At 39.8% G+C, this 109,041-nt stretch carries 101 protein-coding genes and 1 pseudogene; 95 read left to right on the top strand and 7 right to left on the bottom strand.

Features of this window, described 5'->3' with window-relative positions; genetic code table 11:
* The 20 genes and pseudogenes from BMZ41_RS12110 to BMZ41_RS12000 form a co-directional block, all read left to right on the top strand.
* Nucleotides 1-273 (top strand): annotated as a pseudogene (locus tag BMZ41_RS12110) (transposase); the annotation flags it as partial.
* Between the two features lie 278 nt (nucleotides 274-551).
* Nucleotides 552-2,774, top strand: coding sequence for a SpaA isopeptide-forming pilin-related protein (locus tag BMZ41_RS12100; protein WP_090529982.1), 2,223 nt, complete (start codon nucleotides 552-554; stop codon nucleotides 2,772-2,774).
* A 156-nt stretch (nucleotides 2,775-2,930) separates the two neighbouring features.
* Nucleotides 2,931-3,641: a hypothetical protein gene (locus BMZ41_RS15700; RefSeq protein WP_177184222.1), complete on the top strand. Its 711-nt coding sequence runs from the start codon at nucleotides 2,931-2,933 to the stop codon at nucleotides 3,639-3,641.
* A gap of 10 nt (nucleotides 3,642-3,651) precedes the next feature.
* Nucleotides 3,652-4,986 carry a sensor histidine kinase gene (locus BMZ41_RS12090; protein WP_090529979.1) on the top strand — a complete coding sequence of 445 codons (1,335 nt, stop codon included), beginning with the start codon at nucleotides 3,652-3,654 and terminating at the stop codon, nucleotides 4,984-4,986.
* On the top strand, nucleotides 4,967-5,788 hold the full coding sequence (locus tag BMZ41_RS12085) for a LytR/AlgR family response regulator transcription factor (RefSeq protein ID WP_177184221.1): 822 nt from the start codon (nucleotides 4,967-4,969) through the stop codon (nucleotides 5,786-5,788). The genes BMZ41_RS12090 and BMZ41_RS12085 overlap by 20 nt, the downstream gene beginning before the upstream one ends.
* 69 nt (nucleotides 5,789-5,857) lie before the next feature.
* Nucleotides 5,858-7,999, top strand: a complete 2,142-nt coding sequence (locus BMZ41_RS15695) for a hypothetical protein (RefSeq protein WP_177184220.1) — start codon at nucleotides 5,858-5,860, stop codon at nucleotides 7,997-7,999.
* Between the two features lie 12 nt (nucleotides 8,000-8,011).
* A complete protein-coding gene (locus BMZ41_RS12075; RefSeq protein ID WP_090529973.1) occupies nucleotides 8,012-9,997 on the top strand; it encodes a hypothetical protein in 1,986 nt (661 codons plus the stop codon).
* A 111-nt stretch (nucleotides 9,998-10,108) separates the two neighbouring features.
* Complete coding sequence (locus tag BMZ41_RS12070; protein WP_177184219.1) at nucleotides 10,109-15,241, top strand: LPXTG cell wall anchor domain-containing protein; 5,133 nt, start codon at nucleotides 10,109-10,111, stop codon at nucleotides 15,239-15,241.
* A 98-nt stretch (nucleotides 15,242-15,339) separates the two neighbouring features.
* A complete protein-coding gene (locus BMZ41_RS12065) occupies nucleotides 15,340-16,635 on the top strand; it encodes a class C sortase (protein ID WP_176754419.1) in 1,296 nt (431 codons plus the stop codon).
* 2 nt (nucleotides 16,636-16,637) lie between these two features.
* A complete protein-coding gene (locus BMZ41_RS12050; protein WP_143071348.1) occupies nucleotides 16,638-19,742 on the top strand; it encodes a sortase in 3,105 nt (1,034 codons plus the stop codon).
* Nucleotides 19,743-19,746: 4 nt separating this feature from the next.
* The gene (locus tag BMZ41_RS12045; RefSeq protein ID WP_090529964.1) at nucleotides 19,747-21,033 is read left to right on the top strand and encodes a sensor histidine kinase; all 1,287 of its coding nucleotides are present in this window, start codon (nucleotides 19,747-19,749) and stop codon (nucleotides 21,031-21,033) included.
* Nucleotides 21,014-21,763 (top strand): hypothetical protein, encoded by a 750-nt coding sequence (locus BMZ41_RS15690; RefSeq protein ID WP_177184218.1) that lies wholly within the window; start codon nucleotides 21,014-21,016, stop codon nucleotides 21,761-21,763. The genes BMZ41_RS12045 and BMZ41_RS15690 overlap by 20 nt, the downstream gene beginning before the upstream one ends.
* 8 nt (nucleotides 21,764-21,771) lie before the next feature.
* Nucleotides 21,772-23,349, top strand: a complete 1,578-nt coding sequence (locus BMZ41_RS12030) for a GH25 family lysozyme (protein WP_090529954.1) — start codon at nucleotides 21,772-21,774, stop codon at nucleotides 23,347-23,349.
* A 279-nt stretch (nucleotides 23,350-23,628) separates the two neighbouring features.
* The gene (locus BMZ41_RS12025; RefSeq protein ID WP_090529951.1) at nucleotides 23,629-28,350 is read left to right on the top strand and encodes a choice-of-anchor L domain-containing protein; all 4,722 of its coding nucleotides are present in this window, start codon (nucleotides 23,629-23,631) and stop codon (nucleotides 28,348-28,350) included.
* A 391-nt stretch (nucleotides 28,351-28,741) separates the two neighbouring features.
* On the top strand, nucleotides 28,742-28,864 hold the full coding sequence (locus BMZ41_RS15955; RefSeq protein ID WP_255405339.1) for a hypothetical protein: 123 nt from the start codon (nucleotides 28,742-28,744) through the stop codon (nucleotides 28,862-28,864).
* Nucleotides 28,865-28,973: 109 nt separating this feature from the next.
* The gene (locus BMZ41_RS12020) at nucleotides 28,974-29,444 is read left to right on the top strand and encodes a helix-turn-helix domain-containing protein (protein ID WP_090529948.1); all 471 of its coding nucleotides are present in this window, start codon (nucleotides 28,974-28,976) and stop codon (nucleotides 29,442-29,444) included.
* On the top strand, nucleotides 29,444-29,752 hold the full coding sequence (locus BMZ41_RS12015) for a hypothetical protein (protein ID WP_090529946.1): 309 nt from the start codon (nucleotides 29,444-29,446) through the stop codon (nucleotides 29,750-29,752). The genes BMZ41_RS12020 and BMZ41_RS12015 overlap by 1 nt, the downstream gene beginning before the upstream one ends.
* A gap of 114 nt (nucleotides 29,753-29,866) precedes the next feature.
* Nucleotides 29,867-30,115 carry a DUF6171 family protein gene (locus BMZ41_RS12010; protein ID WP_090165596.1) on the top strand — a complete coding sequence of 83 codons (249 nt, stop codon included), beginning with the start codon at nucleotides 29,867-29,869 and terminating at the stop codon, nucleotides 30,113-30,115.
* A 166-nt stretch (nucleotides 30,116-30,281) separates the two neighbouring features.
* On the top strand, nucleotides 30,282-31,820 hold the full coding sequence (locus BMZ41_RS12005) for a glycoside hydrolase family 43 protein (RefSeq protein WP_090529943.1): 1,539 nt from the start codon (nucleotides 30,282-30,284) through the stop codon (nucleotides 31,818-31,820).
* Between the two features lie 21 nt (nucleotides 31,821-31,841).
* Nucleotides 31,842-32,786 carry a glycoside hydrolase family 43 protein gene (locus BMZ41_RS12000; RefSeq protein ID WP_090529940.1) on the top strand — a complete coding sequence of 315 codons (945 nt, stop codon included), beginning with the start codon at nucleotides 31,842-31,844 and terminating at the stop codon, nucleotides 32,784-32,786.
* A gap of 113 nt (nucleotides 32,787-32,899) precedes the next feature.
* Here the strand turns inward: BMZ41_RS12000 and BMZ41_RS11995 are convergent, their stop codons facing one another.
* Complete coding sequence (locus BMZ41_RS11995) at nucleotides 32,900-33,820, bottom strand: ArsR/SmtB family transcription factor (protein ID WP_028246550.1); 921 nt, start codon at nucleotides 33,818-33,820, stop codon at nucleotides 32,900-32,902.
* Between the two features lie 397 nt (nucleotides 33,821-34,217).
* Between BMZ41_RS11995 and BMZ41_RS11990 the strand changes: the two genes are divergently transcribed.
* From BMZ41_RS11990 to BMZ41_RS11965, 6 genes are all read left to right on the top strand, one after another.
* The gene (locus BMZ41_RS11990) at nucleotides 34,218-35,648 is read left to right on the top strand and encodes an ABC transporter substrate-binding protein (RefSeq protein WP_090165602.1); all 1,431 of its coding nucleotides are present in this window, start codon (nucleotides 34,218-34,220) and stop codon (nucleotides 35,646-35,648) included.
* Between the two features lie 96 nt (nucleotides 35,649-35,744).
* Nucleotides 35,745-36,641, top strand: coding sequence for a carbohydrate ABC transporter permease (locus BMZ41_RS11985; protein ID WP_090166718.1), 897 nt, complete (start codon nucleotides 35,745-35,747; stop codon nucleotides 36,639-36,641).
* Between the two features lies 1 nt (nucleotide 36,642).
* Nucleotides 36,643-37,512 carry a carbohydrate ABC transporter permease gene (locus tag BMZ41_RS11980; protein WP_242870595.1) on the top strand — a complete coding sequence of 290 codons (870 nt, stop codon included), beginning with the start codon at nucleotides 36,643-36,645 and terminating at the stop codon, nucleotides 37,510-37,512.
* Between the two features lie 49 nt (nucleotides 37,513-37,561).
* On the top strand, nucleotides 37,562-39,082 hold the full coding sequence (locus BMZ41_RS11975; protein ID WP_090529937.1) for an alpha-N-arabinofuranosidase: 1,521 nt from the start codon (nucleotides 37,562-37,564) through the stop codon (nucleotides 39,080-39,082).
* A gap of 179 nt (nucleotides 39,083-39,261) precedes the next feature.
* A complete protein-coding gene (locus BMZ41_RS11970) occupies nucleotides 39,262-39,651 on the top strand; it encodes a flavodoxin domain-containing protein (RefSeq protein WP_090165607.1) in 390 nt (129 codons plus the stop codon).
* 2 nt (nucleotides 39,652-39,653) lie between these two features.
* The gene (locus tag BMZ41_RS11965; RefSeq protein ID WP_090529934.1) at nucleotides 39,654-40,472 is read left to right on the top strand and encodes a nitroreductase family protein; all 819 of its coding nucleotides are present in this window, start codon (nucleotides 39,654-39,656) and stop codon (nucleotides 40,470-40,472) included.
* Nucleotides 40,473-40,511: 39 nt separating this feature from the next.
* On the opposite strand, the gene BMZ41_RS11960 is transcribed toward BMZ41_RS11965, so the two are convergent.
* The gene (locus tag BMZ41_RS11960) at nucleotides 40,512-42,299 is read right to left on the bottom strand and encodes a hypothetical protein (RefSeq protein WP_090529931.1); all 1,788 of its coding nucleotides are present in this window, start codon (nucleotides 42,297-42,299) and stop codon (nucleotides 40,512-40,514) included.
* Nucleotides 42,300-42,525: 226 nt separating this feature from the next.
* Here BMZ41_RS11960 and BMZ41_RS11955 point away from each other — a divergent pair, with 226 nt between their 5' ends.
* The 44 genes from BMZ41_RS11955 to BMZ41_RS11740 all read left to right on the top strand — a co-directional run bounded on the left by BMZ41_RS11955 (nucleotide 42,526) and on the right by BMZ41_RS11740 (nucleotide 84,065).
* Entirely contained in the window at nucleotides 42,526-43,677 is a 1,152-nt protein-coding gene (locus BMZ41_RS11955; protein WP_090529929.1) for a hypothetical protein, read from the top strand.
* Nucleotides 43,678-43,736: 59 nt separating this feature from the next.
* Nucleotides 43,737-44,780, top strand: coding sequence for an FMN-binding protein (locus BMZ41_RS11950; protein WP_176754421.1), 1,044 nt, complete (start codon nucleotides 43,737-43,739; stop codon nucleotides 44,778-44,780).
* Between the two features lie 11 nt (nucleotides 44,781-44,791).
* Entirely contained in the window at nucleotides 44,792-45,862 is a 1,071-nt protein-coding gene (locus tag BMZ41_RS11945) for an FAD:protein FMN transferase (RefSeq protein ID WP_242942060.1), read from the top strand.
* Between the two features lie 4 nt (nucleotides 45,863-45,866).
* Nucleotides 45,867-46,244 carry a NusG domain II-containing protein gene (locus tag BMZ41_RS11940; protein WP_090165619.1) on the top strand — a complete coding sequence of 126 codons (378 nt, stop codon included), beginning with the start codon at nucleotides 45,867-45,869 and terminating at the stop codon, nucleotides 46,242-46,244.
* A gap of 10 nt (nucleotides 46,245-46,254) precedes the next feature.
* Entirely contained in the window at nucleotides 46,255-46,755 is a 501-nt protein-coding gene (locus BMZ41_RS11935) for a Gx transporter family protein (protein WP_330388883.1), read from the top strand.
* Nucleotides 46,756-46,812: 57 nt separating this feature from the next.
* Nucleotides 46,813-47,700 (top strand): DegV family protein, encoded by an 888-nt coding sequence (locus BMZ41_RS11930; RefSeq protein WP_090529926.1) that lies wholly within the window; start codon nucleotides 46,813-46,815, stop codon nucleotides 47,698-47,700.
* 66 nt (nucleotides 47,701-47,766) lie between these two features.
* Nucleotides 47,767-48,333 (top strand): HdeD family acid-resistance protein, encoded by a 567-nt coding sequence (locus BMZ41_RS11925; protein ID WP_090165623.1) that lies wholly within the window; start codon nucleotides 47,767-47,769, stop codon nucleotides 48,331-48,333.
* A 2-nt stretch (nucleotides 48,334-48,335) separates the two neighbouring features.
* Nucleotides 48,336-48,569, top strand: coding sequence for a hypothetical protein (locus BMZ41_RS11920; RefSeq protein ID WP_090165625.1), 234 nt, complete (start codon nucleotides 48,336-48,338; stop codon nucleotides 48,567-48,569).
* Between the two features lie 10 nt (nucleotides 48,570-48,579).
* A complete protein-coding gene (locus BMZ41_RS11915) occupies nucleotides 48,580-49,152 on the top strand; it encodes a TetR/AcrR family transcriptional regulator C-terminal domain-containing protein (RefSeq protein ID WP_090165627.1) in 573 nt (190 codons plus the stop codon).
* 147 nt (nucleotides 49,153-49,299) lie between these two features.
* Nucleotides 49,300-49,884, top strand: coding sequence for a manganese efflux pump (locus BMZ41_RS11910; RefSeq protein WP_090529923.1), 585 nt, complete (start codon nucleotides 49,300-49,302; stop codon nucleotides 49,882-49,884).
* Between the two features lie 24 nt (nucleotides 49,885-49,908).
* On the top strand, nucleotides 49,909-51,114 hold the full coding sequence (locus BMZ41_RS11905; protein WP_090165631.1) for a hypothetical protein: 1,206 nt from the start codon (nucleotides 49,909-49,911) through the stop codon (nucleotides 51,112-51,114).
* 11 nt (nucleotides 51,115-51,125) lie between these two features.
* Nucleotides 51,126-52,751: an accessory Sec system protein Asp1 gene (asp1, locus tag BMZ41_RS11900; RefSeq protein ID WP_090529920.1), complete on the top strand. Its 1,626-nt coding sequence runs from the start codon at nucleotides 51,126-51,128 to the stop codon at nucleotides 52,749-52,751.
* Nucleotides 52,752-52,754: 3 nt separating this feature from the next.
* Nucleotides 52,755-53,198 (top strand): accessory Sec system protein Asp3, encoded by a 444-nt coding sequence (asp3, locus tag BMZ41_RS11895; protein ID WP_090165635.1) that lies wholly within the window; start codon nucleotides 52,755-52,757, stop codon nucleotides 53,196-53,198.
* Nucleotides 53,198-55,546 (top strand): accessory Sec system translocase SecA2, encoded by a 2,349-nt coding sequence (gene secA2, locus BMZ41_RS11890; protein ID WP_090165637.1) that lies wholly within the window; start codon nucleotides 53,198-53,200, stop codon nucleotides 55,544-55,546. The genes asp3 and secA2 overlap by 1 nt, the downstream gene beginning before the upstream one ends.
* Complete coding sequence (gtfA, locus tag BMZ41_RS11885; RefSeq protein WP_090529917.1) at nucleotides 55,543-57,039, top strand: accessory Sec system glycosyltransferase GtfA; 1,497 nt, start codon at nucleotides 55,543-55,545, stop codon at nucleotides 57,037-57,039. The genes secA2 and gtfA overlap by 4 nt, the downstream gene beginning before the upstream one ends.
* On the top strand, nucleotides 57,012-58,373 hold the full coding sequence (gtfB, locus tag BMZ41_RS11880; protein ID WP_090165642.1) for an accessory Sec system glycosylation chaperone GtfB: 1,362 nt from the start codon (nucleotides 57,012-57,014) through the stop codon (nucleotides 58,371-58,373). The genes gtfA and gtfB overlap by 28 nt, the downstream gene beginning before the upstream one ends.
* A 181-nt stretch (nucleotides 58,374-58,554) precedes the next feature.
* Nucleotides 58,555-61,194, top strand: a complete 2,640-nt coding sequence (ppdK, locus tag BMZ41_RS11875) for a pyruvate, phosphate dikinase (protein WP_090529914.1) — start codon at nucleotides 58,555-58,557, stop codon at nucleotides 61,192-61,194.
* A 325-nt stretch (nucleotides 61,195-61,519) separates the two neighbouring features.
* Nucleotides 61,520-61,855, top strand: coding sequence for a helix-turn-helix domain-containing protein (locus BMZ41_RS11870; protein ID WP_090529911.1), 336 nt, complete (start codon nucleotides 61,520-61,522; stop codon nucleotides 61,853-61,855).
* 106 nt (nucleotides 61,856-61,961) lie between these two features.
* Nucleotides 61,962-62,453, top strand: a complete 492-nt coding sequence (locus BMZ41_RS11865; RefSeq protein WP_090529908.1) for a hypothetical protein — start codon at nucleotides 61,962-61,964, stop codon at nucleotides 62,451-62,453.
* Nucleotides 62,454-62,572: 119 nt separating this feature from the next.
* Complete coding sequence (locus BMZ41_RS11860) at nucleotides 62,573-63,616, top strand: DUF5688 family protein (protein WP_177184217.1); 1,044 nt, start codon at nucleotides 62,573-62,575, stop codon at nucleotides 63,614-63,616.
* Nucleotides 63,617-63,743: 127 nt separating this feature from the next.
* A complete protein-coding gene (locus tag BMZ41_RS11855) occupies nucleotides 63,744-64,673 on the top strand; it encodes a DUF6017 domain-containing protein (RefSeq protein ID WP_090529905.1) in 930 nt (309 codons plus the stop codon).
* Nucleotides 64,674-64,682: 9 nt separating this feature from the next.
* Entirely contained in the window at nucleotides 64,683-65,507 is an 825-nt protein-coding gene (locus tag BMZ41_RS11850; RefSeq protein ID WP_090529902.1) for a ParA family protein, read from the top strand.
* Complete coding sequence (locus BMZ41_RS11845; protein WP_090529899.1) at nucleotides 65,464-66,399, top strand: ParB/RepB/Spo0J family partition protein; 936 nt, start codon at nucleotides 65,464-65,466, stop codon at nucleotides 66,397-66,399. Before BMZ41_RS11850 ends, BMZ41_RS11845 begins: the two co-directional genes overlap by 44 nt.
* Nucleotides 66,400-66,410: 11 nt before the next feature.
* Nucleotides 66,411-66,890, top strand: a complete 480-nt coding sequence (locus BMZ41_RS11840; RefSeq protein ID WP_090529896.1) for a PcfB family protein — start codon at nucleotides 66,411-66,413, stop codon at nucleotides 66,888-66,890.
* Complete coding sequence (locus BMZ41_RS11835) at nucleotides 66,887-68,632, top strand: VirD4-like conjugal transfer protein, CD1115 family (protein ID WP_090529893.1); 1,746 nt, start codon at nucleotides 66,887-66,889, stop codon at nucleotides 68,630-68,632. The genes BMZ41_RS11840 and BMZ41_RS11835 overlap by 4 nt, the downstream gene beginning before the upstream one ends.
* A 129-nt stretch (nucleotides 68,633-68,761) precedes the next feature.
* Entirely contained in the window at nucleotides 68,762-69,289 is a 528-nt protein-coding gene (locus BMZ41_RS11830; RefSeq protein WP_090529890.1) for a DUF1697 domain-containing protein, read from the top strand.
* 291 nt (nucleotides 69,290-69,580) lie between these two features.
* Nucleotides 69,581-69,721: a Maff2 family mobile element protein gene (locus BMZ41_RS16050; protein ID WP_090529987.1), complete on the top strand. Its 141-nt coding sequence runs from the start codon at nucleotides 69,581-69,583 to the stop codon at nucleotides 69,719-69,721.
* A 640-nt stretch (nucleotides 69,722-70,361) separates the two neighbouring features.
* Entirely contained in the window at nucleotides 70,362-72,281 is a 1,920-nt protein-coding gene (gene tet(W) / locus BMZ41_RS11815) for a tetracycline resistance ribosomal protection protein Tet(W) (RefSeq protein ID WP_090529887.1), read from the top strand.
* 50 nt (nucleotides 72,282-72,331) lie between these two features.
* Nucleotides 72,332-73,099 (top strand): class I SAM-dependent methyltransferase, encoded by a 768-nt coding sequence (locus tag BMZ41_RS11810; RefSeq protein WP_002586626.1) that lies wholly within the window; start codon nucleotides 72,332-72,334, stop codon nucleotides 73,097-73,099.
* A gap of 304 nt (nucleotides 73,100-73,403) precedes the next feature.
* On the top strand, nucleotides 73,404-73,616 hold the full coding sequence (locus BMZ41_RS11805) for a Maff2 family mobile element protein (protein WP_031558130.1): 213 nt from the start codon (nucleotides 73,404-73,406) through the stop codon (nucleotides 73,614-73,616).
* Nucleotides 73,617-73,709: 93 nt separating this feature from the next.
* Nucleotides 73,710-74,576, top strand: coding sequence for a VirB6/TrbL-like conjugal transfer protein, CD1112 family (locus tag BMZ41_RS11800; RefSeq protein WP_090529884.1), 867 nt, complete (start codon nucleotides 73,710-73,712; stop codon nucleotides 74,574-74,576).
* A 12-nt stretch (nucleotides 74,577-74,588) separates the two neighbouring features.
* Entirely contained in the window at nucleotides 74,589-77,102 is a 2,514-nt protein-coding gene (locus BMZ41_RS11795) for a VirB4-like conjugal transfer ATPase, CD1110 family (RefSeq protein ID WP_090529882.1), read from the top strand.
* Nucleotides 77,103-78,416 carry a C40 family peptidase gene (locus BMZ41_RS11790; protein WP_090529879.1) on the top strand — a complete coding sequence of 438 codons (1,314 nt, stop codon included), beginning with the start codon at nucleotides 77,103-77,105 and terminating at the stop codon, nucleotides 78,414-78,416.
* Nucleotides 78,417-78,425: 9 nt separating this feature from the next.
* Complete coding sequence (locus BMZ41_RS11785; RefSeq protein ID WP_090529877.1) at nucleotides 78,426-78,686, top strand: DUF4315 family protein; 261 nt, start codon at nucleotides 78,426-78,428, stop codon at nucleotides 78,684-78,686.
* On the top strand, nucleotides 78,676-79,326 hold the full coding sequence (locus BMZ41_RS11780; RefSeq protein ID WP_090529874.1) for a DUF4366 domain-containing protein: 651 nt from the start codon (nucleotides 78,676-78,678) through the stop codon (nucleotides 79,324-79,326). Before BMZ41_RS11785 ends, BMZ41_RS11780 begins: the two co-directional genes overlap by 11 nt.
* 2 nt (nucleotides 79,327-79,328) lie before the next feature.
* Nucleotides 79,329-79,469: a hypothetical protein gene (locus BMZ41_RS15680; RefSeq protein ID WP_155895651.1), complete on the top strand. Its 141-nt coding sequence runs from the start codon at nucleotides 79,329-79,331 to the stop codon at nucleotides 79,467-79,469.
* An 11-nt stretch (nucleotides 79,470-79,480) separates the two neighbouring features.
* Nucleotides 79,481-79,783: a DUF4316 domain-containing protein gene (locus tag BMZ41_RS11775; protein ID WP_031558144.1), complete on the top strand. Its 303-nt coding sequence runs from the start codon at nucleotides 79,481-79,483 to the stop codon at nucleotides 79,781-79,783.
* A 13-nt stretch (nucleotides 79,784-79,796) separates the two neighbouring features.
* A complete protein-coding gene (locus tag BMZ41_RS11770) occupies nucleotides 79,797-80,072 on the top strand; it encodes a plasmid mobilization protein (RefSeq protein WP_177184216.1) in 276 nt (91 codons plus the stop codon).
* 94 nt (nucleotides 80,073-80,166) lie between these two features.
* Nucleotides 80,167-80,451 (top strand): hypothetical protein, encoded by a 285-nt coding sequence (locus tag BMZ41_RS11765; RefSeq protein WP_031558149.1) that lies wholly within the window; start codon nucleotides 80,167-80,169, stop codon nucleotides 80,449-80,451.
* A gap of 82 nt (nucleotides 80,452-80,533) precedes the next feature.
* Complete coding sequence (locus BMZ41_RS11760; RefSeq protein WP_090529869.1) at nucleotides 80,534-81,706, top strand: relaxase/mobilization nuclease domain-containing protein; 1,173 nt, start codon at nucleotides 80,534-80,536, stop codon at nucleotides 81,704-81,706.
* Nucleotides 81,707-81,806: 100 nt separating this feature from the next.
* Nucleotides 81,807-82,103: a SpoVG family protein gene (locus tag BMZ41_RS11755; RefSeq protein ID WP_090529866.1), complete on the top strand. Its 297-nt coding sequence runs from the start codon at nucleotides 81,807-81,809 to the stop codon at nucleotides 82,101-82,103.
* A 32-nt stretch (nucleotides 82,104-82,135) separates the two neighbouring features.
* Entirely contained in the window at nucleotides 82,136-83,398 is a 1,263-nt protein-coding gene (locus tag BMZ41_RS11750; protein WP_090529863.1) for an LPD16 domain-containing protein, read from the top strand.
* An 11-nt stretch (nucleotides 83,399-83,409) separates the two neighbouring features.
* Nucleotides 83,410-83,874, top strand: coding sequence for a hypothetical protein (locus BMZ41_RS11745; protein ID WP_090529861.1), 465 nt, complete (start codon nucleotides 83,410-83,412; stop codon nucleotides 83,872-83,874).
* Between the two features lie 8 nt (nucleotides 83,875-83,882).
* The gene (locus BMZ41_RS11740) at nucleotides 83,883-84,065 is read left to right on the top strand and encodes a hypothetical protein (protein WP_090529858.1); all 183 of its coding nucleotides are present in this window, start codon (nucleotides 83,883-83,885) and stop codon (nucleotides 84,063-84,065) included.
* A gap of 50 nt (nucleotides 84,066-84,115) precedes the next feature.
* Here BMZ41_RS11740 and BMZ41_RS11735 read toward each other — a convergent pair whose 3' ends face one another.
* The gene (locus BMZ41_RS11735) at nucleotides 84,116-84,655 is read right to left on the bottom strand and encodes a hypothetical protein (RefSeq protein ID WP_090529855.1); all 540 of its coding nucleotides are present in this window, start codon (nucleotides 84,653-84,655) and stop codon (nucleotides 84,116-84,118) included.
* A gap of 29 nt (nucleotides 84,656-84,684) precedes the next feature.
* A complete protein-coding gene (locus BMZ41_RS11730; RefSeq protein ID WP_090529852.1) occupies nucleotides 84,685-85,353 on the bottom strand; it encodes a MutH/Sau3AI family endonuclease in 669 nt (222 codons plus the stop codon).
* Nucleotides 85,354-85,549: 196 nt separating this feature from the next.
* Between BMZ41_RS11730 and BMZ41_RS11725 the strand changes: the two genes are divergently transcribed.
* Together BMZ41_RS11725 and BMZ41_RS11720 are read left to right on the top strand one after the other, a co-directional pair.
* Nucleotides 85,550-85,921 carry a helix-turn-helix domain-containing protein gene (locus tag BMZ41_RS11725; RefSeq protein WP_090529849.1) on the top strand — a complete coding sequence of 124 codons (372 nt, stop codon included), beginning with the start codon at nucleotides 85,550-85,552 and terminating at the stop codon, nucleotides 85,919-85,921.
* Between the two features lie 63 nt (nucleotides 85,922-85,984).
* Complete coding sequence (locus BMZ41_RS11720; RefSeq protein WP_090529846.1) at nucleotides 85,985-86,737, top strand: TRM11 family SAM-dependent methyltransferase; 753 nt, start codon at nucleotides 85,985-85,987, stop codon at nucleotides 86,735-86,737.
* A gap of 22 nt (nucleotides 86,738-86,759) precedes the next feature.
* Here the strand turns inward: BMZ41_RS11720 and BMZ41_RS11715 are convergent, their stop codons facing one another.
* Both BMZ41_RS11715 and BMZ41_RS11710 read right to left on the bottom strand, forming a co-directional pair.
* Nucleotides 86,760-87,284 (bottom strand): hypothetical protein, encoded by a 525-nt coding sequence (locus BMZ41_RS11715; RefSeq protein ID WP_090529843.1) that lies wholly within the window; start codon nucleotides 87,282-87,284, stop codon nucleotides 86,760-86,762.
* Nucleotides 87,285-87,352: 68 nt separating this feature from the next.
* Nucleotides 87,353-87,574 carry a helix-turn-helix domain-containing protein gene (locus BMZ41_RS11710; RefSeq protein WP_090529840.1) on the bottom strand — a complete coding sequence of 74 codons (222 nt, stop codon included), beginning with the start codon at nucleotides 87,572-87,574 and terminating at the stop codon, nucleotides 87,353-87,355.
* A gap of 208 nt (nucleotides 87,575-87,782) precedes the next feature.
* On the opposite strand from BMZ41_RS11710, the gene BMZ41_RS11705 reads away from it, so the two are divergent.
* The 19 genes from BMZ41_RS11705 to BMZ41_RS11615 all read left to right on the top strand — a co-directional run bounded on the left by BMZ41_RS11705 (nucleotide 87,783) and on the right by BMZ41_RS11615 (nucleotide 103,968).
* Complete coding sequence (locus tag BMZ41_RS11705; RefSeq protein WP_090529837.1) at nucleotides 87,783-87,986, top strand: helix-turn-helix domain-containing protein; 204 nt, start codon at nucleotides 87,783-87,785, stop codon at nucleotides 87,984-87,986.
* A gap of 86 nt (nucleotides 87,987-88,072) precedes the next feature.
* A complete protein-coding gene (locus BMZ41_RS11700) occupies nucleotides 88,073-88,897 on the top strand; it encodes a DNA adenine methylase (protein ID WP_090529835.1) in 825 nt (274 codons plus the stop codon).
* Entirely contained in the window at nucleotides 88,887-89,669 is a 783-nt protein-coding gene (locus BMZ41_RS11695; protein ID WP_090529833.1) for a DNA-methyltransferase, read from the top strand. The genes BMZ41_RS11700 and BMZ41_RS11695 overlap by 11 nt, the downstream gene beginning before the upstream one ends.
* Nucleotides 89,656-90,534 carry a type II restriction endonuclease gene (locus BMZ41_RS11690; protein ID WP_090529830.1) on the top strand — a complete coding sequence of 293 codons (879 nt, stop codon included), beginning with the start codon at nucleotides 89,656-89,658 and terminating at the stop codon, nucleotides 90,532-90,534. Before BMZ41_RS11695 ends, BMZ41_RS11690 begins: the two co-directional genes overlap by 14 nt.
* Nucleotides 90,535-90,560: 26 nt before the next feature.
* Nucleotides 90,561-93,038 (top strand): SIR2 family protein, encoded by a 2,478-nt coding sequence (locus BMZ41_RS11685; protein ID WP_090529826.1) that lies wholly within the window; start codon nucleotides 90,561-90,563, stop codon nucleotides 93,036-93,038.
* A gap of 243 nt (nucleotides 93,039-93,281) precedes the next feature.
* Nucleotides 93,282-94,544 (top strand): hypothetical protein, encoded by a 1,263-nt coding sequence (locus BMZ41_RS11680; RefSeq protein WP_090529824.1) that lies wholly within the window; start codon nucleotides 93,282-93,284, stop codon nucleotides 94,542-94,544.
* 17 nt (nucleotides 94,545-94,561) lie between these two features.
* Nucleotides 94,562-94,759, top strand: a complete 198-nt coding sequence (locus BMZ41_RS11675; RefSeq protein ID WP_090529822.1) for a hypothetical protein — start codon at nucleotides 94,562-94,564, stop codon at nucleotides 94,757-94,759.
* A 109-nt stretch (nucleotides 94,760-94,868) separates the two neighbouring features.
* On the top strand, nucleotides 94,869-95,210 hold the full coding sequence (locus tag BMZ41_RS11670; protein ID WP_090529819.1) for a helix-turn-helix domain-containing protein: 342 nt from the start codon (nucleotides 94,869-94,871) through the stop codon (nucleotides 95,208-95,210).
* Between the two features lie 124 nt (nucleotides 95,211-95,334).
* Nucleotides 95,335-95,871, top strand: coding sequence for a hypothetical protein (locus tag BMZ41_RS11665; protein WP_090529817.1), 537 nt, complete (start codon nucleotides 95,335-95,337; stop codon nucleotides 95,869-95,871).
* Between the two features lie 165 nt (nucleotides 95,872-96,036).
* A complete protein-coding gene (locus tag BMZ41_RS11660) occupies nucleotides 96,037-96,255 on the top strand; it encodes a hypothetical protein (RefSeq protein ID WP_090529814.1) in 219 nt (72 codons plus the stop codon).
* Between the two features lie 300 nt (nucleotides 96,256-96,555).
* Complete coding sequence (locus BMZ41_RS11655) at nucleotides 96,556-97,101, top strand: sigma factor-like helix-turn-helix DNA-binding protein (RefSeq protein WP_090529812.1); 546 nt, start codon at nucleotides 96,556-96,558, stop codon at nucleotides 97,099-97,101.
* A 466-nt stretch (nucleotides 97,102-97,567) separates the two neighbouring features.
* Nucleotides 97,568-97,984 (top strand): type II toxin-antitoxin system PemK/MazF family toxin, encoded by a 417-nt coding sequence (locus BMZ41_RS11650; RefSeq protein WP_242942058.1) that lies wholly within the window; start codon nucleotides 97,568-97,570, stop codon nucleotides 97,982-97,984.
* The gene (locus tag BMZ41_RS15675) at nucleotides 97,929-98,102 is read left to right on the top strand and encodes a hypothetical protein (RefSeq protein WP_177184215.1); all 174 of its coding nucleotides are present in this window, start codon (nucleotides 97,929-97,931) and stop codon (nucleotides 98,100-98,102) included. The genes BMZ41_RS11650 and BMZ41_RS15675 overlap by 56 nt, the downstream gene beginning before the upstream one ends.
* 52 nt (nucleotides 98,103-98,154) lie before the next feature.
* A complete protein-coding gene (locus BMZ41_RS11645; protein WP_090529806.1) occupies nucleotides 98,155-99,873 on the top strand; it encodes a recombinase family protein in 1,719 nt (572 codons plus the stop codon).
* A 286-nt stretch (nucleotides 99,874-100,159) separates the two neighbouring features.
* Nucleotides 100,160-100,495, top strand: coding sequence for a helix-turn-helix transcriptional regulator (locus BMZ41_RS11640; RefSeq protein ID WP_090529804.1), 336 nt, complete (start codon nucleotides 100,160-100,162; stop codon nucleotides 100,493-100,495).
* A gap of 127 nt (nucleotides 100,496-100,622) precedes the next feature.
* Entirely contained in the window at nucleotides 100,623-101,045 is a 423-nt protein-coding gene (locus BMZ41_RS11635; RefSeq protein WP_090529801.1) for a hypothetical protein, read from the top strand.
* A gap of 388 nt (nucleotides 101,046-101,433) precedes the next feature.
* Nucleotides 101,434-101,886, top strand: coding sequence for a GNAT family N-acetyltransferase (locus BMZ41_RS11630; protein WP_029233031.1), 453 nt, complete (start codon nucleotides 101,434-101,436; stop codon nucleotides 101,884-101,886).
* Between the two features lie 59 nt (nucleotides 101,887-101,945).
* Nucleotides 101,946-102,473: a DUF1697 domain-containing protein gene (locus tag BMZ41_RS11625; RefSeq protein ID WP_027209112.1), complete on the top strand. Its 528-nt coding sequence runs from the start codon at nucleotides 101,946-101,948 to the stop codon at nucleotides 102,471-102,473.
* 502 nt (nucleotides 102,474-102,975) lie between these two features.
* Nucleotides 102,976-103,968, top strand: a complete 993-nt coding sequence (locus BMZ41_RS11615; RefSeq protein WP_090165686.1) for a serine hydrolase domain-containing protein — start codon at nucleotides 102,976-102,978, stop codon at nucleotides 103,966-103,968.
* On the opposite strand, the gene BMZ41_RS11610 is transcribed toward BMZ41_RS11615, so the two are convergent.
* Complete coding sequence (locus BMZ41_RS11610) at nucleotides 103,963-104,475, bottom strand: SprT-like domain-containing protein (RefSeq protein WP_090529798.1); 513 nt, start codon at nucleotides 104,473-104,475, stop codon at nucleotides 103,963-103,965. The two genes, BMZ41_RS11615 and BMZ41_RS11610, sit on opposite strands and share 6 nt — an antisense overlap.
* A 277-nt stretch (nucleotides 104,476-104,752) precedes the next feature.
* Between BMZ41_RS11610 and BMZ41_RS11605 the strand changes: the two genes are divergently transcribed.
* From BMZ41_RS11605 to BMZ41_RS11590, 4 genes are all read left to right on the top strand, one after another.
* Nucleotides 104,753-104,953 carry a hypothetical protein gene (locus BMZ41_RS11605; protein WP_090529795.1) on the top strand — a complete coding sequence of 67 codons (201 nt, stop codon included), beginning with the start codon at nucleotides 104,753-104,755 and terminating at the stop codon, nucleotides 104,951-104,953.
* 158 nt (nucleotides 104,954-105,111) lie between these two features.
* Nucleotides 105,112-105,903: a hypothetical protein gene (locus tag BMZ41_RS11600; RefSeq protein WP_143071345.1), complete on the top strand. Its 792-nt coding sequence runs from the start codon at nucleotides 105,112-105,114 to the stop codon at nucleotides 105,901-105,903.
* A 40-nt stretch (nucleotides 105,904-105,943) separates the two neighbouring features.
* Nucleotides 105,944-106,792: an FKBP-type peptidyl-prolyl cis-trans isomerase gene (locus BMZ41_RS11595; RefSeq protein WP_090529787.1), complete on the top strand. Its 849-nt coding sequence runs from the start codon at nucleotides 105,944-105,946 to the stop codon at nucleotides 106,790-106,792.
* A 198-nt stretch (nucleotides 106,793-106,990) separates the two neighbouring features.
* Nucleotides 106,991-108,790, top strand: coding sequence for a methyl-accepting chemotaxis protein (locus BMZ41_RS11590; RefSeq protein WP_090529784.1), 1,800 nt, complete (start codon nucleotides 106,991-106,993; stop codon nucleotides 108,788-108,790).
* The last annotated feature ends 251 nt before the right edge of the window (nucleotides 108,791-109,041 follow it).

Here is a 109,041-nt window from a genome sequence, read left to right as displayed (position 1 = left end):
CAGTGCACAGCAAGTAAAACTCATGTAAAAGTTGTAACACGACATGTCTGGGAAGAATACATGGAAGCATGTGAAGATATAAGACATACCTTAGGAATGAAAGATTTATACTCTCACAGAAAAGAAACCATTGAAAGAATCTTTGGAACAGCTAAAGAGAATCATGGTTTTAGATATACACAGATGTATGGTAAGGCGCGCATGACAATGAAAGTCGCGCTTACCTTTGCGTGTATGAATTTAAAGAAACTGGCAAAAATACAGCAAGAATGGGATTTGAAAATGGCCTAAAGGAAGGCCTTTTTACACAAAAATCAAAATATAATCTTAGAAAAAAGGAAAGTATGCTGCAAAACGAAGTTTTGCAGCATACTCTTTGTCTACAGTCTGAATACCCAGAGGATTTAAATATCCTCTGGGTATTTTTTGATTACAGTAAATTACAAAGAAAAATACTTATAAAATGTAACGGCTTTGTAACAGCCCCTAGTATAAAATGATGTCATCATAAAGATAGTAGCCTTACTTGCAGGTGATAGGAAGGTGGAAATATGAAGGGAACAAGCGCAAAAACAAACAAAAACAGACTATTCAGTCTCATAATTGTAATGGTGTTTGTAATATCATGTTTTCCTATGTTTGCTATTCAGACACTGGCAGCAGATTTTCAGGTGGATTCTCTGAATAACAGAGCAAACACTTCTGGCACTGGAGCAGCTACTACTATTAAGGTGGACAGTGAGAGTGCTACTACAAATCTTGTTGTAAAGCTCACAGCCACAGGGGAGACAGTTACAATTTACAAGGTTGCAGCAGTAAGCTACGACACAGTTACAAAGAAATATTCAGATCCTTACTGGGTACCAGAGGTTTCAAACTGGCTCAGCACATATGATACATATTCTACAAATGGAACAATAAAGACTGCCTATGCAAATCCAAAGAATCTTTCTTCAGCAAGCCAGTCTACATGGACAGAGTTTTACAAATATCTTCTTTATAACAGAGATAGCAGGGAGCCATTAAATGTAATTGAGTATGGTTCTTCATCTGAAGAGATTGATGGAAATACAGTATATACTGGAAAGCTGGATCCATATAGAGACAGTGTCACACTTGCAGATGATGCAGAAACACTTGAGGTTTCATTTAATAATCTTGAGCTCGGTATTTATGCAGTTATGGTTAAGGCTGATGCAAAGAGATTTACTCCTGTAGTAAAGGACCTCACTCCAAGAGTAAACGGCCCTGAGGGAAATTACTACGTGGATTCAGTATACTTTGCAGAGCTTAAGGCTGCTGATGCTACAATCGACAAGAAGATTAATGGCAAGCAGGCTGATGCAGTAAGAATAGGTGAGATTGTTGATTTTGATATCGATATCACACTTCCTACTTTATATAGCGACAGAGTTACATACACCAGAGCAATGGATCAGGTGTATTCAATGTATATTGAGGATTACATGAGCCCATCATTTACTATTTACGATGCAAATAATGATGGTGAGGCTGATGAGAGAGATATTAGCTTTACTACAACAGGTTCTATGGCTGGTTCAGTGGCAGAGCCATTCCCTACAACTAATTTTGATTATTATGAAATAGCAGATTCTACATATGACCGCAGTGGTTTAACTGCAGATGTGGACTACTTCGTTCTTACAGATGAAAATATAGCAGACTACACATCAGGCTGTGAGCATCTGGCTGATTTGGATGGATATGAAAATGGTCAGACATATTATGCTATAAAAATATCTGCACCAGTTTATACACTGGATCCAGTTAGAACAAAAACTAATTCTGACAACAAAGATTGTGCATACATGAAATTAAACATCAATGTTGGTGTTTTAAAGCAGATGATTAAGGATGATCCTGACGGAAGAAGCTATGATTCTGCAATAGTAACAATGTCCTATAAGGCAATTGTTACAGATGCTGTGGAGGTTAATTCAGAGAACAACTACAACACAGCTACAATAGTTTATGAGGGTACTTCTGGAATAAGTGATACTGTAAGAGGCTACAGCTATGGACTTCAGGTTATCAAGGTCGACGGTGATACTGATGACCCAATCGCAGGTGCACAGTTTAATCTTTACAAGGAAGTAAATACATACAAGAAGATAGATGATGAATTCGTATGGCAGGCAGATATGAGTGGAAGTGAAACCGATAAGCTTGAGTTTACATACGAGGAAATCAAAGAGGACATAGAAGAGAACAGGGACGAGACTATTTATTACACATATGAGGAGACAAAGACAGAGGCAGGAACAACAGAGACAGGAGTAGAATATCAGGAAGGAGATGTTCTTGCATTCGTATTTACAAAATATACTTCAGGCCACATCAATACAGGCACACCATTTGATGGCTCAATTACATCAGTGGCAAGTGAAGCAGGTGTTACCATAACTGGTCTTGATGAAGGAAACTATATCCTGATGGAGACAAAGGCTCCTAGCGGATATAACGCTTTAGCAGAGGATATCCTCTTTACAATTAATCGCATTGACGATGAGACAGCACAGCTTGAATTTAACGGAAGCTTATGTGGCTTCTATGATGGCTACGACGATAACAAGCAGCTTATTGAAAATGGTATAACATCACTTAGAGTATTGAATTACAAGGGTCTGACACTTCCAAGTACAGGTGGTATTGGTATTCTTCTTTTCACGGTAATAGGTATTTCTATTATGTCATCAGCCCTGGTGCTTATGATTATCAGACAGAGAAGAATGGATTCAAGCTCATATATGTAAGACTTTTCAAAAGCCAGTTCAGATGGCAGCATCTGAGCTGGCTTTAATTTTTTTTCACAGTTCAGAAACAGAATGAACTTTTTTTGATGCTACAATTTTATCAGCATAATTTAGATTATTGTGTCTTTAAATATATGATTCAGGGGGGTAAAAGACATGCCAAATAATAGTTATGACAGGGACCGTGATTACGACAGAGATAGAGATTATGACCGAGACAGGGATAGAGACTACGACAGGGATAGAGACTACGACAGGGATAGAGGACGTGACCGAGACAGAGATTATGACAGGGACCGTGACTACGACCGAGACAGAAATAATGACAGAGGCCGCGACAGAGACTACATGGACGAGAGACAGATTAGAGAGGAAATCGATCGTCTTCGCAAGGAAGTTTATAATCTGAAGGATGCCCTTGAAAATAGACGTGCAGAAAATGCGGACCTTAAGATGGCTATTAAGCAGGCAGAGAAGAACAATGTAGAGCTTTTGACAGCAATCACAGCCACCTTGAATGATATGTCTGCAAGAATGGAAAATTTAAATGGTCTTGATAAGCTTAAATCTTCACTTAGGGATGAGCTTGAAGAGGTAAATATGCCTGTGGAGGCAAAGTGTCAGGCCATTGAAGAGAGATTAAAAACTTTGCAGGACAATCTGGATTATTCAGAGCCTATGAAGGAGCAGGTAGGCTTGGCAGCAGAGAGTATGAAGGAAACTCTGGCAGAAAAATTTGGCACAAAGACTATTGGCGATGTGTTACAGAAGCTTGCTTCTGTAAGCACCTTCCTTATTGCAGATTCAATAGGAATAGTTGTTCTTCTTGCTTTGATGTGCTTCTTTATTATTTCACTTATAAAGTAGAAAGGTCAGTATGCTACCAGGAAGTGTCGGAATCGGTGCATTGGAGCTGTGGGGCTCGCTATTTTGCCTTATAGCGGCTTTTTCCATTGACCGTGGCAAGACAGTTGAAAAAAGAGAAAATATCCAGCTGGGATACCTTTTGCTTATGAATACCATTATTTTGGTATTTGATATGTTTGCTGTTACTTATAATGGAGAACCAGGAAATGTTAGCAGAGTGATTCTCAGAGTAGCTAACTTTGGCCTTTTTTTAACACTTTATCTTTTAGAAATATACTTTTTGGCGTACCTTAAAGCGGTGATTGTAAATAATGGTGGAAAGTTTTCTGTGTCATTTAAGTATTTAGGAATACTTCTGATGGTTATTTCCATCGTAATCCTTGTTTTTGATCAGTATACACACAGGATATATTATTTTGATAAGGATAATATTTATCACCGTGGAGAGAGCTATGTGCTTGCATTAATCCCAGTATTTGCCTGCTTTGCCCTCATTTTGTTTATAGTTTTTTATTATCGCAAATACATAAGCAGGCTACAGTTTTTTGCGCTATTGGTGTATCTGTCTTTTCCTGTTTGTAGTGCTGTAGTTATGGTTGTGACAGGGGAGGTTTCATCTATCATAAATATTTCCATCACCATCTCTTTGATGCTGATGTATCTGTTTTATGAGATTGAAAAAAATCAGCGAATGCTGAAGCAGGCTGAAGATTTGGTAGAGTATGAGCGCGTCAACAATCAGTTTAAAAACTATATGCTTTGGACTCAGATTCAGCCTCACTTTATTTACAATAATTTGAATGTTATTCAGTTTTTGTGCAGGAAGGACCCAGAGCTGGCATCAGAAGCTGTAGTTCATCTTTCCACATTCCTGCGCTCATATATAGATGCCTATGATATGGACGTATGTATCCCTATCACAGAGGAGATGGAGATTATAAACCATTATCTGTATATGCAAAAGCTTCGTTATGGTGACCGTTTGGAGGTAGAGATAGCCGTTTCTTGTGAGAACTTTAGCGTGCCTCCTCTTTCAATAGAAACCCTTGTAGAAAATGCAGTGCGTCATGGTGTGGCAAAGAAATCAGAGGGAGGCAGGGTTTCAATTCGTGTATACGAAAATGAAGATGAATATCTCACAAAGGTTGAAGACAATGGAGTAGGCTTTGATTCTAGAGAGCTTGAAAAAGATGATGGCAGAAATCATGTAGGATTAAAAAATACAAATAGCAGACTTAAATTTATGATTAATGGATACTTAGAGGTTGAGTCTCAGGTGGGAATGGGCTGTAGAGCTATAGTTCATGTGCCTAAGGGTAAGAAGAATGAAGTATCTGATAGTTGATGATGAAAAAATTATAGTAGAGGGAATGGAGGACACCCTTAGGGAAATCGTGGGTGACAGTGCGGCTATTTATACCGCTTCAGATCCATTTGAAGCCATTGAGCAGATGAAGCTGCACCATGTCGATATGGTTTTTTCAGATGTGGATATGCCGGGAATGAATGGTCTGAAGCTGGCACAGTCACTTTCTGAGATTAATCCAGATGTGGATATAGTCTTTTGTACGGGCTATGCCCATTATAGCTTGGATGCTTGGAAGACTACGGCAAAGGCATTCATACTAAAGCCTGTGTCAAAGGATGACATGAAGGCTGCAATCGACAGGCTTACAGCCAATCGAAACAAGGTCTCAGCAGCAGAGCCGTCGGATAAATCAGGAGGAAAAGAGCTGGAGGTTATTTGTTTTGGAAACTTCGAGATTTTCCACAAGGGTAATCCAGTTCATTTCGCCAGAAAGAAATCCAAAGAAATGGTGGCTTACCTTATAGATCGAAAAGGAGCGATGGTCTCCACAGGAGAGCTTAGAAGTGCTCTCTGGGAGGAGGACGAGGACAACGAAGAGAAGAAGGGCTATATAAGGGTGCTTGCCAACGATATTAGAAAGAGCATGGAGGATATTGGTATTTCAAATTTTCTCCGTAACGATATGGATTGCTACAGCGTGGACATAAAGTCCATGTCCTGTGATTACCTGAAATTCCTTGAGGGAGATGAGAAGGCAAAGAAATCTTTTTCAGAGGAATATATGATGCAATATCCGTGGGCAGAGACAACATTGGGAACCTTGCTTGATATGCTGTGATGTAACGAGTTTGTAACACCCTATAGACTACAATTCATGTAACATGGAATTAGTCTATGGGGATTTTTTATGGCAAAAAACAAAATGGTTCGAAGGGGCGGTATGATTTCCTTCGAAAAAGATGAAAAAAAGTCCATAATTATAGCCCTCGTGGTAAGTGCAGTTGTAGTTTTGGCTGTAGTTTTAGCGATTATTGCCATCAGACACAAAGGCCTGGGTATCCCTGTGGGGGTTACTGAGGAAGTGGTTGACACATATACTGTTACAGATAGTTACACTGATGACGGCAGTATTATTGTAACCAATCAGCAGGAGCTTGATGAGAAGCTTACTGCGTCTTCTGATGATGCATCAATTGGCTCTATTACAATTCAGTCTGAAGAGGAGCAGTCTATAGAGATTCCTGCTGGTGATTACAGTCAGGTGGCTTTGAATGTTGACGCTCCATACACTGAAGTGTCTAACTATGCCAATTTCAATATCATAAATATATCTCAGATTTCAGCTAATACATGGGTGGAGCATGCCAATGGTAATAACATTATCCTTCAAGCAGCTGCCAGCCATGTTATTGTGGAGTCTGACGGAGTAGTTGAAAGTATATCTAATATTTCATATGGCTCAACACTTGCAGTAGAAATATACGGAACTGTAAAGGAGTTATCTCTTGAGGCAGATGAGTCTATTGCATCGGTAAGTGTTAACGGTCATCTGGAAAATCTGGATGTATTCAGTAAGACAAATCTGGCCCTGTCAGGAGCAGGAACAGAGCTTATCCCAGTGAGAGTACAAAGTGGAGCAGACGGCTCCGTTGTAAAGACATCGGTGCCACTTGATATGAGCTCCAGTAGCACAGTGGATGTTTACATGCAGGAGGGTGCTGAGGATACCAAGATACTTCTTACAAGCAACAACGTATTAACAAACCTTTATAACAATACAAATGCTGATATTAACATCGTGGATCCAGATAGCAATACTGTAAGCATTCCAGCCGGTAATAGTCAGGAATTCGGTGAGATTAAGGAGCCAGAGCCTGTAACAAGTTCTGAGGATTCATCAAGCAGCTCAACAGTTAGCTCAGGTTCATCAGGTTCATCCGGGGGTTCAAGATCCAGCAGTTCATCCTCTGGTTCAACAGGTCAGACTGTCAGTGAGCAGCAGGCGACACCAACGCCAACTGCAACACCTACACCAACACCAACTGCAACACCTACACCAACACCAACTCCAAAGACAACCCCAAAGGTGACACCGACGCCAACACCAACGCCAACACCAACACCAACGCCAACGCCGACACCAACGTCTACACCGACACCTACACCAACACCAACGCCGACACCAACACCAACTCCAACTCCGGAGCCAACGCCAGCGACAGTGTTTGAAGATATTTCAAATAAAATAAATGAAATTACAGAGTCTCTTAAGGGGTTAACCCAAAAGACTGATGAATATGTAAATCAAAATGAAGATACTTCCCAGCAGAGCTCACAACAGATGACTCCTCAGGAAGAAGAGATATTGGAGAAGATTAAAGAAGCAGCAATGAGTGCAATACTTTCATTGCCTCTTCCTAATGAACAATACAAGACAAATGCGACTGACTACGGAAATGTAGAATACAGAATAATGAACCAGGATATTATTTATTCCCGTTATGATTCTTTGAATCAGATTAATGATGAGTACATCCTGATTCATAATGCAGCTGGAAGTGAAAAATCTTATCTTGTTCAGCTGTACTATTACTATTTCGTCTATGTGGATGACGGTGAAGGAAGCAGTCTGATATGGAATGAAATGGGGACTTCCAAATCAGCTGTTTTAAATCCTGGGGAAAGCTGGATATTCACAAGAGAAAAGCCTGTAAATCCAGATATTGCCAAATTTACTATAGAAATAGTAGCAACAGATTGTGGTGATGCCGAAGCTTTGGAGGAGGATCCGGTAGCAGATATACCACAGCCTCTGGATTGGGAAGCAGAATATTCTTCACAGGATAACGCTATACAGGCAGTATTCTTTGAAGGAAATAAAGTATTGGGAACAACAATCTATTATTTAAACAACAGTGATGTCTATACAGACATGATTGTGGATAATGAACGTTTAGTAAAAGCAAACAATATTGAAGAGGATAAATTTATTCAATTCCGTTTGCCATCAGGATATGGAAACGTTAAATGGTTATTCTTTGCTCAGTGAGGTAGCTAAAGGATGAAAAAAAGGACGAAGGCATTGTTGGTGGTTTTTACATTAATACTTTCGATGCTAAGGGGGACAACTTCATATGCTGCAGCTTCATCCAGCATAATCTTTCAGGGACTGGAGGTTGGAGATGTGGTGGAGATTTATCGTATCTGTAATTACGATGAATCCTCAGCCAGCTACTCATGGGCCTTTGCCGTAACCTCCTGGATGTCTGAAAAGAGAACAGGACAATTCTACGCGGATTTAAGCCCTACAGGTCTATCTAAAATGAAGTCCGGGGCAGCGAAGGAGTTCTGTGAATTGCTTTTGGATGGTCTTAGAAATACCTCCACAGGTGTGGCCAATTTGCAGGGACAGTCCTTTACCTATGCAGTTGGCAGTGGAAATACTGTTGAGACAGATGCAGGCTATTACATCGTCCTGCCTAAGGGAAATAGCAGAGTATACGATTTGGAATGGTTCGTATTGGAGCCTGGCACAGAAAAAACAATTACCTACACAGAGGATAATTACAGTGTTCCTTCAATGACCACAGCAATCGAAAATGATACAAGTGACAGGGGTATGGTAAATGAGACAGTTCCTATGACAGAGCTGGACGATCAGGTTTCTGTAACATCAGACATTACCATGCCATCGTACAACAGCATGTATTCAGACGGTAAAAGGGTACTTACCGTTTCCTTTGTTATCCCATATGGAATGGAGTATGTTGCTGACAGCTTAGAGCTTACAGCCTCAGGAGAAGAGGGGGAGGAGAAGCTTCCTGACTCAGCCTATACTGTGATGAGCTATAGCAATGTTCAGTTCTACAGGGATTACAGTGATAAATTTGTTTTCTTTGGTTCTCAGGATTATTTCTATGAGATAGACGGAAATCATCTTGCAGGACCTGATGGCACACCAGAGCTTGCTCTGGAGGCGTTTAATGAAGCCTATGGAACGCAGTACAGTATTGAGGAAAAGAACCTTAAGACTGTAGGTGAGGGAGGAAATACCTCCACACAGGAGATTAGGGAGGCTCAGGCTGCAGAGACAGGAGAGCCAGTTGAACCAATAGAAGATGAAGAAGTTGAAGAGACAGAGGACGTTACAGAAGCAGAGGGCACTGAGGAGGTCCAGACAGACCCAGAGGGCGTAACAGTGGAAACTGAGGCTATCGGAGACACTTCTGTGGATACCTCCAATCTTATTTTCAAGACAGGTGGATTATCTGTTGTGATTGTATCCCTTGATACATCGGTAGAGCTGGATACTCTTAAGGCTAAAATCAGCGCCAAGAAGAATCAGTACAGTACACCTGACGGATGGTATGACATCTATACTTGTCTTAGCTATTCAGTCAGTCCGCTGGATAAGAATCTCAGAGCGGTTATTAAAGAATCTGCAAGGGCTGCAGCCTATGGAATCAGACTAACTGCCTGTATGGGATATGCAGATTCCTATCTGAAGAGTGGCGATGAGATTTTGGCGACAGCGCCTAGAATGCTTGACGACAAATTTACCTTATATAAAAAGACTAACACCTATTCAGGTGATATTAACGAAGCTGTTACACAGGTTGCAGTAGAGAATAAAGATAAGGTTCAGCTTATCTATGATTCTGATTTGAATGTAACTAATGAATATACAGAATATGCACTGTTGGATCTGAACGATGAGGCCCAGATAGCCATAGGTGGAATTATAGCCGGCGAATATCTGATAGTGCAGACAGACCACGTTCCGGGCTTTGCCCTTTCAGAGTTATCCTACATCATTGAGTCAGATGACTGGCAGGATGAGGAATATATGGAAGGAAATTGCGTATTTGATTTGGTCTGGTTAGATTACAAGACGGTTTATCTTCCTGCCACTGGTGACAGTGGGCAAGAAACAGGACGTACAGCAGGAATTCTGATTATGCTGTTTGCAGCAGCAGCCATTGCTCAGGCAGCCAGAAAACGGGAAAATCTCAAGCTGTTACACCAAAACAGGGTGTTACAAAAATAAATATAAAAAAGATTTTCTTTGTAACTAGTTTGTAACTAGTAACGGTTTATTATATGGCATATAGAAGAGAATTCTATGCGATATACTACGTCAGATAAGGAGGAAAAAATCATGAAAGGAAAAGGAAAGCGATTAGCCGCATTACTAACACTTATAGTTCTTACTTTCAGTTCAGTATTGGTTGTTAACGCTGATAGCAACACAAAACTGATTCAGAGAAGTACTAGTGTAAGCAATCAGGAAGAGAACTTCGATCATACTGAGGTTTCTGTTGCTGCAAACACACCAGACAGAACTGGCTTTGTTCTCAACGTAAAGAGAGCAGATGACAGCTTTACTCTGTACAATTTGGTAAACATCGTAGCTACTGATAATGAGGCAAACGGAATCACATCCATTGATGTTCAGTGGATTACTCCTGTTGCAAACTTTATTCAGTCACATGAGCAGTTTGCCAACGATCCAGACTACGCTTCTCCTACAGCTCTGGGTGCGTATACAGTAGACCAGACCCTTTCAGGTGAGGCTAAGGAAAATGCAGAGAAGGCAGCTAAGGCTGCAAAGGAAAAGAAGCTCATCACTCTTATCAATGCTATGAAATCAGATTATGACATCGTAGTTGATAAGAATGCTACAGCTCTTGGACAGATGACAGCTGTTGCACATCTTGATGGTTCAACAGTTGAATCTAAGATTGCAAGTGACCCAGAAGCTAACCTTAATGATATTTCAGGCTCAGAGGTTAAAATTGGTCTTTCTGGTAACGCTTATGAAATCAGCAAGCTGCAGTTTGGTTTGTATTTTGTACACGCTACAAATCCAGCCAGAGCTTCAGGCGGTGGTTATCAGCCTGTAGTAGTAGAGCTTATTCCAGAACAGACAGGTCCTTCAGGTCATTGGTATATCGATAATAATAAAACAGCTACACTTAAGAACGAATCAATCAGCATCGGAAAGAAAATCAACGAATCTGATAGCGATATTATCAGAGAAGGTGAGATTGTTTCATTTAGAGTAGATATTGACATTCCTCTTTATAACAAGACTGGTAATACATTTGATTATACAAAGTTCAATGCTATTGATGATATGACACAGGGCTTTACCCTTATTGCCACATCAGCAACACTTACATATTTTGACTCACAGGGAAGAGAGTATCATCCTATGGCAGCGCTTGTAGGTGAGCAGTATGGTAATAGAACAGCCCGTGATGCAAATGGTACTTATGAAGCAACTCTTATTGGTTATAGTTATCCTGTTTATTACAGTGGTGAAGAAAATCAGAAGGCTTACTTCTACATTACAGAAGATTCCAGCTCACAGATTACTGTTTGGGTAAATAATGGAGGAAAGCTCAATAAGGTTCCACTTCAGAAGACTAAGACTAATGGCACATATACATTTAATACTAATGACTTAATAGCTATTAACAACCAGCTTGGTTCAGACAATCAGATTCCAAGCTCATACATTACTTCTTCAAATGCACCAAAGTTTGTTCTTTCAGATACAACTAAGTCTCTTATTTCAGTAGAGTTCTATTATGAGACTCTTATGAATGAAGCTACTTATGCTCAGAAGATTACTGGAAATGCTAACTATGTTCAGGATGAAAACTTTACATTACCTAGCAAGGTTCAGGTAAAATATGATGCTTTAGTAAATGATTCAGCATACCTTGGAAATAACGACAATACAAATACAGTAACAGCATATTATGTTGAAGATACATCAGGAACAATCGGTACTGTTGAGGATGAAGTAGTTGCATGGACATACGGTGCAAACATCGTCAAGGTAGACGGCGAAGCTTATTCTGACTTTGAGAAGCTTCAGCCAGAGCAGCAGGCAGCACAGCTTGAATCCGGAAAGACACCTTATCTGGAGGGCGCTGTATTCGACATCTATCGTTTAGATACAACATACTGTGGTGGTTCTGCAAATACAGATCAGAACTCTTCACCAGCAGAGAGAGCATATAATACATTCTCATTCTACGACGATGCCACTTATCCAGTTACATCAGTAGACAGTTCTGATATTTCAAAGAGATATGGAGAGTCATACAGACAGTATGCAGAAGTACTTCAGAGAGCAATGAAGTATGAGATGACTCAGAAGATGGCTCTTACAGATGCAACAGTTATCGGTGGTGCTATCCAGTCTGCATTTGGACAGCTTGGTTCATACACTACAGCTGCTACATTTACAAATAAGTATAATTTCGCAGATTTATATACTAACGTAGAAACACTTAATTCATTACATAGCGGATACGGTGGAAATATTCTTCTTGATTACATCGTTCCAAAGGCTAAGACAATTGCTAATGGAAAGTCATGGGATCAGGCAGAAGACTTTGAAAGTGATTTCGTAGTATTTGTACCTAGATGGGTAGAAGCTAATGAATGTGCAGTTCATACAGGAGCACACTGGCACTTGGATGCATACTCATTATTCTGGGCAGATACAACATCAGTTGCTGATGGCGATGGTGTTTTACTTACAGGATTTGATCCAAATAAGTATCTCATGATTGAGAAAACTGCACCAGCAGGTGGATATAACAAGTTAAGTACAGCAATTTACTTTGAGGTAAATCAGATTTCCGACGAGCTCTATACAGAAAGAGGTAATTCTTATGCAAGCTTCTTGTCAGATGTATATGAGAACGCACTTGGAGAAACAACACAGGATGATAACCAGGATGGTATTTACCACTTCATTATCAAGAACTACAGTGGTTTAACACTTCCAAGTACTGGTGGAATTGGTACATTATTATTCACATTAATAGGTTTGATTATTATGGGTGGAGCAATTGTATTTGTAATTGCAAGAAGAAAGAAGCTGGCTAAGAACGCAGCATCATTCATGGCTATAGCTTTGATGATATTGTCACTTCTTGTACCTTCAATGAATGCAAATGCAGCTACAACAATCAGCCTTGGAAACAGTGATGGAGTTAGTACTGGTGTCCAGAAGGCAACACCAAATGGCACAGCAGAGTTCATTATTCATCTTAGAGACTCAGCAGATGTTCTTTCAGTATATAGAATTGCATCTGTAAGTTACGATGATACAACAATGACCTGGAGTGATTTGGAATGGGTTCCAAACCTTTACAGCTACTTAGGAAACTATTCACTTGATACAGGTAATGATAACATTCCTACAACTCCACAGCAGTTTACAGAGTTAAATGCAAAGGAGCAGGCAGATTTCCTTACATGGGCTTATAACACAAGAGATAAGTCTGGAATAGGAACAACATACAAGGTTAACGATCAGTACATTAGTAAGTTTCAAAATCAGACAACTAATGAGAACTACGCAAAGATTACAAACGTTGCTTATGGTATGTACTTAATCAAGGGTGAAAACCCTACAATAGGTAGATCATACTCAGTACTTACACTTTCAGCAGTTCCAGAGATTCAGGGACCTATGGGTGTTTACTATCTTACAGGTGACCTTGAAGCTACACTTAAGTACGCTGATGTGACAGTAGATAAGCGCATCAACGAGATGGACTATGATGTAGTAAGAACTGGTGAGACAGTTACATTCGAAATCGCTGGTGAGATTCCTAGCTACTATCCAATCAACGGCGGTGTTGTATACACCAAGGAAGATGGAGATTTATACACTGGATACGACTGGAATGCAAATTACAAGTTTAATATTACTGATGATATGTCATCTGCATTCACACTTGATCCAAGTACTATAGAGATCTACTTGGGTGATTCTCTTACAGAAGCTGGCGAGTGGGTTGCACCTCCAGCAAACTCATACATAAGCCTTATTGCATCTCCATATTCATCAGAAGCTGGTGAAGGTGTTGTATGGTTCAAGGATAGTACAGATAAGAACGGATATTACATTATCAAGCATATTGTAAAGAACGGTAATGTATACAATCTTACATGGTACGTTTACAACGAAAAGGAAGGAAGCATTGAATTATTAACAACTGGTACAGCAAGTACAGAGGCAAATGCTACAGGACTTCCAGACGCATCTATAACAAGTGCTTATAAGACTGCAACAGGAATCCAGACTATAGGAACATTTGCAAGAGCTACCAGCAAGAACATTTTTGCAATCTCATTTGATTACTCAAAGCTTGTAGAAATCAATGAGGAAGGTAAGTGGGAACAGATTTATAAGTACATCGGTCTTACTTACAAAGCTACAGTTACAGATGATTGCCAGCCAGGCTCACAGAACAATACAAATACTGTGCACCTCTGGTATAGAAGTGATATTGCAGGACATTACAGCTCAGTAGACGATACAGTAAGAGCCTACACATATGGAATGAGAATTGTAAAGACTGATGGAGAATCAAATCCAACCAAGTACCTTATCGGTGCACAGTTCAATCTTTACAAGGAAGCATATGTATATGTTCCTGATATGACAAAGGAAGGCGCTACAACAGCTACATTTACAGCAGAGCCTTCACCTTCTAACTGGGAATTCTATAAGTTTGGTGGTTATGCAGCTAACGGTGAGTACTCATCAAAGACAGAAGAAATTCCTACAGACGACAGTGAAACACCTGTAACACTTGATACACTAGATAAGCTTGAAGCATCAGGCACAACCTTTGAGGGTGGACTTAATACTTACTTTAGATATGTTCAGGTTCCAGCAGGAACAGATGATATCGACGAGAAACACTACAATGTAATCGTTTACAAGCAGATGGCACTTGCAGATCAGGTTGGAACAAATGCAGCAGGTGAAGAGTCTCAGACAGTACTTGATAATACAATCTATTCAATTGATACAGAAGAAGGTGTTTTAATCGATGGATTAGAGGATGCTTCATATGTATTAATCGAGACAGTATCTCCACAGGGTTACAACGCTCTTACAGAGGCAATGAGATTTGAAATTAACAAGCTGTCAGTAGAGCAGCATGAGATGGCAGAAAATGCAGCTTATGACACAGACGTTATTTTCTACTCAGCTAACGAGGTTGACCCAACAGAGGAAGGTATTGTAGATGCAGTAGCAGTAAAGACTACAGAAAATGAACAGGAAGTAATTAAGTACTATCAGGGATATTCAGATGGTATTTATGGAATTAATGTAAAGAACTATCAGGGGCTTACACTTCCAAGTACTGGTGGTATTGGTACATTGTTATTCACAATTATCGGTATCATCATCATGGCAGCAGTACTTATCGTAATACTTGCCAAGAGAAAGAAAAATAGTTATATGTAGTTTCTTATTCTAACAAAAAATGGGCAGGAGGCAGTTAACTGCCTTCTGCCTGTTTACTTTTGAGGGATGGCATGGGTGTTCGAAGGAAATTCAATTACATGAATTTACTTTTAATCCTAGTTTTCGTAGTGGGACTAGGAATACTTTTGTATCCCAACATTTCTGACTTTTTTAACCAGAAGAACAGTTCAAAATCAATTAATGAATACGATGAAACAGTAGCTCAGATGAATGAGGAAACAAGACAGGTGCTGTTTCATGAAACAGAAGACTATAACACCACACTTTTATCAAATCCAGTAGGTCGTTTTGCAGACATGACCGAGGAAATGAAGGATGAATATTATTCTACTTTGGATGTAGATGGAAGTGGAATGATGTGTTATCTGAAGATTGACAAGTTGGGCTTAAACCTGCCGGTTTTCCATGGTACTACAGAGGACGTATTACAGAAGTACGTTGGACACATTGAAGGAACATCACTTCCAACAGGTGGAGTTGGTACCCATTGTGGTCTCTCAGGTCACAGAGGATTACCAAGCGCCGTACTTTTCACAAATCTGGACAGAATGGAAGTGGGAGATGTTTTCTCCATCATCGTTTTAGGTGAGGAGCACTTTTATCAGATAGATCAGATAGTAACAGTATTACCAAATGATTTATCACCTTTAGCAATCGATCCAGAAATGGATTACGTTACATTGGTCACATGCACTCCTTACGGTGAGAACACTCATCGACTTATGATACGAGGAGTTAGAATAGAGGATGAAAAGGCTGAGGAGGTAATTGAGAACACGGACTCATCAGCACTGAAATACGGACTTACCCGTGAACAGGTTGTAAATGTTATTGCAGCAGTTATGGGTTCTATATTCGTATTTGTAGCAGTACCAGTTCTGCTTTTCCCACCAGTGCCTACACCAAAGGCATATATAAGACCTTGGGATGACAATATCGAGGAGGTTTGTAAGGCGGCCATTAAGGTTTCCGAAATGGCTACCAGAGCAAACTGGGAAATGGATAGTGTTACTCATGAGGCAGACACCTTTGCAAAGAGAAGAAGATGGGATGACACTCTCAATCACACAGATAAGCTTACAGAATCAGATAGCGAAAGACCTTGGGATGAATACGATTTCTACGATGAGTCAGTAGACTATAGTGAGGAAGAGTCAATAAGACTGTGGGATGATAAGGTATTAGAGAAGGTTGATCAGGACTGGTCAGTATTTGACAGAGACAGGAATCAGCAGAATCTTAAGTTTGAAAACATAAATGAAATTATCGACCAGGGCAAGGTTGAGGATGCATTTGAAAACCTTGACGATTATTTCAAGGAAGAATTACGAATAGGATTTGAACTATTGGAGAAATCCAAGAAAGGAAAGTAGTCATGTTAGGAGCCTGGAAGAAATACCTGAACTACATATTGATTATTGTAACAGGCTCTATGCTGATTTTGTTTATTATTTCCAATGCCATTTCTGTGACTACCGTTGCCGAGGATGGTGATTTAAATGAGAGCCTTGCAGACGGGTTGGGCTCAGATGAAAACTTATCTAATCCAAATGGTGATGTAGTGCTTACATCAGCAGGTGGTGGAGAGGATGGTGGAGCTCAAACTCCAGAGCCTGCACCTGAACCAATTCCAATACCTTCAGATGGAGGGGATCCAGAAGACCCAACTGTTACGCCGGTTCCAGAGGCTGATCCTACCCCAACGCCAAATCCAGATGATCCAGAAGTGACACCAACGCCAAATCCAGATGATCCAGAAGTGACACCAACTCCGGATCCAGATGATCCAGAAGTGACACCAACACCAGATCCAGAAGTAACACCAACCCCAGAGGTAAATCCTACTCCTGAACCAGGAGAGGAGGAAGAGGATAATGGCTGCATTTGTACAACACATTGTACAGAGGATGAAGTAAATTCTGAGTGTCCGGTTTGTTCTGAGGATTACAATGAATGTTCACCTAAGGAAGAGGACCCAGAGGAAGGCGAGGAAGAGGAAGAAGAGTGCACCTGTACAGCACTTTGTAATTCGGCAGAGTTTGATGAGACATGTCCTGTATGTGCCAAGGACTTTACCAAATGTGCCTTTAAAGAAGAGGAAGAAAAGGAATGTACCTGTGAGTACTTATGCGAAGAAGGTGAAGTGGACTTAAGCTGTGAGTGTTGTGCCGAGGATTACACCAAATGTAAAGGTGTTGAGCGGGAATATGCAGCTATTATTCAGTACTCTATTCATGGAGAGGAAAAGACTGCAAAGTTCCTTACACTTGAGGAGGCACTGAATGGAGCAAAGGCAGTTGCCGATGAGGTTCACAGTCAGGAGGATTCTAACTATGTTCCCGTTATTGAAATCAGGGATGAAATAGATGTTTCCTCTACTATTACTGTTGAAAATAACTGTAACTTTATCATTGATGTAAAAGGACACAGGATTTCTGTTGATTCAGGAGCATATCTTGATTTCAGTAGCAGTAGTGTCACCTTTAGGGACAGCACCACCTCTGGAATTAATTACGGTGGAGATAACACCAGACCGGGTGGCGTCTCAGGTACAAGTGGTCAGCTCTTTGCTGGTTCAGATACACTGACATTTACAACGGGTTATTACAATATTTCAAGTGGTGTATTATGCAGTGGTTTTTCTACAGTTACAGTAAACGATGCATTTTTGATTAATTCATCAGGTAGTCTTTTTGATAACAGAACTACCTTTAATGTTAACAACGGTTTCTTTGTTTACGACAGTCTTTATAAAGATGGAAATGAGGGTAGTGTTGTTTGTCCAAACAGTATGGTTCTGATGGATAAGGCCCTTTCAATCGGCGGCTATTCTGTTCAGGGCTATGGTTTGTGCTCAGCAGTATTCAAGGTGACACTGCAGATGGTAGGAGCAACAGACTACTACTGCTCAACCTTTGCAGAGGCATTTAGCACAGCTGAGAGTCTCAGTAAATCAAATGATGGGGCAAAGACTGTTATTGTTATAAATGATACAGTAGTTTCCAGCGTTGCCATATCACAGACATATACTCTGACAGGCAATGGTGAAGGCTATGACCCAGTGGTACAGATCGACAATATTAATTTTACTCGAGGTGGAGCAGGCACAGCTGGATTTGATGGAACAATGTTTGCTGTATCAGGAGGCGAGCTGATATTCAATGATTGTACAATCAATGGATATATTTCCGAAAGTCAGGTAGCTGTAGGCTCTATGATTACCGTTGATTCTGGAGCTACTCTTTCCCTTATAGGTTCATCAGGTACGGGTACTGTTCTCACAGGAAATGTTGCACTCCTTGGTGCTACAGCTGGGGACCCTGCAGCAGGTATTTATTTAAAGGATGGAAGCCGTTTAAGAGTTAATGGCTATATTGTTGCTCATAATAATGTATGCTACAGCGAGGTGGCTGACCCTAATGGTCAGATTGAGGGAATCAGAACTGACAGAAACGTATACATGGAAGTAAATTCAGCCATAGTAGTTGATGGAGCCCTTATCAAGACAGAGAGCTTCCTGATAGGAATTACAATGTCCACTGATGATGTGGATGAGACTCAGCCAATAGGCTCCCTTTCCAACGATTATTATTTTGGTTTGGCAGCAGCAGGTATTTCAGAGGTTGATTTAAGTGCATTCTACATGGATACCTCGGCAGCCTACTTCATGGATATGGACTTTGATAACAATATAATCACATGGAGCAGAGGAGGCTCACTGCTTCCTGAGGCAGGAGTGTTTAGATTGGAATATATTCTTTTATTTATGGGATTGATGGGATTCATTTTCCGTGCAATTCAGGAAGCCAAGGATGAAAGAAAAGAGATAGTAAAATACATTACCGTCATTTCATTGATCTGCCTTCTAGCAGGTGCTGGCTTTGGCAGCTATCACGTATATGATGAGATGAAGATTATTCAGCGTAATAATCAGGTGATGGAAAATTTGACAGGAAATAACAGTGATGGTCAGGTCACCTCAGGCGATGCAACCTTTGAACAGGAGGTGACTCCAGAGGAATCAATCACAATCGTGGAGGATACCTCCACTGAAAAGATTGTGGAAGAGGTGGCACCTAATAAGTCCATTGTTCCTGCAGATGGCAGAGAATATATAGGCGTTATTGAAGTGGAGCGACTGGGAATTAAGCTTCCAGTATTAAGCAGCTACACAGATGCAGATATGAAGACAACTCCTTGTGTATATTATGGCACGAGAGAAAATGGAAATCTGGTAATCGTGGGTCACAATTATAACAGTCAGTTTGGAGATTTCAATCTCCTTGACAGCAGGGAGGTTATTACAGCAAAGCTGACACTGGTGGATGGAAGTGAGTACGAATATACCAGCAAGCTGATGGAGAATCTTGAGCCTGATCAAATCGATGAGATGCTGACAGGCGACTGGGATTTAACACTGTTTACATGTAGTTATTCAGGAGAGAAGAGAATAGCAATTAGATTTGACTTGAAGAGGTAGAAGTATGGAGTTGATGGGAATCGGCATAGATATGCTGTCCATCCTAATTACATTTGTTATTCTTGTGGGTGTTCTATTAGGTAAAAGAAACTCGATGAATGAATATTTCCCGATTCTTTTACTTATGAACGCCCTGGTTCTGCTTGCGGATATGGGAACACTGGTATTTGCAAATGACGTTGATAATTTAAACTTACTTCGTATTTCCGTTATCCTGCAGGGCTCTCTTACATATGTAAGTATTTCAGGATTTAATCTTTACGTTGATAAGCTTATTACAAGGAAGCGTGGAAAGAGACCAGCCTTTAGGGCGGTGCCGTTTGCTATCTGTGTGATAATGATTCTGTTTTGGATTACATCTTTGATTCACGGGTATGCCTTCAAGGTTTCCCGGGAAGGAGAATACAGTCAGGGACAGCTGTTTTTCTTTGTTGTGCTCATTGGCTGCATCCTTGTGATTTTCATTTTCTTTAGAATTATATACAACCAGATAAATGGCATTTTGGATGCAAATGTGTGTATAGCCTTATACATATTTATCATCATTCCATTTGTAGTTCTGTTCCCAGCTTTAATGTGTGAGTGCCTGTCCATGCTTTATGGTGCTATCACCGTAAGCTATCTGATTATGTTCATAGCAATCCATGTTACAAGAGAGCAGACTGTTGTGGAAAAGAAAATGGATGACACAATTATGCAGACAGATTTGATTATCTCTGAGCTACAGCCTCATTTTATTTTCAATTCTCTTACAAACATAAAATATCTGATCAAGAAAAATCCTGAGCTAGCCATAGATGCCATGGATAAGTTTACCAAGTACTTAAGAAGAAATCTGGATACCATAACAGACCAGGATTTGATCACCTTTGAGGAGGAGCTGGAGCACACCAGGACTTACTTGTGGTTGGAGCAGCTGAGATTTGGTGACTTGAAAATAGAATATAGTATTGATGAGGATCAGTTCCTTATTCCTCCATTGTCACTACAGCCTGTAGTTGAAAATGCTGTTCGACACGGTGTTACCAAGAAGGTTGGTGGTGGAACAATCAAAATCTACGTGCGAGATATGGAAGATTGTTATAAAATTACAGTAAAGGATGACGGAATAGGTTTCGATGCGAAACAGCTTGACGAAGAAATAGCAAATGCAGGTATATATGATATAAGAAAGCGTTTGTACGAGATGAATAAATCAAAGCTTTCTATAGCAAGTACAGAAGGAGTTGGCACTACAGTTACATATCTTATCATGAAGGAGGACACTGGGGATGATTCTGTTCAAGGATGAGACACAAGAAGTAGAGGAAGCCATTGCTGAGGTTGTAAAGGAAGTTAAGGCTGAAGAAGCAGAGAAAAAGCTAGATGAAAAGCTAGAGGAAGAGCCAGAGGAGAAGCTAGAGGAAGAGCTAGAGGAGAAGGCTGAGGAACCTGTAGAAGCTGAGAAGCCACAGGAAGAAAAAGAGGAGCCAAAGAAATCAGATAGTCTTGAGACTGAGGTGGATTCTCTTTTAGATGAGCTTAATGAGATAGAAAAGCAGCTTGGCATGAAGCAGGAATTTGAAGATATAGAGTTTCCTACTCTTAAGCCAATAATTCTTCCTCCTATTAAATATCCAGAGCCAGCACCTGTTATTACAAGGGCCGATTTTGCAAAGCTTGATGATGAACAGTTTAATCTGCTTATGAAAAAGCTTAATAATGTTGAGCATATGGAAGCTGAGATTAAGGCGATGAAGGAGATTATCGACGAAAGACTGAGCCTTGATTTTAGAGCCATGTATGACAACATCATGGAAAAGACTAATATTGAAGCCATAAAAGTATATAGAAATGTTCAGGCCGTGGTTATAGAAGAAAATGCCAAGCAGAATCAGGCATTGTTCGGACTTGACAGTAAATCAGATTCACTTAGAAAGCGAATGAACAACGTGCTTATCTTTGCAACAGTTTCATTCGTAGTTTCAGTGCTGGTTATGCTTATAACCATTTTACCTGCCTTTGGAATTAAACTGTTTTAGAGGTGACCATGGAGGACAAAAAAACAATAACCATTGCTATTGCACTGTCAGCAGCAATGGTTTTGATGTTTATTGGGACAATTTTATATGCCAGAGTTCACAGACAGCAGCAGGAGCAGGCAGAAGCCGAAGTCAAACAGGAGGCAGAGGCCGAGGATGGGGAAGATGAATTTCCAAGGCTGAATCCAGACTTTGAGTACCTGCCTATTGATGTGACAAACATGGTGGTAAGAGTGGATGATGTGGATATGGATGCGGAGGATTCTGCCATTCACGATGTAGAAGTGGAAAACACATATATCAACACCACACCTTTGTTACCAAGTATTATGAATGAGCGTGAGAAGGTGCTGAGGGAGTATGTAGATATAAGTGCCTTCCCTGACAGCTACATTCTTAACGAAAAGAAATCTATTTCTATTAATGATTCCACTGTGTCAGTGCCAAAGGAGGTTTATCTTTATAATGTGGGAATAGATAAATCTTCAAAGGCCACTGTAAGTGTCACGGTGGAGGATGATGAAAAGATAATCAGGACCTTAGGCTGGACCAGTACAAAGCCAGAGGTAGTTCAGCTTTCCACCACCTCCGGAGAGACAGTGGATATTGAGTATGTTGGTCAGAAATTTTCTGGCAAGGTACCGGTATCTATTTTTGTGACCTATGAGACCTCTAAAGGAAACACAGCCACCAGAGAGATAACCTTTAACGTGTTTGTGGAGGATGTTTCCTACGGCGACGATCAGCTGAAGGACAAGGCTGGTAATGAGCTGTTTCTTGATAAGGCAGGCAAGAATGCTGCCTACGTATCGGATTTTGCAGGAAATGAATATTTCTATGGAGAGATTAAAACCACCGGTTGGCAGACAATCGACGGTGCCACATATTATTTCAACGGGGATTCACTTCCAGTAAAGGGAAATCAGATTATTGGAGGTTTGCCTTACGATTTTGGTGATGATGGAATTCTTTCCTATGCAGTTGGAGACATGGGTATCGATGTTTCCAAGTGGCAGAAGGATATAGACTGGCAGCTGGTTGCTGCTTCTGGTATTGACTTTGCCATAATAAGATGTGGCTTCAGAGGTTCTATCTCAGGACAGCTTGTAGAAGATCCATATTTCAGACAAAACATGAGAGGGGCATTGGACAATGGTATAAAGGTAGGCGTGTATTTTTTTACTCAGGCAATCACTGAGCAGGAGGCTATTGAAGAGGCATCAATGGCAGTGGCAATGTGCAGGGAGTATGAAATCACCCTTCCAATCTATATAGATTCGGAAAATGCTGTTAGAGGCCGAGCCAACGGTCTTGACAGAGCTACAAGAACAAGATGTCTACAGGCATTTTGTGAAACCATCAATAACAGTGGCTACAGAGGAGGAGTATACGCCAGCAAGAACTGGTTTTATGACAAGCTGTATGCTGAGAGTCTGGAGCAGTATAGTATCTGGGTAGCCCAGTACAACACAGAATGCAACTATACTGGTAAGACAGATTACTGGCAGTATTCTTCAAAGGAGACAATAGCTGGTATCACAGGATATGTAGATGTAAATGTAGTAAGACAGTCTGGTAGGAAATAAATAGTTGAAAGGTTTGAATTACAAGGCCGGATGAGCTTTTTCATCCGGTCTTTTTTTGATGAAAAAGCCCCATATGGGTTCTGTAGTTACGGAACTCAAAATTTATTCAAATTTATAACACAATATAACCATTGTATAACGTTATAATTTTATTATTAAAATATTCATGATATGTTTACTGTAACTTAATAACACAATCGTTGAATTGTCAGAAATTTAAATAGTGTATTTGAATATAGGTATTGAGATGTTGAAGTAGTTAGGATCGGAGGTATTAATATGAAGTGGGAAAATATTAGTACTAAACAGCTTATAACATGTACCGGAATTGCTTTTGTCAGAAGCACTAAGAAAATGATTGAAAGGAACAGAGTTGCCTATCGTACCACAGCAATAGTTATGGTATTTGCCATGGTATTTACTATGGGGTTCGGAACACCTTTGGCTATAGCTGCAAATGGTGGTGCTGATAGTGTAATTACAAATATCGAGTCTCTCGGTAATGATGTGGCTGTACAGCATCTTCCTGTTGGAGCGTCAGAAAGCGACATTATCTTTCCTGATACATTAAACGCTACCTTGGAGACATACAAGGAAGTATTGGTTGAGGTTATTCCAGAGGTAGAAGAAAAAGAAGAAGTACCTGAGGAGGAGGAAGAAGAGACAGAGGAAGTAACAGAGGAAGAATCTACTGATAATATCCAGGATGTTACTGAAGCTGAGGAGATTTCAGAAACAGATACAGAGTCACAGGAATCAGTGGCACCTGTAGCCGAGTCTGCAGATGATGTTGTAACAGAAGAGCCTGTAGTGGAGACTCCAGAAGCTATAGAGGCACCAACAGTTGCAGAAACTCCAATAGTTAATGAAACACCAGTAGTTACAGAGGCTCCAGCTGAAGCAGCACCAGTTGAGAGTGCACCAGTGGTTGAGTCAGCTCCAGTATCAGAATCTGTTTCTGAGCCAGAGCCAGCTGATCCTGTAGCATTTATTATAGATACATTATTCCCAGCTATTACTGTAAAGGCAGCAGAGGCAGGAGTATTTGCAGAGGTGGCAACTGCAACAGCAGAGGCTGTCACAGGAGAATCAGTACCAGAGGAAGAACCAGTGGAGGTTCAGCCAACATATGTAGTAGAGACAATTACTACTTCAGCAGAGATTACTCTTGCTGATATAACCTGGTCCCTTGACCCAAGCTTAAGTACAGCACCAGCTTTCGATTCAAATATCCAGGGTGCTAATTATGTATATAGAGCGAACATATCTTCAGGCTATGCCATCAATTCATCAATTCCTACAATCACTGTAATTATTGGTGAGTTAGTAGAAGAGAAGGGATTTGAGCAGAGCACAGTTGTAGACGGTGTGGTTATCACCGTTAAGGCAGATAAGGGTGTGTTCCCTGAGGGAGCATCTTTATTTGCAAGACGAGCTACAGCAGAGGAAACAGAGGTTGCAGAGGAAGCAGTAGAGAACGAAAGAGAATCAGACAACGTAGCAGCTTCATATACTTTTGATATAAAGGTTCTTGATGCAGCAGGAAATGAAATTCAGCCTGATACCACAAAGGGAACAGTAAAGGTTTCATTTACTCTTGAGGAAGCAAAGAACGAAGCGCTTGAAGCAGATGTTTATCATATTACTGATGCCAACCCACAGGCACCAGTAGCTGAAAAGCTTGAGACAGAAAGCAATAATGCAACAGTAGAAGCAGAAACAACAGGATTTTCATTCTACACAGTAGAATTTACATATAATGGATTACAGTATGTGCTTGAAGGTGACACAAGCGTTTATTTAAAGGATATTCTTGCTACCTTAGGGATTTACGGAGAGATAACAGAAGCATACAGTAGTGCACCTGAATTATTTAATGTAGTTTACTTAAGAAATGATTGGATAGTAAACTCAGTAAATCCATTTTCATCCTTAGAAAAGCTTACAACTGTTGTTGATGGAACAACTTATGAGATAGAAGTAACTGATGCACAAAATGGTGTTGATAGTCCTATCCAGCCTGATTCAGATAAGACTGGAAAGAGCGCAAGTGATTTAGTTAAGTCTGTACTGAGTGATGGTGTTACAGCAGAGAATGCAGCTAAGACTGGTGCTGTGTATGGATTTACAAATGGCTCAGATCAGGTTGGTATTGAATCTGGAATAATTCTAGATACCAGTTATATGGCTTCAACTAATCATGATTACGATTTGGAAAAGCTGGTTACACAGTTAGGCTATAGCTATGGCGGCCATACATCAACATTGGAATTTACTATGATTGCATCTGGTAATTTGTTGAATTTCAATTACGTTTTTGCATCCAGTGAATTTGATCAGTCATCATGCTTTAATGATGCATTTGGTTTATTTGTTAGTGTAAATGATGGTCCTTATGAAAATATAGCAAAAATAAAGAGAAGTGATAATTCACTACATGATGTCACCATCGTAAATTTGAGAGCAGGATTAGGTGGTCATGAGATGTGGGATGGAGAAGGTACAGATCTTTCAGAAGCTCATTCTCTTTTCATCAACAAGCCTGTAGGAGTAGCTACTGATGTTAGCATAAAAGGAGTCTCTTTAGTATTCAATGCCCAAAAAGAGGTTAATACAGGAGATAAAGTAAAAGTAAAATTTGCTATATGTGATTGTAGTGACAGCAGCTATGATTCATTTGTATTCATCGAAGGTGGTTCTCTTAGCTTTGATGCACCAAATTCAAATGTTGATTACTTCGAAGAGGTACTTAAGGGATTCACTCCTGGAGTAACATACGAGATTACCTGTGATGATGAAGTATACACTTTTATAGCATCAGACTATGGAACAATTAAGATCTTTGGAAAGGACAAAAACGATAAAGAGTACGACTTCTATGGCAAGACTTTATCAATAGTACAAAAGGGTGATGGAGAAACAGGCGATTCTGAAGCACAGGAATTATCTATTTCAGAAAGACCAACCTTCACAGATCCATTTGATGGTTTTGATTTAAATCAGGATGCAGACAGACCATCAGAAGGTAATTCAAATCCTATATACACAACTAAAGATTCAATCACAATTACTCTCGATAAAGATGACAAAGAAAAAATGGGTCAGGTGTATCGTATTTACGATAATGAGAGAAAAGAGATTGAGGGACAGGATTGGAAGCAGCCAGAGCCAGATGGAACAATTACATTCGATAATTTGCAGGAGTATACAGAATATATTCTCAGATATAGAAGACCTGCAACAAAGAAGGTTCCTGCCTCTAAGATTTCAGATGGTATTAGTATAACAACTGGTGAAACTGTAGAGGTTACAGTTTCAAATACAATTGATAAAGATTACGACGGCAAACCTGTTGATTTCGATATCACTACTAATCCAACAGATGCTACCATCTCATATAGCACAGATATAGATGGCGAATTTAGCAGCACAATGCCAGTAATCAAGGATGCCGGTGAATACACAATTTACTACAAGGCTACAAAGACTGATTGTACTACAACATATGGCAGCTTCACCGTAACAATTGATAAAGGTGCTCATGAGGATGTGGAGCTTACAACAAATACAAATGTTCCTGTTAAAACTACAGAGGAAGCAAACATTGATTTAACAAAATATGTAGAGGATGGAGCTGAGTTAATAGACTACCAGATAGAAGGAGATTTATATGATTACATTGACAATGTTGATTTTATCGATGGTAAGATTGTTTACAACATATCAGAAAATGAGAACGGAACAACTGGTGTACTTAAAGCAAAAGTGAGAAGTACAAATTATGAGGATTACACAATCATTATTCCTTTGATTTCAAAGAGACCTGCTCCAGTATATGTTCCAACATATATTAGTACAGGAACTACTACCTCAGCACCTTCAAGTGCTCCAGCAGTAATGCAGAGGGAAGAGACAACTTCTAAAGTGGTTGTAGAGAAAAAGGATGAAAAGGTAGAAGAAAAGAAGGAAGATGAAGAAAAGAAGCCTGAGTATGTACCTGATATAAAGGCAGCTCAGGAGATAATTCCTGAAATAGTAGAAGAGACAACCGAAGTTACCGCTGAGACTGAAGAGATTACAACAGATGCTGATGATACTCTTGACAAAGGCAAGATTATTGACAAGGGTGACATCTGGGGCGATATGACAGAGGACACCAAGCTCAAGCTTTTGGACAAGCTTGAGGAGAAGGGTGGAGAGGTTGTTAAGACAGCAAATCTTATTGACCCTGTAGCATCTGCAAAGGCAGAGCTGAAGGCAGAAGAAAACGAAAGAGATATAGTAGATGACAAGGTTCCTGTAAAGAAAACACCAATCGCACTTGTTATGGGCGAAGGTGCAGTTGTAGTTACACTTGAGCTTACAGATAATTCAAAGGCTAATGCAGGTCTTGCTGACGCAAAGGCAGTAGCAAAATCTATTCTTACAGAAGAACAGTATGCAGCAGTTGCAGCAGGAAGTATTCTTGAAATCAAAGTTGAGCTTACTCCACTTGAGGAAGAAACTATTCCTGAATTAGACCGTCAGGTTATTGATGATGGCGTGACAGAGTATGCTGAGCAGATACCAAATCTTTCAATGGCAGATTACATCGATATCAGTATGTTCATGAGAATCGATGACAGTGACTGGAACCAGCTTACAGAGGTTGATCCTATCGATATCGTAATCGATATTCCAGAAAATCATAAGGGATTATCTGATACATACTTCATCATGAGAGCACATGAAGGTGTCAGCACACTTCTTGAGGATAAGGACAGCGACCCTGATACAATTACAATCTCTACTGGCCAGTTCTCAACATACGCACTTATGTATGATGAGCCACAGGTGGCAGTAAAGGCAGATATCGTATCTACAGCTTCAACATGTAATGTTTGTCATAAGTGTCCAACATTATTTGGAATTTGCTACTTTGTATGGCTTGCAATAGTTGCAGCAGCAGGTATTTCATTAGAGCTTTATAAGTCAACAAGAAAGCAGCAGGAAGAGGAATAATAAAAAGATAATTACGCCTAATACTTCATATTTCAACACCTCACAAGGCACCTCCCTACGGGGAGGTGTTCTTGTGTTAAAAAAGATTGACGGAAGTGGTAAGAGAAACGGGTAAGAGATAATCTATTTAGTACCTATATGGTGAACAAGCATATAAAAATGGAAGAAAACCAAAAATTATATGCATGGAGAAGGAGATTATATAGGGATTTAACCTGTTCAAGCATATAAAAAAGAAAAAAATTGAAAAATTATATGCTTAGAGAAGGAGATTATATAGGGATTTAATCTGTTCAAGCATATAAAAAAGAAAAAAATTGAAAAATTATATGCTTAGAGTAGAAGGTTACATAGGAATTAAAACTGTTCAAGCATATAAAAAAGGAAAAAATTGAAAAATTATATGCTTAGAGCAGAAGGTTACATAGGAATTAAACCTGTTCAAGCATATAAAAATGCAAAAAAAATAGAAAATTATATGCGTGGAGCAAAAATTAAGATTTTTGGGATTTAATAGCTCCCCAGACAACACCACAAATATTTTAGAGAAAATTGTTGTAGGTTATTGATGACGATACGAAAATATCGTATTATGATAATACGAAAAAATCGTAGGAGAGCATATGAAAACAAATACTGCATTAGAGACAAACATTATAGTTTCAAACAATTTAAAATATTTATTAAAAATTCATGGAGTGTCGAGGAAAAAGGTATGTAATGACTTGGGTATTAAGTATACTACCTTTTGCGATTGGGTTAATGGACGTATCGTTCCCAAATATCAAAATTTGGAAAAGTTAGGCGATTACTTTGGAATAGAAACAATTGAGTTCCTTAGACCTCTTGAAGAGGAAGGGAAGCTAGAAGCTGCAAATAGACTTCTAACCTATACTAATGAAATAGTAAGAAAGGGGAAGGTACTTGATATGAATGTAGTTAGAGAAATGTCAGATGAACAGGTAAAGGAATTATTGAATTCCGGGTTTACTTTTAAGCATAAGACTTATGAGGAAAGATTAGCTGAGTGCGGTGGGGTCGCACAGACTTACAAATTTGATTGGGGAGAACCAAAAGGAAGAGAGATGTTTTAATGAAAGATTTTTATCAAGGAGATATTATTAAAATTAGTGGATTTGGAAACCTTTTTTTGATAATAAGTAAGAATGTATTTATCAGAGAACGAAAAATGTTTCATGTTAGTCCGATAGTTAATACTGATATAATTAATCCTATGAATATAGATATAAAAGGTGTTGATGGGACAGAAGGAACAGTGATTTGTGAGGAGATTAAGCTAATAGACCCTGTTGCAAGAGCATGTACTAAAGTTGATAGAATAAATTATTGGGGTATCATTAATATATCAGATGCCATTCAGGGCATGTTTGAATATGATTAATCTTAGAAAGCACATTTTTTTGCTTCCAGAATTTCTAATGCATGTTATAATGCATTATATCTAGCCCGCAATTTTTGCGGGCTAGATTATTATATATTAAAGGAATGTAATTTTATGACTGAAAAAAGAGTATGCACCCGCTGTTTGCTGAGGGATATGATTGATGCAGACATGGGGATGATAGAAAAATATAAGGCAGCATTAAAGGCAGAGGACACTGTGGATGATGCAGAATATGAAAGACGTCTTGGAATCTGTACCAGCTGCGAGAAGCTAAATGAAGGTACATGTATGTCCTGTGGATGCTATGTGGAGCTCAGGGCAGCAGCTAAAGTATCTAGATGTCCTAACAAGAAGTGGTAGGAGAACAGACAACACCACAAATATTTTAGAGAAAATTAAAATATTTATTGAAAATGTAAAATTAATTTGATATATTGAAATCATCGATTGAGGATATACCTCATCTACTAAGCATATGAAATAGGGGCTTGATGCTTAGCGATAAGACAATTATGGAGGAGGAACCATGAAAAGAATTCTTTCATGTGTTCTGGCTATTACTATGGCAGGTGGTCTTGTGGCGTGCTCAGGCTCAGATTCAGAAGTGAAAAACTATACAGTCAGCTATGACGGCATTGCCACAGGCGATGTTTCTTCGGGCGTTTCTGTCCATGACCCATCAATCCTAGAAGTAGACGGAACATATTATATTTATGGCTCGCACATGACCTGCGCCAAGAGTGATGATTTATTAAATTGGCAGAAGGTGGCAGATGGCTACAGCAAGACTAATTCTGTTTATGGGCAGATTTATGATGTGGCTGATAAGGCATTTGCATATTCAGGAAACAAGGATAGTATCATTAAAACTGATGATGGAAAGACTCATGTGTGGGCACCAGATGTGATTTACAACGAGACCATGAAAAAATATGTGATGTATTATTGCACCACCAGTACCTTTAATGCATCAAATCTTTGCTTTGGAATAAGTGATTCCCCTGAAGGACCATTTGAATGGCAGGGAGCATTGATTTATTCAGGTTTTACAAACAAAAATATCGCAAATACGGATGTACTTGACTATGTAGATGAGACATATGCGAAGAAGAATTATATAAAGGGTGGCGCCTATAATTACGAGGACTATCCAAATGCAATCGACCCTACTATTTTTTATGATAAGGATGGCAGGATGTGGATGACCTACGGTTCTTGGTCTGGTGGCATTTATCTGTTGGAGCTTGATTCTGCCACAGGCAAGGTGATTCATCCTGAAGCTGATGAAGAAAAAAGGGTGGATGCTTATTTTGGCAAGAAGCTTTTAGGCGGTGGACACATCTCCATCGAGGGACCATACATAATGTATGATGCAAACACAGATTATTACTATCTGTTTGTAAGCTATGGTGGACTTACAAGCAATGGTGGATATCAGATGCGAGTGTTCCGTTCAAAGACTGTGGATGGAGACTATGTGGATATGAATGACACCTATCCTGAAAAGAGTGCAATGCACCAGAATTTTGGACTTAAGCTTTCTGGAAACTATAAGTTACCAAGTCTAGAAAAGGCATACATGGCCACAGGTCATAACTCTGCCTTCGTAGATTCAGATGGAAAAGAGTACATAGTTTATCACACCCGCTTTAATGACGGCGGTGAGGGACATTCTCCAAGAGTGCATCAGGTGCTGATGAATGAAGAGGGATGGCCATGCGAACTTCCATATCAGACTCAGGGTGAGACTGTTTCTGAGTCAGGATATGACAAGAAAGATGTTGTTGGTCGTTACTTTGTAGTTAATCAGGGGACGGATATTTCCAGTGATATCGCAAATCCGATAATTGTTTATTTAAACAATGATGGAAGCTGTGAAGGCAAGGAAGTAAGTGGTAAATGGGAAATGAAGGATGGCACTTACTATATGACTATTACTATTGATGGTCAGGACTACAGTGGTGCTTTTTGCCAGATGAAAGATGAAGCTGGTACAGATGTAATGACATTCTCGGCTGTTGGAAACAATCAGTCGGTTTGGGGCGTAATGTATGTTGATAAATAATTAGGGAGATTATAAGTAATTATGGATAAGAATTTTGAATACAATAAACCGTGGATATTGCAGCGTGCAGATCCATATGTATACAGACACACAGATGGAAAGTATTATTTTACTGCTTCAGTGCCGGAGTATGACAGGATAGTTTTGCGCTGTAGCGACACTCTTGAAGGGCTTAAGGATGAGCCAGAACTTGAGGTTTGGCATAGACATGAGTCAGGTCCGATGTCCAAGCATATTTGGGCTCCAGAAATCCACTTCCTTTTTGGAAAATGGTATATCTATTTCGCCGGAGGTGAAATGGAAGATATATGGAAAATTCGTCCATACGTATTGGAATGCCAGGGACCAGATCCAATGAAAGATCCTTGGATTGAAAAGGGAAAGATGACTCGTGCAGAGACAGACGAATTTTCATTTGAGGCATTTTCTTTGGATGCCACTGTATTTGAAAATAAAGGTGTCTGGTATTATATTTGGGCTGAGAAAGTTGGTGTTGGAAAACAGATTTCAAATCTTTATATCGCCCGTATGAAAAATGGATATACTTTGGAGACTGACCAGGTGCTTCTCACTACTCCTGATTATGACTGGGAACGTCATGGATACTGGGTAAATGAAGGACCATCTGTAATTATTAGAGATGGCAAAGTGTTTATGACATATTCAGCCAGCGATACAGGTGTAAATTATTGCATGGGAATGCTGAATGCTGATGCAGATAGTGATTTGCTTGATCCACTTTCGTGGAAGAAGGAGAGATATCCTGTATTGGCATCTTCACCTGAACATGTGGTATATGGTCCAGGCCATAATTCGTTTACTGTGGATGAGGAAGGCAATGATATTCTTGTTTATCATGCCAGAACTGAAACAGAGATAGTGGGAGATCCACTGTATAATCCTAACAGGCATGCGATGCTGATGAAGTTCCAGTTTATAGATGGGAAACCTGTATTTAAGTTTTAGGACAATAAAGAAGCCAGTCTGTAGTTGACAAGCTCATAGATTTCTCAAGCGAGACGTGTTGTCGAGCGGAGAAATACTATGGCTTGTCAGCGTAACAGGCTGGCTATTTTTAATTATTCTATAGGCATATAATTTAATGACACTCTGATGTCCTGACTGTAATTTCCGAAAGTCTTTCCGAAGAGTGTTACACCTCCGATGTGCTCTGCATCATCATCTACAGCGATTCTAAAATCTAAAGGCTGGCCCTGTTTGATGTTTAAATCAGCGATAGTAAGATCTGAAATCTGAAGACCATCAATAAATGTGCCGTGCTTGTTTATAACAAGCAGCTTAAGCAATCCGTACTGATTCCAGTTCTGTGGCCACCAGTCTGGGGTAAACATTCCTAAGATATCTCCACCAAAATCTCCAGGGCTGGTCCACATACCAAGCTTGGTTCCGTTAAGATAGAAGCTGATATCGGAAGGCCAGTTGTTATCAACCCCTGGTGCCTCAGAGGAAATCTCAAAAGAGATGGAAATCTGAGTGATGCGATTGTTGCTAGGTACAAGATTAGGGAAAGAGTACTCCACAAATCCCTTTGTAAACCACATAATATCTGCATTGAATCTGTCCGGATGACTAAAGTATCGTGCATCGTCGATTTCACCAATAACAGAGGTGCTGTTAGCAAGACCACAGGTAGGGCAGATATCATATTTTGAAAACTGTCCAACCTTTATGTCAGTAGTGAATACATTTGAAAGGTCAACAGGCTTTTCGATTTCTACAACTATTTTATCTTGAATAACAGAACATATTTTGGAATTTCCGTGACTAGCTGATTCATTGGATGTGGATATAAGTCCACATTCTTCTAATTTCTTGATATGGCCAGTGAGTGCACCATTACTGAGGTTTAGCTGTGTTGCAAGCTGGTTCATACTCATGTGGTCATTCTCTAATAAGATATTAAGTATCTGGATTCGCACGTCTGAGCCTAATGCTTTAAATAATTCTAGTCCTTCGTCTAGTGAAGTGATATGAATCATCGTACTGCTCCTTTTATGTTAAAAATAAATTACTTCATATAATTATAAAATTTGCTAATAACGCTGTCAATATGGGTGTGTAGAAAGGATTAAATATTTCAATTAGAATTAAAAGTAGAAGCACTTTGACGTGATAAAGTCAATTAATTTGATGTCAATTAGTGAAATTTACTAAAAACAATGTGAAGTATTTGTGTATATTAAAAGAATATCCAAAATAGTTTAGCTTTTCCTAAAATAAATATTGACGTTGAGAACATCCAGCTTTATTATAATACCATAATCGTTAATGAGTTGTGCAGTTTCCAATTCATGTGGCTAACAAGCCTCAGCCTATTGAAGTAATAAACTGCAAAACCAAACGCAAAACATTTCTTTTTTTACAAGGAGGAGAAGAATGAAGAAGAAATTGATTAGTGCATTACTTTGCACATCAATGGCAGCTAGCATGCTTGTTGGTTGTGGGGGAGCAGCTTCAGAAGGAGGAGTTGATCCAGACGCTGCAGAAGCAACAGAGGAGACTGCAGAAGAATCAGCAGAAGCTGAGGTAGTAACAAACACATTTGGAGATCCTAATGGTACTCATCTTGAGATGTGGACATTCGTTGAGCTTCACGGACAGCATTACGGTGTTATGGCTGAAGAGTGGAACAAGCAGCATCCAGATGAGACAATCGAAATTACATGTACAACATATCCATATGGCGATATGCACACAAAGCTTCTTACAGCTCTTGAAGCTGGAACAGGTGCTCCAGACATCTGTGACGTAGAAGTAGGTCAGTTCCCTAACGTAGTTGAAGGTCTTGATCAGTGGTTAGTTCCACTTAATGACTACGCAAAGGATTATCTTGATACAATGGTTACATCTCGTATGGAGACATACCAGGGCGAGGATGGAAATTACTATGGTGCTCCTTATCACGTAGGTGCAACAGTAATGTACTACAACGTAGCTGCTATGTCAGAGGCAATGGGAATTAGCCAGGACGAAGTTATTGCAAAGATTGATGCAGTAAAGACCTGGGATGATTACGCAAAGCTTGGTGAAGAGTATCTTGGTACAGTAAATGAAGAGGGTAAGTATTGGACATCAGTTGATACAGGCGGTGTTGATTGGCTCTGGATTGCAATGGCTGAAAACGGAGATGACTGGACAGGTGGATTTGATAATCCAGCAAACGTAAATATTGATTCAGTAAAGACAATGCTTGAGATGCAGCAGGGATGGTTAAAGAGTGGTCTTGCAGAGGTTTCTCCTGATGGACACGTTGACCTTGAGGCTGGTTTCCAGAATATTATGGATCACAACATCGTTTCATTCCCTAAGGCAATGTGGTACATGTCACGTTTCACAAACTATATGCCTGATGAGAAGGGCAACTGGTACATTGCTAAGTGTCCTGTATTCAAGGCTGGACAGAAGTGCTCTGTAGGTATCGGTGGTACAGGTACAGTAGTAACACAGCAGTCTGAAAATAAGGATCTTGCAGCTGAGTTTACTTGCTGGGCAAAGATGTCTGAAGAAGGCGAGCAGCACATTTGGGATACACTTGGATTTGATGTATGTAATTCAGCTTTATGGAGTGATGATGCATTCGCACATGATGACAACAACCAGTACAACCAGTTCTTTATCAACTACCCATATGATGTATTAAGCGATATTGGAATGGAGAACATCGGAAAGATTTCTGTTGTTTCTATCAGCCCAACAATCAATGAGTACTTCTGCACAACAACACTTAATCAGGTTCTTGAGGATCCAGACTACTCTGTAGAGGATGCTCTCAAAGAAGCACAGGATGCAGTTGACATGGAGCAATAATCAAAAGGGAAGATTTATATGGATATAAATGCAACAAGGATGCCTGCCAAGGGGCAGGCATCCTCTTTTAAAAAGACCAGTGGAGAAAGGTCAGTTATGAATTTTAGAAAATTTTTCTATTCACAGAAGGTTGCACCATATGTTTTTGTTATTCCTTTTGTGATTAGCTTTTTCCTTTTTTGGGTATACCCACTCATTACCGCATTTACGATGAGTTTCCAGGATATTGGAGCCATTAAATCAGAGTGGATTGGGTTTGCCAATTATGCAAAATTATTAAAGGATAATGTATTCCATATTGCTGTTTTTAACAGTGTTAAATACATGTTCTTTACCTTGGTACTTCTTATACCATTTCCAATGCTTTTTGCTGTTCTCATGGATAGCAATCTTGTTAAGGCAAAGGGTGTATGGAAAGCCGTTCTTTATATGCCAGCTCTTACATCGGTTGTTATTTCAGGTACTTTATTCCGTCTGATGTTTACAGAGTACACAACAGGTCAGATGAATATGGTTTCTGCAGCCTTGGGACTTGGAACATATAAATGGTTAAAGATGGGTTGGTCAGGAATGCTTGCCCTCCTGATAGTAGCATGTTGGAGATGGACAGGAGTAAATATGCTTTACTTCCTCTCAGGACTTAAATCAATTGATACATCTCTTTATGAGGCGGCAGATATTGATGGCGCTACAGGCTGGCAGAAATTCAGATTTGTAACACTGCCACTTCTTAAGCCAACAACAGTATACGTACTTACGATATCCGTATATGCAGGACTTGCAATGTTCCTTGAGTCATACATGTTATGGGCAGGAAATTCATCTCCAAACAATATCGGTCTTACAATTGTTGGATACTTATACAAGCGTGGTATTGAGAAGAATGATATGGGTTATGCCTGCGCAGTTGGTGTAGTACTTCTTGTAGTAGCACTTATCATCAATTTCGCACAGTTAATTTTAAATGGAACATTTAAGAAGGAGGAGAAATAATATGGCAAAGCAGAAAACTATGGCAGCCACTCCTCAAAGAAGAATAGGAACAATTCTAGGAACAGGCTTTTTCCTGATTCTAAGTTTGATTATCGTATTTCCGGTATTTGCAGGATTGTTAGCATCATTCAGACCAGGAACACAGCTTATCCGTAGAGGTCTTTCTATTGATTTAGATATCTCTACAATGAATCTGAATAACTACACATATCTTTTTAGTGGAAATGCAGACAGCCAGAAGTACTTTATGTGGTATAAGAATTCACTTATTATCACAATCGTATCAGTGGCTCTCACATTGATTATTTGCTACTTTGTTGCTTACGGTCTTACAATGTACGATTTCAGATTTAAGAATTTACTTTTTACAATCGTACTTGCAACAATGATGGTACCTTTTGAAATCCTTATGCTTCCACTGTATAAGGAAGTAATTGCACTCAAGTTGATTGACACCTACACAGGTGTAATCATAATAGGCGTGTGCAGCGCTTCAACAATTTTCTTCTTCAAGCAGTACCTGTCGGGTTTGCCAAAGGATTTATTGGATGCAGCGCGCATTGATGGCTGCAGTGAATATGGCATTTCGGTAAGAATAATCCTTCCACTTGCCAAACCAGCTTTTGCATCCATGGGTATTTTATGTGCAATGGGCAGCTGGAATGCCATCCTTTGGCCACTGCTTGTACTTAAAGGCGCAGAGAAGTTTACACTTCCAATTGGACTGAATACACTTCTTACACCATACGGAAATAACTATGATGTTCTTATTGCCGGTTCGATGTTCGGAATTTTACCTATTTTGGTAATTTTCTTAATCTTTAACAGATACATTATTGACGGAATGACTGCCGGTGCGGTAAAAGGTTAATAAACAATCTCCGATTGTTTATTAACCCTAATTGAAGGAGAAGAATGTAATGGCAAAATTAGTAATCAATAACGAAAATAAGAAAAGCACAATCGCTCCAGAAATCTACGGTCATTTCTCAGAGCATCTTGGAAGATGTATCTACGAAGGACTTTATGTAGGAGAGAACAGCGACATCCCAAACGTAAACGGAATGCGTAAGGATGTTGTAGAGGCTCTTAAGGAAATGAAGGTGCCTGTACTTCGTTGGCCAGGTGGATGCTTCGCAGATGAGTATCACTGGATGGATGGTATTGGTCCAAAGGAAAAGCGTAAGAAGATGATTAACACTCACTGGGGTGGTGTAGTAGAAGATAACAGCTTCGGTACACACGAGTTCTTCGAGCTTTGTCGTCAGCTTGGATGTAAGACATACGTAAATGCGAATGTTGGTTCAGGCACAGTTCGTGAGATGAGTGAGTGGGTTGAGTATATGACATTTAACGGAGTATCTCCAATGGCAGATCTTCGTAAGGAAAATGGTCATGAAGAGCCATGGGTAGTTGATTACCTTGGCGTTGGTAACGAGAACTGGGGATGCGGCGGAAATATGCGCCCACAGTTTTATGCTGATGAATACAGACGTTATCAGACATATGTTAGAAATTACAACGGCAATCAGCCAATCGCAAAGATTTGCTGCGGTGCCAATGTAGATGATTATCACTGGACAAAGGAGGTTCTTGATACTTGCTTTGACCATACACCAGAGCACTTCCATGGATTTATGGATGGTCTTTCTCTTCATTATTATACCCTCCCAGAGACAGAGGATGACTGGAACTTCAAGGGAAGTGCAACAGATTTCACAGAGGAGGTATTCTACCAGACTCTTAAGAGATCATACTTTATGGAAGAGCTTATCAATAAGCATGGTGCAATCATGGATCAGTACGACCCTGATAAGAAGATTGGCATGATGATTGATGAGTGGGGTATCTGGACAGATGTTGAGCCAGGTACAAATCCAGGTTTCTTATATCAGCAGAACACAATGCGTGATGCACTTGTAGCTGGTATGAATCTTAACATCTTCAACAAGCATTCAGACAGAGTTAAGCTTGCATGTATCGCACAGATGATTAACGTACTTCAGTCTGTAATGCTTACTGATGGCGAAAAGATGATTAAAACCCCTACATATTACGTCTTCAAAATGTATCGTCATCACCAGGGAGCTACTCTTCTTGATTCAAGCCTTATCGGAAATGGAACAGTTGGTTCTGATAAGAACGAGCTTCCAAAGGTATTTGAATCAGTATCAGAGGATGAAAATGGAGTAATCACAATTACTCTTACAAACAATTCTCTTGAGTCAGCAGAGGATGTGGAGATTCAGCTTACAAAGGATGGAAATTCTTACAATGTATGTGAGGCAGTTTTCGTATCTGGAAAGATGAATGCTCACAACACATTCGAGAATCCTGAGGTTGTTAAGGAAGAAGAGTTCAAGGATTACAGCAGAACTCCTCATGGCATCACAGTTAAGCTTCCAGCTTGCTCAGTTGTTAGCATCAGAATCAAGAAATAACTAACTTTTCATTTTTATTCTATAGGAGACAGTCCTTTTGGGCTGTCTCTATTGTGTTATTTAAACGAATAATAATTTATATTTGAAATGTAAAATAACACTTGATTTAATTGTGCACAATCGATATAATGACATTAGTTAATTTAGTGATATATATATTTTCATATAAGGAGGTCAAGATGGGTAAGGCAGTTAGATATTATTCAAGAAGTGGTAACACTAAGGCGTTGGCTGCAGCTATTGCAAATGGTGCAAGCTGTACAGCAGTATCTGTTGATGAAGTAGGTGCAGAGATTAAAGAGCCAGTAGATACATTGTTTATCGGTGGTGGACTTTATGCCTATGGAATTGACAAAAAGCTCAAGGCTTATATCGGCACATTAGATTCCAGTAAGGTAAAGAAAGCAGCTGTATTTTCTACATCCTGGCTTTCAAAGCACGCTCTTGATTTACTTAAGTCAGAATTAAAGGGAAGAGGAATCGAGGTAGAAGAGGAGACATGTTACGCTAAAAATATGCCTGGAGTAAATGAACTCAAGGCAGCAGAAGAATTTGGAAAGAGGTATTAAAAATGGCAGAATTTCTTGAACTTGCCAAGACTAGAAGAAGTGTAAGAACTTTTGATGGTAATAATGTAGATGAAAAAATTGTAGCAGAATTAAAGTCATTTGCCGAAGGCATTGAGAATCCTTACGGCATTAATATTCGTTTTGAATTTTTGGACGGTGAGGCTAATAAATTATCAAGCCCTGTTTTAACAGGAGAAAAGCTTTATATAGCAGCTCTTATGGAACCAGGCACACATGCAGAGGAAGCTTATGGCTATTCATTTGAGGCACTTCTTATGAAGGCTCATGAGATGGGGCTTGGCACTGTTTGGATTGGTGGAACACTTCCAAGAGAAAAATTCGAAAAGGCCTCTGATTTGAGTGACAAAGAGGTTATGCCTTGCATGAGCCCTATAGGTGGAATTGCAAAGAGCATGTCTCTTAAAGAAGGCCTTATGAGAAAGGGAGTTAAAGCAGATAAAAGATTAGATTTTGAAGAGTTATTCTATCTTGATAGTTTTGACAATCCATTATCAGAGCAGAAGGCGGATGGACTTGATTTAAGAAAGGCACTTGAGGCAGTAAGGGTCGCACCATCTGCTGTAAACAAGCAGCCTTGGAGAGTAGTTATCTCTGACAATATGGCACATTTCTTTGAAAAACATGATAGAGGTTATGACAATGGCACCTATGATTTGCAGAAGATTGATCTTGGAATTGCATTATTCCATTTTGAAAGTCAGATGAAATCAGAGGGAAGACCTCTTGAATTAGTAGTAGAAGATCCAAAAATCACACTTCCTAAAGATGTTGAATATGTTGCATCATACAGATGTAAATAAAAAATGGCGGCAGAGCAAAATGCTCTGTCGCCATTTTTACTACCATCTTCCAAAGAAGAAATTGAAAATCTTTGTCTGAATCATCTGTAAGTGCTGAGTTATTACTGGAATAACATCCTGAAGCTGTGGGCAGCACTTCTTCACGATAGGAACAACTACACAATCTACAATCTCTTTGATCTTCTTGTCGATGCACTTTACGCATTCCTTTTGCTCGTCTGTGAGATTATCTGTAGAAGGCTTTGCTGGTTCTGTTGGTGTATCGATAGCTGGCTCATCTGGAGCATCAGGATTATCAATAACTGGCTCATCAGGAGCATCAGGATTATCAATAACTGGCTCATCAGGAGAGTCTGGCTCAGTTGGCTCATCTGGTTCTGCTGGGGCACTTGGATCGATGCCGAGAGTTTCAGGAGTAACAGTTGATGTGATATCTGCATACTCATCATTTACGAGAGTAACTGTGTAAGATTTCTCAGGAATGAGTTCATCTTCAACAGTGTATTTTATAACGCCGTTTACTGCTGTTACAGGAGCCTTGTCAACAACTGTTACTGACTGACGACCCTCTCTGTATGAAAGAGAAAGGGTAGTATTCTGAAGCACTGTGTCGATACCTGAAATGATAAGTTCCTTGTTATTATTCTCATTAAAGAATGTGCTAAGAGCTGAGCTATCATATGTAGCTTTTACCTTGACTGGAGTTTCAAACTTAAAGCTGAAAACATCAGAAGCTGTAAGGTAATCTACTGAAGTTATGTATCCACCTTCAAAAGAAACCGCTGAGTTGGTATCAGGCGAGAATGCGATTTCATATGTAGAAACCCATAACTCCTTAAGATGTCTTACACCCATAGAAATAGGATTTCCATTTGAATCTGTACCGCGAAGGATTGCACCATGAACTGAGTTATTAATAGCGTAAATATCGTTGTCTCTTGTTCTTCTAAGGTAGCTTGTAGTTGGCTCTAAAACCTCGAGCTGATATGTGCCATATCTTGTGTAATACCTTAACTCACCTTCAGCATCATTGACTGAAATGCTCTTTCTAATTACCGCATTTTTGAATTCACTTCCATCATAAGGAAGATAATATGATGGAATATCGTTATTTTCATTTAATGTAATCTTTAAAAGATTTGCATAAGAATCATTATCAAGCTTATCAGCTGAATCAAGAATTGAAGCTTTTACATAGTCTTCCTTTGATACTGCTACATTTGCATTTTTAAGTCCGTAAATCTGGTAGCCATCGTCGGTAACATCTGAAACATTTGTGCTTGTAAATAGGTTACTCTTGCCCTTTGTAGCAGATGATACAGCATCATATTCAGGTGCAGATGTCTGTCCACGATAAAGGTCAGTATATGAAGCTTCGTAAGTTCCGTAAAGCTTTCCAGAAAGATCTGCTGTGGTGTAAAAATAAACATCAGTGTCGTCAATTTCTGTGAAAGAAGAGAATTCAGTCTGATTCTTTTCCTCATCTGTGTTCTCTAAAACAATTACTGAATCTGATGTGAGATCGTCGCTGTTGGCTAAGAAATAGTAGGTCTCATCATTGATTGTAATTTTAGATGCTGTAACCTCCTGAAGGTCTTCAGATGCATCATCAACAACATCATCAACATCTACATCTTCATCTTCATCTGCTTCAGCAGTTGCTTCTTCTTGCTCAAGTTCTTCAACATCCTGAGTATCCTCATCAGCGACAGGTGGTTCTGCCTCTACAACAACATCCTCAGTAATTTCAGCAGCAGATACTGAAACTGGAAGTGATGTCAGCGCAAGTCCAAAAGCTAGTAACTGGGCTAAAACTTTTCTTTTCATATTAATCCTCCTAAATTATATTTTGTCCGTTAGTATTCACTAACCCTACCGTAGTCAAATATAACACAAGTTAGAATAATCTAACAACTGTTATTTACACTATTATTTGGAAAAAATTATCGTTAATACGTATTGACTTGGAAATTATGATTTGTTAATATCCTAAAAGTTAGTAAAGACTAACGGCAGTTATACAAATCTAAATATAATTAGGAGGAATAATATTATGAGAAAGAAGATGTATTTATCACTTATGTCATTTATGGCATTAGGACTTATCGGTTGCGGCGCAAAAGAGGCAGCTGTTGATACAGAAAATGTGGAGGTAGCTGAGGAAGAGACAGTTCAGATGAATGGACTTCTTGATCCTGACACAGCGTATGTATTTGGTACAGCAACACTTTCATATGCTGAATTTTATTCAGGAGATGTTTCAAGTGTAGATTCCTATGATGCAGTAGCATCTGCTACAACAGGAAAGTCTGAGATTTTCCCGAACATGGTTACAGATTTTGTAGATGAGACAACTAATGCTGATGGATACCACATCACAGGTGTTAAGAATGTAAACGTGGCAGTTCCTGCAGATCAGGTGGATGCTTACAAGGCTATCAATGACAGCTTTGTAGAGGCTGATGCTGAGCCAGAGCAGTACAAGGTTGTTACAGTAGAAGATGGCAAGGCTACATATTCAGAGACAAATTTTGCTGTAGCTGACACAGTAACAGATGCAGATGCACAGCTTCTTACAGGAACAGTTTGGGGCGATTATGAGATTGATATTTTAGAGACATCTACTTCTTATATTAAGAATACAAGAGAGGATGGAGACTTTAAGATTGATGGAAATATTCAGGGTATCATCCTTGAGACAGAGTCTGGTCTTAAGGTGGGTATGGAGTATCTTCAGAGTGTTTGGGTTCAGCCATATGAGATTTCTTTCAATGTGGCATCTGACAACACACACAATCAGAGAATGACTTTTGATAACCTTGATGAGCTTAGCAAGCTTGAGAAGGAGACAGTAACAAAGGTTACCTTCATCAATCAGAATGATGCTTATGTATATGAGCTTGATGGAGTATATGTAAAGCCTGTATATAAGGATGCAAAGGCAACAGCTGTAGTTGATGAGAAGGCAGAGACAATCACATTGTCAGATGTTCCTGCTGATCTTGAGAATCCTACAGTAACAGCTACTTATGTAGTAGGTGAAGGCAGAGAGGCTATCAGAACTGAAGTATGTTCTGCTGCAGTAGCTGATTCAGTTCAGATGGATTCAGCTGCTCTTAAGGAGGCAAAGGCTGCTGGAGAGGGAAGCTATACAATCGTTATTTCAAGTGATAACTACGCAAATATAGCAGTGGTAACTGAGTAATGGTATTTCTTATCTCTTTGTGCATAGCACTAATATTTTCACTTGTATGTGGTGATAGCTTGAAAAAGAATCCCGTTCCTTTTTATATAGGAACAGTCGCAATTTCCTTTCTATCTATCGTTGCAGCATGGTCAGATATGGCCATGCCTGCAGTGATAACTAAGTGGTTTATTCCGATAGTTGCTGGGGGAGGGCTGACAGGAGCGCTTTTTGTAATAGTGATGTATGCCGGCGCATTTCCAAACAGAAGCCTTGGAGCAAAGACCTTTATTCCACTGCGAGGCCCACTTTCAATCATTGCATCAATTAATGGATTGGGACACAGCATTGCATATGGATTGTCATATTACAAAAAGGCTATGAATGGTTTTTCGGAATTAAGCACTAGCCTGATTATTTTTATCGTTCTTTCTACAATAATGACTTTAATAATGCTTCCACTTTTTATCACCTCATTCGTATCAGTCAGAAGAAAGATGAAGGCTGTCACATGGAAGAAGTTGCAGAGAACGGCATACGTTTTCTATGCACTTTTATTTGTCCATGTAATGATGCTTATGGTTCCACCTGCACTTAAAGGCGCTAAGGGATATGACATTACGGTATTTGTTTATGTATTTATCTATCTTAGTTATCTTGTTTGCAGAGTGGCAAAAGCAACTGATGCCACTGCAGAAAAGCTTCCAAGGAGACAGTTGGTTTTGGTTAGCCTTGCGCTCCTTGTCGCAACTACAACTGTTGCTGTTATTAATGCAAACGTGAAAAAGCCAAAAGAAAAGCTTGAGACTGAAAAGATTGAGCAGGCTGCAGATTTGCCCGCTACAAATACTCTTAAAGATGGCACATTTACTGGCGAAGGAATGGGTAATAATGGTACAATAGCAGTTGAAGTTACCATAGTTGATGGAGAAATATCTGATATCGTCTTTACGAAGTTTAGTGATGATGCAGAATACTTTGATGTAGAAAAAGATGGCAAGGAGATGATTGACCGAGTGCTTCAGGCACAGAGTGCAGATGTGGATACTATTGCAGGTGCCACATACTCTTCAGAGGGCTTTTTATCAGCGGTTAATAAGGCTTTGGAGCAGGCTGGTCAGTGAGAATAATGTTTTTGAATTGTGATTCTTTTAAAATAAATTATAAGAAAATGGGCGCAGGTTTACTTTGCGCCCTGCTTTTATGTGGTTGTGGGTCTGAAAAGCAGGTTGAAAACAAGCTGACAGATACCAATTCAACCACTTTTTTTGCAATGGATACAGTTATGGATATTCAGATAACTGGAGACGAGGAGCTTTTGACAGAGGCTCAGCAGAAGGTTATGGCTTTGGAAAAGCAGCTTTCTGTTACAGAGAAAGACAGTGAAGTTAGTGGTATTAATAGAAATAAAATTGGAAGACTGACTGGCGATGGGGCAAAGATTTTTATTGGTGGTATGGATATTTGTGCCGCCACAGAGGGTGCCCTGGATTTAACTATCTATCCTGTATTAAAGGAGTGGGGATTTACAACCGGTGAATATAAAGTTCCAGAGGATGAAGAAATAAATCAGCTTTTAGAGGCTGTTGATTATAATAAAGTAGAAATATCTGATATGGGAAATGACTATATTGATATAGTTTTGCCTGATGATATGCAGATAGATTTAGGTAGTATCACAAAGGGCTACACCAGCCAGATGCTTCACGATTTCTTTAAAGAAAATGGTGTAGAGTCGGCGCTTATTAATCTTGGTGGAAATGTTCAGTGTCTCGGTGGAAAACTTACTGGAGAACCATGGAAGATTGCTATTAAAAGTCCATTTTTGGATAGTAAGGAAGGAATTCTTGGCGTACTTCAGGCGAAGGATTTGGCCATTGTTACTTCAGGTGGATATGAACGCTACTTTGAAGAGGATGGAAAAATATATTGGCATATTTTGGATCCATCCACAGGAAAGCCTGCTGATAAGGGGCTGGCAAGTGTTACAATAGTTGGTAAGGATGGTTTGAAATGTGATGGTTTGTCAACAGCTCTTTTTGTTAAGGGGCTGGATGAGGCAGTAGAGTATTGGAAGAGCAGTGATGATTTTGACATGATTATTGTTATGTCAAATGGTGATGTGCATATCACTGAGGAAATAGCGGATGATTTTGCCCTTACATCAGAATATGCTGATTCAAAATTGATTGTCGAGACGAGATAATATTATGAAAAAAAATGATTTGATATTAATAGGTGCTCTGCTGATTATCGCATTTACGATATTAGGGATTACCAGAGTATGGCAGAGGAATAATACTGACGAAAGTGCTATGGTAATCGTTACTGTAGATGGTCAGGAGATGGGGAGATTTCCTCTTAATCAGGACATGGAGCAGCGTTTTGATTTTCCAGATGGAAGCTACAATGTGCTTCGTATATACGATGGAAACGCAGAAATATCAGAGGCATCCTGCCCAGATCAGATTTGTGTAAAACATCACAAGATTCACTATACCAATGAGACTATAGTTTGTCTGCCAAATAAACTGGTTGTGGAAATCACAGGTGGAGAAGTAAGTGATGTGGATACTATAGCAAATTAAGGGGGCTGTTATGAAAATGAATACAAGAAAAATCGCATATTTAGGTCTTCTTATAGCCCTTGCTTTTGTTCTTAGCTATGTAGAGGTGCTTTTACCTTTAAACATAGGCATTCCAGGAGCCAAGGTGGGCCTTGCCAACATAGTTATTGTTGTAGCCCTTTATACCATCGGAGGAAAGAATACTGCTATGCTGTCACTTGTAAGAGTGCTTCTTGTAGGTCTTACCTTTGGCAATTTTGCAATGATGCTTTACAGTCTGGCCGGAGCAGTTTTGTCTTTTGTTATGATGTATGTTGCAAAGCGCACAAAAAAGCTTTCTATTACTGGTGTCAGTGTTATCGGTGGAGTGTTCCATAACGTGGGACAGATTATTGTTGCCATATTTGTTTTGGAGACTAGTCAGCTGATTTATTATCTGCCATTTTTGATTGTAATAGGCACCATATCTGGCGTGGTAATAGGTATACTTTCGGGGATGATTTGTAGGCGCGTAAAGGTTGCATTTGCATAAGCTTTTGGAGTATACTCTAACGAGTTAAAAAGATTTTTATAAGAGTAGGATATAAATATGGGTGATTATATTATTAGCTGCTGTTCTACAGTAGACGTTACTGAGGAGTACTTAAAAGAAAAGAATATTGAACACATCTGTTTCCATTATTATTTGGATGATGTAGCATACACAGATGATTTGTTCAAGTCTATGTCTGCTACTGAGTTTTATCAGGCTATGACGGACGGAGCAATGACTCGCACATCTCAGGTTAATGCAGATGAGTTTACAGCATATTTTAGAGGATTTTTGGAGCAGGGTAAGGATATTATTCACCTTACACTCTCTGGTGGTATTTCAGGTGTTATCAATTCAGCTCGTATCGCTGCTCAGGAGCTTCAGGAAGAGTTCCCAGATAGAAAGATTGTTGTATTTGATAGTCTCACAGCATCAGCTGGCTATGCTCTTATGATGGATAAGCTTGCATCCTTAAGAGATGAGGGATACGATTTCGACAGACTTGTTAACTGGGCAAATGGTCATATCCAGAATCAGAATACATGGTTCTTTACTACAGATCTTACATTCTTCATCAGAGGTGGACGTGTTTCTAAGGTTTCAGGATGGTTTGGAACTGCACTTAATATTTGTCCATTGTTGAATATCAATGATGAAGGAAAGCTTTGCCCACGTCAGAAGTGTCGTGGAAAGAAGATGGTTAAGAGAGCAGCTCTTGAGGCTATCAAGGCAAGAATCGATGATGGTGAGAAATACAGCGAGAATATTTTCATCACACATTCAGTTTGCTATGATGATGCCAGAGAGATGGCAGATATGCTTGAGTTTGCTTTCCCTCATATGAAAGAGAAGATTCGTATTTTCGATATTGGACCTACTATCGGTTCTCACACAGGCCCAGGTACAGTAGCTATTGGCTTCTGGGGCTCATTAAAGGAACACTAATAAGTAGTACTAAAGTGTTGAGTTTATTATAATAAGCTCAGCACTTATTATATTGGAGGGAGAAAAATGAAAGAAAAAATCAAAGGCTTACGTCTTAACATCACAATCTCAGGAATTATCAGCATTGTAATAGGTGTACTTCTCTTGATTTATCCAACAGAGAGTCTTACTACAATCAGCAGAGTAATTGCCGCTATTGTCATTCTTTCAGGTATCTTTGTTATTATCAGCCAGATATTTGATAAGGGCTTTAATGCCATGGGAATAGCTGTAGGCGGAGTGTTGGCAGTTATTGGTATCTGGATTTTCCTTGCGCCAGGCTCTATCGTTTCAATTATTCCAATTGCAATCGGTGTGCTTTTAGTTGTACATGGACTTCAGGATTTAGGTCTTGCCGCCCAGGCAATCAAGACAAAGGCGCCACGTCCATGGCTTACCTTCATCATTGCAGCGGTAACTATTCTTCTGGGAGTAGCGTGCATAGCTGATGCTTTTAAATTTATTGCGATTGCTACAAGATTAATTGGTATCATGCTTATTTATGATGGCATTACAGATGTCTTCACTGTTCACAAGGTAAACAAGGCTGAAAAGATTATTGATGTTGAAGTTTTACGTGAGGAAGATGTTTAAAAATGGGTCAAATGGAATTTAAAATGGAACGAACCGGCCTTCTTGAAGAGGGAGAGGTGCTTCCAATTACTGAATATGCCCTTTCCAACTCATATTATTATGTGTTGGGAAGGTCATTTGCCATGTCAGGCAATTACACTACCTTAGAGCGTATTAAGGCTAAAGAAGGTAGGGTAATCGACATAAAAGAGACACCAAAAGGATTCTATGTAACAGTAGAATACGAGGATTCTTAAGGAGCAATTAATGAACAATCAAACACAAAATGCTATTGATATTGTGCTTGCTGAGAGCTTAAAGGAGCTTGCTGCCACTAAGCCAATAGAAAAGATTACAATAAAAGAAATTACAGACAAGGCAGGCGTTATTCGTCCTACCTTTTATAATCATTTTCAAGATAAGTATGAGTTGCTTGAGTGGATTACTGTAAATGAGCTTTTTGCGCCTGTGGAGCCTCTGTTATCTAATGGAATGCTTAAGGAAGCGGTCACTTTTATTCTTACTACAATGGAAAAAGAAAAGGACTTCTATAAAAGGGCAGTTATGCTGGAAGGCCAGAACTCTTTCAACGAAATTTTCAATAGATGCGTTGCAAGAGCAGTTCAGAAATATCTTGATTTGGAAAGTCTTGCAAAGGTTGCAAACTACCCATGGCTAAAAGAGGAGCTTGTAGCGGACTTTTTGGCTCACTCTATCAGTTGGGTTACTATTCAGTGGATTAATAAGGGCATGAAGGTTCCTGTGGAGGAGCTTACAGACGTTTATGTAAAGATTTTCCATAGTCCATTCATAGAAATTGTTTCCAGTCTTAAAAAGTAATTTTTTAGTTTTAGGATGAAAACTACAAAATAATTGCTTTGTATCTTGTACACAAACCTATATTAGTGATTGAATATAAGGTATAAGGAAATGTGTAAAATATGCGAATATTGTTCGTATTTTAGTTGATTGGAGTATAATAATTTTATGAGTTTATTAGAAGACTTACTGATAATAGTAGGCGTGCTTTTAGATGTGTTTGCCACCATGGAAATACAAGGCTCCATGATGGTACAAATTAAAAAGAAAACTTTGGCAATAGCCTGTGGCGTAGTTGCAGCTGTTGAGCTTGCGTTCTTTTTTGCTGGATATGCTGTTTGCTGGGGTTTGTCAGAGTCGGGCTATATTGCAGATCCACTTCATTTCGGTGAGGGAGTTGCAGTTATTGTGTTGGCTATCCTTGGTATCAGGCTTATTGTTAAGGCTGTTAAGCAGGAGTTCATACAGGAACGCCGCCGAGACGTTTTAAGAGTTTGGGATTACATCAGAATAATAGTAGTGTCCAGCTTCTATACAGCGGCTGCTGGTTGCGTTTGCGGTTTTGTTGGAATTACAGTATGGCATGTGTTTGTCATTATTCTTGTAATTTCAGTACTTATGGTAATAATGGGACTTTATATAGGTCTTCATTTTGGTTTTGAAAACAAGACTATCGCTTATGTGATAGGAGCAGTTTTGCTGTGGGGAGTAAGCTTAGAAATGCTATTGCATGATATCGTAGAGGTTATCTAGTAAGGCGTTTATTGGGGCAGGAGTTTGAAAAAACATTATTTTCCTAAAACATTAGTAGAAAAGCTGATATTTACGTTTATTATTATGGCGGCTTATCTGGTAGGTAGGGAGCTGCCGCTTTATGGTGTGGATTTAGCAGCTTATGATGCGTTTAGGGATAAAAGTGCGGATTTAATAATGCAGACTATTGGAGGAGATAGGTACAAGACAAGCTTGCTTGCTCTTGGAATATCTCCTTTTATGTTTTCTACACTGTTTGTACAGATGATTGTGGCGTTTAAAAGTGCAGACAGCAAATCTCATACATCACCAAAGAAAATCACAAGAGCCACACTTATTCTTATGGTTATCTGGGCCTCTGTTCAGGCTTATTTCACAACACAATCTACAATCTATATATATGACGGCGGCGTCCAGCTGATAATAGCAAAAGTTATTTCGTCAGTTGAGATGGTCACAGGCGCCTTTGTAATTTTATGGCTTGCTACCAGAAATGGAAAATATGGCGTAGGTGGCCAGACTATTTTGATATACGTAAATATATTGGATAGCGTGGTTAATACGGTAAAAAGCGTAGAATTTAAGGAGCTTAGAGCAATAGGAATTTTGTCGGTGGTGGCGCTACTAATCACTATCATATTTGAAAATACGGAGTACAGAATTCCAATGCAGAGGATATCAATTCACAGTATTTTCTCAGATAAGAATTATATTCCTATTAAGCTTAATCCTATCGGAATGATGCCAGTTATGTTTTCATCAGCATTTTTTCAGCTGCCGGTATATGTTTTTTCGGGACTGGGCACTATTTTTCCTGATAATAGGGATTTGCAGTGGATAAATGATAACATGGATACAAATCATCCTTTGGGAATTGGAATTTATATCATTGTTCTCTACGTAATTACGATAGTGTTTTCGTTTATTTTTATTAGTCCGAAGAATTTGGCGGAGTCCCTGCAGAAGGCGGGGGACAGTATTACAGGCCTAAAGGCTGGAAGGAAAACAAGGGTTTATATCAGAAATAGATTGCTTGTTATAGCAATTTTTTCTGCCACTTTTTTGAGTATGTTTATTGCATTACCACTTTATATGCACATGGAAGGGAAACTTGCAGCTTCGGTGATGAGCCTTCCATCCATACTCATTGCAATGGCTAGTATTAATTGTAATTTGTATAGGGAGTTTAGGGCGGTTAAAGAATATGATGCGTATGTGCCGTTTATTTAATTGGGGGACCCATGCTTTATTTTATTCCTGCTTGGTACCAACAGAATAAGTGGAAGGAGCTGGAGCAAAGCTGGCATACCAGAAGAATGCACACGGAGTTTGATGACACTGTAAAACAGGTGCAGATGTTTCACCGAAGTGGCATGCATGATTTTAAAATTCTTCTTTTGAGCCACACTCCAAACTTTAGACATTTCCTTCATCGCCAGGGAGTCTTACATGCCTCTTACTGGTCTTGTTTTGATGCCATTCAGGAGGTTACAAAGAAAAAGGCGGTAGTATTTTCTTTTCACAATCTAAACTGGCCTGAAGGAATCGAATTCGTATATACGCCTTTTGTGGTGGTGGCATATTTGCATAATAAAAAATACGCTCAGATTGAATTCGGAGAAGCTGGGAATCCAATCGAGGTGGCTTTATATCAGGATGGACTTTTAAGCAAAAGGAATATCTATGATGACAGAGGCTTTGTGTCGGCCATGGAGGCCTATTCAGAAGGTCAGTTGCTGTACACAGACTATCTGACCGAATCTGGCGTCGCCAAGCTGAGAGAGTATGCTGATGACGGACGCGTGGAAATCAATCCCCAGAATAACACTTTCCTTGTTTTTGAAGGAGACGAGGTGGAGACGGTGGAGTTTAGTTCTCTGAACTATCCTAATATGGGCGAGGTCATCAGGGAAGTTTTCTATACCCACATACTGATGAAAAATGCAGACGATATTTTCTGCATTGCCATGCACAAACAAAATGTTCTCGTGATTAATGAATTGATAGGACGAGAAAAATGTATCCTGTCCTTCTATGGAGATAGATATCGTATCAAGGAACATCCGGAGGCAAAAGAGCTGGTGAAAAAAGCGGGATATATTATCACAGATTCTGAGGCCACCAGTAGATATCTTGTGCGAGAATTAGGTGAGGAGATAGAGAATCTTATTGATATTTCACCTTATGATTCTCGAATGGATTTTGGTATCAGTGGAGAGCTAACGGTTCAAAAGGTACTGGTGCCTGTGGATGATTTGCCAGAAGACAGATTTAAGGCGCTTATGCTTCAGCTGGCTATATATTTGCCACAAAATGAAAATGCCATGATTCATCTTTTTACCAGAAATGCAACCTACAATTGGCCAGAGGTCCTTTTGAATAAAGTGGCAGACATTTTGGAGCAGGCAGGCTTTGATCGGAGGATGGTTATTGCTGATGAAATAGAAGACGATACTGCAGAGAATGATATTGATTTAGAGGATGAGGAAGAAGAGGAAGTTCAGGTTAGATTTTTCGTGGAACAGTGCGTGGATGAGCTTTCTGTAAGTAAGTGTATTCGTGAACAGCGAATAATGGTTGATATGAGACACAATCCTGATTTGTATTTGCAGATAAACTGTATTAGTACTGCCATCCCGCAGATTATCCGAAGAGAAACTCAGTACATGCAGAACATGTATAACGGTTTTGTGGTAAAGGATTTTGAGCAGATTCCAGCGGCGTTAGATTATTTCTTAGGGTCTCTTGCAAATTGGAATCAGGCAAAGGTTTATTCCTATGAGATAGCTCAAAAGTTTACCACCAGGAAGCTTTTGGAAAAGTGGAAGGATGTTAGAGCCTATATGGAAGGGCAGGGTAGAGAGTAGCCTATGGAAAAAGCCAGTTGGACAATTTATTGGAATGAATATAGTTCGGACACCTATCTCTACGGCTCTGAGATTGAGTATCTTGCCCGCAATAATGTGAGATTTAGGAATAATCTTATGCCACCGGGCACAGTGATAAAACAGTGGTACTCCCTTACTAATTATCAGGCTCAGAGAATCGAACCGTCTCTGCCTATCATTGATGGAGAAAGCAGGTATCGAATCAGGGTAAATGTGGAGACACCAAACGATGAGGGATGTCTTATCAGACTTGTGTTTTTGGATAGATATGAGCGAGAGGCTGGTGATTTTACTTTACGTGGTAAGGAGGCAGAGTTCTCATGTCCACTAAAAACCTACAGTTACAGAATGCAGCTTATAAATGCTGGTATGACGGAGTTTGTTTATCATTCAGTAACCATTGAAGAGATAGAAAACGAAAAGTAATGAAGATTAAAAAGACCAAGGGGATTGTAAAGCAACTTTATAAGGAGCTGAAGAAGGTCAAAAGCTACAAGGAAGCTATGGCAGCCCTTAGTGATGAGGAGCTGAAGGCTAAGACTGTGGAATTTAGACAGCGCTTCGAGGCGGGGGAGAGTCTGGATAAAATGCTTCCAGAGGCTTTTGCTGCAATGTGTGAGGCGGATATGCGTGTGCTTCACATGTTTCCTTTTGATGTTCAGATTCTTGCGGGAATTGCTTTGCACCTAGGGTACCTTGCGGAGATGAATACTGGCGAGGGAAAAACCCTTACTGCTACATGTCCCATGTACCTGAATGGTCTTACGGGAAAGGGTGCAATTCTTGTTACTAATAACGAGTATCTAGCTCTTCGTGATGCTGAGGAAATGGGACCTGCTTATGAATTTATGGGACTTACCATTTCGGCAGGTGTAAAGCGAGATGCTGACGATAAATTTGAAAACGATGAAAAGAAGGAGATTTATAATTCCGATATCGTTTATACGACTCATTCCGCTTTAGGTTTTGATTATCTGATTAATAATCTTGTAAAGTCTGCTGATGAGCGCTTTATGAGAGACTTTTATTACATCATTATAGATGAGGCGGATTCGGTGTTGCTGGATAGTGCAAGTACACCTCTTGTTATTTCAGGTGCGCCTCGTGTCCAGTCAAATCTTTATGATATGGCAGATTTCTTCGTAAGGACTCTTCAGGAGGATGTTGATTACGAGGTGGAGGAGAAGAATGTTTGGTTTACTGAGAAGGGGCTTGAATATGCGGAGAGCTATTTTGGGATAGAGAATATTTTTAGCCCAGAATATTTTGAAATATATCGACATCTTGTGCTTGCCTTAAGGGCTCACAAGATTATCGAAAAGGGAACAGAGTACATGATATCTGAGACTGGCGAGGTTGCACTTATCGATGCCAGCTCAGGCCGTATGCTTAAAGGTGTTAAGCTTCGAGGCGGACAGCATCAGGCGCTGGAGTGCAAGGAAAAGGTGGAGATTACTCAGGAGAATCGTTCCATGGCATCTATCACCTATCAGAATTTCTTTTCCATGTTCCCGAAGATGGCAGGCATGAGCGGAACAATTTATGATGCCCGAGATGAGCTTTACGATGTTTACGGAAAAAAGGTTGTGGTCATCCCTACCAACAATCCAATTCAGCGTGTGGATTGTCCGGACTGGTTTTTTAGCGATTCGGAAAAACAGTTTGAGGCAGCGATTAAACTGGCTGTTAAAAAGCATGAGACAGGTCAGCCTGTTCTTATAGTTACAACCATGATATCTGATACGGAAATCATTTCACATCTGCTTGTAAAAGAAGGTTTGGCTCACTCGGTTTTAAATGCCAACAATGCCTTTTGGGAGGCAGAAATCATCAAGGAAGCAGGGCAGATGGGAGCTATGACAGTGGCTACGTCCATGGCTGGACGCGGAACTGATATTAAGCTGGGACCAGGAGTTAAGGAACTTGGAGGACTGGCGGTTATTGGTGTTGGTCGAATGCTTAATATCCGAGATGAAAGGCAGGCAAGAGGACGAGCTGGACGTCAGGGAGATCCAGGTTATAGTCGATTTCTTGTATCGTTAGAGGATGATATTGTGGAAAAGGGTACTGACCCTGAGAAGTTGAAAAAATATATTGATGGTTCAAAACGTATAAGCGATAGGAGAATCAAAAAGATTGTTAATGGCGCCCAGAGAACCAACGAGGAAATGGGCATCACCAACAGAAAGAATTCAAAGGATTACGATGTTGTGCTTCAGCTGGAAAGAAAGCTTATGTACGACACCAGAGATATGCTTTTGGATGGTGGCACAGTTGAGAAAGAAAAGCTTATGTCCATAGCAGGAGAGAACATTGATGAGTTTTTGAGAGAGAATAAAAAGCTGGATGTGTCTACCTTGAACAGATATCTTCTTGATAATATTTCCTACAGGATGGAGAAGGAGAGCAGTCTTATTAATCTTTCAAATAGAGCCAGAGTGAAAGCGTATATTCTCGCCAGGGTCGAGCGGTCTCTTGAGGAAAAGAAGGAGGCAATCGGCTCAGAAAATGGTATGAACGATTTTATCAGAGTATCGGCTCTTTCTGCCATAGATGAGGCATGGATTGAACAGGTTGACTATCTGCAGCAGCTCCAGGGTGCTGTATCAGGAAGAAGTTCCGCCCAGAGAAATCTTATGTTTGAGTATCAGGGGGAGGCTCTCGAATCCTTCAGAAAGATGGAGAGCAGGATTAAGAGAAATATTATCCGCAATGTACTGCTGTCGGAAGTCAGCATGGATAAGAAGAATAAATTAAGGATTATTTTGCCATGATCTATAATTTTAATCTCGGCATTGGCTGGGCATCCTCGGGTGTAGAATATGCCCAAAGCTACAGAGCCAAAATTTTAAGAAAACTAAATAAGCCTGCCAAATTTATTTTCACAGATATGTTTCCAAGGGACAATCTCATCGACATGACAAGAAACATTGGCTTCGAGGATGATGAAGTTGTTTGGCTCTACACCTTCTTTACAGATTTTGTTCCAGAGCCTGTGACTTATGAGCTAAAGGATTTGGAGGCGTCCATAGGGGATGAGGAGCACACCTTCGAGAGAGAGGGGAAGATTGGACGAATAATTTTTGGCGGAAGAAACAATTTCTTTAGGGTTTATTTCCTGAATGAAAATGAGGAAAAAGTCCATCGCGTGGAGATGGTTTCGGGAGGATGCCTGATTAGAAAAGATTACTTTATGTCGAAGCGTGTTTTCTCAGAATATTATGCTCCGCTTGATGGCAAGGCTCATCTTTATCAGCGTAGATTTTTTAACAGGGACGGTTCAGTTGCTTATGAGGAGGCAATCGATGATGATTCCGTTATGTATAAATTTCCTGATAAGCTGATTTGTTCCAAGGAAGAGCTGATTGGTTACATGACGGAAAAACTCAATCCGACTGAAGATGATATTATCATAATTGACCGCGCCACAGGTCAGGCGCAGGCTATACTTGAAAATTCTGGAGAGGCGCGAATAGGTGTTGTTATTCATGCAGATCATTTTAGCGAGGGCGCCACGGATGAGGATAACATTCTCTGGAATAATTATTATGAGTACACCTTCGCAATGAACAAACATGTAGATTTTTATATTACTGCCACTGAGGATCAGCGAAAGCTTTTGATGGAGCAGTTTGAAAAGTACATGGGGGTTACTCCTAACGTATATACGATACCTGTTGGAAGTCTTCATGAATTGAAAAATTCTACAGGTGACAGGCGTAAACACGGTTTCATCACTGCATCAAGACTTGCTACGGAAAAGCATGTGGACTGGCTTGTTGCAGCAGTTGTGGAAGCTCGCAAAAGTGTGCCAGATATTAGTCTTGATATCTACGGCAAAGGTGGTGCAGAGGAGGAGTTAAAGAAGCAGATTGAAAAGCTGGGAGCTCAGGATTACATTCGGCTTATGGGACAGCAGGATTTAAAGGACGTATATAAGAACTACGAGGGATATTTATCTGCGTCCACAAGCGAGGGTTTTGGCTTGACCCTTATGGAGGCGATAGGATCTGGACTTCCAATAATTGGCTTTGATGTGCGATATGGAAATCAGAATTTTATCGACCATGGTTTGAATGGCTATAAGCTGCCTTATCTTGTTGGAATGGAAAGAGCAAGACGGCAGGAGAAGCTGGTTCAGGCGATTATAAAGCTCTGTAATGAGGATGATATTCAGGCTTTTAGCAGCCATTCTTACGAAAAGGCAAAGCAGTATCTGACTGAAGAGGTGGAGTTGAAATGGAAAAAGCTGGTAGAGATGAAATAGTTTTATTAATGGATTACTTTAACAGGGGCAGTCAGGATCTTTTTGACTCTTTTTCCAATGCAGAGATTCCAGTTAAAGCTATCGTAATTAACGATGATGGATTTCTTCCTGATGGCGTGACTAATGTTTTTGAATATTTTTTAGGTGATTATCGTAAATGCGATACCTGTCCTGGAAAGCCTTTGTATTTCAATCAGATAAAGGTTCCTGATTACTGGGAGATAAGCGCTAACAATACCAATGGAAGTATCCATGATAAAGACAGGGAGCGTGGAAGAATTTTCTTTTCACATCCAAGCCATAAACGCTTTGTGAGGCTGGTAGATTATCTGGATGAAATGGGAAATGTCCGCTTTACGGAGCATTACAACAAATACGGTGCCCTTTATGCCAGAACGGTTTTTAATAAAAATTCCGAGAAGGTTAATAAGACCTATTTTGATACAGAAGGCAGAGAGGTTCTGGTTGAAAACTATGTGACCTCGGACATTATTTTAAACTATCGGGGAGAGACTTTTATATTTAAAAACAGAACGGATTTTATCTGCTTCTTCCTGAAGTTAAGGGGATGGGAGGATTGCAGGATTTACTTTAACTCTCTGTCGGTTCCATTCTTTGTATCCAATACTTTGAAGAGCCCGAAGGAAGAGAAGAGAGATAAGCTTTTCTGGCAGGAGCCTCCTAGAGAAGATATACCAGGAAACATGCAGGTAATCTTCGATGGAAAGGCAAATGGATGTGAGTCAGTAATTGTTCAGAATCTGCAGGCTTACAACAAATTGCTGGAGCTTGGGGCACCTGTAGATATGCTGAAGCGTATGGGCTTTATCTACACCTTCCACAAGAAAAACATGGGCAAGCCGGAGGCACTTATTTGCACCAACAGTGAAAACGTGGAACACCTGAAGGAGCTTGTGGAAGGATTACCGCAGGTCACATTTCATGTGACGGCAATAACAGAAATGTCAGCTAAGCTTTTGGCTCACGAAAAATATGACAATGTTATCATGTACCCTAATATAAAGGCGGTAACCCTTGATAGATTGTTTAATAAATGCGATTTTTACTTAGATATTAATCAAGGTGGAGAAATTGTGGAGGCGACCAGAAGGGCATTTGTATATAATCTTCTGATACTTTCCTTTAATGACACACAACATGGTGCGTATACAGCCCATGAAAACATATTTGATACTACAAATTATTCGGCAATAATTCAAAGATTGAATAATCTGCTAAAAGACAAAACGGTGCTAGATGAGGCAATAGCAACACAGCATTTAGAGGGTTCAACAACTAGCACAAAAGAATTTATATATATTTGTAAACATTGACGAATACGGCCTATTTTGTGGAGTAAAAGTGCACAAAAATGAGGGCCGTATTTTTATGTTCCATACAACCAAATTCCTTGAATTGGGGTGCAATCTGTGTTTAAATAATAGCGGACTGTCTGTAACCCCTTAATTGCAGACGGTAATTTTCAGTTTTTTTTATTTTTAGGAGGATATTGTAATGGCTAACAAATGGGTGTATATGTTTAGCGAAGGTGACATGTCAATGCGCAACCTTCTCGGCGGAAAGGGTGCGAATCTTGCAGAAATGACAAGCATTGGCTTACCAGTACCACAGGGTTTCACAATCACAACAGAGGCTTGTACTCAGTACTATGAGGATGGCCGTAAAATCAACGACGAGATCATGGCTCAGGCTATGGAGGGTGTTAAGAAAATGGAAGAGATCAACGGCAAGAAGTTCGGCGATCTTAAGAACCCACTTCTCGTTTCAGTTCGTTCAGGTGCTCGTGCATCTATGCCAGGTATGATGGATACAATCCTTAACCTTGGTCTTAATGATGAAGTAGTTGCAGCTATGATCGCTGGTAACCCAGATCCAGCTTTCGAGCGTTTCGTATATGATTCATACAGAAGATTTATTCAGATGTTCTCAGATGTAGTTATGGAAGTAGGTAAGAAGTACTTCGAGCAGCTCATCGATGAGATGAAGGAAAAGAAGGGTGTTAAGTTCGACGTAGACCTTACAGCAGCCGACCTTAAGGAGCTTGCTGAGCAGTTCAAGGCTGAGTACAAGAATCAGCTTGGTTCAGACTTCCCTTCAGATCCAGTAGAGCAGTTAAAGCTCGCTATCGAGGCAGTATTCCGTTCATGGGATAACCCTCGTGCAAACGTTTACAGAAGAGATAACGATATCCCTTATTCATGGGGTACAGCAGTTAACGTAATGCCAATGGTATTCGGTAACTTAAATAACGAGTCTGGTACTGGTGTTGCATTCACTCGTGACCCAGCTACAGGCGAGAACAAGCTTATGGGTGAGTTCCTTATCAACGCACAGGGCGAGGACGTAGTTGCTGGTGTTCGTACACCAATGCCAATCGCTCAGATGGAGAAGGAGTTCCCAGAGGCATACGCAGAGTTCATCAAGGTATGTGAGACTCTTGAGAATCACTACCATGATATGCAGGATATGGAGTTCACAGTAGAGAACAAGAAGCTTTACATGCTCCAGTGCCGTAACGGTAAGAGAACAGCTCCAGCTGCTCTTAAGATTGCTTGCGACCTCGTTGATGAGGGACACAAGACTCCAGAAGAGGCTGTAGCAATGATCGACCCACGTAACCTTGATACACTTCTTCACCCACAGTTCGAGGCTGCTGCTCTTAAGGCTGCAACTCCACTTGGAAAGGGTCTTGGTGCTTCTCCAGGTGCTGCATGTGGTAAGGTTGTATTTACAGCAGACGATGCTGAGGCATGGGCTGCTAGAGGAGAGAAGGTAGTTCTTGTACGTCTTGAGACATCTCCAGAAGATATCACAGGTATGAAGGCTGCTCAGGGTATCCTTACAGTTCGTGGTGGTATGACATCACACGCTGCAGTAGTTGCTCGTGGTATGGGTACATGCTGCGTTTCTGGTTGTGGCGACATCAACATGGATGAGGAAAACAAGAAGTTCACTCTTGCAGGCACAACATTTACAGAGGGTTCTGAAATCTCTATCGATGGTACAACAGGTAACATCTACGCTGGTATCATCCCAACAGTTGACGCTGTTATCGCTGGCGAGTTCGGTCGTGTAATGGCTTGGGCTGATGAGTTCAGAAAGCTTAAGGTTAGAACAAATGCAGATACTCCAGCTGATGCTAAGAAGGCTAGAGAGCTTGGTGCAGAAGGTATCGGTCTTTGCCGTACAGAGCACATGTTCTTCGAGGCTGACAGAATTGCAGCATTCCGTGAGATGATCTGCTCAGATACAGAGGAAGAGAGAGAAGTTGCTCTTGATAAGATTCTTCCTTACCAGCAGGGAGACTTCAAGGCTCTTTACGAAGCACTTGAGGGATGCCCAGTTACAATCAGATTCCTTGATCCACCTCTTCACGAGTTCGTTCCTACAGAGGATGCTGATATCGAGAAGCTTGCAAAGGCTAAGAATAAGTCAGTAGAGGAAATTAGAAACATCTGTGAGTCACTCCACGAGTTCAACCCAATGATGGGTCACAGAGGATGCCGTCTTGCAGTTACATATCCTTCAATTGCTAAGATGCAGACAAAGGCTGTTATCCGTGCAGCACTTGAAGTTCAGAAGGCTCATCCAGATTGGAATGTTAAGCCTGAAATCATGATCCCACTTGTATGTGAGGTTAAGGAGCTTAAGTACGTTAAGCAGGTAGTTGTTGAGACAGCTGATGCTGAAATCGCTGCTGCTGGCGCTAAGCTTGAGTACGAAGTTGGTACAATGATCGAGATTCCACGTGCAGCTCTTACAGCTGACGAAATCGCTAAGGAAGCTGACTTCTTCTGCTTCGGTACAAACGACCTTACACAGATGACATTTGGTTTCTCTCGTGATGATGCTGGTAAGTTCTTAAATGCTTACTATGACACAAAGATCTTCGAGAACGATCCATTTGCTAAGCTTGACCAGACAGGTGTTGGTAAGCTTATGGAGACAGCTATTAAGCTTGGTAAGCCAGTAAATCCTAAGCTTCACGTAGGTATCTGCGGTGAGCACGGTGGAGATCCATCTTCAGTAGAGTTCTGCCACAAGATTGGTCTTGATTATGTATCATGCTCTCCATTCAGAGTACCAATCGCTAGACTTGCTGCAGCACAGGCAGCTATCGCAGAGAAACACTAATTGAAAATGCGCTATTTCTAGGAACATTTGAGATTCCAAAATCTTACATACAGAAAGCTGCAAAGCTCTACTATGGAGAGCACCGCAGATTTCGGTTCCCGGAAAAGCTTGAATTTAAGCTGTTTCTAGTATAGGGAGTCATTTTGACTCCCTATATTTTTACCTAAAAATGAAAAAAGTTTTGGGTATAAGCTTATAGGCAAAAAAATTTTATATGACATATAATTGATGCGTTCTGGGAATTATTATAAGGTAATTTCAAGGACGCATTTTTGTGTTTGAAAACGAATAGTGCAAAATCTTGCACTTTGAGGAGGGTTTGAAAATGAGTGATTTTACGGCAAAAAAGTTAAAAGAAGCAAGAACAAAAGCAGGGTTATCATTAGATGAAGCGTCAGAAAGAATGAAAATAAGTCGGAGAAGATTAGGTTATATTGAATCAAACAATAATCAACCTACATCTGATGAAATTGTTGAGTTTGCAAAACTTTATAAGGTAGATGTACGAGAATTATTACTAGAATCTTACGCAGAGGAAAGTGAAGAGCAGATTCTTTGTAATAGATACATCTCCTTATGTAGGTTATACGACCAGCTTTCTACTAAGGATAAAGAAGATGTTTTCTGGGTTATTAAGCAAAGAATTGCTGGATTAATTTAACCTATAAGCTTATAACCTTAATTTTTTAAAAATATTTTCTTTTTTAAAATATGAGATGTGATAAGCTTATAAGGTAATTTAAATTAACAAATCGGAGTTGTAGAAAATGAAATTATTATATGGATTTATACTTTTAATAACAGGTTGTGCAGGAACGTTTGCATCATGTCGTCAATTATATAGGATTATAAGGTTGAAGCTGTTTGGAAACACCTGTACAGCGAAAATCGTTGATTTTTATGAGGGACGCTACAGAAATTATAAATTACACTCTAACCGATTTAATAGAGTTACAGCATATCCTATCGTTCAATTTCGTACGGAAAAGGGGAAAACTATAAAAACAATGACGTTGAATTCAATCAAAGATATGCGCGAAAAAAAGTGGAATGGTGTTCGATATAATTATTTAGGGCAAGAAATTGATATTACTTATATTGATGAATATCCATGGACTTTTAATTATCCGCAAGGTGTGGCCAAATTGAATGTATTATGCATGCATAATAGGTGGTTTAAGCCTTTTATTGGATGGATTTTTGTTTTAATACTTTCGTTGCTTATTTTATTTTTTGCAGTTCCAAGTTTATTTAGATAATCAAATTTCTCGACCTAATTGAATAGTGAACGTTACATAGCAGTTATCTCAATCGAGGTAGCTGCTATTTTTGTGCTCATTTTGAGCAGTAACTATTCATTATTCAAAGGAGGTAGACAATGGACTACGAGAAATTCAAACAGGACATGGAGCAGGATGTACTAAAGAATCTTGCAAACAGGGGAATCGAAGCAGAGACCGATGTTCGGCACATTGATAAGTTGAACGATGGGTATGATGCTTTGACCGTGAAAGCACCGGGAAGTGTGATTGGTGTAAATATCAATCTCAGTAGTGCTTTTGAAGCGTATGAGGATGGAAGAGATTATATCGATATCGTGGAGAGAGCTTCTGATCAGGCTGCTAAGGGAATCACAGAGTCAAAGAGCTTTGATATCGATAAGGTCAATGACTATGACCAAATGAAGCAGACGCTTTCCATGGAAGTGGTTTCAGCAGAGAGAAATGCTGACATGCTTGAGAAGGTACCGCATAAGAACATCGAAGACATGGCGGTGGTATATCGCTTTGTTTTGGATGCTTCAGATGAGGGTAGAGCCAGCATTCTGGTGACAAATCAGCTTTTGGATTCCTATGGCATCACAGCAGATCAGCTTCATGAAGATGCCATGACGATTGCTCCAGAACTTCGCCCGGCAGTGATTAAGACCATGTCTGAGACATTGCAGGAGATGATGGGAGACGAGGCTTTTATGATGATGGGCATGCCGATTGCACCACCAGAGAATGAGCCACTTTTTGTAGCCACAGTTCCAGATAAGGTGCAGGGCGCTAGTGTACTTGCTTACCAGGATTTCATGGAACAGGCGGCTGAGAGAGTTGGCGGTGATTTCTATGTATTGCCTTCATCCATCCATGAAATTCTCTTAGTAAGAGACGATGGAAGCATGAATCGTGCTGACTTGGAAGATATGGTTCGCACGGTAAATGCTACCGAGGTTCAGCCGGAAGATATCCTCACAGATAGTGTTTATCACTATGATTCCAAGGATAAGGTCTTTGAACTGGCTGAGAAGTTCGAGGAGCGTACTGCTGCAAAGCAGCGCGAATCAGCTCTCGATAAGCTCGCTGATAAGAAGCGCGAAGCTCCAATTCATGAAAGTGTCACTCGTCCTCATGACCGTGGTGGCGAGGCGTTGTAATGAATAAAAAGACAGGCAAGAAGCCCTCTGCCTGTAGAGGATGTCCTTACGGGAAGCATCAGCCATGCATCGGCTGGTGCACCCGTAAAATCCTAGAAGAGATGAGATTGTTAAAGGAGAAGAAAAAATGACGTTTGATTATTTCTATGGCCGCGAAAGCGACCTTTTTTCATTTGTACGAATTCCAAAGCTTCTGTTTAAGGAAGAACGTCTAAAGCGTCTGTCGTCGGACTCCAAGATTCTCTATGGTCTTCTCCTGGACCGTATGAGCTTATCCGCAAAAAACGGTTGGCAGGATGATGATGGCAGAGTGTATATCATCTACACCATCGATGAAGTGCAGGATGATCTAGGATGTGCCAATAAGAAGGCTGTAAATATCCTTGCAGAGCTTGAAGATATCGGGCTTATCGAAAAGAAACGTCAGGGCTTAACCAAGCCAAATCTCATCTATGTAAAGAACTTTTCATCTGAAGTGTTAAAGGAACATTTCCAGAAATGTCAAAATGACACTTCAGGAAATGTGGAATTGACAGGTCAAGAAGTGTCAAAAGGACGAACAAATAATACTGATAATAACAATACTGATTTTAGTGATACTGATTCTATTCCATTCCATTCTGACAGGATACGGCTCTATCGTGAGTCGCCCCAGGAAAATGGAATGGAAGGGAATGGAAATGATGCATTACAGATTCGTAAAAAGTATCAGGATTATGTGGCTGAGAATATCAGCCTTGAGATTTTAAAAGAGCGATATCCATATCAGCGAGAATTGCTAAATCAATTAGCAGAGCTGATGGTGGATGTTCTTTGTTCGACCAAGGATCACATCTGTGTTGGAAAAGAGGACAAACCGGCAGCGATTGTGAAGGCACAGTTTATGAAGATTAATTCCATGCATATTGAGTACGTGTTAGAAGGGCTTCAGAAGAACACGACTCTTGTTCGTAATACCAGGCAGTATCTGATCACGACGCTTTATAATGCACCGCTGACGATAGATGCCCATTACGACACGCTTTTTAACCATGACAGAGCAAATGGATTGATTTAGGAGGAGAAAATGAGTAAGTCACAGGTGATTGCACTTGTTAATCAAAAAGGAGGTACCGGGAAGACGCAAAGCACAGAAAACTTAGGCGTTGGTTTAGCTTCTGAAGGAAAAAAGGTTTTGCTTGTGGATATGGATCCGCAGGGTTCACTCACCATTAGCCTTGGACATCCAAAAGCAGATGAGCTTCCTGTTACCGTGGCGGACATTATGGCGAAGGTTCTTCGGGAAGAGCCAATCGCTCCGGGGGAAGGAATTCTTCATCATCCGGAAGGTGTGGATTTGATGCCAGCCAACATTTCTTTATCAGGAATGGAGGTCTCCTTGGTAAATGTTATGAGCCGCGAACAAGTGCTGAAGGAATACATTGATTCCGTAAAAAGCAATTACGATTATGTGCTGATTGACTGCATGCCATCTCTTGGGATGCTTACCGTAAATGCGTTAGCTGCAGCGGACAGATTAGTGATTCCAGTTCAGGCTCAGTACCTTTCAGCCAAAGGTTTGGAGCAGTTGCTTCAGACAGTGAATAAGGTTAGGCGACAGATAAATCCAAAGCTTAAGATTGATGGCATCCTGCTAACCATGGTGGATGGCAGAACAAATTATGCGAAGGATATCAGCAACCTGATTCGCGATACCTATGGTAGCAAGCTAAAGGTCTATAAGACAGAGATTCCACATTCCGTCAGGGCTGCAGAAATCAGTGCAGAAGGAAAAAGTATCTTTGCTCATGATCCAAAAGGGAAGGTGGCAGAAGCCTATAAGAATTTAACAAAGGAGGTGCTGAAGAATGAAGAAAGAGCGCTCAAACATTCAGCTGAGCAGTTACGATGATATTTTTGGAAATGATGCATCGGCTGATAAGGCAGGGGCCGTGAATGGTGATACGGTGGTTGATATTCCACTGGATGAATTGCATCCCTTTCGGAACCATCCCTTTAAGGTTCGTGATGATGCTGATATGGAAAAAACAGTGGAGTCCATTCAAGAGTTTGGTGTATTGCAACCAGCTATTGTTCGACCAGACCGCGATGGAGGCTATGAAATCCTGTCAGGACATCGAAGACATCATGCCTGCCAAATAGCAGGGATTGAGGCACTTCCTTGTATTGTAAGAGATTTGGATGATGATGCAGCTACGATTTTGATGGTGGATTCGAATCTGCAAAGGGAAGAGATACTGCCAAGTGAGAGAGCTTTTGCTTTTAAGATGAAGTTGGATGCGATGAAACATCAGGGCGAACGAAGAGATTTAACTTCGTGCCAAATTGGCACGAAGTCGCGAAGTGATGAAATTCTTGGTGAACAGGTAGGAGAAAGTGCTAGAACAGTTCAGCGCTATATCCGCCTCACCAACCTAGATCCAGAGCTTCTTCAATTAGTAGATGATAAGCAAATGGGCTTTAATCCAGCCTACGAGCTTTCATTCTTAAATCCAGAACAGCAAAAAGACCTTCTCTCAGCCATTGATTATGCCCAGGCGATTCCTTCTTTATCTCAGGCGCAGCGAATTAAGAAGCTGGCTTTGAATGGTGAGATTACCCAGGAAGGGATGAACATTATTCTTTCTGAAGAAAAGAAACAGGACTTGGATCGAGTGACTTTGAAACATGACACCTTAAAGAAGTATTTTCCAAAGTCTTATACACCAAAGCAGATGGAAGATACCATCATCAAGCTACTTGATCAGTGGCAGAAGAAACGTAATAGAGATATGGAACGTTAGGAGGTGATTCTATGCAGGAAGAGATTGAAGAGAAATCTGTCCGACTTGCGATTACTACCACAAAGCTTTCTATGAGAACATTCATTGCTGGAGTGAAAGCTTACTTGAGACATCGGCAGAAAAAGCAGCTGGCAGCTATTGATGAACATATCCAGGGCAAGCAATCCATCGATGAACTGATTAAGCAGAATCAGGGAGTAACCAGCATGGTAGTTGGCGATGAAGGCCTTCGTACTTTTGAGCGCATTGCAAAGAAGTACGGTGTCGACTTCGCTGTTATGAAGGATACTTCTGAGAAGCCACCGGTGTTTACAGCTTTTTTCAAAGCCAGAGATACCGATGCCATGGAAGCTGTGGTGAATGAATACAGCAAGAAGATGGTAAAGAAGCAGGAGCGACCAAGCGTGCTTGCGAAGCTTCGTAAGTTTATTGAGATTGCAAGGAAACAACCAAACAAGGCAAAGAACAGGACACAGGAGATGACGCGATGACCAAAAAGCAGAAACGACTAATCCTGTTAAATATCCCGTATGTGCTCATGGGATTATTTGCAACAAATCTGGGAGAGGCTTGGAGAATATCGCAGACAATAGATGCGGTAAATGAAGTGGGAGCTCTGGCACAGGCATTTCCAATAGCACTTCAGAATTTCCTGCCAAGCCTGCATCCCTTTGATTTGATGGTCGGTATTGCTTTTGGTATTGGAATGAAGGTTGTCGTATATGTAAGAGGTAAAAATGCTAAGAAATACCGTCATGGTGCAGAATATGGAACAGCACGATGGGGTACAGCACAGGACATAGAGCCGTATATGGCTCCAAACTTTAAGGATAATATCATCCTTACCCAAACCGAGCGACTGATGATGAGCAGCCGCCCGAAGAAACCAAAGTATGCAAGAAACAAGAATGTACTTGTAACCGGTGGTTCTGGATCAGGTAAGACCAGGTTCTTCCTGCTTCCGAATCTGTTGCAGATGCATTCAAGTTATGTTGTCACAGACCCGAAGGGTGACGTGGTGATCAAAGCAGGTAAGACTCTTTTGAAGCATGGATACAGATTGAAAATCTTTAATACCATCAACTTCAAGAAGAGCATGCACTACAACCCATTTGCCTATATTCACTCAGAAAAGGACATCCTAAAACTGGTGAATACCCTTATCGCAAATACGAAGGGGGATGGCAAAGCCGGAGACGAGTTTTGGACAAAGGCCGAGACTCTTCTTTATTGTGCGCTGTTTGGATACATCCATTATGAGGCGCCAGAGGAAGAGCAGAACTTTAATACGCTACTAGAATTTCTGAATGCTTCAGAGGTTCGCGAGGATGATGAGGATTATGAAAATCCAGTAGATATGATGTTTCATGACCTGGAAAAGAAGAGTCCAAATCACTTTGCAGTAAGGCAATATCGCAAATACAAACTAGCGGCGGGCAAAACAGCAAAATCTATTTTAGTGAGCTGCGGTGCCAGACTTGCTCCATTTGATATTGCAGAGCTTAGAGAAATCACAAGCTATGATGAATTGGAACTGGACACCTTGGGAGATAGAAAGACAGCATTATTTCTCATTATGAGTGATACAGATGCTACCTTTAATTTCTTGATTTCCATGGTCTACAGTCAGCTATTTAATCTGCTTTGTGAGAAGGCCGATGATGTGTATGGCGGCAGACTTCCTGTCCATGTCAGATGCCTCATCGATGAGACAGCCAATATCGGACAGATTCCGAACTTGGAGAAGTTGGTGGCAACCATCCGAAGCCGTGAGATTAGTGCGTGCCTGTTCCTACAGGCGAAGTCACAACTGAAAGCCATCTATAAGGACAACACAGATACCATCATAGGAAATATGGATTCTCAGTTGTTCCTTGGTGGCACGGAGCCAACCACGCTGAAGGATTTATCCCAGTTCCTTGGAAAGGAAACCATCGACATGTATAACACCGGCGAGAGCAGGGGTAACAATCCTTCCTACTCCATGAACTATCAGAAGAGTGGAAAGGATCTCATGACCGTGGATGAAATCGCAGTTATGGATGGTGATAAATGCATCCTGCAGCTTCGAGGTGTACGTCCATTTTTGTCGGACAAATACGATGTCACTCAGCATCCACTTTATAAGGAGACTGGTGAATATGATGAGCGGAATAAGTTGGATATACAACGATTCTTGCATCAGGGGATTAAAGTGAAAAGTGGAGAAATGTTTGATGTGGTGAGGATTTAATGGAATTTAGGCACCTCTTCTAATGAGTAATATGGTAAGATTATTAGAGCACGGAGAGGTGCTTATTTTTACAAATCGGAATTTTTAGAGGCAAATTATATTTCAGTTTAACTCGTTAAGGGGGACTCAATGAAAAAATATATAGCATTTCTTCGTGGTATAAATATTAGCGGTAAAAACAAAATTAGAATGTCTGATTTGAAGTTGGAACTTGAAAATGCAGGGTTTACGCAGGTGTCAACATATTTGAATAGTGGCAATGTTACATTTTTATCTGATGACAATAATCTTAGGAATAGAATTGAAGATATGATTCTAAATAGATTTGAACTTCGAATTCCAGTATATGTAGTTGAAGCAGATGTGTTAAATGATATTTTGTCTAATGCACCTGAATGGTGGGGTTCAAATAGTAAAGAAAAATATGATAATTTAATTTTTGTTCTTTCAGATGATACACCTGAGCAAATATATGAGATGGTAGGACCACCTTCCGATGAACTTGAAAAAGTGCAAATGTATAAGAATGTTATATTTTGGACTTTTGATAGACAGCAATATCAAAAATGTAATTGGTGGAAAAAAACTGCAACTAATGAAATTGCAGATAGATTAACAATTAGAACAGCAAATACAGTAAAGAAGGTTTGCAAATAAAATTCGAAGTTAATCGCACAACTTCAGGTTTGTCGGACAAAACTAAATAAAACCTTACATAGACCAGTACCTCTGGGGACGCCCAGATGATTTGTACTGGTCTATTATTATGCCCATTTTTAGCGCAAGGAATGGACATGAGCCGAAACTATTAATCTATTTTCAAGAAAGGAAAATTCGGGAGCTCGCGACTTCCGAATGAAGGTACGAACTATGAAGGTGTGGAAATTTTTGAAGGGATGTTGGATGAAGGTACGCGTGAAGGCTGCGAGAATCCGAAAGGGTATCAAAATGGCATTTTTCAATTCAGCAATCACAGTATTACAGACACTTGTTATCGCACTTGGCGCAGGCCTTGGTGTTTGGGGCGTTGTAAATCTTCTTGAGGGTTATGGCAACGACAACCCTGGTGCGAATGCTCATGTACGGTAAGGAAGCAAGCAACCGAAAACAAGAGATAGACCGCCAGCACTACACTATTCCGAACCAAAGACCAAAAGATAAGCATTGTGGGAAAATCTAAACTTTTGGATTTTCCTACAATGCCAACTACGGCGGAATCCCTCCCACTCCTTATATCTTTCTGTATACATTGAATTTGTATTTAGTAAAATGCAGACAACACCACGGATCGGCTTTTGGTTGGACAATTCCAACCAAACACCACAGCAGACAGCAGAAAACATTCTGAACGCTAGGAAGCCGGTATGATTGTTACATATAAGGGGAAGAAAAATTTCTTTTAGGTACTTGCTTTCCTAAAACTGATGTGATACAATGATTTAATCCAGAAAAGGAGTAAAAAATATGCGGCAAGGTATTCTTAAATAAAACTATAATCAAATAGTGGGAACAAAGGATTATGATAGCTCCTTTTGTAGGGGCTTAGTTTTTTGTACCCAATTTAAGAATACTTTTGCCTTATCAATTTTGACATATCCCCAAAAACAGCAATCACAAACAGGTGTATGCTGTATATGTGTATGTCCGCAACTTATAATCCCCAGTGGTAAAAGTATTTTACTGCTGGGGATTTTTATGCCCTTTGGGGCTGTAAAGGGAGGACAATCACATGAAAATAATCAATATTGGAATTCTTGCCCATGTAGACGCTGGAAAGACGACCTTGACGGAGAGCCTGCTATATGCCAGCGGAGCCATTTCAGAACCGGGGAGCGTCGAAAAAGGGACAACGAGGACGGACACCATGTTTTTGGAGCGGCAGCGTGGGATTACCATTCAAGCGGCAGTCACTTCCTTCCAGTGGCACAGATGTAAAGTTAACATTGTGGATACGCCCGGCCACATGGATTTTTTGGCGGAGGTGTACCGCTCTTTGGCTGTTTTAGATGGGGCCATCTTGGTGATCTCCGCTAAAGATGGCGTGCAGGCCCAGACCCGTATTCTGTTCCATGCCCTGCGGAAAATGAACATTCCCACCGTTATCTTTATCAACAAGATCGACCAGGCTGGCGTTGATTTGCAGAGCGTGGTTCAGTCTGTTCGGGATAAGCTCTCCGCCGATATTATCATCAAGCAGACGGTGTCGCTGTCCCCGGAAATAGTCCTGGAGGAAAATACCGACATAGAAGCATGGGATGCGGTCATCGAAAATAACGATGAATTATTGGAAAAGTATATCGCAGGAGAACCAATCAGCCGGGAAAAACTTGCGCGGGAGGAACAGCAGCGGGTTCAAGACGCCTCCCTGTTCCCAGTCTATCATGGCAGCGCCAAAAATGGCCTTGGCATTCAACCGTTGATGGATGCGGTGACAGGGCTGTTCCAACCGATTGGGGAACAGGGGGGCGCCGCCCTATGCGGCAGCGTTTTCAAGGTTGAGTACACCGATTGCGGCCAGCGGCGTGTCTATCTACGGTTATACAGCGGAACGCTGCGCCTGCGGGATACGGTGGCCCTGGCCGGGAGAGAAAAGCTGAAAATCACAGAGATGCGTATTCCATCCAAAGGGGAAATTGTTCGGACAGACACCGCTTATCAGGGTGAAATTGTTATCCTTCCCAGCGACAGCGTGAGGTTAAACGATGTATTAGGGGACCAAACCCGGCTCCCTCGTAAAAGGTGGCGCGAGGACCCCCTCCCCATGCTGCGGACGACGATTGCGCCGAAAACGGCAGCGCAAAGAGAACGGCTGCTGGACGCTCTTACGCAACTTGCGGATACTGACCCGCTTTTGCGTTGCGAAGTGGATTCCATCACCCATGAGATCATTCTTTCTTTTTTGGGCCGGGTGCAGTTGGAGGTTGTTTCCGCTTTGCTGTCGGAAAAATACAAGCTTGAAACAGTGGTAAAGGAACCCTCCGTCATTTATATGGAGCGGCCGCTCAAAGCAGCCAGCCACACCATCCATATCGAGGTGCCGCCCAACCCGTTTTGGGCATCCATAGGACTGTCTGTTACACCACTCTCGCTTGGCTCCGGTGTACAATACGAGAGCCGGGTTTCGCTGGGATACTTGAACCAGAGTTTTCAAAACGCTGTCAGGGATGGTATCCGTTACGGGCTGGAGCAGGGCTTGTTCGGCTGGAACGTAACGGACTGTAAGATTTGCTTTGAATACGGGCTTTATTACAGTCCGGTCAGCACGCCGGCGGACTTCCGCTCATTGGCCCCGATTGTATTGGAACAGGCATTGAAGGAATCGGGGACGCAGCTGCTGGAACCTTATCTCTCCTTCATCCTCTATGCGCCCCAGGAATACCTTTCCAGGGCTTATCAAGATGCACCGAAATACTGTGCCACCATCGAAACGGCCCAGGTAAAAAAGGATGAAGTTGTCTTTACTGGCGAGATTCCCGCCCGCTGTATACAGGCATACCGTACTGATCTGGCCTTTTACACCAACGGGCGGAGCGTATGCCTTACAGAGCTGAAAGGATATCAGGCCGCTGTCGGTCAGCCGGTCATCCAGCCCCGCCGTCCAAACAGCCGCCTGGACAAGGTGCGCCATATGTTTCAGAAGGTAATGTAAAGATACATAATCGTCAAGACGGCAACAATCAGAAGTTATGGAGGGTAACAATGGAATATAGTAAGGAAGATTTAATGGAAGCAAAAAAGCAAATTTGGGGAGTGGGAGAGAACATGGGAACAGAGGAAAGTAAAAAAATCTGGGAGGAGAACGCACAATTTTGGGATAATGCAATGGGTGACGAATCTAATGAATTTCACAGAGAGGTAGTGCGTCCCAAAGTAACGGAACTTCTATCTCCTAATCCTGCGGATTACATTTTGGATATTGCGTGTGGCAATGGAAATTATTCTTCGTATCTTGCACAAAGAGGCGCTTCGGTTGTCGCTTTTGATTACAGCAAAAAAATGATAGAATTGGCTAAAAGACGGCAATCACAATATGCAAAACAAATTGAATTTTGTGTGGCGGATGCGACCGATAGAAAAAGTATATTAGAATTAAAAAGAAATCGAGCCTTTACGAAAGCAGTTTCTAATATGGCAATTATGGATATTACGGATATTGAACCACTTCTTATGGCTGTTTATGAACTGTTGCAGGAAAGCGGAATTTTTGTCTTTGCAACGCAACACCCTTGTTTTGTCACGTTGACTGAAAAATATATGACACCGCACAGTTACTATGATATAGCGATTGAAGGGCAACCGAAAGAGCAGATTTATTATCATCGTTCCATACAAGATATTTTTAACCTTTGTTTTAGAGCTGGATTTGTCATTGATGGATTTTATGAAGAATGTTTTAAAACCAACAAAGAAATTCCTATGGTAATGATAGTAAGGCTTAAGAAGGTAAAACGTGATAGCTTAAAATAAATTCAGGTTTGTCGGACAAAACTAAATAAAACCTTACATAGACCAGTACCTCTGGGGACGCCCAGATGATTCGTACTGGTCTATTATTATGCCCATTTTTAGCGCAAGGAATGGACATGAGCCGAAACTATTAATCTATTTTCAAGAAAGGAAAATTCGGGAGAAGCTACTTCCGAATGAAGGTACGATGATGAAGGTATTTAAGGTGATCAAATCCTGGTGTAAAAAAGTATTTAGGAAAATTAAGAGATGGATGATGAAGCCGTTTAGGAAGAAAGTGAAACCCGGACCAGAAGAGAAAGACATGGCATTTTTCAATTCAGCAATCACAGTATTACAGACACTTGTTATCGCACTTGGCGCAGGCCTTGGAGTATGGGGCGTTGTAAACCTTCTTGAGGGTTACGGCAACGATAATCCTGGTGCTAAGTCACAGGGAATGAAGCAGCTCATGGCTGGTGGTGGTGTTGCACTCATCGGCACACAGCTCATCCCACTTCTTTCCGGATTATTCTAATCCAGAGGGAGATACAACTGAATATGGAACAGGTAGCAGGCTGGCACTCGCCAGCTTTTTTGCTACCCAAATCAAAATGAAGGAGATCATTGCATGGATAGAATATTTGAGCAAATGACCTCTTGGCTCAAGGACTGGATTGTAGATGGGCTGATGAGCCTGCTGACAGGAACCTTTGACAGTATCAATGCCCAGGTTGGAAGTGTAGCTGCAGATGTAGCAACAAGCCCGGCGAATTTTACGCCGGGTGTTTTCAACCTGATGAAGACGGTGTCCAACAATGCGATTATGCCGATTGCCGGTATGATTCTCACATTTATTGCATGTTATGAACTGATTCAGCTGGTTATCGCCCACAACAATCTGGCGAACTTTGAAACATGGATATTCTTCAAATGGATATTCAAGACTTATGTAGCAGTAATGCTGATTACGCATTGCTTTGATATCACTATGGCAATCTTCGATGTGGCGGGGCATGTGATTTCCCAGAGTGGAAACATCATCCAGAACTCTACAGCAGTGAATGCATCCCAGCTTGCGCAGATGCGTTCAACACTGGAGGCTATGTCCATCGGAGAGCTTTTGCCACTGTTTATGGAAATCGGACTACTAAACATAGGAATCAAAATCATGTCCATGATGATCTTCCTAGTCATCTACGGACGAATGATTGAAATCTACCTGATGATAAGTTTGGCACCACTTCCATTTTCAACCTTTGGAAATAGGGAGCAGAGCCAAATCGGACAGAACTATGTGAAGAGCCTTGTTGCACTTGGCTTCCAGGGATTCCTTATATTAATCTGCGTCGCAATCTATGCGGTGCTGATTCAGAACGTATCCATTTCTAGTGATATCGCAGGCTCCTTGTGGTCAGTGCTTGGCTACAACGTACTGTTGGTATTTGCCTTGTTCAAGACCAGCACCTTGTCCAAGAGAATTTTTTCAGCACAGTAAGGAAGGATAATTATGGCGATAAGAGTAAATGTGCCAAGAGATTTATCCAGGGTAAAAGAGAAGGTGGCGTTCAATCTCACCAAGAGGCAGCTGATTTGCTTCACGCTTGCCGGAATGATTGGAGTGCCCACCTTTTTTCTTGTGAAGAGTGTTTCGGATAACGTGAGCGCGTCTACGTTTCTCATGATGGCGGTGATGATGCCACTGTTTTTCATGGCGATGTATGAGAAAAATGGGGAGAACATTGAGCGCATTATCCAGCACGCCATTGATTGGAAGAGGCGAAAGCCTGCCCCGGAGGAATCTTTCGAGCAAATGTTTAAAGACGGTATCTGCAGGGTGGATGAGAATTATTATTCCAAGACCATTCGCTTTTCAGATATCAACTATAAGCTTGCTACCGATGAGGACCAGCAAGCGATTTTTGATAATTGGAGGAAGTTCTTAAACTTCTTTGATAGCTCCGTCCACTTCGAGCTGACCTTTGTAAATGTCACCAAGGACGAAACGAAGTTCTATGAAACGATACGTATTAAGGAAAAACAGGATGGCTTTGATGATGTAAGAGCAGAGTATTCTGAGATGCTAAACCGCCAGCTTGAGAAGGGCAATAATGGTCTGGAAAAGACCAAGTATCTCACCTTTGGTATCTATGCCAAGTCCATTAAGGATGCCAAGCCTCGTCTTCGCTCCATTGAAAATGACATCTTAAATAACTTCAAGCGCATGGATGTGCAGACAGAAGTTCTTGATGGTATGCAGCGACTGGAAATGATTCAGCTAATCAAGAGCCTAGGAGGAGAGGATAGCACACTTAAATACCCAGTGAAAAACATGATTCGCACCAAGCAGAGATTTGCCACCATATCTGCCTTATCTTACGATGCGCCAACCATGGAAGACAGATTCTTGATGGAACTTTTGAATGCAGATTCCAGTCAGGTCATCAGTATCCATCTGCAGTCTATCAATCAGAATGAGGCGATTAAGAAGGTAAAGAAGACCATCACGAATATTGATTCAACGAAGATTGATGAACAGAAGAAGGCTGTTCGTTCCGGTTATGATATGGATCTGATTCCGGGGGATTTGGTGACTTATGGCAAGGACGCCAATGCATTTCTTCAGGACTTACAGAATCAGAATGAGCGAATGTTTAAGATGACATTTCTTATTTTGAATACCGGTGCATCCAAGATTGAACTTAAGAATAACTACCTGCAGACATCCAGCACAGCCCAGCAGTTTAACTGTGATATCTACAAGCTGGACTACAGACAAGAACAAGGGCTGAATAGCTGCCTGCCACTTGCAAGAGACCTGATTCATACAGATAGAAGTCTTACCACAAGTTCGGTAGGAATCTTTATTCCATTTACCACGCAGGAACTGATGCAGACCGAGGATGAAGCACTTTACTATGGCCTGAATGCTTTGTCACAGAATCTGATTATGGCAGATAGAAAGAGCCTGTCTAATCCAAATGGAATGATTCTAGGAAAGCCTGGATTTGGTAAGTCTTTTTCTGCAAAGCGTGAGATGAGTAACGTCATGCTATCGACCGATGATGACATCATGATTTGTGATCCGGAGCAGGAATACACCGCGCTGGTAAATAAGTTCCATGGACAGGTCATCCATATCAGCCAGAAGTCCAAGCAATTCATCAATCCCATGGATATCAACGAGAACTACTCCGATGGTGATGATCCGGTGTCACTGAAGGCTGAATTTATCCTATCATTGTTTGAGCTTGTTATGGATGGAAAAGGTGGACTTGGCCCAGTGGAGAAGACGGTTATCGACCGCTGTATCCACAAGGTCTATGAGAAGTACTTCGAGAATCCAATTCCGGAGAACATGCCAATCCTTGCTGATCTATTCAATGAGTTGATGGCACAGAACGAGAAGGAAGCTCATGAGGTAGCAACGGCACTTGAAATCTATGTTTTTGGTTCCCTGAATGTATTCAACAATCAGACCAATGTAGATATCAATAGCCGAATCGTTTGCTACGACATCAAGGACTTAGGAAAGCAGCTTAAGAAAATCGGTATGCTCATCGTTCAGGATCAGGTGTGGGGACGAGTTACAGCCAATAGAAGCATGGGAAAAGCTACCAGATACTACATGGATGAGTTCCATTTGCTTCTAAAAGATAAGCAGACCGCCAACTATAGCGCGGAAATCTATAAGCGATTTCGTAAATGGGGAGGCATCCCGACAGCCATCACCCAGAACGTGAAGGACTTGTTGGAGTCGCCGGAAGTGCAGAACATCTTTGATAACTGTGAGTTTATCTATCTTTTAAATCAAGCGCCAGGAGACAGAGAGATTCTGGCGAGAAAGCTTGGTATCAGTAAGTATCAGCTTTCTTATGTGGAAAAGGCAGAGCAGGGCGAAGGTTTACTGGTCTTTGGAAATCTGATTTTGCCATTTAAGGATCAGTTCCCTCATGACTTAGAGCTCTACCGCATTATGACCACAAAGCCAAAGGAAGTAGCCGCCTGGCAGAAAGGAGTGTAAGTGAGTAATTACAATCAGGATGAAAACATCGGTGGGCAGGCTCTTGATGAAGGTGTTGCGGCTGGGGAAGAGGCCACAAGGGAAATGCACCGTGCCTATCAGCGTCATCAAATCAAGAAGAACTACTACCGAAAAGACAGGGACAGCCCTTATGTAAAAAGCTTCGCGGATAAGATGAAGGATAGGGCAGAAGGAATTAAAGATGGAGTGAAGGATTCGATCAGAAAGATTGCCGAGTTTTTAAAAGAGCACCCAGTGGTGCTTGTGGTGACGATTCTGGTCATTCTTTTTATCTGGCTATCCAGCAACTTGATTAGCTTGTTTCAGGCCGTGATTTCCAGTATGGGAGATACCGTTCTGGTTTCCACTTATACTGCCTACGACGAGGATATCACCGGAGTAGATGCAGATTATGTAAAGCTGGAACAGGAACTGCAGAAGACCATCGAAAATACGGAGACTGATTTTCCGGATTATGACGAGTATGAGTACAACCTGGAGGAAATCGGTCATAACCCTTATGAGCTAGCTAGCTACTTGACCGTAAAGTACGAGGATTATAAGCGCAGTAATATGAAGCAGGTGGTAAAAGACCTTTTCAATGAACAGTATGACCTTAGCTATACCACCCGTACAGAGCGTCGTTCCCGTCAGGTGACAAAGACCGGAACTAAGACTGTAATTGATAAGGAAGGTAATCCGCACAACGTTTCCTACACCTATACGGAGACAGAATATTATCATGTGCGGATTCTGACAGTAACTTTGAAGAACAACAGTCTAGGTACTGTTATTGCATCAAAAGGCATGAATGAGGATGAGCAGGCTAGATATGCACTTCTCTTAGAGACGCAGGGTAACAAAGCCTATTTGTTTGATGATGCGTATGTGGATTACGAAGATCCAGAGGAATATCAGATTCCACCGGATGCCCTGTCAGATCAAACCTTTGCAGCCATGATTGCAGAAGGGGAAAAGTACTTGGGACGTGCTTATGTGTGGGGTGGCTCTAGTCCATCTACCGGATTTGACTGTAGTGGTTTTGTCAGCTGGGTTATTAATCATAGTGGATGGAATCTCGGCAGACAAACGGCTGATCAGTTGAAACACACTTGTACGGTGATTTCTCCAGAGGAAGCAAAGCCAGGAGATTTAATCTTTTTCAAAGGCACTTATGACACCAGCGGAGCCAGTCATGTGGGCATCTATTGTGGCAATGGAATGATGCTTCACTGTGGCAATCCGATTCAGTACACCTCGGTAAATACCAAGTACTGGCAGCAACATTTCTATTGTTATGGCAGATTGCCTTAAGGAGGAACTATGGCCCAGAGATTAGAAAAGATTAGGGCGGATTTAGAAGCCGCCAAGGAGAAACGTGCCTGGTGGGATAATCGCATCAGGTATTTAGAAAAAAAGCTTTCGGACGAGGAAAAGACCATCGTCCATGACATTGTAAAAGCTGCAGATTTGACGCCGGACGAGCTGGCACAGGTAATCGCATATGCGAAGAATCATTTGCCAGGCAACGCACCAATCACTGCAACATCAGATGAAACAAAGGAGGAAATCGATGAAGAATAAAATCAGATTAATTACTGTGGCAGCTGCTCTTTTGATAGGCTCTATGCCACTTACTGCATTTGCGCAGGTGCCTGACAATGTGGACACATCCGTAATCGATGAGGATACTGAAACTATAGAGGATGATCACACTCCACTGACACCAGATGGAAATATGACGTTAGTGGATGACATCACTACATCCGATGGTCATGCCAAGCAGTTTATGACAGTGACAACCAAGAGTGGTCACATCTTCTATATCATCGTAGACCGCGATGATAAGGGAACCAACACAGTACATTTCCTGAATCAGGTGGATGAGCGTGATTTGATGGATCTCATCAGTGATGAGGATAAGGAAGAGATTGAAGCTGCTACCGGAACCAAGGTGGAGCCGAAGACTACAGAAACTGAGCCTACAGATGCTACTAGTGAGGATACCAATCAGGCGGATAAGACCTCGAAGAAAAAGACAGCTGGTCCAAATCCCATCCTGGGTCTTTGCATTGTGCTTGGTCTTGCAGGTGTAGGTGGATTCTACTGGTATAGTAATCGCGATAGCTTCAAGCGTAAGAAGAACGGGGAAGATCCGGACAGCGATTATGCTGATGATTATATCGAGATGCCGGATGCAGAAGATAAGAAAGGAGATGAGTAACTATGGAATTTGAGCTTAAGAATGTAGAGGCGACAACTCGTCGCCTCATAGGATTTCAGAAGGGGCTTCATTCTGTGATGGCTGCTAAGGGTGTGAAAAAGGAATCTGTCATCAAGAGACTCAACGCCTACAAGCAGATGTAAGGAGGTGCGCTATGGATGGACTGGATATTGCAAGCAAGAGACTTGCCAAGGAAGAGGAGCTGACACCGGTGGAGGAATCCATTTTGGAACAGCATACGATTCATTCCAAGAAGAATCATCTAAAGGCAGTGGAGGATGCTATCGAAGGAAATGATAATAACTTCGACGGTATCATCAACAACATGCCAGAGGATGCACCGAGCGAATCTACCCTGAAGAAGGCCAAGGAGTATGAGAAGTTGATTGAGAAAAAAGATGAGGTGGTGAAAGTTGCAAAACCGCACAAACAAGATCTCGGTGAGATTGTCCGATAGTGAGTATCGTCGGATGCGTAACAAGATGGAAGAGCTGGGTGTCACAAACATGAGTAACTACATGCGAAAGATGCTATTGGATGGGTACTGTGTGAAGGTGGATACCTCTAGTATCCGTGAGATGGCATATCTGATTCGTATGTGCTCTAACAATCTGAACCAGTATGCCAAGAAAGCAAACGGTTTGGGTGAAATCTATGAATCAGACATCAAAGATTTACAGAAGAGGCTGGATGATATCTGGAGTGGCACCAGAGAACTCATGCGAAAATTTGCAGCCATCAAGTGACCATCAAAGAACCATCAACTTTATTTGGCATCCTTGCCTTTTCAAAATCCACAGCATAGACTAAAGACAAATGAAAGAAACGGGAGGTATGGACATGGTGATTTTAAGATTCTTATTAAAGCTTTTAACCTTACCACTTTTATTGGTAGTGGACATAGCACTCTTAATCACAAAAGCATCTCTTTGGCTTAGCGAAGTAGTCGTAGGCCTTGGAATATGGATTTGCATCATCGTAGGACTGTTCTGTTTGTTCGACGGTCTTTATCCATGTGCCATAGCTTTCGGTGTGATGCTGCTACTCATCTTTATAGGTCTGTTTGCAGCATGTGTCATCGAGTACTTCTTTGAGTCTGTGCGTGGAGCATTGAAGCGGATTTAAAATTGAATACTGTTAGTGAAGGGCAGTCTTTCTATTGAGGGGCTGTCCTTTTTGATTGCAAAAGTTTTTAAGGAGGAATGCGATGGCTGCAACGAGACTGATGGCACTGCATATCGTTCGAGATAGGACATTGGCAGAGAGCCTGAAGGAACGTATGGACTATACGGAGGATGAGCTTAAGACGGAGCAAAAAAGATATATATCAACCTATGGCTGTGATATTGAAACAGCTGATGAAGAGTTTTTGCTTTCCCATCGAGAGTATCATGCCAATGTTAGAGACATACGTAAGAAAGAGATTATTGCCTATCAAATCCGGCAGTCATTTAAGCCAGGAGAAATCACGCCAGAGAAGGCCAATGAGATTGGTTATGAACTTGCTATGCGATTCACAAAAGGTGACTACGCATTTACGGTATGTACCCATACGGACAAGAAGCATATCCATAACCATATCGTGTTTAATGCAATCTCGATGGATGGAAAAAAGAAGTTCAGAAACTTCTACTATTCGGGGATAGCAGTGCGCCGACTCTCTGATGTCCTATGTGGAGAGAATGGTTTGTCTATCATCAAGCCTGCACCTTACGCGGAACGAAAAAAGAATGGCAGGTATTCAAGAAAGGGACATTTTTCAGATAAGAGACTGGAGTTTCTTAAGGATATCGAGGCGAAGGTTCAGGAAGGAAAAGGCAAGGGCTATGTGAATTGGGCGAAGAAGTTTAATGCCAAGCAGATGGCAAAGACCATCCTTTTTTTACAGGAGCATAAGATATCTTCCTACGAAGAACTAAAGGCAATCACTGATGAGCGTTCAGGTAAGGTAAGGCAACTCATGGATTCCATGAAAGCGAAGGAGGCACTTCTCGCAGAAAACAAGAAGTATCAAAAAGCTATCGTTGATTATGGTAGGACTAGGAAAACTTTTGTGGCGTATAAGAAGAGTGGCTACAGTAAAAAGTTCTACGAAGAACACGAGGCAGAGCTTTTGATTTATAAGGCTGCAGAGGAAGTGTACAAGAATGCTCCAGGTCGCAAAATTCCACCTATGCAGGAATTACGAGAGGAGTATGGTCGGATTTTAGCTGAGAAAAAAGCAGAGTTCCTAGAGTATGCCCAGATCAAAAAAGACATGAATGAGTACCTGATAGCTAAGAAAAATTTGGAACTCCTATACCAGCAGGAAGAGGAGAAAAATGAAAGAGAGGGTCGCGATAAGCGAACCCGAAACTCACATCAGAAGGATGTGTTGTAAGAGCCGCCTACGCATTTGTCGGACAAATGCACTGCTCGCCACAACGACACTTTCGCGTTAGCGGAACACTAGAAACATTACCCTAAGGAGGATCAAAAAGATGAAAGTAAACGTTAAAGCAAATCAATTAGAAGCAACTACTAACAATGTGAAGGGCCTTTGCACAGTTACCTTCGGGGATAGCTTCGCTGTCAGAAATATCTCCATCGTGGAAAGTAAGAAGGGAGGCACCTTCGTATCTATGCCAAGCTTCAAGACTAAGACTGTGGATGATGAGGGCAATCCTATTTTCAAGGACATTGCTTTTCCTATCACCAAGGAATTCAGAGAGGAGCTTTATAGCAAGATAATGGAGAGCTTCGAGTCCAAGGAGCCGGTAGAGTTCGAATGGGAGTAGTGAACGCTGAAAATTAAATAGGAGGTATGACTATGGCTGATACAGATAACAAGTCAAAGGTAGAGGAGATCACGGAACAACTGGAGCAGGGGTTACGTGATCTTTTTAATTCTGAGAAGTACAAGACCTATCTTACAACCATGTCCAAGTTCCACTACTACAGCTTCAACAATACCTTGCTGATTGCCATGCAGCGCCCGGATGCCACTTTGGTAGCCGGGTATGGCGCCTGGCAGAAGAACTTCGAGCGCCATGTAAAGAAGGGTGCCAAGGGAATCAAGATTATCTCTCCTGTGAAGCTGAAGGTGGATGTGGAAGATAAGGATGCCCCGGAGGAAGGTGCTACAAAGCAGATCGAGGTAACTAAGTTCAAGGTGTCTACAGTATTTGATGTGTCTGATACGGAAGGCAAGGAACTGCCAACCATCGGAGTAGAGATGCTATCCGGTCAGGTGGAGAAGTATCACCAGATGATTGATGCCCTCACAAAAATATCCAAGGTACCTATCGAATACCAGGATATTGACGGTGGCAGCAAGGGGTACTTTTCACTGAAGGACCGTAAGATTGTAGTGCAAAAGGACATGACTCAGGTACAGACGTTAAAGACGCTAATCCATGAAATCGCTCACTCCAAGCTGCACGATTATCCGCTGGATAAATCGGATGAGAATGGAATGGAAAGGAAGGATAAGCGCACTAAAGAGGTAGAGGCTGAATCCGTAGCCTACACCGTGTGTCAGCACTTCGGGGTGGATACTTCGGACTATTCTTTCGGTTATATTGCAGGCTGGAGCTCCGGTAAGGAACTGGATGAACTGAAATCATCCATGCTGACCATCCGAAAGACTGCCAGTGAAATCATCTCTGATATGAATACTGAGATTGCTATGAGCCAGCACCCATTGGAGGAGACCTTGGATAAGGAAGAACTGGCTCTGCAGGTAGGGGATAAGTACCTGGCTATCCAGAAGTGTGATGAAGGTTACGACTACACTTTCTATGATGCCAACTACCATGGATTGGATGGAGGTGTCATCGAGAATAAAGATGCACCAATTGCCATTGTTGCAGCAGAGGTGATTGCAGCAGAAGGCCTGGGCAGTGTCAAGCCGGTAAAGGAAGTGGACTATGACAAGCTTCATGAAGATGCCGCTTACACTGCAGCCTACGAGATGGAAACTATCGCAGAGAAGAAGCCATCTATCCTAGGACAGTTGAAAGACAAGTTCGGGCTAGTGGAAGGCAAGCATGAGCATGGGAAGATGAAGTCGGATAGGGATGAGTGTAGATAGGGAGGAAGACTATGGGAAAGAAGAATGTAGATCCAAGCCAGGTACCACTTATGAAGAGTGAGATGGTTGCAGCAGCGTTTGAGATTTTGATGGAGGCATATATTAAGAGCCTGGGGCGTTGTTCTTCAGGTCAGAAAGTGACCATCACCATCAAGAGTTACAATCGCTATATCAAGTTCTCTGGATTCAGGGAGTATTTTGATATCTGTTTCTATAAGAGTGGCGACATCGATATCAAGATGCGTGAGTCTTGTCATGCAGATTATCTGGAACGTATTTACGAATACAAAGAGGATAGAACACAGCAGGAGGTATTCCTTGAAAAACTCAAGAATGGATTTGCTATGCAGATCATGGATGTAGCGAATTGCAAATTAATTGATTATCACAGCTTTATGGATATGCTCCATGGGGACTGGCACTTCAAAGAATCGTATGATTATTTCAATAAGTTGGTGGAAGGTTGCAAGGTTTAGGAGGTGCCATGGAAACATATATTATCGAGCTTTTTGATGGTAAGAAAAGAGTTGGTAAAGAAAAGATACGCACCGATGATTATGACGATGTGCTGAAGCGTGTGGCTGAGATTGTTGCTAAGACGAATCACAGAATAGAAATCTGGGATAGTGCAGCGTATAAGCATCGAAATAAGGATGTGTGCAGGTAGTTATTGGGCCGGTCTCACTGTGGTGGGGCCGGCCCTATTTTTGTTAAAAATTAAATAAGTTGTTGTTTTTGCAAGGCTTTATAAAGCATTGCTCTACCGGAATAATTCCAATAGGCGCAGTCTTGTTCCATAAACAACCATTTGATTGCAAGTAAGATGATTGCAATTGGTCTTTTTGAACCTTCAAAGTCATGAAAATAAATATCAGAGACTTCAGATAAATCTACATCTTCACAGTTATAGATTTTTTCTATCATAAATGAAATGTTATCATATTCTCCTGGATAATGAGACCGACAATCGTCAAGTGCATCAAATATATCTTGATGGCTTGGACATGAATATCTGCGTTCTTTCTTAAACCACATTCCATCAACGTTGACAGTAAAATCAAATCCCTTATTGAGCTGAGTGGGACGTTTTAGGTATATTCCATATTCTCCGTAGCTTTCAACATTATATCTGTAGCGAGAACAGTTAGTTCCAGTTCCAGTTCCACATTCTTCTTCAAGCATACTTGTAATTAAGGATTTTCTTTTTTGGGTTCTATCGCCACTAATTAAATTATAACTGATTTCGTGTTCACTCATGTTTTATGCACCTCGTTTTCTTTAATTAATTACATACCTAACATACGTCTGATATCGAAAACGAATTGCCTCTGAAAATAGAATGCATGGTTCTTATCGGAAACATAGCGATTATAAATATTAGAATAGATGGCATTATAAGAACCATCTTTTCGCTTGCTGTCTTTACTTCTTACCTGAATGTGTCTCCCATTTGATGTATGGATAAACCCATCTCGACTGGTCTCGATACTATGTTTAAGTTGTTTGCAAATGCTATAGTAATCATCTTCCCAAATATCCATAAGAGAAGAAAATTCATTTCGTTCAAGGTCAATATGAATTGGCGTAAAGAATTTCCAGTCATGTGGGTCACCATCTTTACAGACTGGAACATAGAGTAGGTTGCTGATTTTTTCGTAAAGATGAGTGTTTTCAAAAGGTTCTTCAGTTAGTAATTCGTCTATAATACTGCTTATTTGAGTGATAAATACTGTCTCTTTTGGATTACCGAAAGAATCACATTTATTTGTTTTTAATTCCCCATCTTCGAAATCAAGATTTGCACTATCTAATCTTTTTCCAAGAGCTAGTTCAAGTAATTGCCCAGTTTTTCCCTTATTTACAATAATATTTTGAATATCCCGTTCAGAAAAAAGTTCAGAAAAAGGAATATTAGCTAAACGTTGAATTTTGCTTTCTGCTTCGTGTAAATACATGTTAAATCCCTCCAAATTTGCAAGTTTTTAAATAGCCATAATGATAAGATAGTCTTCCGAAATAATGGAGTTCAACAGATGTAAGTATTTACAACGTGAAAATGTTAAAATGTAAGAAAATATTTACATCAATAAAGTTAGGTGTTATATTAATAAAACAGAAGTGAAGATTTATAGAGAGGGGCAAAAGAATGCTATGGCAGAGATTTCAGAGAAATTAAAAATGGCACGTAAAGCTGCTGGAATGCGACAGGAGGATGCAGCAGAAAGTATGGGAATGCTTAGAGTTACATTGAGTTCAATCGAATCAGGGAAACGAAGGGTGAGTACAGATGAATTAGTGAAGTTTTCAAAGCTATATAATGTTGACCCTAATTCTTTGCTTGAATTTAACTGCGATAAGGCTGCCTTTTATAGAAGAATTAACTCGTATTATCAATTTTTAAGTTTAGAACAGAAATTCTCAGAACTATCAGATGATGATAAACAGGAAATATTGGACATTATAGACTTAAAATTGAAGAAAATAAATTCAAAGAAGGATGATTCCACTAATTTAAATAATTAAGAGACAAATGTAAATAAAGTGCGTTTTTATGAATATAAAACTAACTCTACAGGAGATAATGATATGAAAAAGGAGATAACCAAATGGGAACCTGAAGATTTTTGTCTGGAATACAACACGGTATGGAGTTTTCCAGATAGAGGCAATTGGGCTACGCATGACAGTAAGTGGCGGGGAAACTGGTCGCCATATATTCCAAGAAATATTATTTTAAGATATTCCAAGGAGAATGATTGGGTATTAGATCAATTTGCTGGGGGTGGAACAACACTTGTCGAAGCAAAACTTCTAAATCGAAATGTAATTGGTGTTGATGTAAATGACTTGGCTTTAGAGCGATGTGTAAGAAAACTAGATTTTAATTATAGTGGGGGCCAAGGAATTGTAAAACTAAAAAAAGGAGATGCTAGGAAACTCGACTTTTTAAAGGATAATTCTATTGATTTGATTTGTACACATCCACCATATGCAAATATTATAGATTATAGTAATGGAAAAAATGTAGAGGGGGATTTGTCATCGTATGATGCACAAAATTTTTTACATGAAATTGAAAAGGTCGCAAAGGAAAGCTATCGAGTCTTGAAGAAGGGGGGATTTTGTTGTGTTTTAATGGGAGATATAAGGTGTAATGGTAAAGTTTTCCCATTAGGGTTTGAGGTTATGAAGCGTTTTGAAGCTGCGGGATTTAGTATGAAAGAAATTGTAATTAAAGAACAACATAATTGCCGCTCAACGGACTACTGGAAAGAAATAAGTGTGAAAAATAATTTTTTGCTATTAGCACATGAGTATTTGTTTATTTTAAAAAAATAGATGAGGATATTATCCACATCTATTAATTTAAGCCGATCCATTGTAATGGAATCTCATTAAAAAAGTATTTACAACCAGTATATTCGATGTATTCAAGAACATCTTTATATACAGGTTGCTTAAACCAGTCGTTAAAAACATAGATATATTCTACTGAATAGTTTAAGGGTGAAAATAGTTTTTCATATTCCTTTTTTTTGAAATCACACCCAGGTAGCTTTTCATCGACAGAACCGGCGCCATTCTGAAATTTCTTTTCGATTATGTAAACGGTTTTGTTAGTAAAATTAATAAATGCTTCATCTGGTTGCCATCCTTTTGAATTATATTGCTTGTAGTCTATGTTATTAGGATAAAGAAATTCAGAATATATCTTTTTTTTGGGAGCAGATAGTCCTATTTGAATATCGTTATAATAAACCTTGTTGTTCACGATGGAATATCCAACAGACATTAATGCAGTGTTTAAATCGGTTGTTTGTTCAAATAACAATCCATTGGCATTTGTTTGTGCTCCGCCGCCATATTGATTTGCTTGTCTAGGCATTGTTAATTCCCCTTTCTTGGTGCCAGTATTTTTGGTGTTGTTGAGCTGGCTTTATGTATTGTTATAAGCTATATATGCTCGTTTTCTGACATGAATAGTTTGTATGTTGGGACATCAAGTGCATTTGCTATTTTTTGGACATTATTAAGTGAAATACTTCTTTGTGAGCGTTCTATGTCACTTATGTATGTACGATGAAGTCCAGATATTTCAGCTAGTTTTTCTTGCGAGATATTCTTAGCTTGGCGGTATTTTTTTACGTTGGTTGCGAAAGTATCTAAAATATCCATATCATTCCTCCACGTTTTATTATTTGATTGTGAATACAATAAGTCTACAGACAATAAGTTACAGTATACTCTGATAGGCAATTATACCTTTAAAGCCACATGTAAAAATATTAATGCGTTCGTACGAAATTTTAGAATAACCACGAATATCTTATGATATAATGTGAAGGGTCTGTAAAATGCATGCTTTTGAATAAGGAGATAGAAAATGGCTGTATCTTACAAGAAGCTTTTTAAGCTCATGATTGATAAAGATATGAAAAGAAAAGATTTGATTAAAAAGACAGGACTAAGCTATGCTACAATCGCAAAATTAGAAAATGGTGATAATGTTCAAATGGAAGTATTAGAAAGAATATGTCAGGAGTTTAAATGTCAGCTTAGTGATATTGCAGAAATTACATTTGATTGATCTATGTCCATATTATGGGACAAGGAGCTATGTATAATATAAAAGATTTAATTTTAGAATATTTAATGGAAATGGAGTAATACGTAATGGAACCTTTTGTAAAATGGGCTGGTGGGAAAAGACAGCTTTTAGATAGGATATGGGAAAGAACACCTAATAAGTTTGACACATATTATGAGCCTTTTATAGGTGGTGGTGCGGTGTTGTTTCGATTGAAACCACAGAAAGCAGTTATTAATGATACTAATGAGCAGTTGATAAATATATATCGTCAATTAAAGACGGATCCTCGTGCGGTTATTAGGGCGGTAAATATTCTTGATAAAGGACCATGTGATAAGGAATATTATTTAAAGAGAAGAGAAGAATATAATCAAAAAATTCAAAATAAAGAATTGGACGCTGAGTGCGCTGCCTATATGATCTGGATTAATAAGCATTGTTTTAACGGACTATATCGTGTAAATAACAAAGGCTTATTTAATGTTCCTTATAATAACAAACAGCTTGGCAAATCAATTGATGAGGCTAACTTAATGAGCATTGGGTATTACCTTCAAGAAGCAGACGTTCAAATTCATTGCATGGATTTTGAAGAAGTTTGTAAGGGCATAGGGAAAAATGATTTTGTGTATTTTGATTCTCCGTATATTCCGGTTAGTGAGACTGCTTCATTTACAGACTATACAAAAGATGGTTTTACTTATGATGACCATGTAAGATTGTCTAAGCTATATAAGAACTTGGCGGATAATGGAGTCAAATGTATGCTTTCAAATCATGATGTTGATTTAGTTTATGAATTGTATGATGGCTTCAAAATAGAGTCAACGGATGTAAAACGAAACATAAATAGTAATGCTAAAAAGAGAACTGGTAAAGAAGTGATAATTACAAATTATGAAATATAAGATATCTGGAACAAGTCCTTTTTATGAAGATAACAATAGTCAATTATATCTAGGAGATACTTTTGAACTATTAAAAAAGTGCAAAAAGGAATCTGTGGATTTAATTTTTGCAGATCCGCCTTATTTTTTGTCTAACGATGGTATCACATGTAAGGGCGGTAAAATGGTATCTGTTAATAAAGGGGCCTGGGATAAGATAGATTCTGTTGAAGAAAAACATAAATTTAATCGAAAATGGATTAAGTTATGCAAAAGGGTGTTAAAGCCAAATGGTTCGATTTGGATAAGTGGAACACTTCATAATATCTATTCAATAGGAATGGCTTTAGAACAAGAAGGGTTTAAGATTATAAATAATATTACTTGGCAGAAGACAAATCCGCCACCTAATTTGGCTTGCAGATGCTTTACACACAGTACAGAGACTATTTTATGGGCTCAAAAGAATGATAAAAAATCGCGTCATTTATTCAATTATCAGCTTATGAAAGAGCTTAATGGTGGAAAGCAAATGAAAGATGTGTGGGAAGGTCCATTGACGCCAAAGCGTGAGAAAAATAATGGCAAGCATCCCACACAAAAGCCAGAGTATTTATTGGAAAGAATATTGTTGGCTTCATCAAATGAAGGTGATGTGGTGCTTGATCCATTTTGTGGCAGTTCGACAACAGGTGCTGTTGCAAAAAGATTAGGGAGAATCTATATTGGCATAGATAATAACGAGGAATATATAGATATATCGAAAAGGAGATTAGAGAATGCGCAACTTTGAGGAATGGCTTAGTACAATGCGCCCTAGTATAAATCAATATGACTATTATGTAGATTTTAATAAAGTTTACGATAATGTTGAAGCAATCAAAGTAGAGCTTAATATTCTGAACAGCTTAATTGGTTCTAAAAATATTGAAGAAGATATCAGAAGATTAATTGAGCGATACCCCGAGGTTATTAAATGTATTCCAACATTATTAGCGGTAAGACAATCTGAGATTTATGCACAGGACGATGATGGTGCATTTAATTATAATTTCAATAAAATGAATTATGATGTAGACCAGTACATCGTTTTTATGAAAAAAACGGGATTGCTTGAATTAATCTCTAATCACTTGATTAATAATTTGGTTGATTATTGTCTAGGAATTGAAGTTGGACTTGATAGTAACGGCAGAAAGAATCGTGGTGGACACCAAATGGAGGATTTGGTTGAATCCTATCTTCAGAAGGCTGGTGTTGAGTACTATAAGGAAATGTATCTTACAGAAATTGAGGATAAATGGGGTGTTGATTTGTCACCTATTTCCGCAGAAGGTAAGAGTACAAAAAGATGGGATTTTGTAGTAAAAACACCAGAGAAGATTTACGTTATTGAAACTAATTTTTATGCTGCAGGCGGCTCTAAGCTCAATGAGACTTCAAGAAGTTATGAATTGATAGCTCAGAAAATGAAGGAAGTAAATGGGGTTGAGTTTATTTGGGTAACTGATGGTGGCGGATGGAAATCTGCTAGAAAGAATCTTTCAGAAACTTTTGATGTTTTGGAAACGTTATATAACATCAAGGATATGGAAGATGGTGCATTAAACAGACTTTTTGCGTATGGAAAAGAGATTTCTGATACTTACAAAAAATAGAACATTAAAAAACGAGGGGGAATAAGATGGATATCAAAGAAATTATCGAATGTGCGCTAGATGGACAAGCAATACTGTTTTTAGGTTCAGGGTTTTCTGTAGGTGCAAAAAATTTTACTAAAAATGGTGATTTCCCAATAGGCTCAGGCTTGTGTGAGGTCCTAATTGAGGATGGGAAAATAGATGTTGAAGGTGAGCCTGAAGCTGATAAACAGGATCTACAGTATATTTCAACTAGGTATTTAGAAAATAATACAAAAAGAGATTTGCTGAAGGTATTGAAAAATTGTTTTAATTGTAAGGAGGTTTCTGAAGGGCATAAAGTAATTGCTTCACTTCCTTGGAAAAAAATATATACGACCAATTATGATGATGTTATGGAACTTGCATCAAAAGCAGTAGGTATAAACAGGGAAGGTGTTCATAGTAAGAATAAAATTGGAGATATTTATAGTCGAAAAGATGCAATTATTCATATAAATGGCTTCATAAATGGGGTTAATGAAGATGATTTAGAAACTACATTTAAGTTGACACAGAATTCATATGCGAAAAAAACACTTTCTGATAGTGATTGGGCAGTTGCACTTCATACGGATATTAAAAATGCGCAGGCTGTTGTATTTATAGGCTATTCTTTGGATTGTGATCTAGAATTAAAACAGATATTTGCTTGCGATGAGAAATTGAAAGATAAGTGCATTTTTGTTGACTATAATCCTAGCAGGAGAAAAATTACTTCGATGCAAGCTTTTGGAGATATTTATCCTGATGGAACCGATTGTTTTGCTAAAGTCATACAAGATGTCAAAGCAAGTTATAAGCCAGATGAAAAAGAATATAAGCTAAAATCTTTGACAATTGAGAAGGCACCGTTAAAGCTTGCCCAGAAAGTTGATGCTAGTGATGTTATTAGATTATTTGTAAATGGAATGGTTGATGACGCGATTGTTTATTCGGCTCTTGAGTCAGAGTATATATTTAAACGGGATTATACAGAACAGATTTATGCGTTTATTTCTGGTGAGGGTAAAGTTGCGATAATTCATTCGGATTTGTCGAATGGAAAAAGCATTATTGCAAAACAACTGATGGTGATGCTTAACCAAAACGGAGATGTATATTCATTGAATAATAATGCGGATACTCAGTTGGCTGATGATCTTGAGTATTTATCAAATAAGAAAGGAATGCACTACATATTTGTAAGAAATTACAATCAAGTTATTGATGGTAATACTTGGAATATTTTATGTAGATATCAGTTTAGTAATATTAAATATATTTTTACAGCTAGAAGTTACATCAACGACAATTTCTATTATAGAGTATCAAAAGATATGCACTTATCATATGATTCATTAGGAATGTATGATGTTAATGAATTGAAAGATGCTGATATAGATAGATTTGACAAATTGATTTCTAATTACGGCTTGTGGGGCAAAAATTATACTACCAATACTAGGTCAAGGTATGGATTTATAAAGAAGAAATGTAGAAGTGAGGTAAAGTCTGTACTTTTGGAACTATATAAATCACCAGCTGTTACTCAGAAGGTTGATTTAGTTATTCAAAATATCGTTAAAGATGAATTGGCTAAAAAAGTATTATTATGTGCATTTGTTTGTAATATTTTATCTATTCCAATAGAGGTAGATGACCTTGCAATTATATTAGGAGTAGATACTGTTAACAAGATTTTCTTTGATAAATATGCGGAATTAAAGGAATTATTATTAATTGAAGGAAATAAAATAGGCTTAAAATCGTCAAGTGTAGCAACTTATGTTATAAATGCGAATAACTATAACGATGAAGTGCTTGAAATAGCTAATGGTATAGTAAACCATTTCTGTAACCATAGTTACAACCAACAATATGCGCATATATTGAGGTTTATGATTTCATTTTCCAATTTGCGATTAATATTTAATCGTAAGGATGCTGATTTGAAAACCAAATATATCAACTTTTATGAAAATGCTAGAAAAACAGGATTTTATGATGATAATCAGTTTTTTTGGATACAATTTGCGATAGCTGTTATGGAAGTTGAAGACTATAACGCTGCTGAAATTTATTTAAATAATGCAAGTGCATTATCACATAAAAAAATAAATGATGATTCATATCAGGTGGATAGTTTACGCGCGAGATTATTACTTGAACGTACAATTGTTTCAGGAGATAAGGAAAATGCTTTTAAGAATTTTGAGCAGGCACATAGATTGATATGCTCAAATAAAACACCTGAAAGACATTATCCATATCGCCAGGTTAGTCATTATGTTGATTTTTATGAGACATTTTATGCTTGCTTTTCAGATAAGGAAAAAGTGTCATTTATGTTTATGTGCACTGAAATGCAAAAGAAAATTGAGCTTTATTTGAATAGGGTAAGTGATTATGAGAAGAATAGTCGTCGTATAAATCTTTTTATTAAGGGTATTTCTGATAATTTACAAATAATAATCAATAAAATGGCGGCTGAGGCTAAGTGATTAGTTTGGTTATGGACTTAGAAAAGTAATAGGATGAATAATTTTTAGTGCGTGAGAAGGATGGATATGAGCTAAGGAGCGTTAAAAGCTTGTTAGCTCATTTTTCTATTATAAAGATACATGAAAAGTGTGCACAATATCAATATTAAACAACGTACACAAAATATGTACACAAATTGAGGATATGCGCTTATAATAAGGATTGATATAGTGATTATATCAACGAAAAAGGAGCAAAACCTTATGAAAAAATACATGGATATTCGTGAAGAAACAAATCAAAGAATAGGTTCATATCTTGGAAAACTTATTGATTCAAGATATAGAAAACGTAGCGATTTCTATCGTGAATATTTAAGGCATGAAGGGATAAATCCAGATGCTGAAGAAGTTCGCAAAATGGGAAATCGATTTTCTCAAATATTCATTGGAGAAAAGAAGGGATTACAGATTCATGATCTCTTGATTGTTACTGATATCTTGGGTATTTCATGTGAGGAATTGTTAACTTGTGGTAAGGCGTATAGACCGGTTAGTGGGCATATGACTAATTATGAAATAGCTTTTTCTAAGAATCCTAAGGTATGGAAAAAGTATATGGCTTCTGAAGATAATTTGTTTTTGAATTCCGATGAGTATGGCAAGACCGTTGTTGATTACGCTTTAGATTTTAAGAACTATTCGTTTATCCACTGGCTAATGGATGAAGGCTATATTTCTTTTGATGAAGAGAAGTGGTACGGCACATCATTGTTTCTTGCTAAGACAAAGATGAAACGCAGGGATATTAGATTTATTGATTCTGATTTTCCACCACAGGTAACTGAAGAAGAGCAGCTTAGAACCAAACTTGTGGCTCTAGCTATAGAAAATGGTGATATAAAGATTATGGAGGAAATGAAGGGGCGGGAGATTCCGCTTTTATACGAGATGACATACGTTAACGTAAAGCCGGAGAATCGTTATCTCGATGATGAGCGAATGATTGAAGCGATTGCTTGCTCCGATAATGAGATAATCCTTGATTATTTCTCAGAGGAATTCCAGATTGTAACTAGATCCAAGTGTGTGGGACAGTATTTGTATCCTAATCTGGGATATGTAATTGATTCTATGCTGGGGGATAAAGAAGCTAATAAAGATGTGGTTCACATGATGATTAGACGTGTAGTTGAGCATAATAAGAAAGCATATGAAGCTATTTCTAAGAACGTGGAGGCATTCTATCAAACTAGGATAAAGGATTGGCCTGGTATTATTCCGGAAGATATTGCAAACACATATAAAGAACAGACGATGTGGTGTTATCATTTTGATGCTGAAACATCCATTGTTTCATTTATGGATACTAGTGTAGATGGTGTTAGAACAAATGTTATTCATATTAGTGAATCATCCAGTATTCCTTCATTGAGAAGTTTAATTGATGAAGCAAATGAATGGTATGAAAAGCTTGCTGGTTTTGAAGAAATCTTTATTCGTAATGCAGCGCTAAAAAAGCAATAAGCTAAGGAGGATTAACTATGTCAAAGTGGGCTTTTAATTATGATTCTGGAGAATACGAAGATATCGATCGTTATGGCTTTAGTTGGACCCGTGGTGAGTATACTTATAACTGGGATGACAGCGAGTATCGACGTGAAGAAGAGGAGGAGCGTCGCAGACAGGAAGAGGAGGAAGAGAATCGACGACAGATGTTTGATAACGATAATGAGTGGTAGTAGATAACTAAATCTTACTGCGGTAAGAAATGTTCTTACCACCGTAGTAAGAAGTTTTCTTACAATAATGGTGTAGCACTTTCGCGGGAGAATAGGAGGTGTTTTCACCATGGACACTTTAATGACGGGGAAGGACTTTATTGCTCGATTAGATGAACTCTTGAACGAAAGATGCATGTCAGATAGTGATATTCATAAAAAGGTGAAGCTGTCGTCAGGAACAATAAGCAAGATGAGATCTAATGGCAGTGATCCAACATTTAGAACCATTCAACTGGTATGCATAGCGTTAGGCGTATCGCTGAGCGAATTTTTTGATACTAATAAGAAACCACAAAACGGAGATTATTTCTCTGAGTATGAGTTGGAGCTTGTTGCTTTATCTAGAAAAGCAAATCCTGAACAAAAAGGAAGACTCCAGGCATACGCTGAAGGTCTTGTTGGGAATTAAATAGCAGAATTCGCGGCGGAATTGAAATCTTATAGTTGTTTATTAAGCGAGAAGATTGGAAGCAATTCCAGCCTTCTCGTTTTTTGTTATTTAGAAAAGGACATTGTTGGAGGGAGGCAAGGTTATGTCAAAAAATGAGCAGCGCATTGATAACTGGTGTATGCGAGAAAATTTTGAACCGACGTTAGTGCTAGAATTGACAAGGGTGCTTTTGGAACATTTCCGGAGCGGATTAAAAATCTCAGATATGTTTCATCCGAATCTTAAAGAGGAGGATCTGAAGAAACAAAAGGATACTATGAGGCGAGATTTCTTAGAAGCGATTCGCTTGCCGGTAGATGATTCCCTGGATCTTCAGGACAGACTATTTCAAGAACTTCGAGACTGCCCGTGGATGCGACCGTTGATAGAGCAAGTCTTAGTTGAGATTGCAGCTACTGTTGATGAAGGACAGCTGTACAAACGGATTATTGAGAACTATTACATGAATGATAATCCAATGTCCAATGATGAGATGACGAAGGCAGAGAATCTTTCATCAGCATCTATTGAGCGTAAGAAGCGCGAGGCAATCAAATGCTTTGGAATAAGCATGTACAGATATGCTTATCGCAGGGAATGCGAGGAAAGTGAAAAGGAATCAAATAATGGAAGCAAGTGAGCTATAGGCTGCTGTTTTGCATGTAGATGTGAGACAGCAGCCTTTTTTTCTTTTGATGGATGTTTGATGGTTGCAAGATGGTTTGTTGAGAATCGATTGATAACGTGTTGATGGGCTGCACATCTGGCTTCCGTGTTATTCTATTTACCAGCAGGGGATGTACCCGTGGGGGAATATGATAATGAGGAGGTTGTATATGGCGTGGAAACGGTGAAGGACATCAAAGTTTGGATTTGTTGCCCGGTATGTGGCAACAAGCTATTTACGGGGAAGAGTTTTGAGGATATTAGTATTAAGTGCCCTTGTGGGGCCATTGTAAAAGCTGAAGCTAAGCATTTACAAATACTGATTAATGTAGAAAGTTTAAAGCTTAGGAGTAAGTGAACTATTACAACTGAATAACTGAGCTGTCTGTAGAGATAAGGAATCCGGCATAGATCCAGGAAAGCTTGCGGCAGGCAGCAAGAGTTTGTTATCAGCTAGAACGACAAAGATTCGTTGGAAGGCGGAGCAAAACAGAAGGAAGTACAGTATTGTACTCTGTTTTGCTTTGCCTTCTTTTTTTGTGCTTCTTTCTGTTGCTCTGATGGTGAATATCAGTGCATGAGTGGGAAGCATATATAGGTAGATATCCCTGACTGCCGGTTTTGAAACTATTAACCATTTCAAAATCGGAGGTCAGATATGAGTTTAGATCGAATTGCAAAAGAATTGAATAGAGAGCAGGAGCAGTACAAGCTCGTTAGCTTGGTGCATCATTACCCAGGAATTAAAGGTGGTGTGAAGTGGGCTGTTGCAACAAACCTTTCTCTAGAGGAGCTGGAAAAAGTTGCAGAAGGTGAGTTGAATATCTTCAAGCCTTTTATTTTGATTACACCGGAGCAGGGAAAAGCTTTTGCTGAATTTGAACGGCTGGATAAAAGGTTAGAGATGGAAGAACTAAGGCATCATTCCGCTTTTGCTTTTGATGAAGAGGTTGAAGGCTACGTAGGAGCACAGTTTATGCATGAGATATGTAGTGGCTTGGATCAGGAGGATGCGTTGGACGCACACATAGTACGTACAGCATTGAAGCAGCTTTCGGATAAGCAGCAGAGACGGTTCCGTTTGTTCTTTTACTATGGCTATAGCGAGAATGAGATTGCGAGAATTGAAGGTGTGTCACAACCAGCGGTGCATGATTCAATCCAAGCCGGGCTTAAGAGATTAAAATATATGCTTAATTGGTAAGTTTATAAAAAAGTTTCTTCAGATACCTTATAGATTAGGGATAGTTCAGTGGGGTTAAGTGAGAGGATATTTTTTTCTCTCACTTGATCCTTGACATCTGAATACACATTCACTAAGTACGTTCCCGTGGATTCGAGCCTCAAAGGTACGCCTTGCGCGATATAGCCTCACTGGAAAGTCGGTAGCACCGGCATTGGCGAAGACGGCCACGGGTATAATGATACTTCCGCTTAGCCACAGCCAGTAGGGCATGACCTGAACACGCAATGGGAGCGGCTAGACGAGAACCGTCTTGAGGATGAACCTATGGAGCTGTGCTGCAGCCGCTTAGTGATTTCCCGTATCTCTGGGGTGTCGTGGACAAGTAAGAGATTTGATAACTGTTTTTTTAGGAAGAGCTTCTTTTGTGTACTGGCAGAGGAAGCCTTCCTTTTTACATAGGAATTTGTCAAGGATGGAGGTGGTAATGATGGAAATTAAACGTGGAGACATCTTCCTAGCGGATTTAGGTGAGTCTATTGGTTCTGTTCAAAGAGGAGAACGACCAGTATTAGTTGTTCAAAATAATAAAGGCAATAAGTATTCGCCTACAGTAACCGTTATTCCGATTACCACCAAGATTCATAAGAGCAAAGAATTCCCAACACATACCATATTAGAAAACATTGGAGGACTTGACGAAAAATCAGCATCAATGGCGGAACAAATTACAACCATAGGCCGCGAAAAGTTGATGCGATATATAGGGAGTCTGCCAGAGAGTTTTATGAAAAACGTAATTAATGAGACGCTTTGTATTCAGTTGGAGATTAAGGGAGGTAGAAAAAATGGAAGGAATGCAGGAAGTCACGTTTTCACCGGAAGCAGAAAAGTTAGCCATTAAGCTTGCTGCCTTCAGCATTATGGAAAAGCTTTGTGACGAAGGAAAGATAACAGAAGATGAATTGAAATATATTGCTAAGAAACGAGATATTGACATCCTTGTGAGAATAACAGCTTGATTATATCATGCTATCAACATCTAGATGAAAATAGAAAATGAGGTGGAAACAGATGATACGTAGAGCAGCAATTTACGCTCGTGTTTCTACAGAACACGAGGCGCAGATATCAGCACTTGAAAATCAGGTGCAGTATTATGATGAGCTTCTGTCACGTAATCCTGAGCTTACACTTGTTGAACGATATATTGACGAAGGAATAACCGGAACTTCTATTCATAAGAGAGATGGATTCCTTCGAATGATGCAGGATGCAAAAGATGGAAAGTTCGATCTTATTATTACCAGAGAGGTATCACGATTTGCTAGAAACACGGTAGATACTCTTCAGCAGACTAGAATACTTAAGTCTTATGGAGTCGAAGTGTGGTTTACAGAAGATAATATCTGGACACTGAATGACGAAGATGGTGAACTGAGATTATCGATTATGGCTACACTTGCTCAGAATGAAAGCAAGAAGATATCTCAGAGAGTAAAAGCCGGCCAGATGATTTCATTTAAAAATGGAGTTATTTATGGTACTGGAAATATTCTTGGATATGACCGCGTTGATAAAAATCATTTTGTTGTGAATAAGGAGCAGGCGAAAACAGTTAAGAGAATATATGAATTATACCTGGAGGGCAATGGTTTGCGACGTATCCAAGATATCATGGAGCAGGAAGGTCGCAAAACAGCAACAGGCCTTACTAGATGGTCTTCTAGTAATATTAGTAGAATCCTTAAGAATTCATTTTATTGTGGAAGAATTGAGTATCGTAAGGAATACGTGCCGGATTACCTTACTCAGAAAAAGATACGTAATGATGGAGCGGTTGAAAAGGTTTATGTTGAGGGGCATCATGAGCCTATTATTACTCCAGAGATGTACGATGAAGCTCAGCGAATGAGATCTTTGAATTCATTTGAAAAGAAGGATGCCAAAGGAAATATAAAGATGAACGGCCAGTCTCCTTGCAAGAATGTCTGGGGAAGAAAATGCAAATGTAAATGTGGACACGCTTTAAATAGAAGAATGGCACATATGTCCAAGACTGGGGAACCTTCCTTTGTATTTCAATGTTATGATCAGCTTCATACTGGTACTCCTCGTTTTAGAAAGAAAAAGGGACTTGATATAGAGGGCATTTGCGACAATGATACATTTATGGAATGGAAACTTGTCGTTCAAGCGGATTTTCTATTTAAGAAATTGGTATCTAATAGACAAGCGATTTATGATGAAGCGATATCTATGGCTGCAGATTTACTTGATGTAAAATCAAATGGAACAAATGTTAAGGAAAAGGTTGAGAATAACATCAAACAAATTGATAAGCTAAAGAGTCAGATATCAGCACTTGTAGATATGTGCACTTTGGGAGATATTTCCAGAGAAATGTATCAAAGGAAGAAGGAAAAGATAGAAAAGCAGATATCAAATCTTGAGAGATTTAATGAAGAATGTCAGCAGGAGATGCTCGAATCGGAAAATGATATTCTTAAGCAGGAGAGAATAAAGAGCCTTACTGCGTTTATTAATATGGAAGCTTTTGATTCTAGAGCCAAGATTCCTGATAGAATAATTGATGGATTCGTAGAGCGAATCATTTATGATAAGGGAGAATTTATTTGGTATCTGAATCCGAAGGTTGGAAACGCAATATTTGAGGTAGATACAACAGACTGGAAGAAGAAAATGTTTAAGGCTAATAAAATGGTGTATCCCAGTTTAAGCGGCACAGGCAGCTATAGCCGAAAAGCACTAATAAAAAACGAGATTTTTTAGGTCTTCAAAATGAGTTTTAGAACTCGATTTTTCCTTGATTTTCAGGGAAGAAGAAAGATTTTGAAACTCCCAGAAGCCTTGAATTTAAAGCGTTTATAGTATAGAGAGTCTTCGGACTCTCTATATTTTTTGCCTAAAAAAGTGTCGTAGTTAACAGTCCTATTTTTGGAGTTCCATACTTTTAAAGTAGGGCTTTTATTTTTAAAATTTATTCAAAATAGGACATGAAATTTAAGGTGATTTTTTCAAAACCGGAGGATTTCTTCCGGTTGAAGGAGGTTTTGGTATGGGACGATTTACAGCAAAGAAACTAAAAGAAGTAAGAGAGGAAAGAGGATATTCTCAAAGCGAAGCAGCTAAATACATGCACATCTCAGATAGAACTTTGAGAGCAATTGAGGCGAATGAGCGTCAGGTCACTACGGATGAGATTATTCAGTTTTCCAGAATCTATCGAGTAGATGTCAGGGAACTTCTATTAGAAGAATATGTGGAGCAGTCTGAAGAACAGATTCTATTTAATAGGTATATTTCGTTATATCGTCTCTTTGATCAGTTGAGTGATAAAGATAAGGAAGATGTGGCCTGGGTATTGAAACAGAGAATAGCGGGACTAATATAGATTTGGTATTTCATGAAGACTAAGGATTCTTTATAATTAAAGGCAGGGAAATTATCAAATCGTGATTTGTCGGTCTCTTCCTACAAGAGAAGATATTGATAAAATCAGGATTTTTCGAGGTTGGAACATGGAGTATATTAGAGACAGAAAAAGCAATGTTACGTTTAGCTTGCATGATAGCAGGATATTAAATATGGAAATAAGCAGAGATAATTTGTCTTTGCAGTTAGATCGGATATATCAATATGCTGACGATGAAGAAAAATGGTATCAAGGAATGATTGAATTCACAAAAGTTGACATGGAGGAGTGCGATATTATGTTGTTTAATGCTCCTTTTGGATACGATGGAGAGAAAGCTTTTTCTGGAAAATCTATGTCTTTTGAAGAATTTAATGTAGAATATCCGAATGCTGAATTTGAAATTGTTACGGAAGGATATTGCGGATATGACACCGTATTCCAGGGATGGATATGGCAAGGAGATAATAATCCGTTATTTGGAATTATGCGGATATGGAATACAGGTGATATGATATATCGTATTTAACAACTTCAAATTTGCAATGATTTACGGAATAAACGTTGTTTTCTAGAAGTTTTACCGTAAGTATTTTTGTTAATTGGCAAATGATTACGGAATAATCTCGAAAACGAACGCTTCTTTCCGTAAACAGAATGGCTAAACTAAAAGTTGACATGGATTGACTAGTATAATTTGGCTCCATGCTACGGAACAAAACGGGATAAATATGGAGTTGTTCCGTAATTCTTCAAGAAGTAAGAAAAATTGTTACGGAAAAAGAAGGGGAATCATTGTATTATTCTGTAAATGAAAGCGAAATAACGTGATTCAATATAAAAAAGACAATGAAATTAACAAATCGGTATTTTTAGAGGCAAATTATATTTCAGTTTAACTCGTTAAGGGGGATAAAGTGGATATCATATATAAGAAACTTACGGAAAATGAATTAGATACATTTATTCAAATGAGGATTAACCAACTTCGAGAAGAAGGTGCGACTGAAGACATAGATTTAGTCCCAAATCTGAAGGATTATTACAAAAGACATATGTCAGATGGAACATTTGTCTCATGGCTAGCAATGGATGGTGATGAGATTATAGGTACAAGCGGAATGTCTTTTGTCGAAAAACCTCCGTATTTTGGATGTCCTTCTGGAAGAATAGGTTTACTTTCCAGTATGTTTACTAACCCGAATTACAGGAGAAAAGGTATAGCCAAGGAATTGCTTTCAAGAGTAGTAAATGAAGCTAATGAATATGGTTGTGGTACTGTTCAGATTACTGCATCAGATATGGGAGTAAAGCTATATACTGATTTTGGATTTAAGCATAACGGGAACTTTATGTATTATAAATTATAGTATGAATTTCCGATTTTGTAGTGATGATAATCCTAATTTGTATGGTTAAGGGGGACTCAATGAAAAAATATATAGCATTTCTTCGTGGTATAAATATTAGCGGTAAAAACAAAATTAGAATGTCTGATTTGAAGTTGGAACTTGAAAATGCAGGGTTTACGCAGGTGTCAACATATTTGAATAGTGGCAATGTTACATTTTTATCTGATGACAATAATCTTAAGAATAGAATTGAAGATATGATTATAAATAGATTTGAACTTCGCATTCCAGTATATGTAGTTGAAGCAGATGTGTTAAATGATATTTTGTCTAATGCACCTGAATGGTGGGGGTCAAATAGTAAAGAAAAATATGATAATTTAATTTTTGTTCTTTCAGATGATACACCTGAGCAAATATATGAGATGGTAGGACCACCTTCCGATGAACTTGAAAAAGTACAAAAGTATAAGAATGTTATATTTTGGACTTTTGATAGACAGCAATATCAAAAATGTAATTGGTGGAAAAAAACTGCAACTAATGAAATTGCAGATAGATTAACAATCAGAACAGCAAATACAGTAAAGAAGGTTTGCAAATAAAATTCGAAGTTAATCGCACAATTCAAATTTGTAGAGATTTAACAATTGAATAGTGAACATAACATTGAGCAGTTATCGAAAGACAGCTGCTCTTTTTCTATACCATTATAATGGTAAGAAGTCGAGAGAGCTAATAGCTGAGGAGGTTGGTGAAAATGCTAGAAACATTCAACGTTACATTCGGCTTACATTTTTGAATCCGGAACTTCTCCAATTAGTGGATGACAAACTTATGGGATTTAACCCTGCATACGAACTTTCGCGGAAGCTTCGCTCTCTTGACTCAGTGCCAGAAGCCATATAAATGGTAATCAAGCCGGCTGAAGAAGGGGACTGTGGTAGGACTGGAAATTCCGTAAATCAGGGATTTTACAGCGTTTTGGAGAATAATTGGAAAAACACTGTAAGAAAGAATTTTTAAGATTTTTCTTGAAAAGAATTTTTAATCATATTAGCCTTTTATTAGGACGTCCAAATCTATACTAAGAGGAGGCAGTTGAGTATGAACAAAGAACAGTTACATAGGTATATTTATGAGAGCGCTGGCAATGAGAGCAACATCTGCCAGATATATGTCATCAAGGATAATGAGGTGGCACTTGATGATTGTTGGCGTGGTTTCAAGACTGAGGATGCAATGAATGTCAATTCCGTGACCAAAAGTATCATGGGGTTGCTTGCTGGAATCGCGCTGGACAAGGGATATATCAAAAATCTTGATCAGAAGGTAATGGATTTCTTTCCGGATTACACTGTAAAGCGCGGTGAAAAAACTATCTATGATGTCACAATCAAACATCTGCTTACTATGACAGCCCCTTATAAAGGTAAGTCAGAACCATGGAAGAAGGTATGTACTTCGCCAGACTTTACGCTTGCGATACTTGATTCGCTTGGAGGCCGTAATGGAATCACTGGTGAGTTCCGGTATGCTACGCTGGGCATTCAGATATTGGCGGGTGTAATTGAAAGAGCATACGGTGGGAAATGCATCAATTTTGCCAACGAGAATCTTTTTAAACCGCTGGGGCTTCCAGAGCGTATACCTCACGGAGACAGTTCCAAAGAGGATCAGTTTGATTTCTTTATGAACAAGAATCCTAGAAAATACGAGTGGTATACTGATCCGCAGGGGTGTGTTACAGCAGGCTGGGGATTATGCATGTCTGCAAAAGACATGGCTGTGATCGGGGAACTAGTTTTGGATGACGGGGTGCATGGCGGTAAGAGAATCATCTCCGAAGAGTATTTAAAAGACATGCTCACACCCCAAATTAAGCTAGGTGAACGATTTGGCTTCATGAACTATGGCTACTTATGGTACAAGACATACGATGAAAAAGATGTATATGCTGCAATTGGTGACAGCGGAAATATCATCTATGTGAATAAGGCGGAAAATGTATCAGTAGGAATGACTGGTACATTCAAGCCAAGAATATTTGATAGAGTTGAATTTATTGAGAAAAAGGTACTGCCTGCGATAAATCTATGATACCGTCTTTTTAGACCATGCTACGGCGCCACATCTTGCACAGCCGTAGTATCTATAATTTCTTGTGAATTTACTGTCACGCTTGCGGTAGATGGTGGCACCACAGCTACCGCAGGTGAAGACATATTTGATGCTCATCTCTGAGCCTTCATAGTTTTCGACCCCCTTTTCCTGGCCTTGGGTGACTCTCTTGATGTTATATCCATAAACCTGATTTACAACTTCAGCATAGTACTTCCATTTGCCAGTGTGGCGCATGCAGCCTTTGCAGGTGTGGAGTAGTTCGTGGATGATTGTCTCCTTGCAGGCTTGTTCAGAGATACGGTCGTCTTCAAGAAGGCGGGATGCAATCTCGATGGAGTATGAACCGTCGTGGTTTAGCTTGCAGAGCCCCCAGCGAGTCTTTGCTCTTGTGTTTATTGCCCATGAGGAAATGGTGCCTAGCTTGATGCCAAGGCGGGTTACCTCATGTATGCATTGTTCTTTTAAAATTTCAAAATCTTTCATATTATAATTCTCTTTCTATAATATGAGCCAATTATATTGATTTTTTCTTTGAAATACAAATACTAAACAGTCATAATTTATGGTATGAGAAGACTAATATTATTTGGAGATTCAAATACATATGGTTATGATCCGAGAGGATTCATGGGTGGCAGATATCCTGAGGAAGCCAGATGGGCTACAATGGTTAGAAAAGCCCTGGCGGAGGGAGACATTTTTTTTCATCTTAACCGTTTCGTCACAACCATATAGTAATATGTGTCCATGGGGGTGAGCTATGGATACTATGGTACAGTTAAAGAGCGATAATCAGGCGGCCAGCGAATACTATGATTTATATCTTTCAATCAGAACTGCTTTACGTGAAGGAAAGATGGAAATAAGTGATGCAGAAGCGTATCTGGCATATAAAGAACTTTTGCTTACAAAGAAAGCGAAAAAGCTGGCGCAGGAAATGATAAAACAGATAAAAGAATAAAGAAAAGAAGGTGTCTATATAGTTAAATTTTTTAACTTAGGATTATTACACAACATCCTCTCAACGAGAATAGTACCACAAAAATGACAATTAGCCGTTGCTAGTTGTCATTTTTTTTGCTAGACTACCGAACTTATGAAAGAGAGGATAATTAAATTATGAAAAGAATGGACTCAAATGACATTCGATCGGGCCACCTGGCCTGTAGTCTTATTTTAATCACATCACTTTTATTAATATTATTTTGCCACTGCTACAAGAGAAGCTATGCTATGGCGTTTGAAGCAGCAGAAGCAGAGACTGTTGGAGAGGAAATAACATTTGAAAATACAGTAATTCTTAGCAGTCTTGTCGAATGTACCTCAGTTACAATTGAGGACGACAATGTAGTTTTGGCAGGGCCAGAAGTTTTAGAAGAAAATTTAGCAGAATTCGAAGAAGAAATTCAAGAGGAAGAAATCCAGGAAGAGGTTGAAAAGACCGAATACGATATTCCAAGTAGCTTCGTAAATCCTGAAACTGGAAACACAGTAAGCTACAAAGGAGGAAAAACTCTCGAGCGTTCAAGTAAAATTACATACGGCGATTCAGGAGTAATTAATGATTTAGCCGAGCCAGATCAGGATGGTTTTATGATGTTGGACGACAGGTATTTGGTAGCAGTTGGAAGTAGATTTAACACTGTGCCTGGTCAGTATCTTGATCTTGTATTAGAAAATGGTGTAGTCATCAAATGTATGATGGGTGACGCTAAAGCCGATGTTGATACAGATTCAACAAACACATTTACATACAGATCACGTTGCTGTAGTGAATTTATTATTGATAAACATACTATTCGCTCGGATATTTATGAAAGAGGAAATGCTTCTCTTAAGTACCCTTCTTGGGATTCACCGGTAGTTGAGATAATTGTTTATGATGACTACCATTGCATCGATACCATATAAAAGCTATAATAAACGGGATTTTGTTTGAAGGAGTATGAAAATGAGAATAGCAGTTACATATGAGAATGGACAGGTGTTTCAGCACTTTGGACATACAGAGCAGTTTAAAATATTTGAAGTAGAGGACGGCAAAGTAGTTTCATCTGAGGTTATCGGTTCTGATGGACAGGGACACGGTGCTTTGGCAGGCCTTCTTAGCAATAAGTCAATAGATGTACTTATTTGCGGTGGCATTGGCGGAGGAGCTCAGGCAGCTCTTAGCGAGAATGGAATTGAGCTTTGTGCTGGTGCATCAGGTGATGTTGATGCTGCTGTTGAGGCATATCTTAAGGGTGAGCTTATTAACACAGGTGTTAATTGCAATCATCACGGCGAAGGTCATACATGTGGTGATCATGAGGACGGCCATAGCTGCGGCGGTCATTCTGGTTGCGGCGGATGCCATTCAGAGCCTGCATTCGAGGGTAAGAATGTTGGTAAGACATGCCGTACACATTACAGAGGTACATTCAACGACGGAACTCAGTTTGATTCATCTTATGACAGAGGAGAGCCACTTGAATTCGTTTGTGGTGCTGGAATGATGATTAAGGGCTTCGATAAAGCTGTTGCTAACATGGAAGTTGGCGATAAGGTTGAAGTACACCTTATGCCAGAGGAAGCCTATGGACAGCGTGACGAAGATGCAGTTATTACATTGGAGATTGCTCAGCTTCCAGGTTCAGAGGAGTTAGTAGTAGACCAGCAGGTATACTTACAGGATCCTTATGGAAGACCATTCCCAGTAAAGGTAGTTGCCAAGGATGAGACAAATATCACTCTTGATGCAAACCACGAGATGGCTGGTAAGGAGCTTAATTTTACAATTGAGCTTGTAGAAGTAAAATAGAATAAAATATCTAATCCCAGTGGGATTAGCAGCACAGGGAGGCAGAAATGCCTCCCATTTTTTATGCACTTAAATAGCATGCAATCATTTTGCGAAAAATTAACGAAATAATTGTGAAATTAAAAAATGACCATATTTCAGATGGTATTATAGCATTATCAATTGCCGTATTACTTTTTGGGAAAAGGAGTACACACTATGGGTAAAAAGAGGGGTTCTTTAAAGACTGTGCTTATAGCAGTCATTCTGGCGGCAGTAGTTATCACCGCCGGTATCATTTCTACATTTACTGTAATTAACACTTTGAATACTAACTCTGAGCAGACAGAGGCTTATAAGGAGAGACTTTACGCTGATGTAAAGAATCAGTTGAAGTTTGAAACTGAGGAAGCCATGAGTATTTGTGCCTTTATGTATGCTAAGTATGAGGCTGGAGAAATGACTTTGGAGGAAGCAAAAAAGCAGTCTGCAGATATTATTAGAGAGCTTAGATATAATGATGGAAGTGGATATTTCTGGGTTGATACTTCTGAGGGTATTAACGTAGTTCTTCTTGGTAGAGATACAGAGGGACAATCTCGTTGGGATTCAATGGATTCCAGCGGAAACAAGTTTATCCAGATGATGATTCAAAATGGTATGCAGGAAGGCGGTGGCTACACAAGTCTTATGTTTGCAAAGCCAAATGAGACAGAAGAGCTTCCAAAGATAAACTATACAGCTTACTATGAGCCATTCGATTGGGTAATGGGTACTGGTGTATGGGTAGATGATCTGGAGGAAATGACTGCTGTATATAGCCAGCATGCCAACGCTGCCCTTAGAAAGAGTATTATCGCCACAATTGTTATCCTTCTTATCCTTATTATTTGTGGTGTTGTTGTGGCACTATTCTTTGGTACAAAGATTACGCAGCCTATTTCTCTTGCTGCTAGCCAGATTGTAAGAATGTCTAACAGTGACTTTACAGAGAATGAAGAAATGGACAAGGTTAGAACCCTTGTTAATAGAAACAATGAGATTGGTCTTATAGCAGAGGCCTTGGATTTAATGCATGGTAATATTAGAAAACTTATGATGGAGATTTCTGATACCACAACTTCAGTTGCTGCCGCATCAGAAGAGCTTTCAGCGTCAGCCTCACAGTCTGCAGAGGCATCCGAGATGGTTGCAACCTCATGTACAAACGTTGCAAATTCTTGCTCAGGCCAGATTAATGCTGTGACAGGTGCAAGTAACGAGACCGATTCCTTCGTTACCAACATGGAGAACTTTCAGGAAGCAATTAATCGTACAACAGATATGATTAAGTCGACAAATGAGGCTGCTGTTAATGGTGCTGCTGATATGACAAATGCAACAGATATGATGGATAGTATCAGAGAATCTGTTGAAAATACAGCCCAGGTAGTAGAGGGCCTTGGCGAGCGACTTAAGAGTATCAATGATTTCGTTGTTACTATTTCTGAAATCGCAAGCCAGACAAACCTCCTTTCATTGAATGCAAGTATCGAGGCTGCCCGTGCTGGTGAAATGGGTAAGGGCTTCGCTGTCGTAGCTAGTGAGATTTCAAAGCTTGCTGATGATTCTAATCAGGCAGCTCAGAAGATTACAGAGCTGATTGCAGGAATTACAAAGAATTCAGAGGAAGCTGTAGAGGCTATGCATGATGGCGCACAGAACGTAGTAAATGGTGCAGAGCTTGTTAATGAGGCGGGTAGCACCTTCAATAATATTGTAAACATGGTTAACTCAATTTCTGAGGAATCAAATACAATGAGCGGTATTGTTGCTCAGCTCTCTAGTGGAACTGAGACAATTGCAAAGAATATCAAGGATATTGAGCAGATGAGTATTGAGGTTGCTGATGAAACCTCAAATGTATCTGCCGCCTCTCAGGAGCAGACAGCATCCTCTTATGAGGTTGCCCAGGCATCTGACAAGCTGGCTGGAAATGCTCAGGAACTTCAGGATTTTGTTGCTCGATTCTCTCTTTAAAAATAGATTTCAAAAGTCACCCTGCAAAGGGTGACTTTTCAGAGTGTAGACAAAGTGTCGCGGCTCCCGCCGCGACCTTTTCTTTTTTATAAGGAGGAACTGGAGTCTGCGGACTCCAGTTCTTTCATTTTTTAGACTATCTAAATCCTTAAAAAGCCTTGATTTTACAAGCGTTCTAGTTACTTTTTTGGTATAATAATACTATCAAAACAAGGGGTTAGAATAATGATTACAGAACAGAATGAGAAGGC

Source organism: Pseudobutyrivibrio sp. UC1225 (genome assembly GCF_900115215.1).
In the GTDB taxonomy this organism is placed as follows: Bacteria; Bacillota; Clostridia; order Lachnospirales; family Lachnospiraceae; genus Pseudobutyrivibrio.
The sequence above is the reverse complement of the archived record's forward strand: the minus strand, read 5'-3'. Positions and strand labels throughout refer to the sequence as shown.

What these genes read in the sequence shown, in the direction of transcription:
- BMZ41_RS11635 (WP_090529801.1), top strand. Translation starts at nt 100,623, where the DNA reads ATGGAGTATATTAGAGACAGAAAAAGCAATGTTACGTTTAGCTTGCAT.
- BMZ41_RS11845 (WP_090529899.1), top strand. Translation starts at nt 65,464, where the DNA reads ATGAAGAAAGAGCGCTCAAACATTCAGCTGAGCAGTTACGATGATATT.
- BMZ41_RS15695 (WP_177184220.1), top strand. Translation starts at nt 5,858, where the DNA reads ATGGCAAAAAACAAAATGGTTCGAAGGGGCGGTATGATTTCCTTCGAA.
- BMZ41_RS15680 (WP_155895651.1), top strand. Translation starts at nt 79,329, where the DNA reads ATGGAATTTGAGCTTAAGAATGTAGAGGCGACAACTCGTCGCCTCATA.
- BMZ41_RS12005 (WP_090529943.1), top strand. Translation starts at nt 30,282, where the DNA reads ATGAAAAGAATTCTTTCATGTGTTCTGGCTATTACTATGGCAGGTGGT.
- BMZ41_RS11725 (WP_090529849.1), top strand. Translation starts at nt 85,550, where the DNA reads ATGGCAGAGATTTCAGAGAAATTAAAAATGGCACGTAAAGCTGCTGGA.
- BMZ41_RS12085 (WP_177184221.1), top strand. Translation starts at nt 4,967, where the DNA reads ATGAAGTATCTGATAGTTGATGATGAAAAAATTATAGTAGAGGGAATG.
- BMZ41_RS11670 (WP_090529819.1), top strand. Translation starts at nt 94,869, where the DNA reads ATGGACACTTTAATGACGGGGAAGGACTTTATTGCTCGATTAGATGAA.
- BMZ41_RS11940 (WP_090165619.1), top strand. Translation starts at nt 45,867, where the DNA reads ATGAAAAAAAATGATTTGATATTAATAGGTGCTCTGCTGATTATCGCA.
- BMZ41_RS11780 (WP_090529874.1), top strand. Translation starts at nt 78,676, where the DNA reads ATGAAGAATAAAATCAGATTAATTACTGTGGCAGCTGCTCTTTTGATA.
- BMZ41_RS16050 (WP_090529987.1), top strand. Translation starts at nt 69,581, where the DNA reads ATGGCATTTTTCAATTCAGCAATCACAGTATTACAGACACTTGTTATC.
- secA2 (WP_090165637.1), top strand. Translation starts at nt 53,198, where the DNA reads ATGAAGATTAAAAAGACCAAGGGGATTGTAAAGCAACTTTATAAGGAG.
- BMZ41_RS11590 (WP_090529784.1), top strand. Translation starts at nt 106,991, where the DNA reads ATGGGTAAAAAGAGGGGTTCTTTAAAGACTGTGCTTATAGCAGTCATT.
- BMZ41_RS11665 (WP_090529817.1), top strand. Translation starts at nt 95,335, where the DNA reads ATGTCAAAAAATGAGCAGCGCATTGATAACTGGTGTATGCGAGAAAAT.
- BMZ41_RS11865 (WP_090529908.1), top strand. Translation starts at nt 61,962, where the DNA reads ATGAAATTATTATATGGATTTATACTTTTAATAACAGGTTGTGCAGGA.
- BMZ41_RS11695 (WP_090529833.1), top strand. Translation starts at nt 88,887, where the DNA reads ATGAAATATAAGATATCTGGAACAAGTCCTTTTTATGAAGATAACAAT.
- BMZ41_RS11700 (WP_090529835.1), top strand. Translation starts at nt 88,073, where the DNA reads ATGGAACCTTTTGTAAAATGGGCTGGTGGGAAAAGACAGCTTTTAGAT.
- BMZ41_RS12090 (WP_090529979.1), top strand. Translation starts at nt 3,652, where the DNA reads ATGCTACCAGGAAGTGTCGGAATCGGTGCATTGGAGCTGTGGGGCTCG.
- BMZ41_RS11810 (WP_002586626.1), top strand. Translation starts at nt 72,332, where the DNA reads ATGGAATATAGTAAGGAAGATTTAATGGAAGCAAAAAAGCAAATTTGG.
- BMZ41_RS12045 (WP_090529964.1), top strand. Translation starts at nt 19,747, where the DNA reads ATGGAGTTGATGGGAATCGGCATAGATATGCTGTCCATCCTAATTACA.
- BMZ41_RS11600 (WP_143071345.1), top strand. Translation starts at nt 105,112, where the DNA reads ATGAAAAGAATGGACTCAAATGACATTCGATCGGGCCACCTGGCCTGT.
- gtfA (WP_090529917.1), top strand. Translation starts at nt 55,543, where the DNA reads ATGATCTATAATTTTAATCTCGGCATTGGCTGGGCATCCTCGGGTGTA.
- BMZ41_RS15690 (WP_177184218.1), top strand. Translation starts at nt 21,014, where the DNA reads ATGATTCTGTTCAAGGATGAGACACAAGAAGTAGAGGAAGCCATTGCT.
- BMZ41_RS12050 (WP_143071348.1), top strand. Translation starts at nt 16,638, where the DNA reads ATGTTAGGAGCCTGGAAGAAATACCTGAACTACATATTGATTATTGTA.
- BMZ41_RS11750 (WP_090529863.1), top strand. Translation starts at nt 82,136, where the DNA reads ATGGCTGATACAGATAACAAGTCAAAGGTAGAGGAGATCACGGAACAA.
- BMZ41_RS11770 (WP_177184216.1), top strand. Translation starts at nt 79,797, where the DNA reads ATGCGTAACAAGATGGAAGAGCTGGGTGTCACAAACATGAGTAACTAC.
- BMZ41_RS15700 (WP_177184222.1), top strand. Translation starts at nt 2,931, where the DNA reads ATGCCAAATAATAGTTATGACAGGGACCGTGATTACGACAGAGATAGA.
- BMZ41_RS11640 (WP_090529804.1), top strand. Translation starts at nt 100,160, where the DNA reads ATGGGACGATTTACAGCAAAGAAACTAAAAGAAGTAAGAGAGGAAAGA.
- BMZ41_RS11995 (WP_028246550.1), bottom strand. Translation starts at nt 33,820, where the DNA reads ATGATTCATATCACTTCACTAGACGAAGGACTAGAATTATTTAAAGCA.
- BMZ41_RS11720 (WP_090529846.1), top strand. Translation starts at nt 85,985, where the DNA reads ATGAAAAAGGAGATAACCAAATGGGAACCTGAAGATTTTTGTCTGGAA.
- BMZ41_RS11805 (WP_031558130.1), top strand. Translation starts at nt 73,404, where the DNA reads ATGGCATTTTTCAATTCAGCAATCACAGTATTACAGACACTTGTTATC.
- gtfB (WP_090165642.1), top strand. Translation starts at nt 57,012, where the DNA reads ATGGAAAAAGCTGGTAGAGATGAAATAGTTTTATTAATGGATTACTTT.
- BMZ41_RS11795 (WP_090529882.1), top strand. Translation starts at nt 74,589, where the DNA reads ATGGCGATAAGAGTAAATGTGCCAAGAGATTTATCCAGGGTAAAAGAG.
- asp1 (WP_090529920.1), top strand. Translation starts at nt 51,126, where the DNA reads ATGCTTTATTTTATTCCTGCTTGGTACCAACAGAATAAGTGGAAGGAG.
- BMZ41_RS11985 (WP_090166718.1), top strand. Translation starts at nt 35,745, where the DNA reads ATGAATTTTAGAAAATTTTTCTATTCACAGAAGGTTGCACCATATGTT.
- BMZ41_RS12025 (WP_090529951.1), top strand. Translation starts at nt 23,629, where the DNA reads ATGAAGTGGGAAAATATTAGTACTAAACAGCTTATAACATGTACCGGA.
- BMZ41_RS11595 (WP_090529787.1), top strand. Translation starts at nt 105,944, where the DNA reads ATGAGAATAGCAGTTACATATGAGAATGGACAGGTGTTTCAGCACTTT.
- BMZ41_RS11960 (WP_090529931.1), bottom strand. Translation starts at nt 42,299, where the DNA reads ATGAAAAGAAAAGTTTTAGCCCAGTTACTAGCTTTTGGACTTGCGCTG.
- BMZ41_RS11855 (WP_090529905.1), top strand. Translation starts at nt 63,744, where the DNA reads ATGACGTTTGATTATTTCTATGGCCGCGAAAGCGACCTTTTTTCATTT.
- BMZ41_RS11980 (WP_242870595.1), top strand. Translation starts at nt 36,643, where the DNA reads ATGGCAAAGCAGAAAACTATGGCAGCCACTCCTCAAAGAAGAATAGGA.
- BMZ41_RS11690 (WP_090529830.1), top strand. Translation starts at nt 89,656, where the DNA reads ATGCGCAACTTTGAGGAATGGCTTAGTACAATGCGCCCTAGTATAAAT.
- BMZ41_RS11705 (WP_090529837.1), top strand. Translation starts at nt 87,783, where the DNA reads ATGGCTGTATCTTACAAGAAGCTTTTTAAGCTCATGATTGATAAAGAT.
- BMZ41_RS11955 (WP_090529929.1), top strand. Translation starts at nt 42,526, where the DNA reads ATGAGAAAGAAGATGTATTTATCACTTATGTCATTTATGGCATTAGGA.
- BMZ41_RS11910 (WP_090529923.1), top strand. Translation starts at nt 49,300, where the DNA reads ATGAGTTTATTAGAAGACTTACTGATAATAGTAGGCGTGCTTTTAGAT.
- BMZ41_RS15675 (WP_177184215.1), top strand. Translation starts at nt 97,929, where the DNA reads ATGGAAGGAATGCAGGAAGTCACGTTTTCACCGGAAGCAGAAAAGTTA.
- BMZ41_RS11610 (WP_090529798.1), bottom strand. Translation starts at nt 104,475, where the DNA reads ATGAAAGATTTTGAAATTTTAAAAGAACAATGCATACATGAGGTAACC.
- BMZ41_RS12020 (WP_090529948.1), top strand. Translation starts at nt 28,974, where the DNA reads ATGAAAACAAATACTGCATTAGAGACAAACATTATAGTTTCAAACAAT.
- BMZ41_RS11675 (WP_090529822.1), top strand. Translation starts at nt 94,562, where the DNA reads ATGTCAAAGTGGGCTTTTAATTATGATTCTGGAGAATACGAAGATATC.
- BMZ41_RS11975 (WP_090529937.1), top strand. Translation starts at nt 37,562, where the DNA reads ATGGCAAAATTAGTAATCAATAACGAAAATAAGAAAAGCACAATCGCT.
- BMZ41_RS11785 (WP_090529877.1), top strand. Translation starts at nt 78,426, where the DNA reads ATGGCCCAGAGATTAGAAAAGATTAGGGCGGATTTAGAAGCCGCCAAG.
- BMZ41_RS11990 (WP_090165602.1), top strand. Translation starts at nt 34,218, where the DNA reads ATGAAGAAGAAATTGATTAGTGCATTACTTTGCACATCAATGGCAGCT.
- BMZ41_RS11755 (WP_090529866.1), top strand. Translation starts at nt 81,807, where the DNA reads ATGAAAGTAAACGTTAAAGCAAATCAATTAGAAGCAACTACTAACAAT.
- BMZ41_RS11730 (WP_090529852.1), bottom strand. Translation starts at nt 85,353, where the DNA reads ATGTATTTACACGAAGCAGAAAGCAAAATTCAACGTTTAGCTAATATT.
- BMZ41_RS11740 (WP_090529858.1), top strand. Translation starts at nt 83,883, where the DNA reads ATGGAAACATATATTATCGAGCTTTTTGATGGTAAGAAAAGAGTTGGT.
- BMZ41_RS11685 (WP_090529826.1), top strand. Translation starts at nt 90,561, where the DNA reads ATGGATATCAAAGAAATTATCGAATGTGCGCTAGATGGACAAGCAATA.
- BMZ41_RS11965 (WP_090529934.1), top strand. Translation starts at nt 39,654, where the DNA reads ATGGCAGAATTTCTTGAACTTGCCAAGACTAGAAGAAGTGTAAGAACT.
- BMZ41_RS11655 (WP_090529812.1), top strand. Translation starts at nt 96,556, where the DNA reads ATGAGTTTAGATCGAATTGCAAAAGAATTGAATAGAGAGCAGGAGCAG.
- BMZ41_RS11680 (WP_090529824.1), top strand. Translation starts at nt 93,282, where the DNA reads ATGAAAAAATACATGGATATTCGTGAAGAAACAAATCAAAGAATAGGT.
- BMZ41_RS11830 (WP_090529890.1), top strand. Translation starts at nt 68,762, where the DNA reads ATGAAAAAATATATAGCATTTCTTCGTGGTATAAATATTAGCGGTAAA.
- asp3 (WP_090165635.1), top strand. Translation starts at nt 52,755, where the DNA reads ATGGAAAAAGCCAGTTGGACAATTTATTGGAATGAATATAGTTCGGAC.
- ppdK (WP_090529914.1), top strand. Translation starts at nt 58,555, where the DNA reads ATGGCTAACAAATGGGTGTATATGTTTAGCGAAGGTGACATGTCAATG.
- BMZ41_RS11970 (WP_090165607.1), top strand. Translation starts at nt 39,262, where the DNA reads ATGGGTAAGGCAGTTAGATATTATTCAAGAAGTGGTAACACTAAGGCG.
- BMZ41_RS12100 (WP_090529982.1), top strand. Translation starts at nt 552, where the DNA reads ATGAAGGGAACAAGCGCAAAAACAAACAAAAACAGACTATTCAGTCTC.
- BMZ41_RS11775 (WP_031558144.1), top strand. Translation starts at nt 79,481, where the DNA reads ATGGATGGACTGGATATTGCAAGCAAGAGACTTGCCAAGGAAGAGGAG.
- BMZ41_RS11870 (WP_090529911.1), top strand. Translation starts at nt 61,520, where the DNA reads ATGAGTGATTTTACGGCAAAAAAGTTAAAAGAAGCAAGAACAAAAGCA.
- BMZ41_RS12010 (WP_090165596.1), top strand. Translation starts at nt 29,867, where the DNA reads ATGACTGAAAAAAGAGTATGCACCCGCTGTTTGCTGAGGGATATGATT.
- BMZ41_RS11745 (WP_090529861.1), top strand. Translation starts at nt 83,410, where the DNA reads ATGGGAAAGAAGAATGTAGATCCAAGCCAGGTACCACTTATGAAGAGT.
- BMZ41_RS11915 (WP_090165627.1), top strand. Translation starts at nt 48,580, where the DNA reads ATGAACAATCAAACACAAAATGCTATTGATATTGTGCTTGCTGAGAGC.
- BMZ41_RS11850 (WP_090529902.1), top strand. Translation starts at nt 64,683, where the DNA reads ATGAGTAAGTCACAGGTGATTGCACTTGTTAATCAAAAAGGAGGTACC.
- BMZ41_RS11800 (WP_090529884.1), top strand. Translation starts at nt 73,710, where the DNA reads ATGGATAGAATATTTGAGCAAATGACCTCTTGGCTCAAGGACTGGATT.
- BMZ41_RS11930 (WP_090529926.1), top strand. Translation starts at nt 46,813, where the DNA reads ATGGGTGATTATATTATTAGCTGCTGTTCTACAGTAGACGTTACTGAG.
- BMZ41_RS11650 (WP_242942058.1), top strand. Translation starts at nt 97,568, where the DNA reads ATGATGGAAATTAAACGTGGAGACATCTTCCTAGCGGATTTAGGTGAG.
- BMZ41_RS11935 (WP_330388883.1), top strand. Translation starts at nt 46,255, where the DNA reads ATGAAAATGAATACAAGAAAAATCGCATATTTAGGTCTTCTTATAGCC.
- BMZ41_RS11760 (WP_090529869.1), top strand. Translation starts at nt 80,534, where the DNA reads ATGGCTGCAACGAGACTGATGGCACTGCATATCGTTCGAGATAGGACA.
- BMZ41_RS11615 (WP_090165686.1), top strand. Translation starts at nt 102,976, where the DNA reads ATGAACAAAGAACAGTTACATAGGTATATTTATGAGAGCGCTGGCAAT.
- BMZ41_RS12030 (WP_090529954.1), top strand. Translation starts at nt 21,772, where the DNA reads ATGGAGGACAAAAAAACAATAACCATTGCTATTGCACTGTCAGCAGCA.
- BMZ41_RS11835 (WP_090529893.1), top strand. Translation starts at nt 66,887, where the DNA reads ATGACCAAAAAGCAGAAACGACTAATCCTGTTAAATATCCCGTATGTG.
- BMZ41_RS11920 (WP_090165625.1), top strand. Translation starts at nt 48,336, where the DNA reads ATGGGTCAAATGGAATTTAAAATGGAACGAACCGGCCTTCTTGAAGAG.
- BMZ41_RS11925 (WP_090165623.1), top strand. Translation starts at nt 47,767, where the DNA reads ATGAAAGAAAAAATCAAAGGCTTACGTCTTAACATCACAATCTCAGGA.
- BMZ41_RS11710 (WP_090529840.1), bottom strand. Translation starts at nt 87,574, where the DNA reads ATGGATATTTTAGATACTTTCGCAACCAACGTAAAAAAATACCGCCAA.
- BMZ41_RS12000 (WP_090529940.1), top strand. Translation starts at nt 31,842, where the DNA reads ATGGATAAGAATTTTGAATACAATAAACCGTGGATATTGCAGCGTGCA.
- BMZ41_RS11605 (WP_090529795.1), top strand. Translation starts at nt 104,753, where the DNA reads ATGGATACTATGGTACAGTTAAAGAGCGATAATCAGGCGGCCAGCGAA.
- BMZ41_RS12015 (WP_090529946.1), top strand. Translation starts at nt 29,444, where the DNA reads ATGAAAGATTTTTATCAAGGAGATATTATTAAAATTAGTGGATTTGGA.
- BMZ41_RS11735 (WP_090529855.1), bottom strand. Translation starts at nt 84,655, where the DNA reads ATGAGTGAACACGAAATCAGTTATAATTTAATTAGTGGCGATAGAACC.
- BMZ41_RS11860 (WP_177184217.1), top strand. Translation starts at nt 62,573, where the DNA reads ATGGACTACGAGAAATTCAAACAGGACATGGAGCAGGATGTACTAAAG.
- BMZ41_RS11715 (WP_090529843.1), bottom strand. Translation starts at nt 87,284, where the DNA reads ATGCCTAGACAAGCAAATCAATATGGCGGCGGAGCACAAACAAATGCC.
- BMZ41_RS11840 (WP_090529896.1), top strand. Translation starts at nt 66,411, where the DNA reads ATGCAGGAAGAGATTGAAGAGAAATCTGTCCGACTTGCGATTACTACC.
- BMZ41_RS12075 (WP_090529973.1), top strand. Translation starts at nt 8,012, where the DNA reads ATGAAAAAAAGGACGAAGGCATTGTTGGTGGTTTTTACATTAATACTT.
- BMZ41_RS12070 (WP_177184219.1), top strand. Translation starts at nt 10,109, where the DNA reads ATGAAAGGAAAAGGAAAGCGATTAGCCGCATTACTAACACTTATAGTT.
- BMZ41_RS11645 (WP_090529806.1), top strand. Translation starts at nt 98,155, where the DNA reads ATGATACGTAGAGCAGCAATTTACGCTCGTGTTTCTACAGAACACGAG.
- BMZ41_RS12065 (WP_176754419.1), top strand. Translation starts at nt 15,340, where the DNA reads ATGAATTTACTTTTAATCCTAGTTTTCGTAGTGGGACTAGGAATACTT.
- BMZ41_RS11625 (WP_027209112.1), top strand. Translation starts at nt 101,946, where the DNA reads ATGAAAAAATATATAGCATTTCTTCGTGGTATAAATATTAGCGGTAAA.
- BMZ41_RS11765 (WP_031558149.1), top strand. Translation starts at nt 80,167, where the DNA reads ATGGTGATTTTAAGATTCTTATTAAAGCTTTTAACCTTACCACTTTTA.